General features: G+C 41.0%; 100 protein-coding genes, 1 tRNA gene, 1 other RNA gene and 1 pseudogene (1 of these 103 running past the window's edge). 53 read left to right on the plus strand and 50 right to left on the minus strand.

What is annotated here, in order from left to right; translation table 11 throughout:
- The 3 genes and pseudogenes from tuf to rimI all read left to right on the plus strand — a co-directional run.
- Positions 1-359: pseudogene (gene tuf / locus FTU37_RS01575) on the plus strand (elongation factor Tu); the annotation flags it as partial.
- A gap of 218 nt (positions 360-577) precedes the next feature.
- Positions 578-1,459 (plus strand): metal-dependent hydrolase, encoded by an 882-nt coding sequence (locus FTU37_RS01580; RefSeq protein WP_078193116.1) that lies wholly within the window; start codon positions 578-580, stop codon positions 1,457-1,459.
- A 117-nt stretch (positions 1,460-1,576) separates the two neighbouring features.
- Positions 1,577-2,035: a ribosomal protein S18-alanine N-acetyltransferase gene (gene rimI, locus FTU37_RS01585; RefSeq protein WP_180059480.1), complete on the plus strand. Its 459-nt coding sequence runs from the start codon at positions 1,577-1,579 to the stop codon at positions 2,033-2,035.
- Between the two features lie 85 nt (positions 2,036-2,120).
- On the opposite strand, the gene FTU37_RS01590 is transcribed toward rimI, so the two are convergent.
- The 3 genes from FTU37_RS01590 to trxB form a co-directional block, all read right to left on the minus strand.
- Complete coding sequence (locus tag FTU37_RS01590) at positions 2,121-2,936, minus strand: arginyltransferase (RefSeq protein ID WP_168379088.1); 816 nt, start codon at positions 2,934-2,936, stop codon at positions 2,121-2,123.
- A 21-nt stretch (positions 2,937-2,957) separates the two neighbouring features.
- Complete coding sequence (gene aat, locus FTU37_RS01595; RefSeq protein ID WP_180041054.1) at positions 2,958-3,689, minus strand: leucyl/phenylalanyl-tRNA--protein transferase; 732 nt, start codon at positions 3,687-3,689, stop codon at positions 2,958-2,960.
- 110 nt (positions 3,690-3,799) lie between these two features.
- Positions 3,800-4,753, minus strand: coding sequence for a thioredoxin-disulfide reductase (trxB, locus tag FTU37_RS01600; RefSeq protein ID WP_180008210.1), 954 nt, complete (start codon positions 4,751-4,753; stop codon positions 3,800-3,802).
- 253 nt (positions 4,754-5,006) lie between these two features.
- On the opposite strand from trxB, the gene FTU37_RS01605 reads away from it, so the two are divergent.
- Positions 5,007-8,120, plus strand: coding sequence for a DNA translocase FtsK (locus FTU37_RS01605; protein WP_180089341.1), 3,114 nt, complete (start codon positions 5,007-5,009; stop codon positions 8,118-8,120).
- A 42-nt stretch (positions 8,121-8,162) separates the two neighbouring features.
- On the opposite strand, the gene FTU37_RS01610 is transcribed toward FTU37_RS01605, so the two are convergent.
- Positions 8,163-9,059, minus strand: coding sequence for a LysR family transcriptional regulator (locus FTU37_RS01610; protein ID WP_180063915.1), 897 nt, complete (start codon positions 9,057-9,059; stop codon positions 8,163-8,165).
- Positions 9,060-9,163: 104 nt separating this feature from the next.
- On the opposite strand from FTU37_RS01610, the gene FTU37_RS01615 reads away from it, so the two are divergent.
- On the plus strand, positions 9,164-10,066 hold the full coding sequence (locus tag FTU37_RS01615; protein ID WP_180123666.1) for an AEC family transporter: 903 nt from the start codon (positions 9,164-9,166) through the stop codon (positions 10,064-10,066).
- 77 nt (positions 10,067-10,143) lie between these two features.
- Here FTU37_RS01615 and FTU37_RS01620 read toward each other — a convergent pair whose 3' ends face one another.
- The 6 genes from FTU37_RS01620 to FTU37_RS01645 all read right to left on the minus strand — a co-directional run bounded on the left by FTU37_RS01620 (position 10,144) and on the right by FTU37_RS01645 (position 14,723).
- Positions 10,144-10,431, minus strand: coding sequence for a PA4642 family protein (locus tag FTU37_RS01620; RefSeq protein WP_067766167.1), 288 nt, complete (start codon positions 10,429-10,431; stop codon positions 10,144-10,146).
- Positions 10,432-10,720: 289 nt separating this feature from the next.
- Positions 10,721-10,993 (minus strand): cell division topological specificity factor MinE, encoded by a 273-nt coding sequence (minE, locus tag FTU37_RS01625; protein ID WP_078190039.1) that lies wholly within the window; start codon positions 10,991-10,993, stop codon positions 10,721-10,723.
- A gap of 2 nt (positions 10,994-10,995) precedes the next feature.
- On the minus strand, positions 10,996-11,808 hold the full coding sequence (minD, locus tag FTU37_RS01630; protein ID WP_067670152.1) for a septum site-determining protein MinD: 813 nt from the start codon (positions 11,806-11,808) through the stop codon (positions 10,996-10,998).
- A gap of 65 nt (positions 11,809-11,873) precedes the next feature.
- Positions 11,874-12,593 carry a septum site-determining protein MinC gene (gene minC, locus FTU37_RS01635; protein ID WP_078193110.1) on the minus strand — a complete coding sequence of 240 codons (720 nt, stop codon included), beginning with the start codon at positions 12,591-12,593 and terminating at the stop codon, positions 11,874-11,876.
- Between the two features lie 125 nt (positions 12,594-12,718).
- Positions 12,719-13,783, minus strand: a complete 1,065-nt coding sequence (locus FTU37_RS01640; RefSeq protein ID WP_373686255.1) for a preprotein translocase subunit SecA — start codon at positions 13,781-13,783, stop codon at positions 12,719-12,721.
- A 16-nt stretch (positions 13,784-13,799) separates the two neighbouring features.
- Entirely contained in the window at positions 13,800-14,723 is a 924-nt protein-coding gene (locus tag FTU37_RS01645; protein WP_180022271.1) for an acyltransferase, read from the minus strand.
- Positions 14,724-14,970: 247 nt separating this feature from the next.
- Between FTU37_RS01645 and FTU37_RS01650 the strand changes: the two genes are divergently transcribed.
- The 9 genes from FTU37_RS01650 to FTU37_RS01690 all read left to right on the plus strand — a co-directional run bounded on the left by FTU37_RS01650 (position 14,971) and on the right by FTU37_RS01690 (position 24,554).
- On the plus strand, positions 14,971-15,603 hold the full coding sequence (locus FTU37_RS01650; protein WP_078190036.1) for an OmpA family protein: 633 nt from the start codon (positions 14,971-14,973) through the stop codon (positions 15,601-15,603).
- A gap of 137 nt (positions 15,604-15,740) precedes the next feature.
- A complete protein-coding gene (locus tag FTU37_RS01655; RefSeq protein WP_078193107.1) occupies positions 15,741-17,780 on the plus strand; it encodes a UvrD-helicase domain-containing protein in 2,040 nt (679 codons plus the stop codon).
- Between the two features lie 64 nt (positions 17,781-17,844).
- Positions 17,845-18,297: a dUTP diphosphatase gene (gene dut / locus FTU37_RS01660; protein WP_078193106.1), complete on the plus strand. Its 453-nt coding sequence runs from the start codon at positions 17,845-17,847 to the stop codon at positions 18,295-18,297.
- Between the two features lie 586 nt (positions 18,298-18,883).
- A complete protein-coding gene (locus FTU37_RS01665) occupies positions 18,884-20,308 on the plus strand; it encodes a phosphomannomutase/phosphoglucomutase (protein WP_180050362.1) in 1,425 nt (474 codons plus the stop codon).
- 10 nt (positions 20,309-20,318) lie between these two features.
- The gene (gene argB / locus FTU37_RS01670) at positions 20,319-21,227 is read left to right on the plus strand and encodes an acetylglutamate kinase (protein WP_078190033.1); all 909 of its coding nucleotides are present in this window, start codon (positions 20,319-20,321) and stop codon (positions 21,225-21,227) included.
- 209 nt (positions 21,228-21,436) lie between these two features.
- Positions 21,437-22,285, plus strand: coding sequence for a class II glutamine amidotransferase (locus FTU37_RS01675; RefSeq protein WP_111885279.1), 849 nt, complete (start codon positions 21,437-21,439; stop codon positions 22,283-22,285).
- Positions 22,286-22,548: 263 nt separating this feature from the next.
- Positions 22,549-23,004: a bacteriohemerythrin gene (locus FTU37_RS01680; RefSeq protein WP_078190032.1), complete on the plus strand. Its 456-nt coding sequence runs from the start codon at positions 22,549-22,551 to the stop codon at positions 23,002-23,004.
- A gap of 141 nt (positions 23,005-23,145) precedes the next feature.
- Positions 23,146-24,228: a hypothetical protein gene (locus tag FTU37_RS01685; RefSeq protein ID WP_180123667.1), complete on the plus strand. Its 1,083-nt coding sequence runs from the start codon at positions 23,146-23,148 to the stop codon at positions 24,226-24,228.
- Complete coding sequence (locus FTU37_RS01690) at positions 24,228-24,554, plus strand: RnfH family protein (RefSeq protein WP_180123668.1); 327 nt, start codon at positions 24,228-24,230, stop codon at positions 24,552-24,554. Before FTU37_RS01685 ends, FTU37_RS01690 begins: the two co-directional genes overlap by 1 nt.
- Positions 24,555-24,597: 43 nt before the next feature.
- Here the strand turns inward: FTU37_RS01690 and FTU37_RS01695 are convergent, their stop codons facing one another.
- The gene (locus tag FTU37_RS01695) at positions 24,598-24,996 is read right to left on the minus strand and encodes an outer membrane protein assembly factor BamE (RefSeq protein ID WP_078193102.1); all 399 of its coding nucleotides are present in this window, start codon (positions 24,994-24,996) and stop codon (positions 24,598-24,600) included.
- A gap of 112 nt (positions 24,997-25,108) precedes the next feature.
- On the opposite strand from FTU37_RS01695, the gene fur reads away from it, so the two are divergent.
- On the plus strand, positions 25,109-25,546 hold the full coding sequence (gene fur / locus FTU37_RS01700; protein WP_078193101.1) for a ferric iron uptake transcriptional regulator: 438 nt from the start codon (positions 25,109-25,111) through the stop codon (positions 25,544-25,546).
- 79 nt (positions 25,547-25,625) lie between these two features.
- On the opposite strand, the gene FTU37_RS01705 is transcribed toward fur, so the two are convergent.
- Both FTU37_RS01705 and FTU37_RS01710 read right to left on the minus strand, forming a co-directional pair.
- Positions 25,626-26,747, minus strand: a complete 1,122-nt coding sequence (locus FTU37_RS01705; RefSeq protein WP_168379063.1) for a PilT/PilU family type 4a pilus ATPase — start codon at positions 26,745-26,747, stop codon at positions 25,626-25,628.
- 27 nt (positions 26,748-26,774) lie between these two features.
- The gene (locus FTU37_RS01710; RefSeq protein ID WP_078190026.1) at positions 26,775-27,812 is read right to left on the minus strand and encodes a type IV pilus twitching motility protein PilT; all 1,038 of its coding nucleotides are present in this window, start codon (positions 27,810-27,812) and stop codon (positions 26,775-26,777) included.
- A gap of 125 nt (positions 27,813-27,937) precedes the next feature.
- Between FTU37_RS01710 and FTU37_RS01715 the strand changes: the two genes are divergently transcribed.
- Both FTU37_RS01715 and FTU37_RS01720 read left to right on the plus strand, forming a co-directional pair.
- On the plus strand, positions 27,938-28,624 hold the full coding sequence (locus tag FTU37_RS01715; protein ID WP_180123669.1) for a YggS family pyridoxal phosphate-dependent enzyme: 687 nt from the start codon (positions 27,938-27,940) through the stop codon (positions 28,622-28,624).
- A gap of 193 nt (positions 28,625-28,817) precedes the next feature.
- Positions 28,818-29,618, plus strand: a complete 801-nt coding sequence (locus tag FTU37_RS01720) for a thioesterase family protein (RefSeq protein ID WP_180123670.1) — start codon at positions 28,818-28,820, stop codon at positions 29,616-29,618.
- 47 nt (positions 29,619-29,665) lie between these two features.
- Here the strand turns inward: FTU37_RS01720 and FTU37_RS01725 are convergent, their stop codons facing one another.
- The 3 genes from FTU37_RS01725 to FTU37_RS01735 all read right to left on the minus strand — a co-directional run bounded on the left by FTU37_RS01725 (position 29,666) and on the right by FTU37_RS01735 (position 35,033).
- Complete coding sequence (locus tag FTU37_RS01725; RefSeq protein WP_180123671.1) at positions 29,666-33,259, minus strand: AAA family ATPase; 3,594 nt, start codon at positions 33,257-33,259, stop codon at positions 29,666-29,668.
- 9 nt (positions 33,260-33,268) lie between these two features.
- Entirely contained in the window at positions 33,269-34,522 is a 1,254-nt protein-coding gene (locus FTU37_RS01730; RefSeq protein WP_373686257.1) for an exonuclease SbcCD subunit D C-terminal domain-containing protein, read from the minus strand.
- Positions 34,523-34,655: 133 nt separating this feature from the next.
- Positions 34,656-35,033 carry a VOC family protein gene (locus tag FTU37_RS01735; protein ID WP_180123673.1) on the minus strand — a complete coding sequence of 126 codons (378 nt, stop codon included), beginning with the start codon at positions 35,031-35,033 and terminating at the stop codon, positions 34,656-34,658.
- Between the two features lie 169 nt (positions 35,034-35,202).
- Between FTU37_RS01735 and FTU37_RS01740 the strand changes: the two genes are divergently transcribed.
- The 3 genes from FTU37_RS01740 to FTU37_RS01750 all read left to right on the plus strand — a co-directional run bounded on the left by FTU37_RS01740 (position 35,203) and on the right by FTU37_RS01750 (position 37,993).
- Positions 35,203-36,147, plus strand: coding sequence for a GGDEF domain-containing protein (locus FTU37_RS01740; protein ID WP_180004261.1), 945 nt, complete (start codon positions 35,203-35,205; stop codon positions 36,145-36,147).
- A 394-nt stretch (positions 36,148-36,541) separates the two neighbouring features.
- A complete protein-coding gene (locus FTU37_RS01745) occupies positions 36,542-36,991 on the plus strand; it encodes an ABZJ_00895 family protein (RefSeq protein WP_168379056.1) in 450 nt (149 codons plus the stop codon).
- A gap of 66 nt (positions 36,992-37,057) precedes the next feature.
- Positions 37,058-37,993, plus strand: a complete 936-nt coding sequence (locus FTU37_RS01750; RefSeq protein ID WP_168379055.1) for a TIGR01777 family oxidoreductase — start codon at positions 37,058-37,060, stop codon at positions 37,991-37,993.
- Between the two features lie 21 nt (positions 37,994-38,014).
- On the opposite strand, the gene thiO is transcribed toward FTU37_RS01750, so the two are convergent.
- Positions 38,015-39,139 carry a glycine oxidase ThiO gene (gene thiO / locus FTU37_RS01755; protein WP_180123674.1) on the minus strand — a complete coding sequence of 375 codons (1,125 nt, stop codon included), beginning with the start codon at positions 39,137-39,139 and terminating at the stop codon, positions 38,015-38,017.
- Between the two features lie 138 nt (positions 39,140-39,277).
- The gene (hemB, locus tag FTU37_RS01760; protein WP_180123675.1) at positions 39,278-40,291 is read right to left on the minus strand and encodes a porphobilinogen synthase; all 1,014 of its coding nucleotides are present in this window, start codon (positions 40,289-40,291) and stop codon (positions 39,278-39,280) included.
- Positions 40,292-40,398: 107 nt separating this feature from the next.
- Between hemB and FTU37_RS01765 the strand changes: the two genes are divergently transcribed.
- The 3 genes from FTU37_RS01765 (at position 40,399) to FTU37_RS01775 (ending at position 43,843) form a co-directional block, all read left to right on the plus strand.
- Complete coding sequence (locus FTU37_RS01765) at positions 40,399-40,896, plus strand: thioesterase family protein (protein ID WP_180004269.1); 498 nt, start codon at positions 40,399-40,401, stop codon at positions 40,894-40,896.
- A 262-nt stretch (positions 40,897-41,158) separates the two neighbouring features.
- Positions 41,159-42,310 carry an efflux RND transporter periplasmic adaptor subunit gene (locus FTU37_RS01770; protein WP_180010034.1) on the plus strand — a complete coding sequence of 384 codons (1,152 nt, stop codon included), beginning with the start codon at positions 41,159-41,161 and terminating at the stop codon, positions 42,308-42,310.
- A 6-nt stretch (positions 42,311-42,316) separates the two neighbouring features.
- Entirely contained in the window at positions 42,317-43,843 is a 1,527-nt protein-coding gene (locus FTU37_RS01775; protein ID WP_180066785.1) for a DHA2 family efflux MFS transporter permease subunit, read from the plus strand.
- A gap of 67 nt (positions 43,844-43,910) precedes the next feature.
- Here the strand turns inward: FTU37_RS01775 and glpK are convergent, their stop codons facing one another.
- The gene (glpK, locus tag FTU37_RS01780; protein WP_180123676.1) at positions 43,911-45,395 is read right to left on the minus strand and encodes a glycerol kinase GlpK; all 1,485 of its coding nucleotides are present in this window, start codon (positions 45,393-45,395) and stop codon (positions 43,911-43,913) included.
- A gap of 128 nt (positions 45,396-45,523) precedes the next feature.
- On the opposite strand from glpK, the gene ssrA reads away from it, so the two are divergent.
- From ssrA to FTU37_RS01800, 4 genes are all read left to right on the plus strand, one after another.
- Positions 45,524-45,883, plus strand: a transfer-messenger RNA (tmRNA) gene (gene ssrA, locus FTU37_RS01785).
- 71 nt (positions 45,884-45,954) lie between these two features.
- Positions 45,955-47,523, plus strand: a complete 1,569-nt coding sequence (locus FTU37_RS01790; protein WP_180123677.1) for a type I restriction-modification system subunit M — start codon at positions 45,955-45,957, stop codon at positions 47,521-47,523.
- Complete coding sequence (locus FTU37_RS01795; protein WP_180123678.1) at positions 47,523-48,728, plus strand: restriction endonuclease subunit S; 1,206 nt, start codon at positions 47,523-47,525, stop codon at positions 48,726-48,728. The genes FTU37_RS01790 and FTU37_RS01795 overlap by 1 nt, the downstream gene beginning before the upstream one ends.
- Positions 48,729-48,942: 214 nt before the next feature.
- Entirely contained in the window at positions 48,943-51,906 is a 2,964-nt protein-coding gene (locus tag FTU37_RS01800) for a type I restriction endonuclease subunit R (RefSeq protein ID WP_180123679.1), read from the plus strand.
- A gap of 151 nt (positions 51,907-52,057) precedes the next feature.
- Here FTU37_RS01800 and FTU37_RS01805 read toward each other — a convergent pair whose 3' ends face one another.
- Positions 52,058-52,252 carry a hypothetical protein gene (locus tag FTU37_RS01805; protein ID WP_180004283.1) on the minus strand — a complete coding sequence of 65 codons (195 nt, stop codon included), beginning with the start codon at positions 52,250-52,252 and terminating at the stop codon, positions 52,058-52,060.
- 456 nt (positions 52,253-52,708) lie between these two features.
- Here FTU37_RS01805 and sbmA point away from each other — a divergent pair, with 456 nt between their 5' ends.
- From sbmA to FTU37_RS01825, 4 genes are all read left to right on the plus strand, one after another.
- On the plus strand, positions 52,709-53,905 hold the full coding sequence (sbmA, locus tag FTU37_RS01810) for a peptide antibiotic transporter SbmA (RefSeq protein WP_180123680.1): 1,197 nt from the start codon (positions 52,709-52,711) through the stop codon (positions 53,903-53,905).
- A 465-nt stretch (positions 53,906-54,370) separates the two neighbouring features.
- On the plus strand, positions 54,371-55,342 hold the full coding sequence (locus FTU37_RS01815) for a hypothetical protein (protein WP_180123681.1): 972 nt from the start codon (positions 54,371-54,373) through the stop codon (positions 55,340-55,342).
- A 95-nt stretch (positions 55,343-55,437) separates the two neighbouring features.
- Positions 55,438-56,283: a hypothetical protein gene (locus FTU37_RS01820; protein WP_180123682.1), complete on the plus strand. Its 846-nt coding sequence runs from the start codon at positions 55,438-55,440 to the stop codon at positions 56,281-56,283.
- A gap of 148 nt (positions 56,284-56,431) precedes the next feature.
- Positions 56,432-56,878 (plus strand): hypothetical protein, encoded by a 447-nt coding sequence (locus FTU37_RS01825; protein WP_257225220.1) that lies wholly within the window; start codon positions 56,432-56,434, stop codon positions 56,876-56,878.
- Between the two features lie 108 nt (positions 56,879-56,986).
- On the opposite strand, the gene FTU37_RS01830 is transcribed toward FTU37_RS01825, so the two are convergent.
- From FTU37_RS01830 to gatC, 6 genes are all read right to left on the minus strand, one after another.
- On the minus strand, positions 56,987-57,565 hold the full coding sequence (locus FTU37_RS01830) for a DJ-1/PfpI family protein (protein ID WP_168379042.1): 579 nt from the start codon (positions 57,563-57,565) through the stop codon (positions 56,987-56,989).
- 363 nt (positions 57,566-57,928) lie between these two features.
- Entirely contained in the window at positions 57,929-58,528 is a 600-nt protein-coding gene (locus FTU37_RS01835; protein WP_180004295.1) for a hypothetical protein, read from the minus strand.
- A complete protein-coding gene (locus FTU37_RS01840) occupies positions 58,525-59,316 on the minus strand; it encodes an NYN domain-containing protein (protein WP_180004297.1) in 792 nt (263 codons plus the stop codon). The genes FTU37_RS01835 and FTU37_RS01840 overlap by 4 nt, the downstream gene beginning before the upstream one ends.
- Positions 59,317-59,389: 73 nt before the next feature.
- Entirely contained in the window at positions 59,390-60,865 is a 1,476-nt protein-coding gene (gene gatB, locus FTU37_RS01845; RefSeq protein ID WP_180123684.1) for an Asp-tRNA(Asn)/Glu-tRNA(Gln) amidotransferase subunit GatB, read from the minus strand.
- Entirely contained in the window at positions 60,865-62,343 is a 1,479-nt protein-coding gene (gene gatA / locus FTU37_RS01850; RefSeq protein WP_180022293.1) for an Asp-tRNA(Asn)/Glu-tRNA(Gln) amidotransferase subunit GatA, read from the minus strand. The genes gatB and gatA overlap by 1 nt, the downstream gene beginning before the upstream one ends.
- Before the next feature lie 51 nt (positions 62,344-62,394).
- Positions 62,395-62,709 carry an Asp-tRNA(Asn)/Glu-tRNA(Gln) amidotransferase subunit GatC gene (gene gatC, locus FTU37_RS01855; protein ID WP_078189985.1) on the minus strand — a complete coding sequence of 105 codons (315 nt, stop codon included), beginning with the start codon at positions 62,707-62,709 and terminating at the stop codon, positions 62,395-62,397.
- Between the two features lie 133 nt (positions 62,710-62,842).
- Between gatC and FTU37_RS01860 the strand changes: the two genes are divergently transcribed.
- From FTU37_RS01860 to FTU37_RS01885, 6 genes are all read left to right on the plus strand, one after another.
- Positions 62,843-63,889, plus strand: coding sequence for a rod shape-determining protein (locus FTU37_RS01860; RefSeq protein WP_086178633.1), 1,047 nt, complete (start codon positions 62,843-62,845; stop codon positions 63,887-63,889).
- 16 nt (positions 63,890-63,905) lie between these two features.
- Positions 63,906-64,763: a rod shape-determining protein MreC gene (mreC, locus tag FTU37_RS01865; RefSeq protein WP_078189984.1), complete on the plus strand. Its 858-nt coding sequence runs from the start codon at positions 63,906-63,908 to the stop codon at positions 64,761-64,763.
- Positions 64,750-65,241 carry a rod shape-determining protein MreD gene (gene mreD, locus FTU37_RS01870; RefSeq protein ID WP_168379038.1) on the plus strand — a complete coding sequence of 164 codons (492 nt, stop codon included), beginning with the start codon at positions 64,750-64,752 and terminating at the stop codon, positions 65,239-65,241. Before mreC ends, mreD begins: the two co-directional genes overlap by 14 nt.
- Positions 65,229-65,795, plus strand: coding sequence for a Maf family nucleotide pyrophosphatase (locus FTU37_RS01875; RefSeq protein WP_180123685.1), 567 nt, complete (start codon positions 65,229-65,231; stop codon positions 65,793-65,795). Before mreD ends, FTU37_RS01875 begins: the two co-directional genes overlap by 13 nt.
- 42 nt (positions 65,796-65,837) lie before the next feature.
- Positions 65,838-67,292: a ribonuclease G gene (rng, locus tag FTU37_RS01880; RefSeq protein ID WP_078189981.1), complete on the plus strand. Its 1,455-nt coding sequence runs from the start codon at positions 65,838-65,840 to the stop codon at positions 67,290-67,292.
- Positions 67,293-67,434: 142 nt separating this feature from the next.
- Positions 67,435-67,608 carry a PA1571 family protein gene (locus FTU37_RS01885; RefSeq protein ID WP_168379036.1) on the plus strand — a complete coding sequence of 58 codons (174 nt, stop codon included), beginning with the start codon at positions 67,435-67,437 and terminating at the stop codon, positions 67,606-67,608.
- A 311-nt stretch (positions 67,609-67,919) separates the two neighbouring features.
- On the opposite strand, the gene FTU37_RS01890 is transcribed toward FTU37_RS01885, so the two are convergent.
- Complete coding sequence (locus FTU37_RS01890; protein ID WP_180026498.1) at positions 67,920-69,299, minus strand: wax ester/triacylglycerol synthase family O-acyltransferase; 1,380 nt, start codon at positions 69,297-69,299, stop codon at positions 67,920-67,922.
- Positions 69,300-69,466: 167 nt separating this feature from the next.
- Positions 69,467-70,201: a phosphoadenylyl-sulfate reductase gene (locus FTU37_RS01895; RefSeq protein ID WP_168379034.1), complete on the minus strand. Its 735-nt coding sequence runs from the start codon at positions 70,199-70,201 to the stop codon at positions 69,467-69,469.
- Positions 70,202-70,401: 200 nt separating this feature from the next.
- Between FTU37_RS01895 and thrH the strand changes: the two genes are divergently transcribed.
- A complete protein-coding gene (thrH, locus tag FTU37_RS01900) occupies positions 70,402-71,019 on the plus strand; it encodes a bifunctional phosphoserine phosphatase/homoserine phosphotransferase ThrH (RefSeq protein ID WP_180113435.1) in 618 nt (205 codons plus the stop codon).
- A gap of 72 nt (positions 71,020-71,091) precedes the next feature.
- Here the strand turns inward: thrH and FTU37_RS01905 are convergent, their stop codons facing one another.
- The 4 genes from FTU37_RS01905 to FTU37_RS01920 all read right to left on the minus strand — a co-directional run bounded on the left by FTU37_RS01905 (position 71,092) and on the right by FTU37_RS01920 (position 75,881).
- Positions 71,092-72,243 carry an OmpP1/FadL family transporter gene (locus tag FTU37_RS01905; protein ID WP_180004312.1) on the minus strand — a complete coding sequence of 384 codons (1,152 nt, stop codon included), beginning with the start codon at positions 72,241-72,243 and terminating at the stop codon, positions 71,092-71,094.
- A gap of 305 nt (positions 72,244-72,548) precedes the next feature.
- Positions 72,549-73,808, minus strand: coding sequence for an OmpP1/FadL family transporter (locus FTU37_RS01910; protein WP_180004314.1), 1,260 nt, complete (start codon positions 73,806-73,808; stop codon positions 72,549-72,551).
- Positions 73,809-74,346: 538 nt separating this feature from the next.
- A tRNA-Arg gene (locus tag FTU37_RS01915) sits at positions 74,347-74,419 on the minus strand.
- A gap of 73 nt (positions 74,420-74,492) precedes the next feature.
- Entirely contained in the window at positions 74,493-75,881 is a 1,389-nt protein-coding gene (locus FTU37_RS01920) for an amino acid permease (RefSeq protein ID WP_180050425.1), read from the minus strand.
- Positions 75,882-76,211: 330 nt separating this feature from the next.
- On the opposite strand from FTU37_RS01920, the gene prpF reads away from it, so the two are divergent.
- The 3 genes from prpF (at position 76,212) to FTU37_RS01935 (ending at position 79,625) form a co-directional block, all read left to right on the plus strand.
- Positions 76,212-77,402, plus strand: a complete 1,191-nt coding sequence (gene prpF / locus FTU37_RS01925) for a 2-methylaconitate cis-trans isomerase PrpF (protein WP_180004315.1) — start codon at positions 76,212-76,214, stop codon at positions 77,400-77,402.
- Between the two features lie 206 nt (positions 77,403-77,608).
- On the plus strand, positions 77,609-78,586 hold the full coding sequence (locus FTU37_RS01930; RefSeq protein ID WP_180123686.1) for a GGDEF domain-containing protein: 978 nt from the start codon (positions 77,609-77,611) through the stop codon (positions 78,584-78,586).
- A gap of 130 nt (positions 78,587-78,716) precedes the next feature.
- Entirely contained in the window at positions 78,717-79,625 is a 909-nt protein-coding gene (locus tag FTU37_RS01935; RefSeq protein WP_180004317.1) for a polyprenyl synthetase family protein, read from the plus strand.
- A gap of 196 nt (positions 79,626-79,821) precedes the next feature.
- Here the strand turns inward: FTU37_RS01935 and putP are convergent, their stop codons facing one another.
- The 5 genes from putP to FTU37_RS01960 all read right to left on the minus strand — a co-directional run bounded on the left by putP (position 79,822) and on the right by FTU37_RS01960 (position 84,594).
- Positions 79,822-81,312, minus strand: a complete 1,491-nt coding sequence (gene putP, locus FTU37_RS01940) for a sodium/proline symporter PutP (RefSeq protein ID WP_180123687.1) — start codon at positions 81,310-81,312, stop codon at positions 79,822-79,824.
- Between the two features lie 211 nt (positions 81,313-81,523).
- Positions 81,524-82,378 carry an SPFH domain-containing protein gene (locus FTU37_RS01945; RefSeq protein ID WP_078189969.1) on the minus strand — a complete coding sequence of 285 codons (855 nt, stop codon included), beginning with the start codon at positions 82,376-82,378 and terminating at the stop codon, positions 81,524-81,526.
- Positions 82,379-82,394: 16 nt separating this feature from the next.
- The gene (locus FTU37_RS01950; protein ID WP_180022299.1) at positions 82,395-82,874 is read right to left on the minus strand and encodes an NfeD family protein; all 480 of its coding nucleotides are present in this window, start codon (positions 82,872-82,874) and stop codon (positions 82,395-82,397) included.
- Between the two features lie 99 nt (positions 82,875-82,973).
- Complete coding sequence (locus FTU37_RS01955; RefSeq protein ID WP_180123688.1) at positions 82,974-83,897, minus strand: patatin-like phospholipase family protein; 924 nt, start codon at positions 83,895-83,897, stop codon at positions 82,974-82,976.
- 61 nt (positions 83,898-83,958) lie between these two features.
- Positions 83,959-84,594 carry a 1-acyl-sn-glycerol-3-phosphate acyltransferase gene (locus FTU37_RS01960; protein WP_180123689.1) on the minus strand — a complete coding sequence of 212 codons (636 nt, stop codon included), beginning with the start codon at positions 84,592-84,594 and terminating at the stop codon, positions 83,959-83,961.
- 168 nt (positions 84,595-84,762) lie between these two features.
- On the opposite strand from FTU37_RS01960, the gene FTU37_RS01965 reads away from it, so the two are divergent.
- The 5 genes from FTU37_RS01965 (at position 84,763) to FTU37_RS01985 (ending at position 91,105) form a co-directional block, all read left to right on the plus strand.
- The gene (locus tag FTU37_RS01965; protein ID WP_180123690.1) at positions 84,763-86,049 is read left to right on the plus strand and encodes an MFS transporter; all 1,287 of its coding nucleotides are present in this window, start codon (positions 84,763-84,765) and stop codon (positions 86,047-86,049) included.
- A gap of 127 nt (positions 86,050-86,176) precedes the next feature.
- Entirely contained in the window at positions 86,177-87,283 is a 1,107-nt protein-coding gene (locus FTU37_RS01970; protein WP_180110676.1) for a porin, read from the plus strand.
- A 140-nt stretch (positions 87,284-87,423) separates the two neighbouring features.
- A complete protein-coding gene (locus tag FTU37_RS01975; protein ID WP_180022303.1) occupies positions 87,424-89,094 on the plus strand; it encodes a phosphoethanolamine transferase in 1,671 nt (556 codons plus the stop codon).
- Between the two features lie 3 nt (positions 89,095-89,097).
- On the plus strand, positions 89,098-89,766 hold the full coding sequence (locus FTU37_RS01980; RefSeq protein WP_078189962.1) for a response regulator transcription factor: 669 nt from the start codon (positions 89,098-89,100) through the stop codon (positions 89,764-89,766).
- 19 nt (positions 89,767-89,785) lie between these two features.
- The gene (locus tag FTU37_RS01985) at positions 89,786-91,105 is read left to right on the plus strand and encodes an ATP-binding protein (RefSeq protein ID WP_180123691.1); all 1,320 of its coding nucleotides are present in this window, start codon (positions 89,786-89,788) and stop codon (positions 91,103-91,105) included.
- 46 nt (positions 91,106-91,151) lie between these two features.
- Here the strand turns inward: FTU37_RS01985 and FTU37_RS01990 are convergent, their stop codons facing one another.
- Positions 91,152-91,859 carry a phosphatase PAP2 family protein gene (locus tag FTU37_RS01990; RefSeq protein ID WP_180123692.1) on the minus strand — a complete coding sequence of 236 codons (708 nt, stop codon included), beginning with the start codon at positions 91,857-91,859 and terminating at the stop codon, positions 91,152-91,154.
- Positions 91,860-92,031: 172 nt separating this feature from the next.
- Between FTU37_RS01990 and FTU37_RS01995 the strand changes: the two genes are divergently transcribed.
- Positions 92,032-92,730, plus strand: a complete 699-nt coding sequence (locus tag FTU37_RS01995; RefSeq protein WP_180123693.1) for an HAD family hydrolase — start codon at positions 92,032-92,034, stop codon at positions 92,728-92,730.
- Positions 92,731-92,806: 76 nt separating this feature from the next.
- Here the strand turns inward: FTU37_RS01995 and FTU37_RS02000 are convergent, their stop codons facing one another.
- The 6 genes from FTU37_RS02000 to metH all read right to left on the minus strand — a co-directional run bounded on the left by FTU37_RS02000 (position 92,807) and on the right by metH (position 102,304).
- Entirely contained in the window at positions 92,807-93,994 is a 1,188-nt protein-coding gene (locus FTU37_RS02000) for an ammonium transporter (RefSeq protein WP_180123694.1), read from the minus strand.
- Positions 93,995-94,594: 600 nt separating this feature from the next.
- Positions 94,595-95,272: a DUF421 domain-containing protein gene (locus FTU37_RS02005; protein ID WP_180123695.1), complete on the minus strand. Its 678-nt coding sequence runs from the start codon at positions 95,270-95,272 to the stop codon at positions 94,595-94,597.
- A 223-nt stretch (positions 95,273-95,495) separates the two neighbouring features.
- Positions 95,496-97,226: a dihydroxyacetone kinase subunit DhaK gene (dhaK, locus tag FTU37_RS02010; RefSeq protein ID WP_180123696.1), complete on the minus strand. Its 1,731-nt coding sequence runs from the start codon at positions 97,224-97,226 to the stop codon at positions 95,496-95,498.
- 421 nt (positions 97,227-97,647) lie between these two features.
- A complete protein-coding gene (locus FTU37_RS02015; protein ID WP_180123697.1) occupies positions 97,648-98,103 on the minus strand; it encodes a hypothetical protein in 456 nt (151 codons plus the stop codon).
- 142 nt (positions 98,104-98,245) lie between these two features.
- On the minus strand, positions 98,246-98,530 hold the full coding sequence (locus FTU37_RS02020) for a lysozyme inhibitor LprI family protein (protein ID WP_180123698.1): 285 nt from the start codon (positions 98,528-98,530) through the stop codon (positions 98,246-98,248).
- 84 nt (positions 98,531-98,614) lie between these two features.
- Complete coding sequence (gene metH, locus FTU37_RS02025; RefSeq protein WP_180123699.1) at positions 98,615-102,304, minus strand: methionine synthase; 3,690 nt, start codon at positions 102,302-102,304, stop codon at positions 98,615-98,617.
- Positions 102,305-102,783: 479 nt separating this feature from the next.
- Here metH and FTU37_RS02030 point away from each other — a divergent pair, with 479 nt between their 5' ends.
- Positions 102,784-104,403: an inorganic phosphate transporter gene (locus FTU37_RS02030; protein WP_180123700.1), complete on the plus strand. Its 1,620-nt coding sequence runs from the start codon at positions 102,784-102,786 to the stop codon at positions 104,401-104,403.
- 163 nt (positions 104,404-104,566) lie between these two features.
- Here FTU37_RS02030 and FTU37_RS02035 read toward each other — a convergent pair whose 3' ends face one another.
- The 3 genes from FTU37_RS02035 to FTU37_RS02045 all read right to left on the minus strand — a co-directional run bounded on the left by FTU37_RS02035 (position 104,567) and on the right by FTU37_RS02045 (position 107,380).
- On the minus strand, positions 104,567-106,117 hold the full coding sequence (locus tag FTU37_RS02035) for a hypothetical protein (RefSeq protein ID WP_180123701.1): 1,551 nt from the start codon (positions 106,115-106,117) through the stop codon (positions 104,567-104,569).
- 219 nt (positions 106,118-106,336) lie between these two features.
- The gene (locus tag FTU37_RS02040) at positions 106,337-106,516 is read right to left on the minus strand and encodes a hypothetical protein (protein ID WP_180123702.1); all 180 of its coding nucleotides are present in this window, start codon (positions 106,514-106,516) and stop codon (positions 106,337-106,339) included.
- 246 nt (positions 106,517-106,762) lie between these two features.
- The gene (locus tag FTU37_RS02045) at positions 106,763-107,380 is read right to left on the minus strand and encodes a rhomboid family intramembrane serine protease (RefSeq protein WP_111884441.1); all 618 of its coding nucleotides are present in this window, start codon (positions 107,378-107,380) and stop codon (positions 106,763-106,765) included.
- Between the two features lie 158 nt (positions 107,381-107,538).
- Between FTU37_RS02045 and nfuA the strand changes: the two genes are divergently transcribed.
- Together nfuA and FTU37_RS02055 are read left to right on the plus strand one after the other, a co-directional pair.
- Positions 107,539-108,177, plus strand: a complete 639-nt coding sequence (gene nfuA, locus FTU37_RS02050; protein ID WP_078189947.1) for a Fe-S biogenesis protein NfuA — start codon at positions 107,539-107,541, stop codon at positions 108,175-108,177.
- A 232-nt stretch (positions 108,178-108,409) separates the two neighbouring features.
- The gene (locus tag FTU37_RS02055; protein ID WP_180123703.1) at positions 108,410-110,605 is read left to right on the plus strand and encodes a TonB-dependent siderophore receptor; all 2,196 of its coding nucleotides are present in this window, start codon (positions 108,410-108,412) and stop codon (positions 110,603-110,605) included.
- A gap of 37 nt (positions 110,606-110,642) precedes the next feature.
- Here the strand turns inward: FTU37_RS02055 and FTU37_RS02060 are convergent, their stop codons facing one another.
- Both FTU37_RS02060 and FTU37_RS02065 read right to left on the minus strand, forming a co-directional pair.
- Positions 110,643-111,650: a hypothetical protein gene (locus FTU37_RS02060; RefSeq protein WP_180123704.1), complete on the minus strand. Its 1,008-nt coding sequence runs from the start codon at positions 111,648-111,650 to the stop codon at positions 110,643-110,645.
- 46 nt (positions 111,651-111,696) lie between these two features.
- Positions 111,697-112,737: an alpha/beta fold hydrolase gene (locus FTU37_RS02065; protein ID WP_373683073.1), complete on the minus strand. Its 1,041-nt coding sequence runs from the start codon at positions 112,735-112,737 to the stop codon at positions 111,697-111,699.
- A gap of 334 nt (positions 112,738-113,071) precedes the next feature.
- Here FTU37_RS02065 and FTU37_RS02070 point away from each other — a divergent pair, with 334 nt between their 5' ends.
- Positions 113,072-113,686 (plus strand): carbonic anhydrase, encoded by a 615-nt coding sequence (locus FTU37_RS02070; protein WP_078189941.1) that lies wholly within the window; start codon positions 113,072-113,074, stop codon positions 113,684-113,686.
- An 83-nt stretch (positions 113,687-113,769) separates the two neighbouring features.
- Here the strand turns inward: FTU37_RS02070 and FTU37_RS02075 are convergent, their stop codons facing one another.
- Positions 113,770-114,399 (minus strand): arylesterase, encoded by a 630-nt coding sequence (locus tag FTU37_RS02075; RefSeq protein ID WP_180123705.1) that lies wholly within the window; start codon positions 114,397-114,399, stop codon positions 113,770-113,772.
- A gap of 11 nt (positions 114,400-114,410) precedes the next feature.
- On the opposite strand from FTU37_RS02075, the gene FTU37_RS02080 reads away from it, so the two are divergent.
- A complete protein-coding gene (locus FTU37_RS02080; RefSeq protein WP_180005271.1) occupies positions 114,411-115,142 on the plus strand; it encodes an ABC transporter ATP-binding protein in 732 nt (243 codons plus the stop codon).
- Positions 115,139-115,343: the 5' portion of an ABC transporter permease gene (locus FTU37_RS02085; protein ID WP_180123706.1), read on the plus strand. The gene runs 2,297 nt beyond the window's last position; 205 of the gene's 2,502 nt are visible here — the first part of the coding sequence; it begins with the start codon at positions 115,139-115,141; the stop codon falls past the right edge of the window. The genes FTU37_RS02080 and FTU37_RS02085 overlap by 4 nt, the downstream gene beginning before the upstream one ends.

Here is a 115,343-nt window from a genome sequence, read left to right on the forward strand (position 1 = left end):
GTGTTCTTCTACGTGGTACTAAACGTGAAGACGTTCAACGTGGTCAAGTACTTGCTAAACCAGGTACAATCAAACCGCATACTAAATTCGACGCAGAAGTATACGTACTTTCTAAAGACGAAGGTGGTCGTCATACTCCATTCCTTAACGGTTACCGTCCACAGTTCTACTTCCGTACAACTGACGTAACTGGTGCGATCGCGCTTAAAGAAGGCGTTGAAATGGTTATGCCTGGTGACAACGTAGAAATGTCAGTAGAATTAATCCACCCAATCGCAATGGACGCTGGCTTACGCTTCGCGATCCGTGAAGGTGGTCGTACAGTTGGTGCGGGTGTAGTTTCTAAAGTAACTGCATAATCACTAAATGTGTGTAAAAAAGCGCCTCTTTGAGGCGCTTTTTTTTATGCTTATTCAATGTGATAGGGAAATTGTCTGACAATATTTTTTTAAAGCTGTCCTTTAGTGATAATTCACTGTCCTTAACTGAAATAATAACAATTAAATAAAACCGTAATATGAACTCAAGAAAACCAATAAAAAGTTTGAGTATTTCATAACTCAAAAAGGAGTTAGGCATGAACGCTAAAGTAAAGATTACTAATCGAGCAGGTGCAAGTTTCCCTGTACGTCGCATGAATTTTGATTTTGATGCGGTACCAGAGTACTGGATGAATGGCTCAGCAGGTTTGACACATTTTATGACCGCATTATCTGCTTTATTTCCAGCGGGTGAAATGTTCTTTATTGATAGTGTGCGTGCCGTACGTAAACACCCAGCAATCGCAAATAATGAAGCCCTACAAAAAGAAATTAGTGCTTTCATTGGTCAAGAAGCGATGCATACGCAAGAGCATGAGGGTTTTAATGCTTCTGCACAAAAATACGGTCATGATGTCGAAACACTTGATAAGGCAACGGGTCGTGTTATCCAAGGTGTGCGCAAAGTCTTTGCACGTATTGGTAAACCTGTTGGCATTACTCAAGAAATGGTGGATCTAACCGCAACCACGGCACTTGAGCATTTCACTGCAACCATTGCTTCACAGTTATTAGTTAACCCGCATATTCAAGCTTTAATGACAGATGAAACCATGAAAAATATGTGGTTGTGGCATGCGATTGAAGAAAATGAACATAAAGCCGTGGCTTATGATGTTTTTGAAGGTGTCTTTGGTCAGGGAATAAAGGCCTACGCACTCCGTACAGGTTCATTGATTGGCGCAATGGTGACTTTATTCTTCGTACAAAGTTATTTTGTCGCTCGTTTATTAAAAGAAGATAACAAGCTTAATTTTGAAGCATTAAAAGATATTTATACCTATGGTTATAGCCCTTCAAAAGGCATCATTACTGGTATGGGGAAAGAAATGCTGATGTATTTTAAACCCGGTTTTCACCCGAATGATTTAGATACTTCAGGTTTGTTAAAAACGTGGAAAGCATATTTGGGGCTCTAATCACAGCGCTGTGGTGACTTTTTGAGAAGGGCGATGTAAATCGCTCTTTTTTTTATTCAACTTTAGAGGCAAACTTTTTATAATGCGCATACCCTAGCTATAGAAAGATAAACGAAGATGATTCGTTTGATGCAAGACGCTGATGTACAGCAGGTTTACGATATCGAGCGCCGCGTACAAAGCCATCCTTGGACCATAAAACAATTTCAAGAATCGATTGCTGCCTATCAAAGTACGGTGATTGAGCGACAAGGAAAAGTCGTAGGTTTTTGCATTTTACAACCCGTTTTAGATGAAGCAAATTTGCTGTTGATGGCGATCGATCCGAGCCAGCAAGGCAAAGGCTTAGGTTTTCAATTGCTCGATGAATCTATTGCCTTACTCAAAAATAACCCCATTCAAATTTTCTTAGAAGTGCGAGAAGGTAATCAACCTGCAATCCGTTTATATGAAAAAGCGGATTTTCATCAAATCGATCTGCGAAAGAATTATTATCCAAATGCCGATGGAACACGAGAACATGCCATTATTATGGTGAAAGCTTGTAGTGATGATTTTGCAGCTTTATTTAAATAAAAGCGGTGAAGCGTAATCAGATTTAAAGAAAGCATTCGTGAATTAACGGATGCATTTTTATTGAATATCTTTTGTTTGATCCCTTTTATTTAATAATAGGATTATTCCAACCAGAAGGTAGGGTGGTCATCAGGGAATCCCCCAGTTGGCTGATTTCTTCTTGGGTCAGTGGTCGGTTGAGTCGGCGCCACTGTCCATCAAGCAGAAGTTCCAGTGGAATGTACTGAGATTTATAATTCATTTTTTGCGAATCTGGCACCCAATAGCCCAAGTAGACATATTGCAGTCCAAGCTTTTGTGCATGCTCGATTTGTTTCAAAATGGCAAAAGTACCTAATGAGCGACGGCTTTCATCAGGATCAAAAAAGGTATATACCGCTGAAATACCATCATCGAGTGGATCACAGGTAGATACACTGATCAGTTGCTCATCCAACCACAGCTCTAAAAAGAAACTGTCAGTGCAGCTATTGATTAAAAATTTTTCAAATTGATCTTGGCTGGGTGGGTACATATCACCATCAGCATGCCGTTCATTGATATAGCGTTCGTACAGGGCATAATGCTTTGCATCGGCATCTTGAGGGCGGCTAATTTTCACCGTTAAATCTTGATTCCGTTTCCACGCTTTTTTTTGCACGCTGTTCATTTGAAATTCAAGAACAGGCACACGTGAGGACAGACATTGGCGACAAAGATGACATTCAGGGCGATAGACAAAATCACCACTACGACGAAAACCCATGCGGGAAAGTTCAGATAACGTGACCACATCAATACGATGGACAGGGTCAAGAAAGACCATCCGGGCAGATTTATTTTCTAAGTAGCTACAATCATGCGGAGGCGTGATGTAGTACTGTAATTCGTTCAACAGGGACTTCGGTTGATAGGAATTCATCGTAATATCCCTCTTTTATTGTCATGCGCTGAGACTTGCCCATTGCGCTATTGTTTTACTTGAAAATACACTGTCCTGATACTTTTTCCAATCGATAGAGGGTTGTTTAACAACATCTTGTAACGAATTAAGGTATTGTTGGCGAGAAAGTGTACTCGCACCTAAGCTTAAGAGGTGATCGTTGACCAATTGGCAATCAATCCATGGCAACTGATTCTCTTGCCCGATGAGCATTAAGGTGTAAAACGCCATTTTAGAGACATCTGTTCGTGTACTAAACATAGACTCGCCAAAGCAGCCATGACCAATATTGACCCCATAGAGGCCACCTACAACAGTCTCGTTTTCCCAAACTTCAATGCTATAAGCATAGCCTGCGTCAAACAGCGCAGAATATCCCTGAATAATATCTTCTGAAATCCATGTTTCATTGGCATAACTACGCGGCAAAGAACATGAGCGAATCACAGTTTCAAACGCATGATTAATGGTGATCTTATAGTCCATTTTTTTCATGCTGCGTAATAACGATTTACTCGGATGATAGTCATGCGGTCGAATAATGCAGCGGGGTTCAGGACACCACCAACAAATTGGATCACCTTCACTGAACCATGGGAAAAGACCGTGACTATAGGCTTCAAACAGTGTGGAAGGGGAGAGGTCAGCACCGATGCAAATTAAGCCTTCACCTTCGGGATCGCATTCAACAGGATCGGGGAAAGTAAATTCAGAAGGAGGGAGTATCGGCATGCCAAGCTTCTTATTGAGGTATACGGATTTTTATCATACATAAAAAAGCCGACCATCAGGTCGGCTAATTTTTAAAAATGTTTAGCTAAGCAAATGACTTAAGCAAAAGATTATTCACCGAGTGCATCAAGGTATTTTTCAGCATCGAGTGCAGCCATACAGCCTGAACCTGCAGAAGTAATGGCTTGACGGTAAATGCTGTCGGCAATATCACCCGCAGCAAATACACCCGGAATAGATGTTTGTGTTGCATTACCCGCAGTTCCGCTTTGAACTTGGATGTAGCCATCACGTAGGTTTAATTGACCATCAAAAATACCGCTGTTTGGTTTGTGACCAATTGCCACAAACATACCAGTGACATCAACATTTTGAGTTGAATCATCTTGCGTAGATTTAATACGTACAGAAGTTACACCTGTGTTATCGCCAATGACTTCATCCACTTGGTGATTCCAGATAATACTGATTTTACCTTCTTTTTCTTTTGCAAAAAGATGATCTTGCAGAATTTTCTCTGAACGTAAAGTATCACGACGGTGTACTAGAGTGACATGCGATGCAATGTTCGATAGATACAGCGCTTCTTCGACAGCAGTATTACCACCACCGACAACCATGACTTTTTGGTTTTTGTAGAAGAAACCATCACATGTTGCACATGCGCTTACGCCTTGACCCATAAATGCAGCTTCAGATTCAAGACCTAAATATTGTGCAGTTGCACCTGTACAAATAATTAATGCATCACAAGTGAACTCTTCCATATCGCCTTTAAGTACGAACGGACGAACATTGAGGTCAACTTCATTGATATGGTCATACACGATTTCTGTGCCAAAACGCTCAGCATGTGATTGCATTTGTTCCATTAGGGCAGGGCCAGTTAAGCCTTCTGCACCACCTGGCCAGTTGTCTACTTCTGTCGTTGTAGTCAATTGACCGCCTAATTGAATACCTGCGATGAGTGTCGGTTTCAGGTTCGCACGGGCAGCGTATACCGCAGCGCTATAACCTGCAGGACCAGAACCTAAAATAATTAGACGTGAGTGACGAGCGCTCATCCGTAGAATCCTTTTTTTATATGATAATTTGTGGAATTATACGTCAAAGTTTGAAACGATTGTGTGAGATTAAAGTCGATATTATTGATCATCGAAATCGTTTTGAGCTATATAGAATAAAGTTAACAACTATACTTAAATTATCTTGCATCTTTTTTATTGAACAGGTGCATAATAACAGGTTTAGATTCAGCCCATTTTTGTTGTGGGTAATGACAAAAACATTCATGAAGAATTGGTTACAGGAACGTATATGACAGCGGTGTCGGGTGCATATGCACAGCGCTTAATAATGACATTATTCCTTGTTTCATTTGGGATATATCTGTTCCTTGCAACAGTCACATATACGCCATTTGATCCGGGATGGATGCATTTATCCAGTGATACTCAGCAAGTTTCAAATGCCAGCGGCGTCGCAGGCGCATGGATAGCTGACTTACTCTATGGATTTTTAGGTTGGGCAAGTTTGCTGATACCTGTCTATTTATTTCTCGAAGCAATTCAAGTCTGGTGGCCACGTAGTTTTCTAAACCGTCCATTTCGCTATGCTGCTCAGTTCTTTATTTTACTGGCAACTTCAAGTTTACTTTTCCTGTTTTGGAATGTTCCCGAAGATACTTTAGAAAATGCATCGGGCGGGATCATTGGCTATGAACTGGGTCAAAGTCTTGAACAAATATTAACGGTCTATGGTGCAGCAGTATTTCTCATTGCATTTTGGATCATGTTGTTCACTTTGGCCTTTGGTATCAAGTGGAATAAGACATGGGCAACCATGAAGTCCACACCGGCTTATCTCCAAGATTTGTTCTATCGCAATGTGCCTGAAGGCGACACCGCATTTGACCGTACAGTACCAACGACTAAAAAAGATAGTGCTGCTGCGCATGCATCAAAAGTGGTTGCACCAGTAACACCGGCCGACGAACATCATGCGGTCGATGTCGATCCTGTGGTACGTGATCGCGTCGCTGAACGTTTATTTGATGATATTGCCGATAAAGAATGGGCAGACAAAGAATGGAACGCACAGCATTCATCTGCGGTAGATTTGGCAGAGACTGCTACGCTATCTGATGAAGATTTTGAACATACCTTGGCGAAAGTGCATCAGCTTGAACAAGATCAACAACGTGTTGTTGCAACAGGTGAAGTTTGGCGCGCATTACATTCCAATGATGACCAACGTCATAAACAAGATATTGATGCTTTACTGAAAGCGGCAGAAGAAGAGCAGCCTGCCAATCAAACTGAATATTTCAACAAAACAGCAGATGTGCATTCGAATTCTCCGACAGAAGCGGTGCAACCTGCTAAAAAATCAGTGGATTGGGATGATGATGAAATCTTCGATGAGCTGTTAGCGGCTGTCCCGAATAGTAAAACAGCGACGGATGTGCATAGCCCATTTAATACAGCGCAAAATGAAAGTCCAACAACGCATTCAAATGAATTTGCTACAGGTGCTGCTGCCACAGTTGCAGGTTTAGGTGTAGCTGCTGCACAGATTACACCGCTGACCACACCGAAAAATATCAGTGCTGAAACCGAATTTAATGATCTTGATGATTTGCTGGTTGAAGAAGCAGAGCGAGCGATAGAACAGGCGCAGCCGGTTCGTACAACCAGTAGTTACGCGCAATCTACGCCTTTGGTTCGTGCTGAAATCAATACGCAGCCGCAGACTTTTGTATCTGATGATGAAAAAGCCTTAATCAGCTCGAATAAAGATGCTTTCCGTGAAGTGTGGCAAGAAACGGCGGGCAAACCTGAAGACATCGATTTAGATCTCGAAGATGATTTTGACTTTGATGCTCCTTTAACCGATGCCTCTGGTCGTCCAATGTCACGTGCGATGCAAGTGGCACAAAAACGCTTGGATTTACCGACTTTGCCGGGCTTGGAAATCTTAGATCCGGTTGATCCGAACAAGAAAGTCAATTTCACTGCAGAGCAATTGTCTCGCTTGTCTGAACTTTTAGAAATTAAACTGCAAGAGTTTAATGTCAAAGCCAAAGTTGTAGAGGCACAGCCGGGACCAGTCGTAACACGTTTTGAACTTGATTTAGCACCTGGTGTGAAAGCGTCGAAAGTGACCAATATTTCACGTGACTTGGCACGTTCGATGTCTATGGCCTCTGTACGTGTGGTGGAAGTCATTCCGGGTAAACCGTATATCGGGATTGAAGTCCCAAATAGTTCACGTGAAATGGTTCGTCTTATTGAGCTGTTAGAAACTCCTGCTTACCGTGATCCAAATGCCTTACTTAGTATGGCGATGGGTAAAGATATTTCAGGTAATCCTGTCTTGGCCGATTTGGCGAAAGCGCCGCATATGTTGGTGGCAGGTACTACGGGTTCTGGTAAGTCAGTCGCAGTCAATGCCATGTTGTTGTCGATGTTGTTGAAATACACACCTGAGCAACTGCGTCTCATTATGATTGACCCGAAACAGTTGGAACTTGCCAACTATAACGATATTCCACATTTGTTAACGCCTGTTGTAACTGACATGAAAGATGCGGTGAGTGCATTGAACTGGTGTGTGAATGAAATGGAGCGTCGTTATAAGCTGATGTCTTTGATGAAAGTACGTAAGCTGACTGACTTTAACCGCAAAATTGAAGAAGCAATGGCTAATGGTGAAGATCTCATTGATCCAACTTGGAAGCCAGATGACTCTGCAACCCAAAGTCGTGCGCCACGTTTACAGCCGATGCCGTTGATCGTAATTGTTGCCGACGAATTTGCCGACATGATCATGCAAGTGGGTAAAAAAGCTGAAGAAATGATTACCCGTCTTGCACAAAAATCACGTGCGGCAGGGATTCATTTGCTGTTGGCGACACAGCGTCCAACCGTAGATGTAGTAACAGGTTTGATCAAAGCCAATATTCCAACCCGTGCTGCGCTACGTGTCAACAGTAAACTGGATTCACGTACTATCTTAGATGCTGGTGGTGCAGAAGACTTACTGGGTCATGGTGATATGTTGTTCCTCGGACCGGGTAAAATTGAACCTGAGCGGGTGCATGGCGCGTTTATTTCAGACGATGAAGTGAACCGTATTTGTGATGCATGGCGTGAGCGCGGTGAACCGAATTATGTCGATGAAATCCTCACGCCTTATGATGAAGAGCCGACATCTCGCGGTTTTGAAGATGGTGATGGCGGATCAGACCGTGATGCGTTGTATGATCAATGTGTTAGTTTCGTTTTGGAAACACGTAAAGCATCGACCTCATCTTTACAGCGTAAATTCAGTCTCGGCTATAACCGTGCAGCACGGATTATTGATCAGATGGAAGAAAATGGCATCGTCAGTGGGATGGGGCCAAATGGCAAACGAGATATCTTGGTCTAAGTCCTAAAACAAAAAACCTGCTTCGGCAGGTTTTTTTTATTTTTAGATTGAGAACTCATCTTGGTAGAACATGGACTGGGCCAATTCGATAAAGGCTTTGCAGGCAGGGCTCATGAGTTTTTGATTTTTTACGGCGAGTCCAATTTGCCGTTGGGTATTTGGAAAGAGTGGACGTTTGACCACATGTGGATGCAATGCCAACAGCTCAGCAGGCATCGCCATATCTGCAACGATAGCAATCCCTTCCTGTAAATTCACCATATTTAAAATGGTTAACAGTTGCGACATTTGATAGGTGATTTTAGGTTGTATGTGGTGTTGTTTAAGCAGTTTTTCGACATGGGACTGGCTGCCCGCACGGGTCATAATAAAGGGGTAATTTTGCAGGTCTTGGATATTTAAATGACTGTGTTTGGAAACTGAATAACTATCTGGAATCAAGGCAATGAAAATGTCTTGAATTAACGGGAAGGTGAACAGCTGCGGCTTAGGGAGTACGGCAAAACCCACATCAATCTGACGTTCAGAAATCCAACGAGACACTTCTGCATCGGTACCTTCTTCGACATAGATCTCAATGTGCGGATAGCGCTCTCTATATGCCTTTAATAGCTCTGGAAGCAGATGAATCGAACTAGAAGAACCAAAAGAGCCAATTCTCAGCGTTCCTTGTTGAATACCATGTGCGGCATGCACTTCTTGTTGCATGATTTGTGCCGTATTGATGATTTCTTTGGCATGCAGTAATAACTGCTGACCAATATGAGTCAGGCTAATTTCGCCTTGTTCACGGCTAAATAAGCTGACATTCCAATGTTGCTCTAAACACTTTAGGGTATGAGAGACAGCTGACTGAGTAATTCCCAGCTGTCGAGCAGCGAGAGTAAAGCTTTGTTGTTCTGCGACTTTAATAAAAATTTCAAGCTGAGAAAATGTCATTGCCATGAGTAATTACTCATTTTGTTATGAGTCTAGATGAGGATTATATTGTGCTACATAAATGGTTAAAGATGAAATAGCTACTTTATTTCAAGGCGTACAGCATGAATATCGTCGTCGCATTGTTTCCCCTCGTTGCATTAATCGCGATGGGCTATGTGCTTAAATACACACAGTTTGTTCAGGATGAATTTTGGGCAAATTCAGAAAAACTTAATTACTACGTTTTATTTCCTGTGCTGCTATTTTTGAATGTATCAGCCGTGCAATTGGATATGAACACTGTTTCACGAATGTTGACAGTACTGGTTGCGGGCACCTGTTTGATCAGCATCGTGTTGTGGGGGATCAAGCAGTTTATGCATATCCCCGTGCAGCGTTTTGGCGTGTATATCCAAAGTCATATTCGTTTTAATACCTATATTGGCTTGTCATTAATGGGGGCGCTGTTTGGCTCAGAAGGCATGCAAATGTTTGCCATGTTAATTGCCGTTGCTGTGCCCTTAGTTAATATTATTTCAGTATTGGCTTTTTCAAATTTAAGTGTGAAGCAATTGGGGCAGACCTGTCAGTCCATCGCAAAAAATCCCTTAATTTTAGGCTGTGTGGCAGGGGTATTGTTTAATTTATCAGGCTTGAGTCTGTTTAAAGGCTTACCTGAATTATTAAAAATATTGGCAGCCATGAGTTTACCGCTCGGACTACTTTCCGTTGGGGCAGCATTACAGTTTCAGCAAATGCGCGCCGATCTACGTCGTTTAAGTTTAAATACGATAGGGCGCCTCATGTTAATGCCATGTATGGCTTATCTATTGAGTACATGGATGGGTTTGACTGATTTTGAACGGATGATTTTAGTGGTCTTTTTTGCTTTGCCGACGGCATCATCGTCCTATATTTTGACACGCTATTATCAGGGCGATTCACAACTGATGGCGGCGATTATTAGTGTGCAAACCATTGGTTTTGGCTTGATGTTTCCATTGCTCATGTTGACCGTGCATTGATTATGATGATATTCAATAACGCCGGTATTAAATAAGATAAAAAAGCCCGCATCATGCGGGCTTTTTGGTACTCGAAATTAAGCAAATTTTGCCAATACTTCGAGGAAACCTGCGCTTTGACGTGGGTATTGAGCAATCACGTCATGAATACGCTGACCTTCAGGATTAGTTGCGTTCACATCACGGCCATCGGCAACGAATTGAGTCAAAAGACGCTCATAGTCATTTGGACGCATATGTTTGAAAGCATGGTAAAGCACGTGAAAGTCGCCATTCACTCCTTCAGGAGGAAGCTGAGTAAGGTAGGCAAATACACGCTCATCTGACCATTCTTCGTTGAACGTTGCTGGCTGAGATAATGCCATCGCAATCTCCTTGCTGGTTTAAAAATACAAAAAGGCAAAATATGAGTACGCAAGTAAAATAGTTTTATTCGCCGTCTCTAAGTTAAGCGACTCATTTTATGGTTGGATCAAAAGTTATTTTTTTTATCCCGTTTACTCGAAGCAAAGCTTTTGATCTAACAAAGGAATAAAACTAATCCAGCCCACTCGAAGCAAAGCTTCTCATCTTGCGGCTGGGTAAAGCAGCGCTTTACTGATCCAGCCTCACATTTTGCCTTGATTCAATTTACTTGGCTAATCAGAATTCAGATTAACGTTCTTCAGGCAAATTGATATTCATTTCAAGCATTTCAATATTCGCTTCAGAACGAACAGACATTTGAATATGTTGCTCATCTACACCACGAACATAGCGGTTTACCACTTGCATGATTTCTTTTTTCATCATGTCAATCTTGTCTTGGCTTAAGCGTTTACCTAAACCATTTTCAGACGCTACGATAACTTTTAAACGGTCTTTTGCCGTTTGTGCGCTTGACGGTTTCTCGTCGCTGCTAAAAAGTTTGCTCCAGAATCCTGCCATGATTACGCTCCAAATAGACGTGCTAACCAACCCTTAGGTTTTACCGTAATGTGACGGTAAGGGCGCTCTTCACCAAGGAAACGTGCAACAAGGTCATCATACGCTTGGCCAGCCGCTTCTTCTGTAAACAAAATCACTGGTTTACCTTCGTTTGATGCTTGTAGAACGCTTTTACATTCAGGAATAACACCTAAAGTCGGTACGCGTAAAATATCTTTTGAAATGTCATCAATCGTCAACATCTCTTGCTTATCCGCACGTTCTGGATTGAAACGTGTAATACAGAGATGCTTACGGATACGACCTTCGTTTTGTTCTACTTTTTTGGTTTTGCTGTCGAGCATCCCAATAATACGGTCAGAGTCACGTACCGAAGAAATTTCTGGGTTCGTCACAATGATCGCTTCATCAGCATGATACATTGCTAAAATTGCACCACGTTCGATACCCGCAGGTGAGTCACAAATGATGTAATCGAACTCTTGAGAAAGTTCGTCCATTACACGAGCTACACCTTCATCTGTTAACGCGTCTTTATCACGTGTTTGAGATGCTGGCAAAATGTAGAGATTTTCAATATCTTTATCGCGAATAAGCGCTTGTTGTAATCGAGCTTCGTTATTCAATACGTTTACAAAGTCATATACAACGCGGCGTTCACAGCCCATGATCAAGTCAAGGTTACGTAAACCCACATCAAAGTCGATCACAACAGTTTTGTGGCCGCGAAGGGCTAAACCTGTTGCAAAAGATGCGCTTGTAGTTGTTTTACCTACGCCACCTTTACCTGATGTTACGACAACAATTTTCGCCACCGAATCCACTCCTGTTATGGTTTAAATCCCCTTTTTTAATTAGGGGTTTGGTGATTATTTATACATTAAAATTGCAAAGCTTCAAATACTAGCTCTTGCTGGTCATTCAAATAAATATGTACTGGCTGTTTGACCACATGAGGTGGAATATCATCAGCGACACAGTAAGTCCCTGCAATTGAAACTAATTCAGCTTCTAATGAATGACAGAAAATACGTGCAGCCGTGTTCCCACCAGCTCCGGCAATGACTCTACCACGAGCACTACCATAAATATGTATATTTCCTGAAGCAATTACTTCTGAACCGCTATTAATACCAGCATTAATAATGATATCGCCATGGTCTTGGACTAAACATTGACCTGTACGCAAGATTTCATTGTGATACGACGTAGCATGACGAATGGTCGGTACTTCGACTGCAGCAATTTTATCTTCGGTTTTTTCTTCTGCAGGCGCGGGCTCTTCAACCACTTGTTCGCGTGTCGGTTTAACTTGTTGTAGTTTACGATCTGCAGGAACCACGGGAAATTGGATGGCACGCGCTTGGTCAGATAGCGGACCTTCAGTGACACCAATCGGTTGAATTTCAATACTAATAAGCAGTTGAATCAGTGCAATTAGTTCTTGATCAACCGTACTTTCAATCACGGCTAATGTTCCGGGTGGAAAAGCCTTTTGGAACATTGGAGTAAGTTGCTGGCGGATCGCATCATGATCATTGGTATCGAGGTGAATGCGAATCGCATTGACCATTTTGCCTTTTATCCGTATATCAGCCATATTGAATCCTTGAGACTTCTAACTATTACTTTTGTGCCGAAGTAGTTATGTTGTAAATAGAGCAAATCCTAGAACAATTTGCATGAATACTCTAGCGGAGTTCGCAATTATTTTTGACTAAGTGTTTATTCTGTAGCTTGGTCCTGTTCCTGCATAATCTGCTGCCACTGTTTTACTTTCACTTGCTTACGAATGGCTTCTAGACTTTCAAAAACCGCAGAGCGAACCAACTCATCCAGCTGGGCATTATTTTCGATTTCAATACGGCTAACACGCTGTGAAATGTCTAAATATAGATTGGGTTTTTGAGCCGTCGATGTATTGGGATAAGCCAATGGGGAAATTAAACCTTGGGTAATATTTTCACCCAAACGTTGCCCGATACTTTGAATCTGCTGTTCAATGCGGCTGCCAACGATTGGCACTAAGCGCAATAGCTGCGTGAGTTCTGGGGTATCTTCGATGGCCTGACTGACGATTTGTCCGACATTTTTGGCGATCAATTCACGTTCAGTACGTAGCTCTTTGCTTAAATTTTCTTGCAAAATTTCGGCCAAGACTTGGGTGAATAATTCGCGGTGATGCTGAACGACATTGCTAATCAAATCTTTATGTGTGGTACTGGTGTTTAACTCATGTCTAACCCCATCGAGTACGGTGAGTACCACTCGATCAGCCAATTCTTCCATCACCACACGATAATAAAACAAAGCTTTCTTTTGCCATGCCGATGGCACGATTTGATAGCCCATTTCATACAGTCGATAAGCAATCACGCCCGCACGAAATAAACGCAGGAAACGTAAATGCGGCACAATAGCTAAAATTTCGTACCAATGTATAAACGGGAAGAAGAACCAGCGCTGATGGTGCTTGTTGATGCTAGCAATCGCCCAACGTACCAACAGTTCGACTATCAAAAAGATAATAAACCACGCTTCGGTGGTAATGACCCACGGATGCAAATGTTCACGGTAAAAACTCAGCACATCGGGCAGGTGGATACTGTTAAAGAACCAACTGCCAAGATTGCTCATGAGGAAAAAGTTCATGCATAGGCAGAACAAGTTAAAAACAATAATAAACACCATGAAAATGTCATAAATCAAAAATAGTTTGAATGACCAACTGTTTGGATTGACATGATGATATTTAGATTTCTTGTTTTGCGGCATGCTGTTCTGCGACATAAAAACTTCTTCTTAATTATTCAGTAACTGAGTATTTAGCTTTCATACGAGTAATGAGTTGGTCTTTCTCTGTCCACAGCTCATCCACCCAATGCTGAAATTTTTCACGGAACTCTACGTCATCTTCATAGTTGCCGCCATGCACCCACGTTGGAATTTCAATTTTACGTAAATCCACGGCTATGCGTGGAACTTCACCGAGCCAAAATTCGCCATAACCTGGTGCACCATTTGGATAGACGATGGTCATATCCACGAGAGCATCAACTTGATCCCCTAAAATATTGAGTGCCAGTGCTAAACCACCCGCTTTCGGCTTAAGAAGGTTTTGATACGGTGATTGCTGCTGCACATGTTTTTCAGGGGTAAAGCGAGTGCCTTCCAAATAGTTCAGCAGGGTAAAAGGCTGGCTCAATAACTGTTCACAAGATTTACGCGCTTCTTCCATATCTCGATATTTAAGTTCAGGATTTTTCGCGATTTGTTCTTTGCTATGACGTTTCATCATTGGGAAGCCTAAAATTTTAAAAGCTTGTCCCACAAATGGAATGAAAATGAGCTCCCATTTGGTAAAGAAACGCGTCAGAGGCATACGGGTTAAACCAAAATATTGGTTGACTGTCGTATCGACCCAACTTTGATGATTACAGGTCATGAGATAGCGACCCTGCAAATTTAAGTCGAGGCCTTCATCGATGGTAATGTCCCATTCGGTATTAGGCAGAACATGGTCAATCAGCCAGTTATTGACGGTGAGCCAACTGTTGGTGATTTTAATGTTGGTTTCATCGACCTTTTTTGATTTTTTAAAGAGTTTGGTCAGACCAAGGGCTAAAACAGGAGGACCATGGAAAAAAGTACTGCCTGTCATAACGGAACCGACGGTAAGTCCTTTGCTAATTTTTTTTAGTGTCGGTTGCTTATTTGTTTGAGATGACATATAAAAAGTCCTAGCGGAAATTGTCCAAATAATGATTGATTCTAGTAAATATAGTTCGAGTTGATTAAATAAAAAAGGGCATCTGCTGAACTGTGAAGAAATTGTGATGGAATTAACAAATAAATCTCGTATTCATATTACAAATTGTAACTAAACGTTTTATTATTAACAAAAAATCAATGGTTCAGCCATTTGTTTTACTTCATCATTTCAACCATACAACAAAACACAAAGAAGGAGGCATGCAATGCGTGCACTAGTAATTTCGGCAGTAGTTGGGGCAATGGCACTTACTGGTTGTCAAAACATGGAATATGACAAAGCAGCAATCGGTACTGGTCTAGGTGCTCTTTTAGGCGCTGGTATTGCTTATTCTAATGCTGATAAAGACAAAATGGGTCAAGCAGCTGCAATTGGTGCTGTAGTTGGCGCGGGTGCTGGTCTTCTTCTTGATAAGAAAGAACAACGTCTTAAACAAGAATTGGCTGGTACTGGTGTTGACGTAGGTCGTAATCCAGATGGTTCGATCAACCTTGTAATGCCATCAGTAACTTTCGCAACTAACTCTTCAACTATTCAATCTCAGTTCCAATCTGCGTTGAATGACGTTGCTAAAGTATTGCGTGAAGACGGTACTGCAAACAAACTTGCAATCGTTGTACATGGTCACACAGACAACACTGGTTCTGATGCGATCAACAACCCACTTTCTCAAAACCGTGCAAACTCAGTGAAAAACTACCTAGCATCTCAAGGTATTTCTTCAACTCGTATTACTGCACGTGGTTACGGTTCAACTTCTCCAGTAGCGGATAACTCAACTGCTGCAGGTCGTGAACAAAACCGTCGCGTAGAAATCTCAGTTTACGAAACTAAATAAGTTTTAGTTCGAAACGAAAGGCCACCCTCGGGTGGCTTTTTTTATGGCATTTTTAATGACCGATAAAATACATTTTGCATTAGGCAAGATCGTTTCAGATGACTATAATCATCCTCGAATTAATAAGAGGAAAGACTATGTCACTGGCAAGTCAGTTGAACGACAAGCAACTTGAAGCAATGAAATACACTCAAGGACCCTTGTTAGTACTTGCAGGGGCAGGTTCAGGCAAAACATCGGTAATTACCCGTAAAATTGCCTATTTGGTGAAGCATTGTGGTATTCCTGCGCACCGTATCACCGCGATGACCTTTACCAATAAGGCCGCGCGAGAAATGAAAGAGCGTGTGACAAAGCTGATGAGCCGTGAAGAGGCAAAAGGGCTGTCGGTTTCTACCTTCCATAACTTCGGGCTGAATATGCTCCGTTTGGAATTAAAAAATACACCACTGAAAAATAACTTTTCAATTTTAGATGCAGATGACTGCAAACGCATTTTGATGGACTTAATGCATCGTGACAATTTATCCGGTGCAGAAAGTAAAGAGCTGATTGCCAAAGCCATGAAAATGATTTCAGATTGGAAAAACGATCTGATTCCACCTGAGCAAGCGCATACCACCTGTGAAACAGCAGAAGACGTTCAGTTTGCACATCTGTATCAACTGTATGAGCGTAATTTACGTGCCTACAATGCTGTGGATTTTGATGATTTGATTGTCATGCCGACGCGCTTATTACAAGAAAATGCAGAAGTGCGTGATCGTTGGCAGAATCGAATCCGCTATTTATTGGTCGACGAATATCAAGATACCAACACCGCGCAATATATTTTGGTGAAATTGCTTGTGGGTGTCATGGGGCAGTTCACCGCGGTAGGTGATGATGACCAATCGATTTATGCATGGCGTGGTGCTAAGCCTGAGAACATGGCTTTATTGAAGGAAGATTTCCGTAATCTGAAGGTCATTAAGCTTGAGCAAAACTATCGCTCGACCAGTCGGATCTTAAAAGCAGCAAATACCGTTATTGGCAATAACCCACATATTTTCGATAAAAAGCTCTGGTCAGATAAAGGCCACGGTGAAGTGATCCGCGTGATTACTTGTCGTAATGACGATGATGAATCAGAACGCGTCGTAAAAGACTTGATCACGCATAAGCTGATGAACGGTAAAAACTGGAAAGACTACGCCATTTTATATCGTGGTAATTTCCAAGCGCGCGCTCTTGAGACACAGCTCCGCCAAATGCAGATCCCGTATAAATTATCGGGTGGTCAGTCTTTCTTCGCTCGTGCTGAAATTAAGGACTTGATGAGCTACTTGCGTCTGATCATTAACCCTGAAGATGACAGCGCATTCTTACGAATTATCAATACGCCAAAACGTGCGATTGGTCCTGTGACTTTGGAAAAGCTTGGTCTATTTGCGCAGGAAAGTAATTTATCTTTGCTCAGTGCAGCAGGGGATCAGCGCTTGAGCATGGCGATTCCGAAAAAAGCCACAACCCAATTGGCCGAATTTGCGGACTTTATTTCGACCTTTACCCGTGAATTATTAGAAGATGATGAGCCTGTTCCCATTATTCGTCGCATGATGATTGAAGCAGGTTATATCGACTATGTGAAAGAGTCTGCAGCGACACCTGCGCAGGAAAAAACCAAGCTGGATAATATTGAAGTGCTATATAGCAGTATTCAAAGTTTGATTAACCGTGCAGAAGATGTAGATGAAAAGAACATTGAAAGTGTGATTCGTAAGATGGTGCTGCTCGATATGTTAGAACAGCAACAAGAAGAAGAAGACACCGATAAAGTCAATTTGTTAACACTTCATGCGTCGAAAGGTCTGGAATTTCCATTTGTTTATTTGATTGGTCTGGAAGAAGAAATTCTGCCGCATAAGAACTCTATCGCTGCCGACACCGTAGAGGAAGAACGACGTCTGATGTACGTGGGAATTACTCGTGCACGCCAAGGTTTAACTATGACTTTGGCAGAGCAGCGTAAAGCCGGTGGTCAAATGCGACAAATGACACCAAGTCGCTTCTTGGACGAACTACCACAAGATGAATTGGAGTGGTTAGGACGCAAGAAAAAGCTGGCAGGGGATATCGATCCTAAACAGCAAGCACAGCATTATTTAGAAAATTTACGCGCGCTGATTAAGCGTTAAAGCTTAATGCGTAGAATATATTATTTATTTTTTGAAATTCGTTTTATTGAAACAGGAATGAACCATGAAAGTTCAAGTTAAAGTTCTCGACACACGTTTAGGTACGGAATGGCCAATGCCAACTTATGCAACAGCAGGTTCGGCAGGCCTTGATCTACGTGCATGTGTAGAAGAAACCACCGTGATTGAACCGGGTCAAACTGTTCTGGTAAAAACAGGTCTATCTATTTATATCGAAGATACGCAGTATGCAGGTTTAATTCTGCCACGTTCAGGCTTAGGTCATAAACACGGCATCGTGTTGGGTAACTTGGTCGGTTTGATTGATTCAGATTACCAAGGTGAATTGATGGTGTCTGTTTGGAACCGTAGCCAAACGGCATTCAGTCTAGAGCCGGGTGAGCGTTTAGCACAATATGTTTTAGTGCCAGTTGTACAGGCTCAGTTTGATATTGTGGATGAGTTTGAAGCCACTGAACGTGGTGCAGGCGGTTTTGGTCATACAGGTAAAAACTAATCAGTGCGAGAGTTTTTATTCAGTGCGTAGATAAGTAAAATGCCTACAATCAAGTAGTTAATAAAAAACCATCCTCGTGATGGTTTTTTATTTAGATGATTGTTATTTAAAATTTTAATTTATTAAAAATCAAATCTATATTTAGGCTTTTATCAAACTCGTTTATGGGTTTATCTCAAAAACTTTAATTCTGATGAATTTACTCGGTTTATATTTTAATAGAGAAGAATAAATTGCATTTTGTTTACTGATTTTAATTTGATCAATTTACTATATTTGTACAGAGAGGAATAGGTATTTAAAGATATTTGAAAAGTAAAATATATTTAGATGAACGGATGGTTTGATTGTTAGTGTGTCTTAATGTAATGATTTATTTATGAAAATATTTTTTATGGAAATAGGTATTATTGAGTCGATTGTAAGTTTTTGATCAGTCTTTAAATATTATTAATTGATTGTTAACTAAAATTGTTATAAAAAAGTTACACTTTTTTACAGGATTTTATCCTTTAATTAAAAGCTTAAATTCTCATGAGAATCTTAGATTTTTTAATTAATAAAGATGTAATTAGAAGAACATAGTATGGGTTCACTGTTTAGTCACTTTCCGCAACATATTTTTCGTGCATATGACATTCGCGGGAAAATATCGCTCTTAAATGCTGATTTAGTTCAGTCAATTGCTTGTGGCTTAGTCAAACAATATTTAGATGTAGGGCAAAAGAGACTTGCCATTGGCTATGATGCGCGTTTAACCAGTCCAACCTATGCAAAAATAATTCAAAAAGTCTGCCATGAGGCTGGCCTTGAAGCGGAAATTATTGGCTGCTGCTCAAGCCCGATGTTGTATTTTATTGCGGGACAATTTCAAGGCAATGGCATTATGGTGACGGCGAGCCATAATCCAAAATCAGATAATGGTATCAAGTGGATTATCAAAGGTGAGCCACCTTGTCCAGAGATGATTCAACACGTTGCAGTCGAAGCACGAAATTGTTTTTCATCGGAACGTGTGCATTTGATGACTGAAATTGAGCCACACGAAATCAAGCCTGAATATTGTTTGGCCTATCAGAAATTTATTTTAGATGACATTCATTTACAGCAACCACTTAAAGTTGTGATCGATGGCATGCATGGTTCAGCTGGGCATTGTGCAGCCTTATTATTAAATAAATTAGGCTGTGAAGTTTTGGCATTACGTTGCCAAGCTGATGGACATTTCCCTGATCATGCTCCAGATCCATCACAGCTCAAACATTTAACCCATCTCCGCCAAGCCATACAGCTACAAAAAGCCGATATTGGCATTGCTTTAGATGGTGATGGTGATCGTTTAGTGCTGATTGATGAAACTGGCAAAGTCGTTTCTGCAGATCGATTATTGTGTTTATTTGCTGAAATTTGTTTGACTCAAAAACCACATGCAGAGGTGGTATTTGATGTGAAATGTTCAACAATGATTCGGGATACCGTGTGCGATTTAGATGCGCAGCCTGTCATGATTCGAACGGGCAGTAGTTTCTTGCGAAAATATATTTCCCAATCTAAAGGCAAAGCGGTTTTTGGTGGTGAATACGCAGGGCATTATGTTTTTAATGACGGTCGTGGTGGTGGCTATGACGACGGTCTATATGCTGCCTTAAGGGTCTTAGAATATATTCAAACTCAGGGGCTGACATTGTCAGAAGCTTTGGCGAAATATCCAGAGCGCTTTAGTACCGAAGATTTATATGTCAGTACGCATCAGCATGATCCAGCGGAAGTTTTAAAGCAGGTTGAAGCCAATTCTACGCGAATTCTGGCACAAATCAGTAAAATTGATGGAATACGCCTTGATTTTGATGATGGATTTGGCATCATTCGAGCATCGAATACAGGTGAGTATTTCACTTTACGCTTTGATGCCAACTCATCAGCACGCTTAAAAGAAATACGAGATCTGTTTGTTTCCATGTTAGTTGAGCACTATCCAGACATTGCTCATGACATTCCAGATGCTCAATAAGGAGAGGCAAATGCCACATCAACATACTGGCATCGACAAAGCACAAATCCTGACGGAAGCTTTGCCGTATATTCAACGTTTTGCGGGTAAGACGCTGGTAGTGAAGTATGGTGGTAATGCCATGACCGATCCTGAGCTTGAGAGCTCATTTGCACGTGATATCGTGCTGCTGAAAACGGTTGGTTTAAATCCGATTGTGGTTCATGGCGGTGGTCCACAAGTGGATTCATTCCTCAAACAATTAGGCCGTGAGTCTGATCGTATCGACGGTATGCGCGTGACTGATCCTGCAACGATGGAAGTTGTCGAGATGGTCTTGGGCGGCAGCGTGAACAAATCGATTGTGAACTTAATCAATAAACACGGTGGCCGTGCAATTGGTTTAACGGGTAAAGATGGTAATTTGATCCGTGCGCAAAAATTATTGATGGAAAAAACAGCCGAAGATGGTTCAGTAAAACAGATTGATTTAGGTCTAGTTGGCGAAGTGGTTGGTGTGAAAACTGACGTACTTGAAATGTTTACCCAAAGCGATTTTATTCCTGTGATTGCACCATTAGGTGTAGACGAAGACGGCAACACCTATAACATCAATGCTGACTTGGTTGCAGGTAAAGTGGCTGAAGCATTGGGTGCGGAAAAGCTAATTTTATTGACCAATATCACGGGTGTTTTAGACGAAAATAAAAATCTGCTGACTGGGTTAACCACCCAAGAAGTCGATCGTTTGATTGAAACTGGCGTGATCTATGGCGGCATGATTCCGAAAGTTGGCTGTGCATTAGATGCAGTCAAAGGCGGCGTAATCAGCGCACATATTGTTGATGGTCGTGTACCTCATGCAACATTACTTGAAATCTTTACGGATCATGGTGTGGGTACATTAATCACCAATCGAACCAATGTGAAAAAAGCTTAAGATACTTAGCATTTTTTGATATAAAAAAGCCTCTTTTGAGGCTTTTTTATTATTTATCAGTTGGCTAAGTAACTTTTGAAAAGATCAAATAATGTATTTGCCCTGTTGGATTATAAAAACTCTTACAATGGCGCCGATTTTAGATTTACAACAACTAAAACTGTCATGCACAATAGAGAAATCATAGATTTACTGCTGAAATGATCGATATGTGCCAGCTGCTCGGAATGAATTGTGCGACTCCTACCGATATAACTTTTTCGTTTCGGGGATTTTCGCAGCGAGCAGGAATTACCTCAGATCATTGTGATGGCTTTGGTATCGCTTTTTTTGAAGATAAAGCATGTCGTTTATTTGTCGACAATCAATCTGCTGTAGAGTCTCCGATTGCTGAGCTGATCCGAAACTACCCGATTAAATCTCGCAATGTGATTGCACACATTCGTAAAGCGACACAAGGCAAAATTAATCTTGAAAACTCACATCCATTTAGTCGTGAATTGTGGGGCAGACAGTGGATTTTTGCACATAATGGCGACCTACATGGCTTTCAGCCTGAGCTCACAGGGCGCTTCAGCCCCGTCGGCAATACCGACAGTGAATTGGCCTTTTGCTATTTGCTCGAGCAAATGGTGAAACGTTTTGGTTATACCGAACCTACACTCGATCAGGTGTTTGATCTGTTATTAGAAATTTCTCCTAAAATTGCAGAACATGGCACCTTTAATTTTTGTTTGTCGAATGGGCAGGCGCTATTTAGTTATGCGATTACCAAGCTGCATTGGCTGGTTCGAGAGTTTCCATTTCAGCCTGCACAGTTGATTGATATTGATGTTGAAGTCGATTTTAGTGAAGTCACCACGCCTGAAGACCGTGTTGCCGTGATTACCACTGAACCCCTAACGCAAAATGAAGTTTGGACCGCATTTGAGCCGGGTGAAATGATTTTATTTCAACATGGCCGTCCAATACGTGCTGCAAAGACGGTTGTTGAACGTTTAGAACGTGAGCGGCTGGACCCATCTTTAAAACGTGTCACACGTGCAGATCAGTATTAATTTTGAATGAAAGATATTCATTATAAAAATGAATATCTTACACTTTATTGAATTAAGCGTGTTTTCTAAGATATTGAATTGATTAAAAAATATCTTAGCTTTATACTCGGGATTAAATAAATTAACATAATAAAAACAATTGATTACAATATAAATAGCAGTATTTCAATTAAAACCAACCTTTTTACTTCATTTTTATTTAAGTTCTTTAATTATATGATGAAATTTACGTGATAAGTCCTTCATATTTATAGGTGGTCGTAATGAAAATGAAATGGGTTCCAGAATACAATACTGGTATCGATGTGATTGACGATCAACACAAACGGATTCTTGACTACATCAATGAAATTGATGGCATTGACGCAAATACAGATCGTGATCGTGTAAAACAAATTCTGGAAAACATTATTGATTACACGCAATCACATTTTACCTTCGAAGAATCTTTACAAGAAGAAGCGGGTTATAAATATCGTGTGCCACATAAACGCGTACATGATTTATTTATTAAAAAAATTGAATCTTACCGCGACCGTTTTGAAATGGGGCATGCGATTGAAAATGAATTACATGAAGTGCTTTCAAAATGGCTGATTAACCATATTCAGCACGATGATGCTGATTATGTCGGTGCGGTTAAAGAAAATATGATGGGTATCATCAAAGAAAAAGAAAAGAAAAAAGGCAAAAATTGGTTTGCACGTTTCTTTTCATAAGCCCAAAAATGAAATAAAAACAATTAAATTCTTATAATATTATTTGCGCAGCAAATCACCTTTAAGGTGGTTTGCTTTTTGTTTTTGATTTTCAAGGCACGGCAAGGCAAAATAGCGCTAGAATTTTCAAAGGAATTTGTCATGCAGGACAATGCGATGTCGAAATGGTTATCGCCACTGATGGCGTTCTGTTTATCTTTTATCATTATTGCAACTTTAGCACCGGTAACAGGTATTCAAATTGAACGTCAGCTAGATTTCTGGCTGTTGTGGCTAGGTACAATGCTTATTTTAGCTTTACCACTATGTTATTTGGAGATTGCGTTAGCAAAACGCTCAAAAACCACAGCAGTCCAAGCGCTGTCTTCGCTGACACGTGATGCAGATGCTTCGCCAAAATGGCGTTTGGTGGGATGGCTTGCCGTAGTATTTATTCCATTTCTAGCAGGTGCCATGCTTTCAGCCGCGTCGCAATATGTGGCAACTTTTACAGCCAATGGTTTTGCTTATAGCATGATTTTGGCTGTCCTTGCGGTGATTGCATTTGCATTGTCATTTGTACCACGCCAATTTTTAGTGATCTTGACCACTATAGGTGTGATTGTTGCAGTGGTCTTGGCGAATGTCATGGGTACTGCATTGCCAGAATGGAAAATGACTACGCTTGAATTTAGTGAGTGGGGCAATGCAACAGTCTTGGCGCTCGTAGCAAGTGGTTTGGGGATGGGCTTGTACTGGCAGTCAAGTTTGCCAGCCGTGAAGCAACAAGAGATTGCAAGCAAAACGGTATTTCCAATTTGGATTGCTCAACTCTTGGCAGTGGTTGCCTTTGCTTTTTTCGCAGCAAAAGCACAAGTACCTGCTTTAGCATTGGTTGTGGGTTTAGTTGCAGCTTCTGCATTACTGATTCAAATGGCACGTGAACAATTACAACAACGCCAATTGGCTGTAGTGTTGCAATCGGCGATTTTATTGGTTGCCGTATTTGCATGGGCACTGAGCACGGTTGTACCAGTCTTTAATATTGCCTTGTTGGTTTGGGGCTTAATCATTTGTCTGATTTATGCGATTTTCGCAGGTTGGATCATGAAGATTAGTCATCTACGTAAGTCAATGAACTTCAGCCATGAAGCTTTCTATAATATTTGGCGTATTGCCGTACGTATCGTCTTGCCCTTGTCGATAGTATTGGCATTAGTAGCTGTAATTGGGCAGTTATTCTAATGACCGCTCAGTTACAAGTGTGGGTGGCTTATGCAGGCGTTGAACAGCAGATATTAATTCCGCTGAGCTTTAACCCCGGTATGACTGCTGAAGATGCCATTGTACAAAGCGGCATTCGACAGCAAGTTGAATTACCCGAAGAGTTAACCCTTGGAATCTTCGGGGCGCGTTTAAGCGATGCTTCTCAGTTACTTGAAGCAGGTGATCGCGTTGAAATCTATCGTGCATTAACCATTAATCCGAAAGATATTCGTCGTAATCGTGCCAAGAAAAACCCCGTTGGGCGTTATTGTCGAGGCAATCGTTTCAAGCAATTGTACTTATAAAAAAAACCCCTAAATTTAGGGGTTTATTTTTATATTAAAGCGACTATAGTGGTGGCGCAGTTAAAATCGCTTCTTTAGAACCCGGTAAGCCAGGTTGAGACTCAGGAATGGTTTCTAAGCCTTCAATTTTTTGAACGATACCATTTTGGTCAAAGAAGATTTTTAAGTGCTGACCATGTGCAGCAGGAATCTTGGCTTTTTTAGCATATGTTCCTGGGGTATACTTATAAATGTAGTCCCAACGCAACGGATTCATTGGATCGGCAACAGTTGGACTACCTAGCAAAAAGCGAACTTGTTGGTGGCTCATTCCCACTTGAATTTTAGCCGCTTGTGCTTGAGTTAAAGGTGTACCTTGTGGAATATCAACTTTATAAACGCCCAAGGTTGAACAGCCTACGAGCAATGAAGTGACGAATAACGTCAGCATGATTTTTTGCATTTTGCTAAACTATCCCAAATTAATTATGATGCATTTGATCCAAGGATAGATCATACTGCATCTAAACTTTGTTGCATATTCCAACTTTAATTTTGTTGAGAGACCTTTTTTCATGCCTATTTCAAATCAAGATTTACGTAAAGCTGGACTTAAAGTTACACTTCCACGAATTAAAATATTGGAATTGCTTGAAAATTCAAGACAACATCACTTAAGCGCAGAAGATATTTATAAGACTTTACTTGAACAGGGTGAAGATGTGGGTTTAGCAACTGTGTATCGCGTGTTAACACAGTTTGAAGCTGCAGGTATTATTCAACGCCATCATTTTGAAAACAATCATTCTGTTTTTGAGATTATGCAAGAAGATCACCATGACCATATTGTGTGTCAAAACTGCAATAAAGTGGTGGAATTTACTAATGATGTGATTGAGCATGAGCAACATCAAGTGGCAGAAAAATTTGGTTTCCAACTTACAGGTCACTCATTAAATCTTTATGGCTATTGTGATGCGCCTGAATGCCAAGAAGCATATCGTAAAAAATAATCCTATACGGATGAGAATGAATAAAAAAACAGACTTTATATGAAGTCTGTTTTTTTATGTCCGAAAGCATTATGCAAATTTAATGTTGACCATCAAAGGTAATATTTGAATTTGCACGCAGTAAATGCTCACCACCTTCTTCAGACAATTTAATTTGTAGACGCAGGTCGTTCGGTGAATCGGCATGTTTTAGCGCATCTTTGTAGCTAATTTGCTTGGCTTTATAAAGGTCATATAAAGCTTGGTCAAAGGTTTGCATACCCAGTTCACGAGAACGCTTCATCAGGTCTTTAATTTCGTGCACTTCACCCTTACGGATTAAATCTGAAATTAAAGGTGAGTTGATCAAAATCTCAATGGCAGCACGACGTGAATTACCATCAATGGTTGGAATCAATTGCTGCGCAACCATTGCTTTTAAATTCAAAGACAAGTCCATGAACAGCTGACTATGACGATCCGCTTCAAAGAAGTGAATGATACGATCGATGGCCTGGTTGGCGTTGTTGGCATGCAGTGTTGCAAAAACCAAGTGACCGGTTTCAGCAAAGGCAATCGCATAGTCCATGGTTTCACGTGAACGAATCTCACCAATCAGAATCACGTCAGGTGCTTGACGTAGCGTATTCTTTAAGGCAACTTCGAAAGAGTCGGTATCAATACCCACTTCACGTTGGGTAATGATACAGCCTCGGTGTTGGTGTACAAATTCAATCGGGTCTTCAATGGTAATGATATGACCTTTGCTATTTTCATTACGATAGCCAATCAAAGATGCCAAAGAGGTTGATTTACCTGTACCCGTTGCACCTACGAAAATGATAATGCCACGCTTGGTCATCGCTAATTCTTTTAAAATCGGCGGTAATTTCAACTCATCCATCGTTGGAATAACGGTTTCGATACGACGCAGAACCATACCTGGCTGGTCACGTTGTTGAAAGGCGCTGACACGAAAACGAGCAGATTTACTGGTATTACTAATGGCAAAGTTACATTCGCGCGTATCGGCAAATTCCTTACGCTGTTTGTCAGACATAATTGAATGTAAGATTTGACCGACAGTCGGGCCCGGTAACTTAGTCGAGCCAATTGGCAAAATTTGCCCATTGATCTTAATCGAGGGTTCAACATCGGCTGTAATAAACAAATCCGATGCTTTTTTCTCCACCATATAATCAAGTAAGCCGTTAAAATCCATAACGATCGCCCCAGAAAAATAAAAAAATTACAAGAAAGATTCGGGTTGTTTTGCTGCAGTCCGTGCAGTTTGCGTACTAATAATGCCTTTTGCGACAAGGTTTTTTAAGCTTTGATCGAGTGTGGTCATACCGTAGTTGGCACCCGTTTGAATCGCAGAATACATTTGCGCGACTTTGTTTTCACGAATCAAGTTACGGATCGCAGGAATACCGATCATGATTTCATGCGCAGCCACACGACCGCCACCATTTTTCTTGAGTAGGGTTTGTGAAATTACGGCTTGAAGTGATTCGGATAACATGGCACGAACCATATCTTTTTCTTCAGCAGGGAATACGTCAATCACACGGTCAATGGTTTTTGCGGCAGAGGTTGTATGTAGTGTACCGAAGACCAAGTGACCGGTTTCAGCAGCAGTCAGTGCCAAACGAATGGTTTCAAGGTCACGCATCTCACCGACTAAGATAATATCCGGGTCTTCACGCAGTGCGGAACGAAGTGCTTCGTTAAAGCCGTGCGTATCACGGTGTACTTCACGTTGGTTGACCAAGCATTTTTTTGATTCGTGTACAAATTCGATCGGGTCTTCGACCGTTAAAATATGGTCATAACGGTTGTCGTTAATGTAATCAACCATCGCAGCAAGCGTGGTTGATTTACCCGAACCTGTTGGACCGGTCACCAATACGATGCCACGTGGATATTCACAAATATCTTTGAAGATTTGGCCCATGCCAAGATCTTCAATGGTTAGTACTTTTGAAGGAATGGTACGGAATACGGCACCAGCACCACGGTTTTGGTTAAATGCGTTCACACGGAAACGAGCCACACCAGGTACTTCAAATGAAAAGTCAGTTTCTAATTTTTCTTCGTAATCACGACGCTGTTTATCGTTCATGATGTCGTAAACCAATTTGTGCACTTCTTTGTGTTCAAGAGCAGGTAGGTTGATACGACGAACTTCACCATCCACACGAATCATCGGTGGCATACCAGAAGATAAATGTAAATCCGAAGCGTTATTTTTGGCAGCAAAGGCCAATAGTTCTGTAATGTCCATAAAATCCCCGAGATAAAAATTAAATCTTAATTATTTTGATAGAATAATAAGGCTTTCCCACAGCTTAACCAACACTTAGTTGCAGGGCAATGCAAAAAAAGATGAATGAAATGAGAACCCCGTCAATGAATAAACTTCAAGAAGCACGAAATCAAGTTTTGCAGCAAATTGAGCAGGCTTGCCAACTTGCGGGTCGCCCACAGCAGTCGGTTGAATTATTGGCTGTATCAAAGACGCATCCTGCTGAAATGCTAAGAGAAATGTATGCAACGGGGCAACGATCATTTGGTGAAAACTATCTGCAAGAAGCGCTTGAAAAAATTGAGGCTTTGGCAGATTTAGAGATTGAATGGCATTTTATAGGTCATGTACAGCGTAATAAAACCAAACATTTGGCTGAAAAGTTTGCGTGGGTGCATGGGGTAGACCGTTTGATTATTGCGGAGCGTTTATCAAGCCAGCGAGAAGCGACTCAAGCGCCTTTGAATATTTGCCTACAAGTCAATATTGACGCGCAAGATACGAAGGATGGCTGTCAGCCGAATGAAGTAGCAGATTTGGTCGCACAGATTTCTACGCTACCGAATTTACGCTTACGTGGACTAATGGTAATTCCTGCTCCAAACAATCCACAAGCTTTTGTTGATGCTAAAGTGCTCTTTGAGCATGTCAAAGCACAGCATACGAAACCTGAGGATTGGGATACCTTAAGCATGGGGATGTCAGGTGATATGACAGATGCGATTGCTGCCGGATCCACCATGGTTCGCGTGGGGACAGCATTGTTTGGCGCACGTGATTATTCAAAATAGGACAGAAGATTCAGCCTGCTTTCAAAAACTAGGCTTATAAAGTGTAAGCACAGCAGATAAATTTTCACAATAGATGAAACCTATGGGTTCAAAGTGAGCCTTTTAATTTGAACTTTCCATTAAAGTTGAGTACAAAATAATCAGGATGTTTTTGATATTGAAGTAATTCACACTTGGACAAATAGGGAAGTTCATGACGGCATATTATCAGTTGATTCAACGCGATGTAGATGCGCAAGGCTGTGTCACGGCACATTACCATTCGACCAATTTAGCACAAGGTGCATGGAATGCACATGAGCAACACATGGCACCAGCTACAGGCATTATTTGTGCTGAATTAGACCGTTTTTCACCACGTCATGATATGCGTATCGGGCGCATTAGCCTCGATATTTTGGGCTTAATTCCTGCTGGCGAGTTTGAAATAATCACGCAAGTGATTCGTCCGGGAAAAACCATTGAACTGATTGAATCTGAAATGCGGGCGCAGGGCAAAAGCTGTATTGTCGCAAGGACATGGCGAATGATGACGCAAAACTCAATAGATATTTCTGGAGTTGAAGATCATCAGGTTTGGGGGCCAGAAAATGCGCCCATTTGGGAAGGGATACACCAATGGCCGGGCGGGTTTATTCAGTCGATTGAAGCTCGAAGTCATGAGCGACGAGCTGGTAAAGGTATTGTTTGGTTGACTACAACATATGACATGATTGAAGGTCAAACAACCGTAGATTTTGTCAGGTTAATGGGGTTAGTTGACACCGCGAATGGCATCGTACCGCGGCAGGAATTTCCCGTAAAATGGGGCTTTCCAAACTTAGATTTGCAGATTCATTTGTACCGTATCCCGGCAGGGAAATGGCTTGGACTAGAAACGGTTCAACAATATGGAACAGATGGAATCGGTTTAAGTAGTACGATTCTGCATGATCTACAAGGTCCATTTGGACGCAGTGAACAGATTTTAACGCTACGTCCACTTGGGACGTAGCGAGCTAGAGAAGCAAAAATTATACAGCCTGCTTTAAGCAGGCTTTTTTAAGACACGATTTGGATGGTACTTGCACTTGCTCCGACAGGATTGACCTGAATTTGCACAGGAATTCGTTCGTGCATTTCTTGAATATGCGAGATCAATACTACTTTACGGCCTTGGTTTTGCAACTGATCTAGAGCATTCATGACCATGTGTAGACTTGAGGCATCTAGCGTGCCAAATCCTTCGTCAATAAATAGGCTTTCGATTTTCGTTGTTCCTGATGCCATGCTTGCAATGGCTAAGGATAAAGCGAGTGCTGTTAAGAACGACTCACCACCTGAAAGCGAAGAGACAGAGCGAGTTTCGCCATCCATGTCATGATCGATAATGGCTAGACTTAAGGAATTTTCAAGGCGCTTTAAGGTATAGCGCTGTGAAAGTATCGCCAATTGCTGGTTAGCATACTCGATTAAAATATCAAGGTTATATTGCTGCGCCAAATCACGGAACTTCTTGCCCGTTGCATCGCCCATTAAGCTCGAAATTTTATTCCAACGATGTTCTTCAGATTGGATCTGTTGAATCTGATCGGCAAATTGTTTTTGTTTGCTGAGGTTAGAAAAATGAACATCTAACTTACTTTTAAGTTGATCTCTAAGTTCTTGCTGTTCTGCAAGGGCTTTAAGATTTAGTGCAATGACACGCTCGATTTGTAAAATTTGTATTTCAGGCTGTGTTTTTAAATGCTGTTTCAACGTTTCTTGAATAGCCTGAATGCCTGCTTGAGCATCTGAATAGGCACGTTCTGCATTTAAAACACGCTGTTTAAGCTGCTGTTCTTGTTCATATGAAATTGCACTAAGTTGCGCTAACAGCGTTTCACTAAATTCTGAATTTTGGCTCATCCATTGTTGAAGCGTATTTTCAACATGCCTCATTTGAGTGACTAATTGTGTTTGCTGGGTGAGGTATTCTTTTAAGCGACTTTGACTGGTTTCAAAGGCTTGACGTACTTGATCGAATGTTTGACGAGCCTGATTGAATCTCGTCTGTAACAGTTGTCTGTTTTGGTCAAAATCATTTAACCAATCATGTGGTTTTTCAACTTGTGTTTGGGTCATCTCAAAAATAGTTTGAATCGCAATATCACTATTTTTTTTGCCCTCAATTGTTAAATTTTCAATTAGATTTTGAGCCGTTTGAATTTTTTCCTGACTAAATTTAATTTGTTGCTGATAGTGCTCAAGCTGTTGTGAAGTTTGATTATATTGAGTATTTAACTCGTGGCGTTGCTTTAAGTAATTTTGACGTTGTTGTAGTGTGTGATAAATCTGTTCAGCCGCGCTTAAAGTCGACTGTTCCCATAATTTTTTTTCTACGTCATTCAACACAATGAGAATATGCTGAATATTGATTTCAGCTTGTTGCACACTGGATAAGTGCTGTGTGGTTTGTTGAATTGAAGTTATGAGTGCATGACTTTGTTTTTGAGCATTTTCATGTGAAATTAAGGCATCTTCAGTTTGTTTTTGCGCTTGTTGTGATTCATTGATTCTTGTCTGAATCAGTTGCGCCAAGGCTTCATGCTGATGTGAAAAATCAAAAGAAATATTTAGAATATTTAATTGTTGTTGAAGCGCATTTTTTGCCTGATCAAGTTGTATTTTTAAGGTCGCTAGCTGTTGCGCATTGGCATCCATTAACGCGGTTTGCTGAGTGGAGGTGGTTTGTAATTTTTGCCAAGCTTCGAAAGCCACTTTTTCCAATGCAAGTGCTTGTTGTTCTTGTTGCGTTTGTAGTTTCAGTAATTCATCAGAAAAAGCTTCTTTTTCTGAATAAGGATGATGGGTACTTCCACAGACTAAACACGCTTCGCCATCGACCAAATCTGCACGCAATTTTTCAATATTTTCCGTATTCAGTAAGCGCTGTTGTTGCAACATGTGTTGCAGTTTTTCACGCTCATTTTTCTGCGTTTGATAGGTAAGTTCGGCCGTTTTTAGCTGCGTATGACTTTGTTTAATTTGCTGAGCTAGTGTACGTTTCACCGTCATGAGATTGTTGTTTTCAGCATCAATATTTTGGAAGCTTTGCCATTGTTGCTGAACAACATTGAGCTGATTTAATTTTTGTAAAAGCTGGTCACGTTCGTAACGTAGTGATGAAATTTTCTGATTGAGCGCATCTTCTTGCCCAACTGTTTGCGTTAATTTTTCAAGTTGTTTTTGTTGTGTCTGTAATTGTGTATTGGCTTGTTGCACATTGCCATAATTTTTTTCAAATTGTGCATAACTTTGAATAAATCGTTGAGTCTGTGTGATATGCGCTGAAAGTGCATCATCGAGTGAGGCAAAGTGATTTGAACTTTCTAGCTGTGCCGTGTGTTGAGCAATATTGGTTTGCAGTTGCTCAAGCTGTTCCTTCATCTGTTTTTCATTGTTGATATGCGGAACAAGTTGGTTTTCAATCTCTTTAAAATCACCTTGCGCTTTGCGTAATTGATCTACCAATACAAGACGTTCAGCAATCCGGTCACGCACCAGTTTAATTTTGTCTTGATGTTGAATCTCAAATTGATGCTGTTGTTTTTGTTCTGTATCTATTTTTTCAAAGATGGTTTTTTCAGCATTGAATTGTTGTTCAATCTCTGAAAAATGCTGTTGTGCATGTGTCAATTGCGGCTGTAATTGTGCAATTTCAAGCTTGATATTTTTTTGTTGAATTACACTTGGGCGTATAGATGAAAAGCGTTCAAGTTGTTGCAGTTGTAGCTTTTCAGGCGCAAGTGCATCAAGTTGTTGTTGCTGATTTTGTAGTTGTTGCTGACGTGCTTGCACATCAGTTTCGTATTTTTGCTTTTGTTCATACCACTGTTGATTTTTTTCGAACGCTGATTTTTCTATTTCCAGCTTTTTATATTCTGTAGAAACCGTATTGAATTGATTCGTGGTTGTTATTAGATCTTCATCAGACAATATTTCAATATGTCCTAAAACATTTTCCAGCTCTTTACGCTGATTGGCAATTTGTTTAGTTTTTTCAAAGGCCAATTGACCAATTTTTCCGAAAATACTGGAATTGGTCAGATATTCCAATAGCTCGCCACGTTCATTATCACGCGCTTTTAAAAAAGCGGTCACTTCTGACTGAGCCAATAAAACGGCACGGGTAAATTGCTCAAAACTGAGCTGGGTAATCCGTGAAATTTGGCTCTCAACCGCTTTGGTTTTATCCGCAACGACACTACCATCCGTTAAGCATTTCAGTGAACGCTGTACGCTTTGCAATTTGCCATTTGGGTTTTCACGGGCACGTTTAATTTCCCAGCGTGCAGCATAGATTTTTTGGTCTTGAGCAACAAAGCTGAGCTCGGCAAAGCCTTGACCTGTGCCACGGCGTAATACGGTTTGCGGTGAGTTGGTTGGCAACTCTGAACCATCTACATCGATGAGTTTGCCATCACTGTCTTTTAGTCGTGGCACACGGTTAAACAGCGCCAAACACATGGCATCTAAAATGGTCGATTTACCTGCACCTGTTTTACCAATAATTGCCACTAAGCCTGCACTAGCCAATGGCTCAGATTCAAAATCAATAAAATGCTCACCCGCTAAAGATGCCAAGTTTTTAATGCGTATAGATAAAATTTTCATAGCAATTCCTTAAGCGTTCGCATCATCTTCAAGTGATTTTTGTGCTTCATCGACCAAACTTAAAAAATCTTTCATTACGGTGTCATCAGCACCGTAGCCCTGTTTTTCCCAAAGGTTTTGGAATAATTTTTCAGGCGTAGGCGGATCCAGGTTGATTGCAGCTTGTTGCTGATAATTTTGATCTGAATTTAAATAACGGCGGCTGATACGCACCAAACGATAACGGTTTGGCGCTAAAGCTTCTTCAAACTGCTGTCTTAAATTAGGTGCTGGCGGGGTGTCGGTATGATATTCAATTTCGACATATTCACGCTGATCAATATCTTCAATTTCACCGCTCGCCAAAGCGGATAACTGCGTTAAAACCTCCGTAATGCTGCCTTTGATGCGATGCAAATGCACGCTGCGCGGAATCGCTAAGGACTCTATTTGAAAGCGTGATTCATCCTTTTGATTCGGGTCAATACTGATCTCAAGCACTTGATGCTTATAATTGATTTCACTAAAGGACAGGGGAATTGGTGAGCCGCTATAACGGATATGAGCCTGTCCGACTTTTTGCGGTTTATGCAAATGTCCAAGTGCCACATAGTCAATTACATCATCAAACAGTGCAGTTGAAAGCGCTTCTTCATTGCCAATAATAATCGGTCGTTCTGAGTCCGAGGTTTCACCGCCTTGCATGTGGGCATGTGACATTAAAATTAAGGCTTGATCTGAGGTTTTACGAGATTTGGCTTCCGCAATTAATTGCTGATGCACATAGGCAATGGCGTTTTGGCTATTGGTGGTTTGATCATTAAAACCGGTAATCTCGGCAGCACGTAGAAAAGGTAAAGTCAGGCACCATGCCACTACATTTTTGTGTTCATCATAAATAGGTACCAGCAGTCGGTCTAAATCGAGCAGACCTTCGGTATTTTTATGGACCACGCCAACTGCTTTGGCATGGTATTTTTCTAATAAGGGTTCAACTTGTTCAATACGGTAACCTGAGTCATGGTTGCCTGCGATCATCAGGGTTTGCATGTGCGGGGCACGCACATGCGCATCGGCTAAAAATTGATAGAGCTGTTTTTGCGCTTTGGAAGCTGGGTTGATGACATCAAAAATATCGCCAGCTATCAGCAGGGCATGCGGCTGCTTTTGTTCTATTTGTTCGAGTAACCAATGAAGAAACTGTTCGTGTTCGTAGTCACGTGAGTGGTTATAGAAGAATTGTCCTAAATGCCAATCAGAAGTATGAAAAAAACGAACAGTCATGCAAGCCCCCAAAAATCAAAAAAATTGATTGGGGTCTAAAGTATCACAGATGTTCACATTTTCGAGGGTGATTAATCATTCATACGTCAAACTAAGTCGTTCTCGACAGTTACAAGGTCATCAATCTAAGCTGTTACTGTGCATTTGAATCGACTTGTACGAGGCCAAAGGTATTGTGGTCTGGGTCTAAGAAATAGCCTTGCCAACATTGACCAGGAATCGCAAATTTTTCCATGGCAATTTGACCACCCTGCGCCAAAATTTTCTCAGCGATATGGTCGAAATCTTCAACTTCAAAACTACAGGTAAATGCATTGGTGCCGCAGTGCATCGGTGGAATCTGAGCAGGGCGTTCTAACAGGCCACCATGAATGCCTTGAGTTTCAATACGGAAGTACTGAATTGGCAGCCCTTCGACTGGGGTAAACGACCAACCGAAAACCGCAGAATAAAAGGCAACCTCACGCTTTGGATCAGAACTTTGAATTTCAAAATAGCAAAGCTGGTTCATTGTTATTACTCTTTCTTTGATGGATTGCACATTTCAAATGACAGTGATTTGAAATTAGGTTAAAAAATACCAAGAAATAGGAATATAAAATGTTGTTCTAATCCTGTATATAGATCAATTGTTGTACAGCAGGTGTATTACCTGCATTTGGGGTAGCAGGAGATGCAACATGCCAAATAATCCTTTTGATGAAGAAAAACTTGCAAATAGTATGGTGTATAAGACTTTATTAGAGTCTACATTAGCCATTCCTTGGTGTATTGATTGGGACAGTAAAACATTCAGCTATATTGGACCGCAAATTGAAAAGTTGCTCGGTTGGAAGCAAAATACTTGGCGCACCGTTCAGGACTGGGCATCACGTATGCATGAGGAAGACCGTGATTTTGTGCTGAATTATTGTGTTTCGCAGTCGATGGCTGGTATAGATCATGAGGCAGATTATCGCGCACTTAAAGAGGATGGTTCATATCTTTGGATACGTGATGTTGTGCATGTCGTGCGTAAACCAAATGGTGATGTAGATTGCCTCGTAGGATTTATGTTTGATATTTCCGAACGTAAAAAACAAGAAGAACAGTTACAAAAATTGCAACGTCAGCTCGAAGAATATTCATATAAAGATGGCTTAACCGGTATTGCCAATCGACGTTTGTTTGATGACTTTTATCAACGCGAATGGTTGAACGCGATACGCACACAAAAGCCACTGAGTTTAATTCTGATCGATTTGGATTATTTTAAACAATACAACGACTTGAATGGTCATGTGATTGGGGATACATGTCTGCGTCAAATTGCGAAAAGTTTGGAATCTTGTTGTACACGACCTCGTGATTTAGTCGCGCGTTTTGGTGGTGAGGAATTTGCTTGGATTTTACCAGAAACCAATGAGGCAGCAGCAGCAGTGATGGCCGATAGAATTATGGAGGCCGTGCGTGCTGCACGATTACCGCATAAAGCTTCAGCGGTGTCTGAACTCGTCACACTCAGCATGGGGGTAAAAACCATTATTCCATCAGATCTAGATAATCGAATGCAATTTTTGGATCAGGTCGATAAAAACCTCTATGTAGCGAAAAGACAGGGGCGTAATCGCTATTGTGCTGCATAACATGGCTTTGCTGTTGTGACTTATTTTAAAGTTGCAGCAAGTTTTTAGTCAGTCGATATTTTATCGGCTGATTTTTTTGGGTGTAGAATATAAAAATTAAATGCTGAATACATAAGGCACAAAATAAAAGACCGACGATTCGAGTGATGATGAAATCGTCGGTCAAAAAATCGATTTCAAATTTAAGTGATGGCTGCTGTTCATACTTAAATTCAAAATGAAACTTATTGCTTTTAAAAAGGTCACCGAAACATTGTGGATGCCGTCCAAATCATCGGTTGCTACAGACCTTGTACCCTATATAACGTAGCTGATTACAGATTGGTTGACATGAAAATGAAAAAAAATGCATTTTTTTTTATACTAGGTGTCAACTTCTTCTTGGGTTAGGGTCATGGTGTCTTTAACACGTTATTTTTTCTTGTTTTTTTTCATTTGTTTAATCATGACCTGTATTTGCGGTGTGATCGCAGCATTATTGCCACAGGGTGTGGGTGGTATTTTAACGGTCGTACCCTATCTGATTGCCATGATCGTGGTGTTATTTCGGTTTTTAAATAAAAATCAGAGAGCACCGACACAGGCAGAACGTAAAAAATTTACCCTAGGTTTTAGCCTGATTTTTTGGTTATATAATTTTGGTTTTGTACTTTTGGGTATCGCAATTTTTTCAAGAAAAGATCCTGAAATTTGGCAAAATTTAATGCTCTATGTTCAACATCCTCAGTTTATGAGTTTAATGGTGATCATGTTATTACTGATGGCTATCCCTTTGTATTTAATCACCTATTGGTTTTATGGTCCGCAAGCACAGCGGATGGCTTCTCAAAAGTTTGGCGCATAAAGCTTGATCATCTGGTGATCTTGTTCTATAGATAACAGTATTATTTCATATAGATAAGAACAAATTATGCATCAGCCCACAGTACTGCTGACGGGTGGCAGCGGTTTTATTGGCACACATCTCATCAAGGCACTTTTAGCTGCGGATTATAAAGTGATTGGGCTCAGTCGTAAGGCTGGGCGTATTTCTAAATCACCACATTTAACTTGGGTACAGCAGCTCGATCAAATTCCTCATGACAGAATTGATTATGTGATTAATCTTGCAGGTGAAAGTATCGGCAAAGGTCGCTGGACAGAGACGCGTAAACAGCAATTATTAGAAAGTCGGGTCAAAACCACAGAAGCGCTGTATCAATATTTACGTAAACGTAAAATTTTTCCGAAATGCATTATTTCAGGTTCGGCTGTTGGCTATTATGGTATTGATATTGAAGAACAATGGACAAAAGTGTGCGATGAAAATGCTGCACCACAAGCCATTTTTATGTCAGAGCTATGCCAAAGTTGGGAGCAAGTCACACGCCAATTTCCTGAACAAAATACCATTATCACACGACTAGGTGTGGTCTTGGCTGAAGGTGGCGGAATCTTACCGCAAATGCTGCGACCGATTCAGCTCAATTTGGTCAACAAAATAGGTTCCGGTCGGCAGCCTTTTGTGTGGATACATATACAAGATGTGATCCGAAGTATGCTGTTTTTAATGAAACAAGCAGAGAAAAAACATGCATTGCTTGAACCCACGCCAATCGATCCGCATATTTTTAATTTAGTTGCGCCTGAAAAATCGACACAGGCTCAATTTGCGCAGATTGCAGCACGTCAATTAGCCAAAAAGCCGTGGCTCAATGTGCCTGCAATTGTTTTTAAAATTTTATTGGGTGAGCAATCGCAATTAATTTTAAATGGTCAACTGGTTCAGCCAGCTGCTTTATTACAGCAAGGCTTTGAGTTTAAATTTCCGACGTTAAAAGAAGCCTTGCAGGATTTATTGGCTTAGTTGAATTTGACGGATTGACCATTATTCGACGCTTAACAATGCATCTTGAAACAGGCGAGTTGGACTATAGTTGTCTGCATTGAATGAAGGCGTTTCCCCAGTCATCAGTTCAGCCAATAACTGAGCTGAAGCAGGTCCCATACATAAACCATTTCTAAAATGCCCAAAATTTGCCCATAGATTGTCGAAATTTGGCATCTGCCCAATATACGGAATCCCTTCAGGGGAAGATGGACGCAGGCCAGCCCAAGATTTCACAATCGGAAAGTTGGCAAGCTCTGGCACCATGTCAAAGCATGATTCTTGAATATGCTGCAAGGTTGTATTTGTTGTCTGAGTATCAAAGCCACATTGGCGCATACTTGAGCCGCAAACCACATGACCGTCTTGGCGTGGAATCAAGTACATGACTTTATTCATGCACATGGTCGGCAACCAGTTCTGCGGAGTTTTAAAGAGAAGCATTTGTCCCTGCACGGGTTGTACGGGTATCTCAATGTCTAGTTGTTCACTCCATGCGGCTGACCAAGCGCCCGTGGCAATAACGAATTGATCTGCTGTATGTTGTGTACCATCTGCGGTGGTGATGGACTGGATACGATTGTCCGAATGGTTTAATTGGCGGATCGGGCAATGTTCATAAATCTGAACTTTGGGATGCTGCTGTAAATAAGCCGTTAATGACTGCAAAAGTCGTGGATTACGGATGTTGGCTAATTGCGAAAAATAAATTCCATGTGCAAAGCGTGCTGAAATGTGAGGATTAATCTGCTCAATTTGATCGGATTGTAAATAATCAGCGTGTTGCATTGGGTCTTGGTGCAAACGGGCATAAGCTAAGCCAATTTCAAAATCATCTTCATCAAAAATCAACATGCCAGTTTCATGAATTTCAAAATCAATCCCAGTCATAGGTTTTAATTTTTCATTCCATTTTTGGTAGCTCTGCTTGCCATAACGTGCGAGCGCATTGACTTCATTGGGATATCGCCAAGGATACATCGGGGAGAGGATGCCACCACCAGCCCATGATGCGGCAGAACCTGTGCGTTGTTGGTCGAAAATCGTCACCGTACAACCGCGTTCAACCAGTTCTAATGCGCTGAGTAAACCACTAATACCCGCCCCAATAATGGCAATATTCATGTTCTTTTAACCGATGAATGTATGAGTTTGATCTTAACTTCAGCAACGCCGAAGTTTTTCTTCCAAGACTGTTTTTTAAATTTTACAGATATAAAAAAAGCCTTCCTGAACGTTACCATTTCAGGAAGGCTTTGCAGGTTATTTCATGTCTTTCAACATGAGTGCTGCATCTTCAGCAAAGTAAGTCCAGATCCCATCTGCACCTGCACGGCGGCAGCTCATCAGCGATTCGATAATCACGTTTTCAGACAGCCAACCATTTTGAATGGCACCTGCCAACATGGCGTATTCGCCACTCACTTGATAGACAAATGTTGGAACACCGAAATTATCTTTGACTTCACGGACGATATCTAAATACGGCATACCCGGTTTTACAATCACCATGTCGGCGCCTTCTTGGATATCCAGTGCGATTTCATGTAAAGCTTCTGCACGGTTACCGATGTCCATTTGATAGTTATATTTATTGCCACCTTTGAGGTTGCTTGAAGAACCTACCGCATCACGGAATGGCCCGTAAAAGCTAGACGCATATTTTGCAGAATAAGCCATGATGTTGGTATAGATATGGCCATTGGCTTCAAGGGCTTGGCGAATTGCACCGATACGACCATCCATCATGTCACTTGGTGCAACCACATCTGCACCCGCTTCGGCATGGCTGAGCGCTTGTTTAATTAAGCATTCAACGGTTTCATCATTCAGTACATAGCCGATATCATCAATGATACCGTCTTGACCATGTGTGGTGTATGGGTCGAGAGCACCATCAGTGATGAGAACCATTTCTGGTAGTTCTTTTTTTAATAAACGGATGGTGCTTTGGACTAAGCCATCTTCATGCCAAGCTGCTTCAGCCGTTAAGCTTTTATCTTCCTGTGGTGTAACTGGGAACAAAGCTAATTTTGAAACACCCAATTCGAGTAAACGTTCTGCCTTTCTTAGTAACAAGTCAGCAGATAGACGCTGTACGTTTGGCATGCTTGGAATGTCTTGAGTTTGTTGCTGGCCTGGCAACACAAATACTGGATAAATGAGATGATCAGTCGTCAGTTGAGTTTCACGCACCATAGCGCGAAGCTGGTCATTTTTACGAATGCGACGCATGCGAGTGGCAGGAAAAGCTGGACGATTGAACGTATAGGTCATAACAATCTCATTGATCAGTATTAAACTTTGACTATTGTAGACGCATAATGAGGGTTTGGCGCACCCCGTATTATTTTTTTATTCAATGACAGCGATTCGAGTAGGCTATGACAGATGTAAATAAGAGTTGGACCGGTAATATTGACCTAAACTCGAAGATTGAAATCGATACTTTATTAAATAACATTGCTCAAGCATTTAACAGCTCCCCATTTTTTGTACACAATGCAATGAAAATGACGGTGATCGATGGTCAGATCGAAGCACGTGTGGACATGGCCAGTAATCTAATAGGAAATGTCGCATTCCAAATTTTACATGGTGGTGTTGCGGCAACTTTACTCGACAGTATCGGTGGTATCTCTGCAATGGCAGAATTGTATAAAAAGGCCACAGCTGAAGATCTAGCAGAAACGAGTAAAAAGGTATCTCGCTTAGCGACCGTCGATATGCGTGTGGATTATTTGGCGCCAGGACGTGGACAGTATTTCGTTGCACGAGCTGAAACCTTACGTTTAGGCCGTAAGGGTTGCACTATGCGTATGACCATGGTTAATGATGAAGGTAAAGCGATTGCAACGGCGATTGCATCGTATGCTTATTAAGCCATTTTTAAGTTAACACATTCAAAATGATGAAAAAATAAAGTCCAGTATTGGCAGCAGGGCATGATTTTATCCTGTTGCCGACGAAAAAAAGACTGACGAGTTACATTTTCTATTCTCAGGATATGATTTTTTAGCTTTAAAATGCCGGAAAATTGAAGAAGATAGACTTTCTCACGACACCATTATCTGACAGCAAAGTTGACATGCTTTGCAAAGCTCATGATGCCATGACCAAGTCTGCTAGATTTAGGACAAATCTATGACAGATACCGTTAGTAACCTGCCAGAAACCCCATCTACAGAGCAGCCCACCGATCAGGAATTAAAAGCACGCAGAAAAAAAGGCCTTGGTATAGTGGCTGTATTGATCGTGATTGCTTTGGTGATGTATTTGATTTGGTCAATATTTCTAAATCATTCCGTCAGTACCGATAATGCCTATGTCGGTGCAGAAACAGCGTCGATTACCTCGATGGTCACGGGGCAAGTGGCAGAGGTTTTGGTGAGTGATACGCAGCAAGTGAAAAAAGGCGATGTGCTTGTTCGCATTGATGCTCGTGATGCTGAAATTGCCTTAGCTCAAGCTCAGGCTGAATTACTTAAAGCAAAACGCCAATACAAACAAACAGCGGCGAATAGTAGCTCTTTAAACTCACAAATCTTTGTCAGTGATGATGCGATTCATAGTGCAAGCGCACAAGTCGCCAAGGCACAAGCCGATCTGAATAAAGCACAAGATGAATTACAACGTCGTCAACAATTGGCTGCTTCGGGTGCGATTTCTAAAGAAGAATTAAGCACAGCGCAAAGTGCTGTGAATACCGCTAAAGCCAGTTTTGATGTGGCTCAAGCAGGGCTCGCTCAAGCCAAATCTAGTCAAAAAGCGGCGCAAAGTAATAAAGCGGCGAATGATGCATTAATTCAAGACAGCAATGAAAACTCAACCCCAGATGTTTTAGTTGCGCAAGCACGTCTACAACAAGCCCAGTTAGACTTAGAACGTACACAAATCAAAGCACCTTTTGATGGTGTGGTGACACGTCGTAATATTCAAGTTGGGCAACGCATTGCACCGGGAACGTCATTAATGATGGTGGTGCCAGTCTCTCAGTTATATGTTGATGCCAACTTTAAAGAAAGCCAATTGGCAGGGGTGCAAGCGGGTCAAAAAGTTGAACTGACATCTGATCTGTATGGTGACAAAGTTAAATTTAATGGCATAGTCACTGGTTTTTCTGGTGGCACAGGTTCAGCATTTGCCTTGATTCCAGCACAAAATGCCACAGGAAACTGGATTAAAGTGGTTCAGCGTTTACCTGTGAGGATACGTTTAGATCCAAAAGAGTTGGCAGAACACCCACTCCGTGTGGGGCTGTCTATGGAAGCGACGATTGACTTGAAATCGAAGTAATTGCCTATGAATCAGCAAATGCAAATGACTGACCTGAAAGGTGGTCGTCTGATTCTCGCTGCCTTGGTCTTGGCATTGGCGAACTTTATGGTTGTGCTCGACATGACCATTGCCAATGTATCTGTGCCGCATATTACCGGTAGCCTTGCAGTATCGGCATCCCAAGGGACATGGGTCATTACCTCTTATGCCGTGGCAGAAGCGATTTGTGTGCCATTAACCGGTTGGCTCGCTGGACGCTTTGGTTCTGTACGGGTTTTTGTGATCAGCCTGTTTGGCTTTACGGTATTTTCGATACTGTGTGGTTTATCGACCAGTTTGGAAATGTTGGTGTTTTGCCGAATTGGACAAGGTTTGTTTGGTGGTCCGATTATGCCACTGAGCCAAACGTTGTTAATGCGCATTTTCCCTCCTGAAAAGCAATCCCAAGCCATGGGGATGTGGGCGATGACTACCGTCGTTGGTCCTATTTTAGGTCCAATTTTGGGTGGTACGATCAGTGATAATTTATCTTGGCATTGGATTTTCTTTATCAATATTCCTGTCGGAATAGGTTGTGCAATCGCAGCGATGCGCTTACTGAAAACGGCTGAAACTCCAACACAGAAATTGAAAATAGACCGCGGTGGCTTGCTGCTGTTGGTGTTATGGATCGGTGCCTTGCAATTGATGTTGGACTTGGGCCATGAACGAGATTGGTTTAATCATCCATTTATCGTGGTGCTGGCACTGACGGCATTTGTTGGGCTGATCGTTTTTACGATTTGGGAGCTGACTGAACGGCATCCGGTGGTAAATATACTGCTGTTTAAGTACAGAAGTTTTACCATTTCGGTCTTGGCTTTGGCCTTTGGTTTTGGTGCCTTTTTTGGCAGTATTGTCCTGATTCCGCAGTGGTTACAGATCAACTTGGGCTATACCGCAACGTGGGCAGGCTATCTCACTGCAACGATGGGCGTCGGTAGTCTGACCATGTCGCCAATTGTTGCGAAGCTTGCAACCAAATACGATCAACGTGCTTTAGCGAGTTTTGGTTTAAGTATCTTGGGCGGTGTAACTCTTATGCGCGCCTTTTGGACTACGGATGCAGACTTTATGGCTTTGGCTTTACCGCAAATATTACAAGGTTTTGCCGTGCCATTTTTCTTTATTCCCTTGTCAAATATGGCCTTAGCATCGGTACTGCCACAAGACATGGCATCTGCGGCAGGTTTGATGAACTTCTTAAGAACCATGGCTGGGGCTATTGGCGCATCGATTGCTGTTACCATTTGGGATGATCAAACCAAAGTCGCACGCAGTGAAATGGTCAGTAATTTACATGCTACTGAGGTACAAAATACCTTGGTGAATCATGGAATGAGTTCAGAAGCTGCTTTGGGATATATCTCCAGTTTGGTGGATAAAGAAGCCTTAACGCTTTCAGCTAATCATGTGTTCTTAGTCTTGGCAGGTGTCTTTATATTCGCTGCACTGATCATTTGGCTCTGCCCACGACCTAAAGCAGGTGTGGGTGGTGGTCATGCACACTAAATATCATCAAGTATAAAAAACCGCTCATTCGAGCGGTTTTTTTGCGTACGGCGTTGATTGGAAAAAATTAAAGGTCCGAGCGCGCCCGTTTAAGTGCAGACTGCCACTGAGCCAAATGAAATTCACGTTGATCAGCATTCATTTTTGGTTCAAAAGCACGTTCTAATTGCCATGATGCGGCAATTTCATCAAGATTTGAAAACACACCCGCTTTGAGTCCGGCCATTGCGGCAGCGCCCCATGCAGTTGATTCTAAAAGTTTAGGACGCAGTACAGGCACATTTAAAATATCGGCCTGAAATTGCATCAGCATATCATTGCTACTGGCACCGCCATCGACCCGGAGTTCTTTAAGTGGACTAGACAGGTCTGACTGCATGGCAGTCAATACATCCGACACTTGAAAGGCAATGGCTTCTAGGGCGGCACGAGCTATGTGGGATTTATTTGTACCTCGTGACATTCCACAGAGGAGGGCGCGGGCATCACTGTCCCAATGCGGAGCACCTAGTCCAGTAAAGGCTGGAACCAAAATCACGCCATCGGTATGCTCCACTTGGCACGCGAGTTTTTCAACATCACTGCTTTTTTGAATAATCCCTAAACCGTCTCTTAGCCATTGCACGATTGCGCCAGCCATAAACACACTACCTTCAAGTGCATAATGGGTTTGACCTTGAGCTTGCCATGCAAGTGTTGAGAGTAATTTATTATGGCTATATTGAACTTCGGTGCCGGTATTAAAGAGCATGAAACAGCCTGTACCATAGGTGTTTTTTGCTGTTCCTGCTTCAAAGCATGACTGTCCAAACAGCGCGGATTGCTGATCACCTAAAATGCCAGTAATGGGAATGTTTGCGCCAAGTAAACCTGTAGCGGTATCTGCAATATATTCATCTGAACTGATGATTTTAGGAAGGACCGACAGGGGAATATCAAATAATTCTAAGAGTTCTTCATCCCAAGCTTGTTGCTGCAAGTTCATCAGCATGGTTCTTGAGGCATTGCTTGCTTCAATCACATGCTCTGCACCTTGTGTCAGGTTCCACACCAACCAACTGTCAATCGTGCCGAAAGCCACATGACCTTGCTCTGCGAGTTCACGTAGACCTTGGGTGTGTTCTAATAACCAGACCAATTTCCCAGCACTAAAATAGGGGTCGATACGTAAACCGGTCTTTTTGTGAATGAGGTCATTGAGGTTTTGTTGAGTTAGTTGCCCACACCACTCGGTTGCACGGCGGTCTTGCCAGACAATTGCAGGAGCGAGCGGTTGACCTGTGCGTTTATCCCAAACCACAGTGGTTTCACGCTGATTGGTCAGGCCAATGGCTTTAATGTCTTTGGCGAGGATACGGGCAGAAGCGAGCGCTTGCTGTACGACGGCAATTTGGGTACTCCAAATTTCCTGAGCATCTTGCTCCACCCAACCCGAATGTGGGGTTTGAATGTGGGTTTCCCGTTGAGCTGTAGCTTGAACTTGTCCATGTTCGTTAAAAATGATCGCACGACTTGAAGTCGTTCCTTGATCGAGTGCCAATAAATAGCTCATATATTTTTCTTTTGCGGTCTTGAAAAATAAAATATTAACGCAATTATGTAATTAAGCGCAGATCAATGTGTAATTGTTTCGAAATTGCATCGCAATTTTTTGCAGTTATGCTATGATGACGCTACTTTGGGGATGTTTCTGGCTTCGACGCTGGTGATGAAACTCATAGATGCATGTCGAGAGCGCATTTTCTCTCGTAAATCAAATTTGCATATTTTAGTCGCAAACGACGAAACTTACGCTCTAGCTGCCTAAGGGCAGCTTGTCCGCATCCCTGAATACTTGTGGTTAGGGGTCCCGACTGAAGCGAACGCACACAAGTCCGTATAAGATCAAGCCTTGGGGTCTTATACTAAATCTTAAAGGATCGCGATTTGTACCCTGTTCGTCGGGTCACAAAGAGCTAAATCAATAGACGATATCTAAGCATGTAGTATTCTCGAGCGTAGTGCTGGCGGACGCGGGTTCAACTCCCGCCATCTCCACCAAAATTCAAAAAAGTCGAACCTTCGGGTTCGGCTTTTTTTATGATTAATTAAAAACATTTTTTGGTACAACAATGACTCAAGTCCAGCTTCAAGAACTGCAAAAACAACTCTGGAATATTGCCAATACTTTGCGCGGTAAAATGGGGGCAGATGAATTCCGTGATTACATTTTGGGCTTGATCTTCTATAAATATTTGTCTGAAAAAATTCAAAATAATGCCAACGAAATTTTGGCGCCGGATCAAATTAAGTTTACAGAATTGGTCGAAGATACTGAAAATAATCATGCATATTTGAGTGCTGTGCGTGAAGAATGTCTTGCGAGTATGGGCTACTTCTTAGCACCACAAGAATTGTTCCATAGTATGGCAACATTAGCTCGAGCAAAAAAATACATTTTGGATGATGTAATTAAAACCCTTAAGGCGATTGAGCAAAGTACGCTGCGTACAGATGCGGCAGATGATTTTTCGCATTTGTTTGAAGACATGGATTTAAGTTCGACCAAGTTAGGAAATACGCCTGATGACCGCAATGAGCTGATTAGCCGTGTGATCGTACATTTAGACGATATTAATTTTGATTTGTCGAATACTGAGTCTGATATTTTAGGCGATGCTTATGAGTTTCTCATTGGTGAATTTGCTTCAGGTGCAGGTAAAAAAGCAGGTGAGTTTTATACACCGCAAATGGTTTCGACTTTGCTTGCAAAACTTGTCACCTTAGGTAAAGAACGTCTACGCAGTGTATATGACCCAACTTGCGGTTCAGGATCTTTATTGCTACGTGTAAAGCGTGAAGTTGGTGATGTTGATGCGATTTATGGTCAAGAAATGAATCGTACGACATATAACTTGGCGCGCATGAACATGATTTTGCATGATGTGCATTACTCAAAGTTTGAAATTAAGCAGGAAGATACTTTAAAACGTCCACAGCATATGGAACTGAAATTTGATGCGATTGTAGCGAATCCACCATTTTCGGCAAAGTGGTCTGCGAGTGAGTCATACTTAAGCGATCCGCGTTTCCGTGATTTTGGTAAGTTAGCCCCAAGTTCTAAGGCCGATATGGCGTTTTTACAGCACATGCTTTATCAGTTAGATGAAAATGGGACTTTGGCGATTGTACTACCGCATGGAGTTTTGTTCCGTGGTTCGAGTGAAGGGCACATTCGTAAGCATCTAATTGAAAAGTTAAATGTGATTGATACGATTATTGGTTTGCCTGCCAATATTTTCTATGGCACGACTATTCCGACTTGTGTGTTGGTGTTGAAGAAAAACCGTGAGCATAGCGACAATATTTTATTTATTGATGCGAGCAACGAGTTTGATAAGCAAAAGAATCAAAACAAGCTTTTGCCAGAGCATTTAGATAATATTGTTGGTGCATTTGAAAACCGTCAAAATATTGAAAAATATGCATATGTAGCGAGTCTGCAAGAAGTTGCTGACAATGATTACAATTTGAATATTCCACGTTATGTGGATACTTTTGAAGCCGAAGCTGAAATTGATTTAGATGCAATAGCGAAACAACTTCAAGCCTTAGAAGTGGAAAGTCAAAAGACTGATGCGGTGATTGCGAGTTTCTGTAAAGAGTTAGGCATTGATTCACCTTTTTCGGAGGTGAAGTAATGGCTTCGCCTAAGTTACGGTTTAAAGAATTTGATGGAAATTGGCTAGCAGCCACGTTAGAAAATTTAGCAGAAGTGGAGCGTGGTAAATTTTCTGTACGCCCGAGGAATGATCCAAGGTATTTTGGTGGCGAGATGCCATTTGTACAAACAGGGGATGTAACAGGCTCTGATGTTTATTTGAAAGGATATAGTCAAACTTTGAATACAGATGGTATTCGAGTAAGTAAGGTATTTCCTGCTGATACGATTTTAATTACGATTGCCGCAAATATTGGTGATACTACAATTACCAAATATCCAGTTGCTTGTCCTGATAGTGTTGTTGCCATTCAACCAAAACGAGAAAAAGCAAACACAATTTTCTTAAAGAATATTATTGACCTTCAAAAAGACAATTTAGATTCTCAAGCAACTCAAAATGCTCAAAAAAATATTAATCTTCAGGTCTTAAAGCCTTTAGAGTTAATTGTTCCATCCAAAGAAGAACAAACTAAAATCGCTTCTTTTCTTTCCGCTGTGGATGAAAAAATTAACCAACTGACCCAAAAGCATGAATTACTGAGCCAATATAAACAAGGCATGATGCAAAAGCTCTTTAGCCAACAGTTTCGTTTTAAAGCGGATGATGGGAGTGAGTTCGGGGAGTGGCAGGAAATTATTTTAAGTGATGTTTCCGATGTTAGAGATGGGACACATGATTCACCAAAGTATGTTAAACAAGGTTATGCCTTAATAACGTCTAAAAATCTAAAAAATGGTAAATTAGATTTCTCGGATATCAATTATATTTCAAAACAAGATTACGAAAATATTAGCAAACGTTCAAAAGTTGATGTTGGTGATATTATTTTTGGAATGATAGGAACGATTGGAAATCCAGTACTGTTACTACAGGATAATTTTGCTATTAAAAATGTCGCTTTAATTAAACAGAAAGGTGAACTATTAAATGTTTTTTTAATTCATTATTTAAATAGTAACTTATTTGATCAACAAGTTAGACTTCTAAATGCTGGCAATACTCAGAAATTTTTAGCTTTAGGGCAAATTAGATCACTCAAAATATTGAAACCATGTCTAGCAGAGCAAACCAAAATAGCCAACTTCTTATCTGCTATCGACCAAAAAATTGAAGTCGTGGCACAGCAAATACAACAAGCCAAACAATGGAAAAAAGGCTTGTTACAGCAAATGTTTGTCTGATTGTTTATAGGGTTTCATAAAATTCCTGCATTTATTCAAATGTGGGAATTTTTTTATTTAAGAAAGTACTGAAGGACTCCTAAAAGAAAAAACAGTGATCTGTATCATCAGTTTAGATGTTTATTTGATGAATTTAAAAGATTGAAAAATATAATAAATCTATTAGAATCAAAAGATATACATACCAATAGTTAAAAACTGAGCAGTATTATAAATGTCGACCCAAAAAGAACTTGAACTCGAAAACCAATTTATAGAGCACTTAACAACTTTAGGGTACGAACGTGTTCAGTATAGAAACGAAACAGCCTTACTCGCAAACTTAAAAAATCAAATAGAAAAATTTAACGCACTGACTGCACCACTCACACATGAGCAATGGGAACAGGTGTGGAATTACCTGAGCAGCGAACATACGATTTTCGGCAAAGCCAAACTATTGCGTGGTTCATATCAGCTTAAACATGATGACGGTACGACCCAAACACTGCGCTTTTTAAGTGATGATGCAGCAAAAAATATTTTTCAAGTGACCAACCAAGTGACGGTTCATTACGGGGAGAGCGGTACAGAAACCAGCCGTTTTGATGTCACGCTATTGATCAACGGCTTTCCCTTAGTACAAGTTGAACTCAAACGCAGTGGCGTAGAAATCGCACAAGCGTTTCACCAAGTGCATAACTACAGTAAAGACGCCTATACATCTGGACAAGGTCTGTTTGGATACATCCAGCTCTTTGTCATTAGCAACAGCGTAAATTGCTTATATTATTCACACGGTACGCCACTGTTTGATTTTACATTTCCGTGGGCAGATGAAAGCAACAAAGCTATTAATGACTTGAGTAAATTTACCGAAGCATTTTTAAACGCACCACATATTACGAAAATGATCAGTAAATACATCGTTCAGCATCAAACCAATGAATGCTTAATGGTGCTGCGACCTTATCAAGTCTATGCAGTTGAAAACATGATTCAGCATGTGAAAACCTCAACCGATCATGCCTATATTTGGCATACAACAGGTTCAGGTAAAACACTCACGGCATTTAAAGCCAGTGAAATCATGCGTCAGTTGCCAGAAATAGAAAAAGTTATCTTTGTCGTGGACCGAAAAGACCTAGATAATCAAACCACTAAAGAGTTCAATGCCTTTGTTCCCGACTGCGTAGACCAAACGACCAACACCAAAACATTGGTCGAACAGCTCATCGGTAAACGGCTGAACTCACGAAAAAATGAAAGCAATATACTCACAGATAAATTGGTCGTGACGACCATTCAAAAGCTGAATAACGCAATTACACTCCCTAAATTCAGAGAATTGATCGCTGATTTGGCAGATAAAAAAGTCGTATTTATTTTTGATGAATGCCACCGCAGTCAATTTGGTGATACTCACCAAAATATCAAACGCTTCTTTAAACAGGCGCAAATGTTCGGTTTTACAGGCACGCCTATTTTTCCTGTGAACTGTCAAAGCATTGGTGGCGTGAAATACACCACAGAATATCTATTCCCTAAACGACTGCATAAATATGTGATTGTCGATGCGATAGCAGATAAAAATGTTTTACCATTTCAAATTGATTACGTAGGACAATTTACCGCTCATCAGGTGAATGCAGGTGATGAAAAAATACAAGGCATCGATACTAAAGAACTGTATGACAACCCTGAGCGCTTAGAAAAAATTGTACGTTATATTTTAAAAAATCATGACAAAAAAACGGCAAAACGCGAATTTTGTTCAATGTTTTGTGTCAGCTCAGTAGATGTCCTGCTTCAATATTATGAAATATTTACCAAAGTCCAAGCAGAGTTGGTTGCAGAAGCGGACAAGAAGGAAGAAATTTATACCCCTTTAGTGATTGGTACGATTTTTTCTTTTGGAGCACAGGATACGACAAACGACGCCAATGACTCTGCAACAGGCACGATTTCTGAAGAAGAACTAGAACAGCCGAGTCAAGTTGATATGGGGCGTAAAGCGCAACTTGAACGGATCATTGCAGAATTTAATACGCGCCATCTGACTAGCTATAACTGTGACGAAGGATTTTATGAATATTATAAAAATCTAGGTGATCGAGTTAAGTACTTCAAAGTACCTAAACCACCTAAAGAAGTTGGGGAGCTTAAAGGGCCACCAATTGATTTATTACTTGTGGTCAATATGTTCCTGACTGGGTTTGACTCATTGCCGCTCAATACGATTTATGTCGACAAAAACTTAAAATATCACGGTTTAATTCAGGCTTTTTCGCGTACAAACCGTATTTATAAACCAACTAAAGCTTTTGGTAATGTCGTGTGTTTTAGAAATTTAAAGCAGGCAACAGATAAAGCTCTTTCTACTTTTGCAGACGACCAAAATTTTGAACAAGTGATTGTGCCACCATTGGATCAACAATTAGCAGAATTTAATAAGTGTGTTAGTGAATTAAGAAAAATAACACCTGAGTGTCAGTCAGTAGATGATCTAAAACTCGAAAGTCAGCAGTTGCAGTTTATTCAAGCTTTTCGTGATGTGATTCGTCTACATTCACAACTGAAAATGTATACAGACTTTGATGTTGATAACGCAGTTATAGTGCCGCAAGAACTTGAAGACTATAAATCTAAATATAAAGATTTATATGACAGAATAAATAAAGGTACAGCGGTTGAAAAAGATTCAGTGCTACGTGACGTGAATTTTGCTTTAGATTTTATTATTAGTGATTATGTAAATCAGGATTATATTTATACATTATTAAATATGATTGCTGCTGCGCCACCGTCCTCGATTCAAAGAGCGAAACAGCAGCAACAACTCCAATCTTTACTCAGTAATGACCGAAAAATGTATAAAAAAATGGATTTGATTCAGAAATTTATTGATGAACAAATGCCACGAATGCTGAATGGTCAAAGTGTTCAAGATGCATTTAAGCAGTTTTGGGATGCAGAAAAACAGCAAGCCTACGATGTTTTTTGTAAAGATGAAAATCTTGTGATGGATGAGTTTAAAAAAGTGGTTAAACGATTTGATTTTACTGAACGTTTTCCGCACGCACATGAAATTCGTCCATTGCCAAAAAACAAGCCTTCAGCACTGGTGAGTAAAGTCTATTTTGAGGGATTGCATCAGAAAACCAATGCGATTTTAGAAAAATATGATTTACGGATTTAAACGTTAAGCTAAGTTATGAAAAATATTTGCTTAAAAGGAGGGTTCTTTTTTTATGGAATTTAAGAACCTTATCCTGTTTATTCAATAATTGTCTGATTAAATTTCTTAGAATAAATATGATTTAAAAACAAATCACAAAGTGAGGCGAAAATTAAATTTCGCGCCAAACTTCATTCTTATCTTTCAATGAAATCACAAAGTTAAATTTGTCATCATTACTTACCAAAAGGCCTTCTGGCGTTTGCATAATCACTTTTAGAACGGTACCAGTTTCAAAAACCAAAGGACTGCAATTTTCTTTATTTAATGTAATTGGTTTGAGTAATTCAACAATTGCACTTTCCATTTTACTTCCCCAAGCATAGGTTGTTAATTGAACTTAGCATATTATTGGTGAAGAAACATGTTTTGTAAATGACGTGAGCTACATCGCAGAAAATATTTTAGAGAATTCCATAACTTAAGTTTAAATAATGGTTAAATAATTTATGGATTTTAATTTATTGATATCAAAGAAAATTTATAAAATTACAAATTTTTTAAGTGTATCTGTATGCTTAAGATGCGTTTTTTGTTCCACAAACAATGACCAGATCATCAAAAGGGCATGATCAATAATGAATTTAAGGTGAACTTCAGTTTTCATGCTTAAGCTAACCGAATGATGTGTCATCTTGTATTTGATTGTTAAATTTCAGATTAAACAGCGTTAAATCTTCAATCTGAACAAGAAAATTAATGAAATAAAACTTATCATCAGCAACTCAAACTAAAAACAAAGATTCAGGGAAATGTAGGGCCAATGTTTAAATCGTTTTTTCCAAATCCAAAATGGTTTTTTGGATCATTCCTTCTATGGTTCGTAATCAATATTGTCTTGTGGTATAGCGGTGGTAATAGTTGGGGTACGATATTTGGTTTACCTGCAAATTATCATATTGCAGAACTACCTATTGGTGTCAGCCGATTTTGGAGTCCCAAATTTTTATGGTTCTATGTTTGGTTTTTTGTAGCAACGGCGCTTTTTGCAGCCTTTTGGAAGATTAAATCAGATAATCCTTGGCAGCGATGGTCAGTGTGGGGAACCGCACTTATTCTGTTTAATGTTTGGTTTAGTGTGGAATGTAATGTCGTGATCAATGCTTGGTATAACCCATTCTATGACCTGATCCAGAAAATGCTTTCAGGTGGTGGGGGCGAAGTGACGATGCTATATTCTGAGATACTGACTTTTCTCTATGTGGCCATGGTGTATGTCACACTGGCTGTATTGAACCTGTTTTTCGTCAGTCATTATGTTTTTCGTTGGCGTACTGCAATGAATGACTTTTATACTGCGCATTGGGAAAAACTGAGAACCATCGAAGGTGCCTCACAGCGTATTCAAGAAGACACGATGCGTTTTGCGAGAACCACAGAAGGACTTGGAGTTAGCTTAGTTGAATCGGTGATGACCTTAATTGCATTTCTACCTGTGCTGTTAACTTTATCAACACATGTAAAGAAATTACCTGTCGTGGGGGAAATCGCCTATGCATTGGTTTGGGCGGCAGTCCTTTGGGCAGTATTAGGGACAGTTATTTTAATGTTGGTGGGTTATAAACTACCGGGTTTGGAGTTTAATAATCAAAAAGTCGAAGCAGCATATCGTAAAGAATTAGTTTATGGTGAAGATTATGCAGATCGAGCAGACCCTCTCACATTAAAAGAATTATTTACTAAAGTCCGATTTAATTATTTTAGACTGTATTTTCACTATGCTTATTTCAACCTGGTTCGTATTTGGTATATGCAGCTTGATAATATTTATGGGTTCTTTATATTGTTCCCAAGTATTGCAGCGGGAACAATCACGCTCGGTATATTAATGCAAATTTTAAATGTCTTTGGGCGTGTACGTGATTCCTTCCAATACCTGATTTCCTCATGGACAACCATTATCGAACTGATTTCTATTTATAAGCGTTTAAGAGCATTTGAAGAAAAAATTAATAATTGATTTTATAAGTTTAAAATAGACCTGCACTAAAATGCAGGTTTTTTTATGACTTTAATTTTAAGTTAATATATTTCAATAAAATCAATAGATTAATATTTTTAGATGAGCTGTTTTTTTACTCGATTCCATATTGTCGCTCGAATCATGGATAGGCCCAGCTTTATATTATTATTAATAATAGAGGCTTGTTCTGATGGCAGATTTGATAAGCACATAGCGATACATAAATGCTTGCGAAATAACCTGAAATGGAACGATGATGACCGTTCACCAAGGATAAACAAATACACTTAAATAAAATGTGAAATTCATCAAATTAAAATTAACAACATGTGTATACATCTCATACGTATGCGATTTTAGTGATTAAAGCTATAAAAATAATAAATAAAATCAAGATTATAAAATTGTGAAAGGCACTAAATTACGCTATTTTTTAAGGGTGAATTTTTTGAGATTTTTGCTGTGAATTTAAAGGCAATTTTATGGGTGGGGAGTATTGGATTTGGATTACATGGTTGTACAACCATGCAGAGTTTAAACCCAAATTCATTTAATCATTATGCATCACCACAAGAAGTGATTAATCAAAAAGGGCTAAATAGCTCAAATGGGAAGGCGAAAGAATACGTCTATGATTGGGGGCCACAAAAGAAAAATATGGAAGCAGAATCAGTTATACCCAAGCAAAATATGAGCAGTTACTGCCAAGCCAAAAATGGCAAATTTATTCAACTGAATAAAAGCAATTTGAACCAAGTCAAAAATGCATGGAGTCGTAAATTATTAGCGACCTATAGCAGTATAAAACAGGGCACAGGCGTATTTCAGTGTAGTCAGGCAGATGGACAACGCTGGATGGTTGCAATTGAACCCGTTTCAGAGCGTAAATCAAATGACCGTTCTGAAACCCGCTTAGTGAGTTTGTATACAGCAATCATCGGACCCGAAGAACGTCGCAAAAATTATAATAAACAAGAAGAAGCTGTTGCTAAAAAAGCCACATCAAGCAAAGCAAAACAAACGACAACAAAAAGCAATGCGAAAGATGAAACAAAAAAAGAAGTAGAGACAAAAAAAGAAACCAAAGCCAAAGAGCCTGAAAATAAACCTGTAGTGAAACCAGTTGCAGAAACATCGCAACAGATACAAATGCGCTTATATGTCAATGCACGACGTGACTTAAATGCAGGAAAAAACCAAGTCACCGCTTGTAATAATGCACAGCGCGCTTATAGCTATGGCAAATTAAATGGTGCAAATGCCAATAGAGCCTATGCTGAATCAGGTATGCTCGTTGCAAAATGCTTAACGTCAGTGCCTGCATATAGCAAAAGTTATCCAAACGCCAATGCAAGAGCAAAAGGCATCCTACAAAACTTAGCGACCAACTATAACCACGCAGGGGCAAAAAATATGTTGAATCGTATGAAATAAACTTCAACAGGATAAAAGCCATTTGGGGAAATAAGCTTTTATCCTGATCCAATGATGTACTCAGATAAAATTTTAAAAAATAATAAGGAAAAACCATGAGTTCAGTAAATGAAACTTATTTTAATGCACCATTATTTGACCGAGAATTAACAGAGATTACAGTCAATATCGAGCAAACACCCTTCTTTTTGAATGATCGTGGGCATCCAACATATTTAGCATCACTTGGGGCAGGAATTCATTTAATTACCGAGTCAGCCACCAATGCGAAAATGACGATGGGAAATCCCTACGATGTACCTTCCGAAATTTCGACTAAAATTACCAATTGGGGGGAGCAAATGGAGCTTGAATTTGAAGGGCAACACTTCGAGTTTATGCCATTGGTGGCAAGCAAAGAAACCGCGGCAGCTTTTGGTATCACCTTAGTTCAGGCAGATGAAGCGATTCAGATTCATTCAAATCAAAAACGACTGTCAGAGATTCATTATGAATACGGCATGATGGCAGGTCATTGTTTTGCCTATCTAGATGGCGGTAAGCCTGACTGTAGTGGAAAAACCTTATTTCCTTTTGTGGCTACTGATTTAGAACATCACGACTTTCCGCATATTTTTAGCGCGACCGATCAGGATCAATTGCCACTGGTCATCTCATTAGGACGCTATTTTCCAAATCTAGGCAAGATTTACTTGGCAGATTTATGGGTCAATCCGGGAGATGTTCTCTACATTCCTGCGAAGCCAAAATATTCGAATCCTGAGTTTATTGACCTCCATAATAATCGTAATGCAGCACTTGCATGTTGGCGAGGTGACAGTAATAAATCGACATTGACCACCCATAGTTTGCTCGATACCCACGGACATTTTTACTGGTATTGGAATAGAAGGCCAACGATTCATCCTCTCATCTATGCACCGACTAGCAAAAATGAATAGTTGAGTTACATAGACCAAACAGCAAATACAGCACTTCATGATAAAAAGGTGACTCAAGCTTTTGGGAGTTTGGTCTATGGCTTACGGTTTATCTAATAAATTACATCTACGTTTTTCACGACCAGCAGGTTTGGCTTTATTGACGCTCATGATGCTCGGGACGACTCAGGTGAGTTTGGCGAGTCCGACGGTCGATCAGCTCAGTCAATGTTTAGTGAAATCGACCACTGCGTCGGATAAAACGGCAGTTCTACAATGGACCTTTTCAGCATTGGCAGCGCACCCAGATTTAAAACAGTATAGTAATGTCAGTGATGCGCAAAAAACGCAACTCGATAAAAATCTGGCTCAAGTGATGCAGCGAATCTTGGTTGAGCAATGTTCTACACAAACGCAGGCCGTGATCAAAGCCGATGGTCTACAGGCTGTAGGCGAAAGTTTTGAAGAGCTTGGTAGTATCACGGGGGATGAAATATTAAAGACGCCTGAAATTAAACAACAATTACAAGGCGTACTGCGTTATGTCGATTTGAATAAATTGGTGACCAAATTTTTAACCCCAGAAATTTGGAATAAGTTAGGTGTGGTTCGTTAATTTTATTTTGAGTAAATAAAAAATGCTCCTTTTATACAAGGAGCATTTTTTATGGATTCACCCTAAATGGATGATGATCCAATGCGTTTTAGTTTCGTGACTCAAGCATTAAATGGTAATCGTCGCGCCTAATGCTTTAACAAACTGGGCCATCCATGCAGGATGAGCAGGCCATGCAGGTGCAGTAACTAAATGACCATCGGTCACTGCATCCGTGACTGCAATATCTGCATATTGACCACCAGCCAGTTTAACTTCGGCTGCACATGCTGGGTAAGCCGAACAGGTACGACCTTTTAGCACATCGGCTGCCGCTAGAATTTGCGCCCCATGACAAACCGCTGCAATAGGTTTTTTCGCCGCGTCAAATTCGCGTACGATTTCAATCACACGTGTATTCATACGTAAATATTCAGGCGCACGACCGCCCGGGATCACTAAGCCGACATAGTTTTCTGAGTTAACTGCATCAAAGTCATAGTTAATCGCAAAGTTATGACCGCGTTTTTCGCTATAAGTTTGTTCACCTTCAAAATCATGAATGGCTGTGGCAATGCTGTCGCCAGCTTTTTTGTCAGGACAAACGGCATGAACGGTATAACCAAGACCAACTAAAAATTGAAAAGGTACCATGGTTTCGTAGTCTTCAGCATAGTCGCCCACGAGCATAAGAATTTGTTTTGACATGATGTAACCCTCTGTTGAAATATGATTTATATCAATTTTTCATTTACCTTAGCATATTGGAATGACAGTTTTAAGCAGGCTGTAAATTCTTTAGTTGTATATTTTTATCTGGATTTATAAAAGTTATAGATGGTTATAGTTCAAATTATGATGAGTCTAGTAGGCTAGCTGTTATCAATTATTAATGACTTTAGTGTTTTTCACAAAGTTTTAAAAAGTTAAATATTTACCTCTCCCTTGCGCAGCAGTGCTGTTCATCTACTAAATGGAGAGGTAAGTAACAATCCATAACGGTATTAAATTAGCAATGGAAGCACCTTCTCCCACTAGGAGAAGGCGGGGGGTAGAGGGAAACTTAAAAAATTAAATCAGATCAGGATAAAATTTCTCAAATCCCTCATTCACCGCTTCACCTCGCAGCAAATAGCCTTTCGGTTGGATATAACTATAAATTTCCCGTGCGGGTTGTTCATGCCAGCCAATGTTAAAAGCACAGAGTTTTGGGAAAAATTGCAAATGGCTATAGTTCAGATGGTTATGAATCCAATAGGCGAGTTGTTGCCAATTGCTTTGGTCTTTTTCATAAAGTTTTAAAAATGATGGAATGACGATACATGCCGTTGCACCGTAGCCTTTAGCATCGGGATAGTCCCAAATATGACTGGCAAAGTTTTTCTCATTACTTGCGCAATTATGTCCTTTTTCATTGCCGAGTTGGTTCACGCTTGGTGAACGGTAAGCTGAACGAGTGGCAATACGTCCAAACTTTTCTTGCAGTGGTTCAAGTAGTTCTTCGCAGAGTTTCGAGCCCGTACGAATGGCAATATCAGGATGGTCAGGGACGTTGGGTACACCGTACCAATTGGCGATTTCACTATAGAGAAAGTCGCGCATAAAGAAGGACTTGGAAAGTTGAATGCGTCCTAAGTCTTCGAGTTTTGCGATGGAGGATACTTTTTTCATTTAAGTTTAATATATATTTGCTTGTGGCCATTTTCCAAAATTCGTTCTTCATATTCAAAAATATCAGAATGATCTTTTATTAAGTCTACAACTTTTTTAAATCCATAATTTCTTGGGTCAAAATCATTTTGTAGTAATTTCCATTGTGATGTAAATGAAGATGCAGGAATCCATTCAGTATCATGGTTATCAAAAACTTGCTTAATAATATTTAAAGGCAGGGGAGTTTGTGATTCTGTTTTAAGCTGCTGTTTTGGTACTTCTTTAGCGATATTTTCTTTTTTAACTTCTTGGGTTGGAGTTTCTTTGACAGGTGGTTCTTCGTAATTACTTAAGTTTTCAACATAGGTGAAATGTGAACAAGCATTTCTAAAGGCTTCGGGTGTTTGTTTCTTGCCAAAACCGTAAACAGTTGCTCCTTGTTCTTTAATACGAATAGCTAAAGCTGTGAAATCACTATCACTTGATACTAAACAAAACCCATCAAATCTTCCTGTGTATAGTAAATCCATTGCGTCAATAATCATAAAACCATCGGTCGCATTTTTACCTGTGGTATAAGCAAATTGCTGCATGGGTTTAATCGCTAGACTATTAATGGCCTGTTTCCAGTTTCCATTTTGATTAACGAAGTTACCATAAATTCTTTTAACTGTAGCTTCTCCGTATTTTGTCAGTTCATTCAAAATATTTTCAATATCTTTTGCCGAAGCATTATCGGCATCAATTAAAACTGCTAATTTTGTTGTTTTTTCTTCTGAAATATTAAAAATTGTTTTTACAGCCATTATATTCTCTAAATGAAAAACCCCACATTAAGTGAGGTTTTTATAACATAAAATCAATTAATTAGCGAATAAATCAACCAATCAATTTCTTCATCAATTCATTTACTTGCGCAGGGTTTGCTTTACCTTTTGCTGCTTTCATCACTTGACCAACAAGACCGTTAAAGGCTTTCTCTTTACCAGATTTATACTCTTCAACCATCTTCTCGTTAGCAGCAAGTACGTCTTTAATAATCGCTTCAATCGCGCCTGTATCAGTTTCCTGTTTCAAGCCTTTTTCAGCAATAATCTCGTCCGCAGTTTTGCCTTCTTCCCACATAAAGCCGAACACTTGCTTTGCAATCTTACCGTTAATGGTGTTGTCCACAATACGCGCGATCATACCGCCAAGTTTTTCAGCAGATACAGGAGAGTCATGAAGCTCGAAGCCCGCTTTGTTTAAAGCACCTGAGAATTCGCCCATCACCCAGTTTGCAGCCACTTTACCTTGAGCAGCACCGCTAGCAGCTTTCACCACGTCTTCATAAAACTCTGACATTTCACGAGTAAGCGTAAGCACGTGAGCATCGTACTCAGTCACGCCAAAGTCAGCTACAAAACGCGCACGGCGTGCAGCAGGCAACTCAGGCAATGCAGCACGTGCCGCTTCAATTTGCGCATCTGCAATAATTACAGGTAACAAGTCAGGGTCTGGGAAGTAGCGGTAATCGTTCGCTTCTTCTTTAGAACGCATAGAACGCGTTTCCATCTTCACAGGGTCGAACAAACGTGTTTCTTGGTCGATGGTGCCATCCCATTCCAAGATTTCCATTTGACGTTCAATTTCAACATTGATCGCTTGTTCAATGAAACGGAAAGAGTTCAAGTTTTTCAACTCGCAGCGCGTACCAAATGGTTGACCCGGACGACGTAGTGACACGTTACAGTCCGCACGGAACGAACCTTCTGCCATGTTACCGTCAGAAATGCCTAACCAACGCACTAAAGTGTGAATCGCTTTAATGTAGGCAACTGCTTCTTCAACCGAACGCATATCAGGTTCAGAGACAATCTCAAGTAAAGGTGTGCCTGCACGGTTTAAATCGATACCAGATTGACCTTCAAATTGGTCATGGATCGATTTACCTGCATCTTCCTCAAGGTGAGCACGGGTTACGCCAATGCGCTTAACCGTACCATCTTCAAGTTGAATGTCGATATGACCCAAGCCCACAATCGGGTTGTCCATTTGGCTGATTTGGTAGCCTTTTGGAGAGTCAGGGTAGAAATAGTTTTTACGTGCAAATACAGAAGCTTGGTCGATGTAAGCATCGATACCCAAACCAAAGCGAATCGCAAGATCAACTACTTCTTTGTTCAATACTGGCAATACGCCCGGCATTGCCAAATCTACAAGGCTAGCTTGTGTATTTGGGTCTTGACCAAATGTGGTAGATGAACCTGAGAAAATTTTGGTATTGGTCGCAAGCTGAGTGTGAATCTCGATACCAATAACGACTTCCCAACCATCAATCAGGTTAGATTTTGGTTTCGCAGCGTTCTTAGCCATTATGCGTTCTCCTCAGCAATTGCAGCGCGTTGTGTATGCCAATCGGTTGCTTGTTGGTACTGATGCACCACAGACAACAATTGAGATTCTGACCAGTAGTTACCAATCAACTGTAAGCCAACAGGTAAGTTGTCTTTGTCAAAACCAACAGGCGCGTTAATCGCAGGCAGACCTGCCAAGTTCACTGCGATGGTGTAGATGTCACCTAAGTACATTTCTACAGGAGACAGGTTTGCACCAATCTTATATGCAGTTGTCGGTGCAGCAGGGGCAGCAATCACGTCTACAGATTCAAATGCTTTTAAGAAGTCTTGTTGAATTAAACGACGTACTTTTTGTGCTTTCACATAATAAGCATCGTAGTAACCCGCAGAAAGCGCGTATGTACCAATCAGGATACGTTGCTGAACTTCTTTACCAAAACCTTCAGAACGTGAACGCTTGTAAAGATCCATCAAATCCACAGGATTTTCTGCACGGTAGCCATAGCGTACACCGTCGAAACGAGATAAGTTAGACGATGCTTCAGCAGGGGCAATCAAGTAATACGTTGGTACGTAGCTTTCAGTCATGTTCAGGTCAATCTCAACCAAGATTGCGCCCATCTCTTCCAATTTTTTCAGAGATTCTTCAACACGTGCTTTCACGTCCGCATCTAAACCAGCAACATTAAAGTACTGTTTCGGAATACCAATGCGTAATCCTTTTACCGATGTGCCGTTGAGGTTCGCCACGTAGTTATCGACGTCTTTTTCAACAGAAGTTGAATCTTTCGCATCATGACCTGCCATCACGTTCATGAGGTAAGCACAGTCTTCAGCCGAACGTGCCATTGGGCCGCCTTGGTCTAAAGATGATGCATACGCGATCATACCGAAACGTGAAACACGACCGTAAGTCGGTTTAAGGCCAGTCAAACCGCAGAATGATGCAGGCTGACGGATTGAACCGCCTGTATCTGTGCCTGTTGCGAACGGTGCAAGGTCAGCCGCTACCGCTGCCGCAGAACCGCCTGAAGAACCACCCGGAACATGGTTTAAGTTCCAAGGGTTAGCCGTTGCGCCATAAAATGAATTTTCAGAGGTCGAACCCATGGCGAATTCATCCATGTTCACTTTACCTAAAGTGACAAGGCCCGCAGCTTTACCTTTCGCTACAACGGTCGCGTCGTAAGGAGAGATAAAATTATCCAGCATTTTAGAACCAGCAGTGGTTTTAATGCCTTGGGTACAGAAAATATCTTTATGTGCAATTGGTACACCGGTCAACGCAGTTGCATTGCCTGCTTTAATTGCAGCATCAGCCGCATCTGCTTGCGCAAGTGCTTGTTCAGCTGTCACGGTCACGTATGACTTGACTTGAGCATCGATTTTTTCAATGCGTTTTAAATAGTGTTCAGTCAATTCGCGTGAAGAAAATTTAGCGCCAGCCAAACCTTCAGACAATTCACGAATTGATAAGCGATGTAAATCTGTCATGAGAAATATTTCTTTACGTTTAATTTGAAAAAATGTTGATCTGAATAAAAATTATTCAATCACACGCGGAACAAGGTACAAGCCATCCTGTACTGCAGGAGCAACTGCTTGATATGCTTCGCGATGATTGGTCTCAGATACCACGTCTTCACGTAAGGGCTGTGGATTGTCGAATGGACTTTTTAGTGGTTCAACACCGTCAGTATCGATGCCTTTCAGGGTTTCCATCATGCCTAAAATTTTATTTAAACTTTGAGCATAGTCAGCAGATTGCGCTTCATCTAGCGACAATCGAGCCAGATGGGCAATCGCTGAAACTGTTTGTGCATTTAGATCTGCAGAATGCTGTGCATCCGATGTAGACATAACATTACCTAATCAGTATTAAAAAAATTCAAAATATCGTGGCTTATAATAAGCGATTGACTTGTTCAAATCATCACATTTAGTTAAAGTTGCCACCTTGCGTCCATATAAAAGTTTAACTGAGAACGTCCCCGTGATTCTAAAACGACTAATTGGCTTGTTTTCGCCGGATCTTGCCATTGATTTAGGCACTGCAAATACACTTATCTATGCGCCAGGACGAGGCATTATATTAAATGAACCGACGGTGGTGGCAATTCGCCACAGTGGTTCACAAAAAATCGTTGCCGCAGTAGGTCTTGACGCGAAGCAAATGCTAGGTCGTACACCTGCAAATATTTCTGCGATTCGCCCAATGAAAGATGGTGTGATTGCTGACTTTGAAGTCACTGAAACGATGTTGAATCAATTCATTGGCAAAGTGCACGAAAAACGTTTGTTCCCACCTGCACCGCGTGTTGTGGTGTGTGTGCCATGTAAATCGACGTTGGTGGAACGCCGTGCAATCCGTGAAGCTGTATACAATGCAGGTGCACGTGAAGTTCGCTTAATTGAAGAGCCAATGGCTGCTGCAATTGGTGCAGGTATGCCTGTTGAGCAAGCTTGTGGTTCGATGGTTGTCGATGTTGGTGGTGGTACAACTGAAATCGCGATCATTTCACTTCAAGGTTGTGTCTATGCAGACTCACTACGTATCGGTGGTGATGTATTTGATGAACAAATCATTAATTACGTGCGTAAAGCACATGGTTGTGTGATTGGTGAAACCACTGCAGAAAACATCAAAAAAGAAGTTGGTATGGCGCTTCCAGAAGAAGGTGCAAAACCTTTGGAAATCGAAGTCCGTGGTCGGAACTTGGCTGAAGGTGTACCTCGTGCGATTACCGTAACTTCTGATGAAGTGACTCAAGCGATTTCTGATCCACTGCAAAACATTGTGGCTGCGGTTAAATCTGCACTAGAGCAAACGCCACCTGAGTTGTCTTCAGACATCGCAGAACGCGGTATTGTGTTGACTGGTGGCGGTGCATTACTTCGCAATCTTGATAAGCTTCTTGCAAAAGAGACAGGTCTTCCTGTCGTGGTTGCAGAAGATCCACTATCATGTGTTACACGTGGTGGTGGTAAGGTTCTCGAATTCTTCGATAACCCAAATCATGACATGTTATTTGTAGGCTAAGAAAAGGACTCGGCGGGTGCAAACGCAACTGTTTTCAAGACAACCGCCATCTTTTCGCTCATTTATCATTGCGGTGATTACATGCTTGGTGGTGCTTTTCTTTGATTGGCGCATGCCACATGTAATTCAACCGGCCAGAGACGTCTTGTATGCGGCATATAATCCAATTTATGCACTTGCAAGCTATCCAGTGTTATCGCGAGAATGGCTGAATCAACAAACCAAGTCTGAAGCTCAATTACGTCGTGAAAATACCGCGATGCAAGCAGAGTTAATTCAGGCTCAAGTCCGTTTACAGAAACTTTCTGAACTTTCTGCTGAAAATACTCGACTGCGTGGACTACTCGATACACCACTCATCATTGATGGTCGTATGGAGATTGCCGAAGTCATTGGTACCGATGCTGATCCCTTACGTCATATTATTGTGATTAACCGTGGAGCCAGCAGTCAGCTTAAAGTGGGACAAACTGTACTCGATGACAAGGGTATTATGGGGCAAATTATCAATGTTTACCCGCATAGTAGCCGTGTCATGTTGCTCTCAGACAAAGAGCACTCTTTATCCGTGCGGATGGAGCATACCGGTATGCGCGCAATCGTTACGGGTACAGGTGACTTAGGTCGACTTAAAATGGAATACGTACCAACCAGTGCCAATATCAAAGTCGGTGAAAAAGTCTATAGCTCAGGGCTAGGGGCACATTTCCCAGCGGGTTATTTGGTAGGGACAGTGTCGAAAGTCAGTCGTCACAATAGCGGTGAATTTGCCCAAATTGATATCAATCCTGCTGCCCAATTGGCAGGTGGTCATCATGTGGTTGTGCTATTTTCCGATTCTTTAGCGATGGAGCAACCGCATGTCACTCGCTAAGCTTAGTCGTCATACAGAGCGCGACCCATTATTTCCGATTATCTTTTCCATCATTTTGGCATCCGTGCTGATGGTGTATCCGCTTTCTTATGACCTATCGGGTTGGCGCCCATTATTCATGATGATGATCATGCTATTTTGGGTACTCTGTCAGCCGACATGGTGCGGTGTTTGGTTTGCATTTGCCACAGGTCTCTTTACCGACTTATTGACTGATGCGCCATTTGGCATGAACGCACTGAGTTTTGTGGTCATTGCATTTGTGACACGCTTTTTGACCCGTGAACGTCGTATCCTCACATTTGGTAATTTATGGATTATTGCTGCAATGGCAATTTTCGCGCATTTACTGTTTGTGTGGATTGTTCAAGTGATGGGTGGGGCACAGTTTTCATTTGCTCGCCATTGGCAGCCAATTGTTACTAGCTTACTCATTTGGCCAATCATGTATTACTTCCTGAGAAAATGGCGCATATAATTTTAGCTTCGAGTTCTCCTCGACGACGCGAACTATTGCAACAATTGGGTCTGGAATTTGACATTTTCAGTCCAGATATTGATGAGTCCGTGTTGGAAGGAGAACCTGTGGCGGATTATGTAGAGCGTTTAGCACGTGCTAAAGCTTGCGCAGTACAACAACAATTCCCTGATGCTATCGTTATTGCCGCCGATACCAGTTTAGGCGTAGAAGAGCACATTTTAGGAAAACCAGCGTCGAAAGCACATGCTTTTTCTATGTGGGAAATGATCTCTGGACGAAAACATGATGTGTTTTCAGGTGTTTGTGTCAGTACAAAAGATCAAATATACAGTATAGTAGTGCGTACACAGGTTGAATTTCAAACGCTGAGTTTAGCTGACATGGAAAGCTATTGGGCAACAGGTGAACCAATCGGCAAGGCGGGAGCCTACGCCATTCAAGGAATTGCTGCGCGCTATATTCCTTGTATTGAAGGGAGCTACAGCAATGTCGTTGGGCTGCCTTTGCATGAAACCGTACAGTTATTACAGACAGTTAAGGCATTAAATTAACTGCTGCAACACAAGAATTTTTATAATGTTTTGAGTTTTGATATGTCTGACGAGTTGTTGATTAACGTCACACCGATGGAATGTCGTGTGGCGTTGATTCAAAACGGTACGGTCAATGAATTATTTGTTGAACGCACTGTGAAGCGTGGGTTAGTGGGCAATATTTATAAAGGGAAGGTTGTTCGCGTGCTTCCGGGTATGCAGGCTGCTTTTATTGATATTGGATTGTCGAGAACGGCTTTTTTACATATCAATGATATGGTCTGGCAGCGCAATCAACCGACCCCGAACGTTTTTGAGCTGTTACAACCGGGGCAAGTACTCACTGTACAAGTCATGAAAGATATGTTGGGTACCAAAGGTGCACGACTTTCTACTGATCTTTCTATTCCTTCCCGTTACCTCGTTTTAATGCCATATGGCAGTCATACCGGTGTTTCACAGCGCATTGAGTCTGAAGAAGAACGTGATCGCTTGCGTAGCATGATTGAACGCATTCAAAAGGAACACAACTTACCGGGTTCAGTCATCGTTCGTACTGCCGCCGAAGGTATTCCTGAATGTGAAATTGCGCAGGACATGGCTTATTTAGCAAAACTGTGGGAATACATTCAACGTAAACAACGCAGTATTGTTGTGCCTTCATTGATTTTTGAAGAGCTACCTTTACCACAACGCGTCATCCGTGATTTGGCCAATGAAGATACGTCTAAAATTCAGGTCGACTCACGTGAAGTGCATGGCAAATTGCAAGAGTTTGTTCAAGAATTTGTACCGAGTATGCAAAATCGCTTACTGCATTATCCGGGTGAGCGTCCAATTTTTGACTTGTACAATGTCGAAGAGGATATTCAGAAAGCCTTACAGACACGTGTAGCACTTAAGTCTGGCGGCTACCTGATGATCGATCAAACTGAAGCGATGACCACGATTGATGTCAATACTGGCTCCTACGTCGGTGGTCGTTCGCTTGAAGACACTGTGTTTAAAACCAATATGGAAGCCACACAGGTCATTGCACGTCAGCTCCGACTACGTAACTTGGGCGGGATTATCATTATTGACTTCATTGATATGCAAGAAGCACATCATCGTGAAGAGGTGATGAGCCAGTTTGAGAAAATGCTTGAGCGCGATCATGCTAAAACCAAGATCACTCAAGTGTCTGAGCTGGGTTTGGTGGAAATGACTCGGAAACGCACCCGTGAATCTCTGGAGCATCTACTTTGTGATTCTTGCCCGACCTGTCAGGGGCGTGGTTATGTGAAAACGGCTGAAACAGTTTGCTATGAAATTTTCCGTGAAATCTTGAGATATGCACGTGCTTATGAGTCACAAAGTGGCTTTACCGTGGTGGCACATCCGTCGGTGATTGACCGATTGTTAACTGCTGAAGCACCTGCGGTAGCTGATTTAGAGCACTTTATTAGCCGTGTGATCAAGTTCCAAGTGGAAAATTTATATACGCAAGAGCAATACGATATCATTCTGAGCTGAAATTGTAACAGAATATCGTTAAACACTTGTTACAACTGAGATTTTACTTTTGAACTGTTATTTTGAATACTAGATACATCAAATAGCCAAAGCCATTTTCCTGCATTGGACTTGAAAATGGTTTAGCAAAAAGAGGTGTACTATGGGTGTTAGTAAAACAGTAATGAAAAGTGGTCTTAAAACTGTTGTTGAAGCAAAAGCGATCCATTCAGGTTATATCGTGGATGAGCGTGGTAATGAAGTTCAAATTACAGCGTCTATGATTCGTTCTGCTTGTCATCAGTTACTTAAACAGTGCCGAGCAATTAAAGCTTAAATATTGAAATATAAATAATGTAATCCAGAGGGTTAAAGTGCTAACGCGCAATTCTAAAATATTTAATGCGCTAAAATTTTATAAATAATGGAAAATAAACTTAATTATCAGTTCGTATCTACAAGTCATAATTAAACAATAACAACGGATTTGTTCACCTAAATTTTAGCTTATACACGTAAATTGCTCCAAAAAATCACTCAAAGTTCAAATGATAAAAACCCGTCTAGATTGTTTAATTTAGACGGGTTTTTAATTTTTTTGATGGTTCAATCTGCTGATGAATTGATACAAAATCTAGAAACTGGCGGTTAGCTAACCGCCTGTAACTTTGGGGAATCTTGGTTCACAATAGTTTCAAATCGTTGAATTTCTTCTTCCAAATGCGTGAGTAAATTTTGCATTTTTGGCAGCGCATTACGACATGCCGTTAAACCCACTTCAAGCTTATCTAAATAGCTGGTCATGGTGATATTAAGCGCTTGACCATCCAAAACAATAGACGCTGGGTAGAGCGCTTCTAAACGTGCACCATTCCAATATAACGGCTCTTGTGGGCCGGGAACATTCGAAATGACCAAGTTAAAGGCCTGACGTTTTGGCATGAAGCCTGATGCAATATTTAAACCTGCTGCACTGTAGACAAAAGCACTGTAGTTTAAAATTTGATTCGAGTTCATCCGCTTAAAGCGCTCTTTGGCATTGAGCACACTACGACGCACAATTTTTAAGCGCTCTAGCGGATCTTCTTTATGGGTTCCAAGATTGGCCAAAATCATGGTAATACGGTTAGACATATCTGAATCATCGGTACGCACAGATGCAGGCACCATGGCAATCAATGGCTTTTTAGGTAATGCATTTTGTGTAATTAAATACTCACGTAATGCGCCTGAACAAATTGCGAGCACAATATCGTTAATTGTTACGCCGAGTGACTTGGCAATATGTGACAAACGTGAAAATTCAAAAGACTGAGCAGCGAAACGACGAGAAGAACTAACCCGTTGGTTTAATATTGAACTCGGCGCTTGGAAACTAGACACATAATCTGGGTTACGCCCCATATCTTTCATTACTGTTTGTGACAGTTCGTACAAAACTCGTGGAGTTGAGTCAAGTTGTCCCTTAATGGTCGATAACAGACCTTTCATACGACTGGCTTTAGGCTGCTTCAGGCGTTTTGCACGAGGGCCTTCTACACACCATGGTGGCACAATACTTTTAGCATCTGGGTCATGCGAAAGCGATTTTTCAACTAAACGCATACCTGCAATGCCATCGACCATCGCGTGGTGGATTTTGAAGTACATGGCAAAACGATTGCCTTCAATGCCTTCAATAATATGGCAGGTCCAAAGCGGTTTTGCACGGTCAATCAGCGCACTGTGTTCCTGTGAAATATAAGTCAAAAGTTCACGGATACGACCGGGATGCGGCAGTGCGATATGGCGGAAGTGATGATCTAAATCAAACTCTTCGTCTTCATCCCAAAAGAAGCCGTTGAGTTTATTGTTAAAAGGAGGAATAGGAATGGATTTTGAATTACGAATATCTGCGACTAAATCTTGAATAAAAGTATCTGGTGCATTGTCAGGGATCTGAAATAAAAATAGACCACCTACGTGCATCGGTTGTTGCCGTTTCTCTAAATTTAAGAATATGAAATCAATAGGATGTAATGGACGCATAGCGTTGATTGCCTCACTGCAATTTCTACAGCTGCTCATGTATGAGTAGCATTGTTAGAATTATTAAATTGTCATTTGCAGTATAGCGTTTTTACGTTGAAATGATACGGAATTATGTGTATCTATGCGTTGAAAAAAACCACTGCTATGCAGTGGTTTTGTGATCTTTATTTTTTCATGTTGCCTGCGTGTAAGCCGCATTCTTTATGGGTTGCATCTTCCCACCACCAGCGACCTTCACGTTCGTGTTGATTCGGTAAAACAGGTCGAGTACATGGTTCACAGCCAATCGAGATAAAGCCACGTTCGTGTAGTGGATTATATGGAATTTCCATGAGACGGATATAGTTCCATACATCAGCGCTAGACCAGTTTGCCAAAGGATTATATTTAATCAATTGCTTGCCCGGACCTGAAAAACCTGGGTCAGCTTGTACCACTGGAATTTCATTACGTGTGCCTGGGCTTTGGTCTTTACGTTGACCTGTGATCCAGCCATCTAAAGTGGCTAGTTTTTTACGCAAAGGTTGTACTTTACGGATACCACAGCATTCTTTATGTTCATCTTGATAGAAGCTAAAAAAGCCCTTTTCTGTTACCAGTTTTTGTACGGCATCACTTTCTGGGAAACAGATTTCAATATCAATTTTATAATGTTTACGGACAGTATCTAAAAATTGGTAAGTTTCAGGGTGTAAGCGACCGGTATCTAAACTAAATACACGAAAAGGAATCCCTAAGTTTGATGCAAGATCAATCAGTACAACATCTTCTGCACCAGAAAAGGAAATCGCAACTTCACCTTGCTGGCTAAGCGCAAGTTTCATAATCTCAGAAGGTGATTTATCTGCATATTCAGATGCAAGTGCATCGACAAGGTCAATAGTAGGGATGGTAGTCATGAATGTCCTGGCTATAGGCTTGGAACGTTAAAACCTATATTAATTTATTTCAGAACTATTTTAATGGAAATGCTAAAACACACTTATCACTAAAAAATAGATACTTATGAAAAAAATAGATTTAAAAAAGAACAATGCATTTTTTTATTCTTCCGCTATGATAATGAAAAATTTTTTTCACATAACAGAGGGTAGAGTGCATGGAAGTCGTTTGTTTAGATCTAGAAGGGGTTTTAGTACCTGAAATTTGGATTAATTTTGCGAAAAAAACAGGCATTAAAGAACTTGAAGCAACGACTCGTGACATTCCAGATTACGATGTGTTGATGACTCAGCGTTTAAATATCCTAAAACAACACGGTTTGGGTTTAAACGATATTCAAGACGTAATCGCAGATATGGGGCCATTTGAAGGTGCAAAAGAGTTTGTAGAGTGGGTGCGTACTCATTTTCAATTGATTATTCTTTCAGATACTTTCTATGAGTTTGCACATCCATTAATGCAGCAACTTGGTTGGCCAACGATTTTCTGCCACAAATTAGAAACTGATGAAAATGGTATGATCTCAGCTTATAAGCTTCGTCAACCTGATCAAAAGCGTAAAGCCGTTCAAGCATTGCATGGGTTAAACTTCCGGGTGATTGCAGCAGGTGATTCTTATAACGATACGACGATGCTTAGTGAAGCAGATGCGGGTTTCTTATTTGATGCGCCTGACAATGTGATTGCAGAATTTCCACAATTCCCACCAATTCACGGCTATGCTGCATTAAAAGAAGCGATTCGTAATGCTTCAGTGCGTGATATTCCAGCTTAATTCTGTATAGCTGGTTATAGAAAAGGGCGCTTATGCGCCCTTTCTTGTTTAATGCAAAGCTGTTCTAACAACTTAGAAGCGATAGCCTATTTTCAAACCATAGCCAAGCGCATGGTTATCTTCAAATTCACCTACTGGATTACCACCAGTTTGAGCAGTAGCATCACCTAACCAGAAGTATTTAACACCTGCTTGGATGAAATAGTTTTCAGCAGGACTATATTGACCACCTAGACCAACATTCCAATTCCCTTCAACAGGGCCTAAAGTCGTAATAGGGTTGCCAGCACCCGAATCGTAACCTACAGATGCAGAACCAGACCATTTGCTGTTAAATTTATGGCCTACACCAACATTAGCTGACCATTGGTCGTCTGAGTAATCAATAAGATTTTGACGGACATGAGGTGCTGGAATTGAACTTACGTTACCAAGTAAAGTTGGTTTAACCGCAAACTGGCTCCAATGTACCCAACGAACATTGGCAAATGCTAGCGTATCTTTAGCAATACCTGTTTGGAAATCTAAGTTAACTGATTGAGGTGTTGTTGCATCAACAGATGATGTCAGCGCACTTAAAGATGGATACGGTAGAAGCGTAGTTTCATTGGATTTTGTATTATGTTCAATTTCAGAGCGGTAGGTAATAGCCGCTTTTAATGCAATTTCAGGAATCGAATAAGCAACACCTGCTAACCAGCCATAAGCTTCTTCACGTTCCATTTCGATGTTATAAGTACCAAGTTTGGCATTACCACCATAAGCAGCACCACGTAGTTTGATATTGGCTTCTACAGTTTGCCAAACTGGACCTGCATAAAAGTTCCAATTTTCGTTTGGTTGGTAACCAATTAGGGCAGTTAAGCTTTCAGTTTTAACATCTACAGATGTACCTTGAGCACCATTACCAAATACTTGCGATGCAGCATCATATTCAGCTTCTGCACCGTATGGTTGGTCGTAAATTAAACCTAGTGAAATTTTGTCAGTCGCTTGTACTTTGACAGCAGCGGAAGGGAAGTAATATGACTTCGCCATGTCATCGACATTAAGTTCATTTGACTTTACTTCTGCATCTAGAACAGTGATACCTGCTTCTGCATAGTTACCAGGTTGTAAGAATGCTGAAATAGACTGACCTGAACGATCTAGACCCGCTGCAAATAATGATGCTGTTGGTAAAGCGGTAAGTAAAATTGCGTAGCTAAGGTGATTTAAGCGCATACTTTTCCCTGTTTGTAACTTTTGATGTTATTTCAATGTGTGGAAAGTAACATAAATAGAAAAACAGTAAATAAGAGTTGCTACTCTAAAATTGAACTAGGGAAGTTAAAAAATGAGCATGACTAGAGTATTTATTCTAGTGATTGATAATTATCTTTATGATTTTTAAATGAAAAATTAGAGTAAAAAGCTTAGTTTTTGATAAATGTTTTAGTAAATTTAAATGTTTATTGTTTGATCAAACAAGATAGGGAAAGAATAAAAAGTTAGGGCCATAGCGAACTATGGCCCGAATCATATTTAAATTAGAAGCGGTAACCGATTTTTAAACCGTATGCCCAAGCATCGTTATCTTCAAATGATGCTACTGATTCATTTGTACCAAACATTGATGCAGGTTGTGCTTCAGCATCACCTAACATGAAGTATTTAACACCACCTGCGATAAAGTAGTTAGGCGCTGGGCTGAATTGTAAACCTAAGCCAACGTTCCAGTAGCCTTCAGTAGGACCAAGTGTTGATACAGGGTTGCCTGCACCAGAATCCCAACCTACAGAAACGTTACCAGCCCATTGTTCACTCAATTTACGACCTATACCAACTGTAGCATTGATTTGATCGTCAGAATAAGCAACAAGGTCAAATCCACCAACAGGACCACGACCAAGGGCACCTAATGTTTCAGATGCTTTACCAAAAGCGGTTGGGCGAATTGCAAAATTTGACCAATCTACCCAACGTACATTTGCAAATGCGACAGTGTCGGCCATGATACCAGTTTGAAAATCAAGGTTAACAGACTGCGGTGTGGTGATCTTAGTGTCAGCACGCGTTGAAAAAGCACCGCCTAGTAGAGCACTGCTTCCAGTTTCAGTGGTTGCAGCTTCGTGATCAATCTCAGAACGGTAAGTAATAGATGCTTTTAAAGCAATTTCTGGGATTTGGTACGCTACTCCTGCTAACCAACCAACGGCACTATCTTCTTTCATATTTGCATTATATAAACCGAGAGCTTGGTTTGCTCCATATGCAATACCGCGTAGTTGAACATCACCTTTTACTGTTTGATAAACACCACCGCCGTATATGTTAAAATTTTCAATTGGTTGAAAACCTAATATCATCGAGATATTTTGAGTGTTAACTTCGACTTCCGTTGTTTCGCCCATTAATTGGAATGCGCCAGGGTTACCTGCAACTGGTAGTGTTTGATCTGTTGCACTATATTTAGCTTCTGCACCAAAAGGTTGATCATATAGTAAACCAAAAGAAAAATTATCAGTTAGCTGTAATTTTAATGCTGCGTGTGGAAAATAGTAATCACCCGCCATGTCATCTAGTGATGTATTAGCAAGAGCTCCTAATGTTGGGTTGCTAGCAGGTGCAGTGCTGTTCATCTTCCCTGAAACATTCGGATCTAAAACCGAAATACCTGCTTCAAAATAGTTCCCTGGTTGTAAAAATGCAGAAATAGATTGTCCTGAACGATCTAGTGCTGCTGCAAAAGCACCTGTCATTGGAACTGAAGCAAGAATCATGGCTGTAGCTAAAGTTTTTAATTTCATTCTTCGTCATTCCTTGAGATACGAATTTGATTTTTATGGTTACTGCATATATTCGTTATGGAAAACTTCTTAATACTCTTAGGCTTAATTGTTACTCCATGTGACAAAAATAGCATAATTAAAATAAGAGTAAATGCTCTAGATTGAAAAATATGGCTAAAAGTTGCTATTTTTAGAGTAAAAGTACTAATTAGTATATATAACATTTTGATTATTATTTAATATTTTCATTTAGCGCATTATTTTCTAAACCTAGAAAAAAATTGAAAAAATTTTGATATGAGCAGTCATAAATTGATTTTTTGGCCTTATGGACCATACTATGTGTCGTTTTTTGCATTGAGAGGTAGGTGGTTATCACATTTTAAAGCGCTATTTAACTGTTCTTAAAAATAGTCTTTGAACAGTAATCTTTGTAAAAACAATAACTAAGTTAAAAACTGTAATTGATGGGTTTTTAGTGTGAAAGGTTCTTTCTTTATATTTATTGGTATATGGGGGATTACAAATACAGGGAGGAGGGATATCTCAGAAATTGTGCGCTCTGCGGGACTCGAACCCACGTCGGTCGCTTAGGAGGCAACTGCTCTATCCAGTTAAGCTAAGAGCGCAAGACGGAGGCTAATGTACTCCTATTTTAGCTAAAAAAAAAGTTATTGCCGAAACAATAACTTTTTAAATTACTTAGTCTTTATGAACTTCATTGGGGTCAATGTCGCTCAAATCTTTAGGATTAAGATAGTTAAACATTAATAACATGACTGTAATCCAAACAGGGATCATTAGAACAGATTCCATAAAGCCCTGAGTCCACATAATAAAGAGAACTAAAGCAATAAAGATCAGAACGATGTAGTTGCTGACTGGTGCCCAAAGTGCAGGATAAGACGTTGTAAAATTCAAAATACGTTTTGCACGACGGAACTGTAAGTGAGTCATGGTAATCATCGCCCAGTTCAGGACAAGTGCACCAACCACCACATACATTAAGTGACCAAGCGCATCTTCAGGTACGAAGTAGTTTAAGAGTACGCAACCGAAAATCAGGACTGCAGAAAGTAATACCGCTGGAATTGGCACGCCACTTTTGTTGGTTTTAGCGAAAACTTTTGGAGCATTACCTTGCTTCGCCAAGCTGTAAAGCATACGGCTATTGGCATACATACCGCTGTTATAAACAGACAGTGCTGCAGTTAAAATAATGAAGTTCAGTAAATGTGCAGCCCAATCAATACCCAGTTGGCTAAAGATCATCACAAATGGACTTTTGTCTAAACCACCTAGTTCAAGCTGATTCCATGGCACAAGTGATAATAGAATAGTCAAAGAACCCACGTAGAAAATCAAAATACGAAAAACAACTTGGTTAATCGCTTTAGGAATAGTTTCTTTTGGATTTTCAGCTTCCGCTGCCGCCATACCAATCAGTTCAATACCACCGAAGGCGAACATCAAGAAAGCTAGCATGAAGAATAAGCCTTCAAAACCATTTGGGAAGAAGCCGCCCTGACTCCATAAGTTGGTAAATGATGCTGTAGAGTTGGCATCTGCTGTAAGTAGCAAATACAAACCAAATACGATCATCGAAATAACTGCAGTGACTTTAATAATCGACAGCCAAAACTCAGATTCACCATAAAACTTCACATTGCCTAAGTTTACTACAGTGATGATCACGAAGAAGAACAGTACAGATGCCCACGCTGGAATATGAGGCCACCAGTAATTGATGTATTTCGCAACAGCGGTGAGTTCTGTCATTGCCACTAAAATATAGAGAATCCAGTAGTTCCAACCTGTTAAGAAACCTGGAAATTTCCCCCAATATTTATATGCAAAATGGCTAAATGAACCCGCTACAGGTTCATGGACGATCATTTCACCCAACTGACGCATAATTAGAAAGGCGATCAAACCGCCAATGGCGTAGCCAAGAATAATGGATGGTCCAGCAGATTGAATCACATGCGCTGAGCCCAAGAATAAGCCTGTACCAATTGCACCACCCATGGCAATCAATTGAATATGACGATTCTTTAAGCCACGCTTGAGTTCGGAGGAATTGGTAGTCAAGTTACTCTTCCCGAGAATGGTTTAATTTTGGTAATTGTAATGTATAGAGAATGAATAGCCTAGTAGCTCAAAATTTATGAAAAATATTTATAGGTTTAATAACCTATTTTTCGTTTTAAATGCTGAATTAAAAATTTATGAATCAATAGATTAATTTTATTTTAATTGAAATTCTGATGCTTGGTTTTATATGGAAAAGGTATCGAATGTTGTTTTTTTATACTTAAGTCATGTGATTGTTAAAACTTCAATTAAACATTGTATGATGCAAAAGCGCAGAAAAGAACGCTCTGCCAAAACACAATGATAAAGATTAAGGATTCAATAAAAATGAGTTTTGCTCCCCAAATTAAAATTGCAGCGACTTATATGCGTGGTGGTACAAGTAAAGGTGTATTTTTCAAGCTAGATGATTTGCCCCTTGCAGCACAACAAGCTGGAAAAGTTCGCGATCAACTTTTATTACGTGTGATTGGCAGTCCAGATCCTTATGGCAAACAAATTGATGGGATGGGTGGAGCGACTTCAAGTACCAGTAAAACCGTGATTTTGGCAAAAAGTTCACAGCCTGAGCATGATGTAGACTATCTATTTGGACAAGTGTCGATAGATAAAGCATTTGTCGACTGGAGTGGTAACTGCGGAAACTTAACGGCAGCGGTTGGTGCATTTGCCATTTCAAATGGTTTGGTTGAGGCATCACGTATTCCTGAAAATGGTTTGTGTACGGTTCGCATTTGGCAAGCCAATATTCAAAAAACCATTATTGCGCATGTACCTATTACTGATGGTGCAGTACAAGAAACCGGTGATTTTGAACTAGATGGTGTGACCTTCCCAGCAGCCGAAGTTCAAATTGAATTTTTAGACCCCGCAGATGATGGTGAAGATGGCGGCGCTATGTTCCCTACAGGGAATTTGGTCGATACCTTAACCGTACCCGATGAAGGCAGTTTCCCTGCAACATTCATTAATGCAGGTATTCCAACGATTTTCTTAAATGCAGAAGATATTGGTTATGTCGGCACTGAACTGCAAGATGCGATCAACGGTGATGCTAAGGCATTGGCCCGTTTTGAAAAAATCCGTGCTTATGGTGCGCAGCAAATGGGTTTGATTTCAGATATTGCTGAAGCAGAGCAACGTCAACATACACCAAAGATTGCATTTGTTTCAAAACCGAAAGCTTATACATCTTCGAGTTCTAAACAAATTTCAGAACACGATACGGACTTATTGGTTCGTGCCTTGTCGATGGGGAAACTGCATCATGCCATGATGGGCACAGCGGCAGTTGCCATTGGTACAGCAGCTGCGATACCGGGGACACTTGTGAACTTAGCCGCGGGTGGTGGGGAGCGAGAAGCCGTGCGTTTCGGACATCCATCTGGGACGTTACGTGTAGGTGCGCAAGCGATTTATGAAAATGGTCAGTGGGTCGTTAAAAAAGCCGTAATGAGCCGAAGTGCGCGTGTCTTAATGGAAGGTTGGGTGCGTATTCCTGCGGATAGTTTGGATTAAGCATTTAACATCTCATTTGAAATCAGCCTCTGCTTTGCAGGGGCTTTTTTTTGCCTTTATCTTTTATATGAATAAGCAAATCATGAATTGGTATATATTTTTATATAATATGAACTGCATTTAATATTAGAAAGTTTCTGTGATTTATGTCAGATTAATTTTGTTAGCATTTTGCGTAGCTTTGCCCTGAAAAAAGTAGCGAAACCATGCTTAAAAAAGACTTAATAAAATCGGAAATACCTACTGAACAATTGGCTGTATTAGAAGCGTTGCCAATGCCTGCTGCGTTATTTTCTGCCACAGCTGAGCTGATATGCGCCAATCAAATATTTAAACATCGGTTTCAGTCAGACTTACAAGAGATCGTATTAAATCATGTGTCTGTGATGCAGCAAAAAACCAAAGCCACAAGTTCTGAGTTTGATTTACGCTGTTTAGAGAACGATAGCATTGAACCCTTTATGTATAGTGAAAATGAACGGCATTATTGGTTCACGCTCAAACCAAAGTTTCAACAAAGTGGCGATTTGGAACGTGTGTTGTTGTGCTGTGCGGATATTACAAATTTAAAGCAATTCGAATTATCGCTGTTGAAACATAACCAACAACTCGAACAACAAGTTTATTTTGATTATCTGACAGGGATAAAAAATCGACGAGGTTTTGATTTAGACCTTTCTCAGTGGCAAAAAAGCTTCGCGGTTGAACAAGCCGATGAAATTTGTTTGATGATGCTCGATTTAGACAATTTTAAGCAAATCAATGATATCTACGGTCATGCGTTTGGCGATGAGGTTTTAAGAAAAAGTGCGCAGCTTTTAAGGGTGCAAATTAGTCAACACGCAGATGCACAAATATATCGCATGGGTGGGGAAGAGTTTGCAATGATTTTGCCACGCACGGCTATATCGACTGCATGTTCGATTGCACAACAATGTTGTGAGCAAATCTATGCTTCTTCGATGAATTATGCGGATAAGGCTTTACAACTGAGTATCTCATGCGGAGTGGCCTTGTGGGATGGTACAGAGTCATTTTTTGAAACATTGGCACGTGCCGATCAGGCTTTGTATCAAGCCAAGAAAGGCTCGAAAAATTGTACTTGTTTTAATGATGGACAAAATGTGGCGCTATTTGAGGAAACGACATTTAAAAAACCATCAGACTGTGGGAAAAACACATAGATTTAGGTCGTAACATAGAGAAAGATCTGAGAAAGCAGTATGATGCAACAGGTCAAAATTGACAGAAAACATTGGCAGTCGATTTGCTAATGAACGAAGCAGTTAAATATTTAAAGTATTTGAGGTGAATGTGTCTTCTTTAACAGACGTTTCCACACATGCCCTGACAGAAGCGCAGCAGCGTATTCAGCAGGATTTACTGACAGCGCTTGATGCATTTTCAATTCCAGAACCCTTAAAAGGGGCGGTGTATCATGCTGTGATGTTGGGTGGAAAACGTGTTCGACCGGCACTTTGTTATGCAACAGCAGCGTTAAAACCCAATACCAATTTTGCAGCAGTACGCCGTGCTGCGGTGGCAATTGAATTTATTCATTGCTATTCATTGGCACACGATGATTTGCCGTGTATGGACAATGATTTACTTCGTCGTGGTCAACCAACTTGTCATGTGGCTTTTGGTGAAGATACGGCCTTACTTGCTGGCGATATTTTACAATCGATGGCTTTTGAAGTTTTAGGCAGTCGTCTCTTTGATCAAGGCCCAGCAGTTGAAGCGCCGATTATCTTAAAGCAAATGCAAATTTTAGCGACTGCAACTTCAAAAATGGTCAATGGACAAGTCCTAGACTTACAAGCGGAAGGCAAACACGTCAGTCAGGATGAACTAGAAAACATTCATCGAAATAAAACCGGCGCTTTAATTTCTGCAGCAATCATGATGGCGGCAGTGACAATATTTAATGGCACAGATCAAGCTATTCCTAAACTCCGCGAATTTGGTCTTGCGATTGGTTTAGCCTTTCAGGTGCAAGATGATATTTTAGATATTATTGCTGATACTGAGGCATTGGGTAAAACAGCGGGTAAAGATCAACAAGTGGATAAATCGACATATCCTGCGCTAATGGGTCTTGATCAAGCCCAAGCTTATGCAGAAGAATTACATGCACAAGCGCTTCAAGCTTTGGATTATTTTGCAGAAGATGCGGCAGAATTACACAAGATCACGCAGTTTTTATTAAAACGTCAAAGTTAATATGACGCAGTAAAAGACCTCAGCCCACACATGTAACATGTTGTGGGCATTTTTATATTTTGTACATTTGGAACAGAAGGAAATAAACCATCTAGGTAATATCTAAATGGATGACATGATAAAAACAAAAAAGGACGCTAGGCGTCCTTTTTTGCAGATATTAAAACTTAGAAATTAAATTTAAGTGCTATTGGTCTTAAATACTTTCTTTATAGATACGATCTGCTTCTTCAAATTTTTCAGTGACTTCAGCAGATGGCGCTTTGCCCATTAAACTCACAATGATGATTGCAATGAGTGAGCAGATGAAGCCCGGTATAATTTCATAAACGCCTGTATCGCCCCAGAGGTTTTTCCATAGAATAACCATAACAGCACCAACCACCATACCGGCTAAAGCACCGTTCAATGTCATACGTTTCCAGAACAATGACATGATAATCAGTGGGCCAAATGCAGCACCAAAGCCTGCCCATGCATATGCTACGAGACCAAGGACTTTAGAGTCAGGATTACCCGCCATATAGATCGCAAGCAACGCAATCATTAACACCATGAAACGGCCGACCCAAACCAATTCTTTTTGTGAAGCATTTTTGCGTAAGAATGATTTATAAAAGTCTTCAGTTAATGTACTTGAGCAGACTAAAAGCTGACAGCTTAAGGTACTCATGATCGCAGCTAAAATCGCAGCCAATACGATACCTGCAGCCCATGGGTTAAATAGAATTTTAGTCAATTCCATAAAGACCGTTTCAGGGTTAGCTGTAACGACACCTGCTAGTTCTGGATGCTGTTGGAAATAAGCAATACCGAAGAAGCCTGCTGCAACTGCGCCACCGAGGCAGAGCGTCATCCATGTCATACCAATACGGCGTGCATTAGGAATCGATTTAACTGAATCTGCTGCCATGAAGCGCACTAAAATATGCGGTTGACCAAAATAGCCTAAGCCCCATGCCAATAAAGACATGATTGCGACAAAACTTAAGTCAGCAAATACATCCATGGCTTGAGGGCGTGCTGCTTCAAGTGCCAGAGTGAATTGGGTTAAATCAGAGAACGACAACATGACCACGATAGGTGTCAGCAGCAAGGCAAAAATCATAAAGCCCGCTTGAATGGTATCGGTCCAACTGACAGCAAGGAAGCCACCAATAAACACATAGCTCACCGTTGCAATGGCACTGATCCAAAGCGCAGTGCTATACGACATACCAAACATACTTTCAAATAATCGAGCGCCTGCAACCATGCCTGAAGCACAGTAAATTGCGAAGAAAATCAAAATAATTACAGCAGACACGATACGTAAGATTTTCTTTTGATCGTTAAAACGATTTGAGAAATAGTCAGGTAGGGTCAAGGCATTATTTTGAACTTCGGTATGTACCCGGAGACGACCTGCAACAAGTAGCCAGTTGAGCCAAGCACCGATGATCAGACCAATTGCAATCCACATTTCAGATAAACCTGAAAGGTAAATCGCCCCCGGAAGACCCATGAGCAACCAACCACTCATATCCGATGCACCTGCAGAAAGGGCAGTGACAAAGCTCCCTAATCGGCGGCCACCTAAAATGTAGTCAGAAAAGTTACTGGTCGCACGGTATGCAAGTAAACCGATCACGACCATGGCGACAATATAAAAAAGAAAGGTAATTAGGGTGGGATTCAGGGAGCTCATACGGTATCCGCTTTGGCGTTGGACAATTGCGTTTAATTAGGGGACTCAATGGGATTTGCCTACGCCAAGTAGGTGAAATCGAACGATAAGTCCTAAAACGTCAAAAAAATAACGTGAAATTTAAACATAAATTCTCAAACTTTGCCTTCTTTTTTGTTTTGGGCATAAAAATGGGCCGTATGTCACGACCCATTTTAATTAATGCGAAGATTTAGTTATTACGTCCCATCACACCACGAATGGTGTTAAGTACATCCGCAGGTAATACCACAGTTTTGGCATTATTAGATTTAGCCATATCTTGCATGGCTTTGACGTATTGTTCACCGAGTAAGTATGCAACTGGAATTTCTTTATCGCCGACGGCTGAACTCACCATTTCAATTGCACGTTGAGAAGACTCTGCCAGTACCACTTGAGCTTCTGCATCACGACGAGAGGCTTCTAAACGACCATCTGCTTCCAAAATCGCCGCTTGTTTTTCACCGTCTGCCTTGGTCACTGTCGCACGACGTTGACGTTCCGCTGCCGCTTGCTCTTCCATTGCTGCTTGCATGGTATGAGAAGGTTTAATATCTTGAATTTCTACAGTTTTAAGCGTAATACCCCAGTCAGAGATATCATCAGAAATAGCAGCTTTAAGTTTAGCCTTAATATGATCACGCGATGAAAGTGCATCATCGAGGTCCATTTCACCGACAATAGAACGTAAAGAGGTTTGAACTAAGTTTTGAATCGCCCATGTGTAGTTTTCAATACCGTAAACTGCTTTTTCAGGCGTGGTTAAATTGATATAAGCCACAGCATTCATCAGCAGTACCGCGTTGTCACGTGTGATCACTTCCTGAGAGGGAATATCTAACACGATATCTTTGGTTGTGACTTTATAAGCCACTTCATCGACATACGGAATCACAAAGTTCAGTCCCGGATTGAGCGTGGTATGGTATTTACCTAAACGCTGAACAATCCATTTATAACCTTGGGGAACAATACGAACACCTTTAAAAATGGTGACGGCTACAAAAACTAAGAGCGCTAAAAAAACAATAGAAACACCAGACATGTCATTTCTCACTTATTTATGGATTGTCAGCGGGGTGGTTGCTGCTGTGCAGTTGGACGACTAAATCATTGCCTAAAATATCGGTCACGCGAACGCGATCACCGACTTGAAGTGCATCTTGGGTACGGCAATGCCATTCGTCTGAACCTAAAACAGGCATTGGGAAGCGAACTTTTACGCTGCCATGATTGAGCTGGGTTTGAATCACCATACCCACTTGGCCAATCGTCGCTTCACGTGACAGACCTGCTTTGGTTTTATCAATGGATAAAGGCTTAATAAATTTGAACCACAAAAATGTGCAGAGCACGGCAAAAATAATCCAAACCACAATTTGCACATTAAAGTCCATGGATGGAAAGATCCAATATAAGATCCCAACCAAAATTGCAGAAACACCAAACCAGAGCGCTGCAAAAGACGGCAAAATCAGTTCAAAAAGCATCAAAGCGACGCCCAATACAAACCAGTGCCAAGGTTCTAAAATAAATTCCATACATCTACTCTTATATAAGGGTGAATTGATATAGATGAACCAGTATCTATATCAATGTAGCAGATGTATAACTCAATGAATATAAAAAAAATCGTTGAATTATATTTTCGCTTTTGGTGCTGGTTTAAAGGCCGCAGGAGACTGTTTAAAGTTATCGATCGCCTTAATAATGCTATTCACTTTAAGCTGTGCCGCTTTTTCACCTTCTAAAATCGTCGCATTGCTCGACTTCAAATCGAGTGTGCCAATATGTCCCACTTTAGGTTGAATCACGAAATTGGCATTTTTCAGTTCTTCATTAATACTTTGTTGTCCCATGATGTTAATGGTTTGATCGAGTAAACCAAACATGCTTACGGCTTTGCTACCGTCAGGACGCGCAGAAATATCAACCGCAATCACGATATCTGCACCCATATCACGTGCCGTTTTCACTGGAATCGGGCTGACTAAACCACCATCGACATATTTCACCCCTGCAATGGTTGCAGGTACAAATACATTCGGAATACTGCACGATGCACGTACCGCTTGGCCTGCATTACCACGGTTAAATTCAGTTTTACTGCCATTATCCAAACGGGTGGCTACAGCAGCAAAGCGCTTTGGAAATTGTTCAATTGATTTATTGCCGACGTTTTTATTAACAAAGTCTTGCAGTTTTTGCCCTTGAATAATGCCTTGGCTATTTAAGGTTAAATCACGAATATCAGACTCTTTAAAGTTCAGGGCCAATTGCTGCATTTGATATGGTGTTTTACCGCTGGCATATAAGCTACCGACAAAACTACCCGCACTGGTCCCAGTCACAATTTTAGGTTTAATACCATGTGATTCGAGCACCTTAAGCACACCAATATGTGCAAAACCTTTGGCACCGCCACCACCGAGCGCAATCGCGATCACCGGTTCACGTGCTTTGGCTGGTGTAAGTGTCGTGGTCGCAGGCGTTTTGGTTGCAGAATCACAGCCAGTGAGTGCCAATACAAAGAGGCTAGGAATCAGGTAATGCAAAAGTTTCATGGGTGAAATCTGATGGTTAAATATACAAAGTGCACATCACATCAAAAAAATAGCCATTTGACTAGGGCTTTTTCCAGTGCTTTTGTAACGGCAATGCCAACCATTCGGGATTTTTCGGGGAAAATTTCCCGTCATATATCTTCAAAATTTTTTCGAGATCAGTTTCAAAATCTCCACTGGGTTCAAAAACACCCAAGCAATGAATGATTTTCTTTGCATAATCAAAGCTAAACATCACAATAGGTATCTGTGCTTCATAGGCAATATAGTAAAAACCACTCCTGATTTTATCGGCTTTTTTTCGTGTTCCCTCAGGTGCCATTCCAATCCAAATTTGATCTGTCGCTTGGACAATCTCAGCAATTTCACGTGTCAGTCCATGTGGATTTTCACGCTGTACTGGGATCACGCCGACCCAATCCAAAAGTGGTTTTAAGGGAGTATCAAAAAGGGTGTTTTTACCAAAAATGGTTATTTTTATCCCGATCCCAAGCAAGGCGAGAAAACCATGCCATGCATCTATATTAGAAGTATGCGGAGAAATGATCGCTACAGCTTTGGCAAGGTTGGGAAATTCGCCGTCAAATTTCCATCCTTGTGCCAAAAAAAGTTTTTTAAAAATTGCGCGGCTCAGGGTGGAACCACGTGATGGGACTTGATCGGGCAAAACCGGAAATAATTGAGTCTTTTGATTCATTGCATATTCTTATATAGGTGAAATCCATTTTCGATGCGATGCACATTTAAAAGTATGGCATCAGCATTGACCTTATCTTAGGTCGATGATTTTTTTAGATCATTGGCAAAATAGCCGTATTTTGACTACTCTAAATGTAACTTCAGCGCATTCAACATTTAGGAACTTATGATCCAGCTTCGTCAGCTCTATCTTTTACTGTTTTCCTTATATTGGGCGCAAGGGTTACCTGTCGGTTTTATGACGCATGCTTTACCAGTGATTTTAAGAGCGCAAGGTGTATCTTTGGCACATATTGGTGGCTTTGGATTACTCATGCTGCCATGGTCGATCAAAGTTTTTTGGGCACCGTGGATTGATCGACATGGTTCAAGGTCCAAAGGGCACTATCGGAGTTGGATTATTCCAATGCAGTTGTTGTCCGTGGTGGTCTTGGTCTTCCTGTCTTTTTTGCCGATCCAAAGCTTGAATGAACCGATGTATTTGCTGCTATTTTTTGTGGCTTTACTCAGTATGAATTTGGTTGGTGCGACTCAAGATGTCGCAACCGATGGCTTGGCCGTCAATATTTTAAAAACTGACCAACAGCACTGGGGCAATACCTTTCAGGTGATTGGTTCCAGACTCGGCTTTATCGTGGGCGGTGGTGCTGTACTTTGGGTCTTGGATTGGTTGGATTGGCAAGCCACCTTTCTGTTTTTAGCGGCATTGGTGTTCATCAATACGATTCCTATTTTTCTGTATCGAGAACCTTCAAAGCCACCACTCAACATAAAATCTAGTCCAGAGAATGATAACAACCATAAACATACTTCAGGCTTGTTCTACGCTATTCGCCAGTATTTGACTTATTTTACCCAAACTAAAACCCTCACACTGTGGCTCATGATCTTATTGAGTTTTAAGCTTGCAGATGGTCTAGCAGGTCCTTTACTTAAGCCACTGATGGTCGATTTAGGATTGAGTTTTAGTCAAATTGGTCTGTATGTCACCATGCTAGGTGCAGTGGCTGCTTTAATTGGGGCAGGGCTTGCTGGTCTTAGCTTGAAGTATATTTCTCGGGCACAGGCCTTGGTTTTCTATTCAGTATTGAAAATATTCAGCTTATTAGCCTATGCATGGTTGGCTTTGCAGTTCGAGGCAAAACGGCCCGTCCATGAATGGCTGATCTATGGGATCAATGCTGCCGAAGACATGATTTCAGCCATGCTGCTCGTGATCATGCTGACTTTGGTGATGCAATATAGTCGTAAAGCATTTGCAGCAACGGACTTTACATTTCAGGTTGCCATTATGGCGACGGTGAGTGGGGGGCTGTATAGCATCAGTGGCATAGTGGCCGATCAGTTGGGTTATAGTACTTATTTATTTTGGATCACAGGTTTGGCTGCATTGAGCTTAGTCCCGATTCTATTTTGGGGAAAAGCATCAAAAAATGACCAAAATCACTTCTAAATCATGATTTTGGTTGTTTTTTATCAGCTAAAGCACTAAAAGAGCAATGCAAATATTATTTTAATAATTTTGTAATATGTTTCGCGTGTGTAATATCTGTTACAAAATAATTTAAGGAAATTTTTTGATGAAAACTAAGTTAGCAGCGGCTATCGCATTGAGCCTTTTGGCTGGGTCAACCTTTGCAGCACCAACCTTCTACGGTGAAATTGATGCGTCAGTTGATTATTTACCTGAAGATAATAAAACGGGTGTTTCAGACAAAGATGTCGTTGAAATCAGTTCAAACAGTTCTTTCTTGGGTTTAAAGGGCGATGAAAAACTGACAGACCGTTTAAGCGCAGTTTATGCAATTGAATGGGCATTTAACTCAGACGGCGAAGGCGATGACTGGTCTAAGCGTAACCGCTTCGTTGGTTTGAAAGATGCGAAACTTGGTACATTGAAAGTTGGTGCACACGATACCCCATTAAAACAATTGTCTAGTCCGGTTGATACATTCAACAACTACGTGGGTAACCGTGCTGATGTTACAGGCATCATGACGGGTGAGAACCGTGTAGATAACGTTGTTGTCTATGAATCACCAGCATTTAAAATTGCTGAAGGTGCAATTAAAGTTAATGCATTGCTTGCAACAGGTGAATCTTCAGGAATCAAGAGCGACAAAGGTGTAGTAAAAACTGCAGGTCGTGGTCTTGGCGATGCTTGGTCGGCGTCTGTTGTCTATGACAGCCCCGTTGTTGTTGCTGGTTTAGCGTATGACAAAGCCATTCCATCGAACTTTGGTGGTGTAGGGATCTTAAATGCTGAAAGTCCTGAAGTTGCGGGTACAAAAGCATTTGCTGCTGCAAATACTGTTCGTGCGATTGGTCGTGTAAATCTTGAGGGTGGTTTGGCACTCAAAGCATTGTATCAAACATCAGAGGTTGAGGCTGCTAAAGGTAATGATGTTGCAGCAGCAAATATTGATGATGCACAAGGTTGGTTAGTCGGTGCAGAATACAATCTACCTTCTGCAAAAGCTTGGACAGTAAAAGCACAATATAGTCAAAATACCACGACCTATAAAGTGGGTGATGATTACGAAGCTCAGCAATTCATTGCAGGTGCGGATTATGCATTTAGCAAACAAGTGAAAGCTTATGGTTATGCAGGTTACTTAGCACTTGAACAAGGTTCGAATGAAAGCGAACAACCTGTATTGGGTACAGGTCTAGAATTTAAATTCTAAGACTTAGATTTAAGTTGTTCAAAAAGCGATGTTTTACATCGCCTTTTTTGATTTTTCTTGCTTGGTTTTGATCAGTTTTAAGTGATTTTTAAGTTTGAATTTTTAGATTAGGGCATCAAAGATCAATAATTGATGCCAATATGCTTCAGGTCATAGCTAAAATACAGCAAAAAATTCCAAGACTTAGTTTAAGTCAATTTAACCTCGTGCTTGCCTTATGGCTTGGGGTGGTTTTGAACCTCGCGTTTTATCAGCAAATCCAGCAGCTCACACCTTATACGGGGCTGAAGGCCGGACTATTTTTAGCGGCAACCGTACTGGTGGTAGTGGCACTTTATAATGTGCTGATGCAACTCCTGCAATGGCGATGGAATTCAAAACTTTTGGCGAGTGTTTTGCTGATCATTGGTGGCTTGAGTGCCTATTTCGTCAATAGTTTAGGCGTGACCATTACATCTGACCAAGTGCAGAACATGATGCAAACAGATGTAAAGGAAGTGCAGGATTTAATCTCGCCACAATTTTTTATCTGGGTCTTTGGACTGGTTATTTTGCCAGTGCTATTGATCTGGCTTTTGCCACTGCATAAAGAAGCCCTAAGCACGGTCGTAGCCAAAAAGGGTCTACATATAGTGCTATCGCTCATCCTTTTGGGTGCTTTGCTGTTTGTTTATTTTGTCGATTATGCTGCGATCTTTCGTGAGCATCGTGACTTAAAAGGCATGCTCTCACCACAAAACAGTATCGCTTCGACATTTTCCTATTATCACAAAAAAGCACCGAAACAGAATTTGCCATTGCTGAACTATGGTGAAGATGCACATATGGTTGAAAACGTAAGCGCCAAAAGCTTACCAAAATTGATGGTCTTAGTGGTTGGTGAAACTGCGCGCGCGGAAAGTTTTTCACTGAATGGTTATGCTAAAAATACCAATCCTGAACTCAGTCAGCAAAATATTATCAATTTTAGCCAAGTCAGCTCATGTGGCACCGCAACCGCTGTGTCTGTTCCTTGTATGTTCTCGGGTATGCCGAGAACCGAATATGATGAACAGCTTGCAAGTCATCGCGAAGGTTTACTCGATATTGCACAGCGTGCAGGCTATAAGGTGACGTGGCTAGATAATAATTCAGGCTGTAAGGGCACATGCACACGTGTTGAAAAATATGAATTTCCTGAAGCGCTGAAGAAAAAGTGGTGTGATGCCGATGGCGAATGTCATGATGAAATCTTAGTGGATGGTTTGAAGGTATATTTGGCTTCGATCCCCAAAGCAGATCCAACTCCCCGTTTGATTGTATTACACCAAATGGGCAGTCATGGCCCTGCTTATTTCAAACGAAGTACCGCAGCGTTTCAAAAATTTAAGCCAACCTGTAATAGCAATGCCATACAGGGATGTAGCTCTATAGAATTAATAAATAGTTATGACAACAGTATTATTTATACCGACCATGTGCTGAGTGAATTGATTAACACCTTAAAAGTGACTGACCACTATCAAACAGGACTGTGGTATTTGTCCGATCATGGCGAGTCGACAGGTGAGCATGGCTTATATTTACACGGTTCTCCATACGCAATTGCACCGTCACAGCAAACCCATGTACCGATGTTGATGTGGTTTTCACCGGCGTGGCAAAAAAATAATTCAGCGCAATATACTTGTTTAATGGCACAAAAAAGCCAAAAATTAAGTCAGGATAATCTATTTCCATCGCTATTAAGTTTGCTCGATGTGCAGACTCAAGTGATTGATGAAAAAAACAATATGTTGCAACAATGTACTTCAGTACAGCGCAGGACTTAAGCCATGCACAAAATACTTATTATTGAAGATGATTTCATGATTGCCGAATCGACTAAAACCTTGTTGAACTATCAACAGTTTGAAGTCGAGTGGGTGAATAATGGTATCGATGGCTTAAAGCTCATAATGCAAGGGGGAATTGATATCGTCTTGCTGGATCTGGGTTTGCCGATGATGGATGGTATGCAAGTCCTGAAACAAATTCGTCAAATGCAGCCCAAATTGCCAGTATTAATCATCTCGGCACGGGATCAACTACAAAACCGTGTAGATGGTTTAAACCATGGGGCAGATGACTACCTGATTAAGCCTTATGAGTTTGATGAATTACTTGCACGGATTCATGCGCTCCTTCGACGCACAGGGCTGAGTTCAGTCGAAGCACCACAGAAAATTTTAAAACATGGTGAATTGATTTTAGATATTGAGCAGCATCTTGCACGCTATAAGGGGCAATATGTCGATTTATCTAACCGTGAATGGGCCATATTGATTCCATTAGTGACACATCCGAATAAGATTTTTTCGAAAGCCAATTTAGAAGATAAGCTTTATGATTTTGATAGTGATATCAGCAGTAATACCATAGAAGTGTATGTGCATCATCTCAGAACAAAATTAGACAAAGATTTTATTCGCACCATTCGTGGTTTAGGTTATCGACTCGGTTAAGGCAAAGGAATTATCGACCATGCAGCAGCCTTATTCTCTGAAAAAGAGACTAATTATTTATGTGTCTGTTTTCAGTATGCTTTTGGGCTGTCTTTTGGTGTTTTCAGCTTATCGAATTGCACTTGAAGAAATTAATGAAATTTTAGATGCGCAAATGCAAAATTTGGCGGAACGTGTTGCAGAGCATGATCCGCAGCCCATTCGCAGCGAATTTGATCAACATAAGCGTTATCACGAAGAAGATTTATTTGTCGATGTGTGGGCCTATCAATCCAATGCGCATCAAACCCATCAATTAAAATTATTGGTCGCGCCTCAGCCCAAAGCCGGTTTTTATACTCACAGTACCCAACAAGATGAGTGGCATACCTATATTTTGCCACTTGCAGATCGGCAAATTCAGGTCAGTCAGCAAGAATCGGTTCGACAACATCTTGCTGCTGAATTGGCTAGTAGTATGTTTATTCCCTATTTGGTTTTCATACCTTTTGCATTAATCGCTTTGGGATGGTTGATTCAACGCAGTTTAAATCCACTGGAAAAATTTAAAAAAGAACTGGCAAAACGGGATGCCTTTGAACTTTCTCCAATCTCTCAAATGCCTTATCCAGAGGAAATTGCACCAACCATTATTGAAATGAACCAGTTGTTTGAACGAATTTCGTTGTCGCAGCAGGAACAGCGCCAGTTTATTGCTGACGCAGCGCATGAGTTACGGACCCCGATTACCGCACTGAATTTGCAAATGCAGATTTTGCTACAAAAATTTCCACAAGATGACGCTCTACAAAATTTGAGTAAAGGTTTAATTCGTATTCAGCATTTGGTGAGTCAATTATTGAGTTTGGCAAAACAAGATGCCTCGGTCTTTGAACTTGAGCGCAAACAACATTTTGATCTTAAGCAAGTTGCAACCAATTGCGTGGAGCAACTGGTGCATTTGGCCATGCAAAAAGATATTGACCTTGGCATGGAGCAACAACAAAGCATTGCCTTATATAGTCTTGAGCCAACGGTACATTCAATTATTTTTAATTTGATTGATAATGCCATTAAATATACCCCTGCACAAGGCATGATTAATGTCTCCGTCTTTGAACATGCGGGGCAGGCGGTTGTACAGGTTGAAGATAGTGGGCCTGGCATCGACCCTGCTTTATATGAGCAAATTCGAAAACGCTTTTATCGAATTTATAATCATGAAGAAATTGGAAGTGGTTTAGGGCTGGCAATCGTGGATAAAGCCGCAAAACATATCGGTGCGGATTTGGAGTTTTCTAAAAGTGAAGCATTGGGCGGTCTGAAAGTGAATTTACAGATCCCATTCAGTGAATCATGAGTGACTCAATCATTTTCAGATCAAGTTCAATTTAGATAATTAAAGATCAGATCCATGTAAACGCTTTGCTCTTTTGCTGCGTAGTTATTGCATTGAAATGGCGAGAAAACAATAGATACATGACACAATTAAATGCCCAAATGATCCATGCGGTCCAAAGGTTATGACTCAGAAAATGCGCACCCCGCATCATTTGCGCCCAGCCAAAAGCAAAGCCTAAAATCAGCCCTGCAGATAAAAAGAAGTAGGCACGGGCAGGTTGATGTATTCGATAAACAAAATATCCTGTAATTAAGGCAAAACCAGTCGCAGCATGACCACCGGGAAAACAGTGTCCTTGGCGTGCTGAAAAATCCCAAGAAAAGCCTTGGGCTGTGGCGGCTGTCATATTCCAAGGGCAGGCATGTGCAGATTGTGATTTGAGTAAACCAATAATTGCCGTGCTGAGTAGAGCCACTACGATAAAATAGCCAAATTCAAACTTGCGAGCTTTCAGATGCGGATATTTAAAACTGCATATCCATGCTGCGATATAGAGGACATATACGCCAATGACGATATTCTTGATATAGCGATGGTTCAGCACAGCAAGTGCCCAATCATTACGATGAGGAAAACCACCGTGTAGGTCGACCCAAGGCTGAATAAAAGTTTGGTCGAGCGAACCACCGACGGGAAAAACATAAAGGAGGCCAACCAAGCTGAGTGTGAGCAGCAGGGCTTGTCGCAATAAAAAAGAACGGTTCGAGAGCATAAGTCGTGTGATGTGCTGAAATTATTTTGTTTGAATGCTGCTATTTGAAACCACGAAACTTAAATCAGACTTAATCGGCTATTTGAACTGTATCGATATCGATAGCGAAGAAGGTGCATAAAGCAAAACGAGCATTGTGTTAAAGTTTTTGAAAACTCAGTAATAAAGATTTATGAGCATACGTGCAGTCCTTTTTGATTTAGATAATACCTTGACTCACCGAGATCACAGCATTCATGCGTATACGCAGTATTTAGCCGAGTCTTATCAGTCGACGCTGGCGGAGGTAGACCCTGTACAGATTAAAAGTATTATTAATCGTATAGATAATGGGGGATATCCGAAAAAAGAACTCCTTACTCATCCGAGTATTGGGGCATCTGTCGCTTATGCCCTACAAACAGAGCTAAGTTGGATACATCAACCCGATTTTGTTGAGCTGACACAATTTTGGTTTCAGCACTTTGGTCAATTTGCCGTGGCGATGCCAGGAGCATTGAGCTTGCTGCAGCAACTAAAACAGCAGCAGTATAAACTGGCGGTGGTGTCGAATGGTGGACATGCAACGCGACTCAATATTTTGAATGGACTAGGTTTTGCATCGTATTTTGATCAGATCATCAGCTCGGAAAGTGCAGGCATTAGTAAGCCCAAAGTTGAAATATTTCAGTACAGTTGTCGTGAGTTGGGCGTGACGGAAACCGAGTGTTTATTTATTGGTGATCATCCTGTCAATGATATTTATGGTGCGAGCCAAGCAGGGATGTCTGCCGTATTGCTTGAAGGCTTTCATACTTTAAGTGCTGAACAACAGCACAGCATTCCGAATAAAATTCAGCATTTGGATCAGGTCTTAGATTTTCTAAAATAAGGTGATTTAAACTCAAGCTTTATGCGAAGTTCAGGGTAAAAAAAAGCGGCATAAATGCCGCTTTAGATTGTGTTGTTTAGAACATGTTTTCTTCAGAGTTTGCTGAAATGCGGTGAATACTTAAGTCTGCACCACGGAATTCTTCTTCTTGATCTAGGCGAATGCCCATCGTTACTTTGAGTAGACCATAAACGATGAATCCACCTGCCAATGCAATCAAGATTGCGAGTAGCGTGCCGATACATTGAGAGATCATTGAAATACCGCCTAAACCGCCCAACCATTTTTGTCCAAAAATGCCCACCGCAATACCACCGAAAGCACCACAGACACCGTGTAGTGGCCATACGCCAAGTACATCATCGACTTTGAGTTTGTTCTGCGTGTAAGTGAATAATTTTACAAAAATAACTCCAGCAATTGCTCCAATGATTAATGCGCCTACAGGGTGAACCACGTCAGAACCTGCACAAATAGCGACTAAACCTGCTAATGGACCGTTATGTAAGAAACCGGGGTCATTTTTACCCATAAAGTTTGCTGCAAGCGTGCCGCCCACCATTGCCATGAGAGAGTTAATCGCAACCAGTCCTGAAATGGCATCCAAACGTTGCGCACTCATCACGTTAAAGCCAAACCAGCCGACGATTAAAATCCAAGAACCTAAGGCAAGGAATGGAATACTTGAAGGCGGGTGAGCGCTGATACGACCGTCTTTTTTATAGCGTCCATGACGCGCACCGAGTAAAAGTACTGCAGCTAAAGCGATCCAACCACCCATCGCATGTACCACGACCGAACCTGCAAAGTCATGAAAGGCTGCGCCAAATGTACGTTCTAACCATACTTGTAGCCCAAAATTACCATTCCATGCCATGCCTTCAAAGAATGGATAGACCAAAGCGACCAATAATAATGTGGCAATCGCTTGAGTCCGCATTTTTGCACGTTCAGCAATACCACCTGAAATAATCGCTGGAATAGCTGCGGCAAAAGTCAGCAGGAAGAAACAACGCATTAAGTTGTAGCCATGATCGGCTGCTAAAGTGTCCCCAATATGAAAAAAGTGCTGACCATAAGAGATGTAATAACCCACAAAAAAGTATGCAATTGCGGAAATAGAAAAGTCAGTCAAAATTTTACTCAGCGCATTGACCTGATTTTTATGTCGTACTGTACCTAATTCTAAAAATGCAAAGCCAGCATGCATGGCAAGAACCAAGACTGCACCAAGAAGGAGAAAGAGGAGATCTATATTTTGCATAAGGTGTTCCAGTTTAGTGCGCTAGTTCACGAAAAGAAGTTCAGTATATCGAGCGGAATAATTTCGAAAAGAGGAGTGAGAGAGGGAAATTTTGATTAAAAAAACTAAAAAATGTAGAAGGCTCGATATAAAGCAAAGACTTGCATGAATGTGATAATAATGCACTAAAGTGGTGCAATAGTGTTTTGCATTGAGAAACTTAAATGAATGATTATTAAGTGAAAAACTATGTTTTTTGAATCTGTTTAAAAAATGAAAAACAAATAGCGCCATTTCTGAGTTAATTCAGGGCAATTCATTATTTTGTATTTTTATCTGATTGATAGATGTTAGCGCGAGAATGAAACTGAAAATTGACGAATGATACATTTTTGGGAGTCTGTCTGAGCATCTTGTAGTCTTCAAAAGATGAAAGCTGGATGGCTTGCCTGAACTGAAATAATGCACATATATTAACCAATGAAATCTCTGCTGCTGCACTTTTAGATGGCGAAAAACATTCAAGGGTGGGTCTGTGGTGATGGTCGTTGGATCTTACTGTATTTTGATGACGTGTTTAATTGAAGCGGCAAAGAATTTTAAAGTTTTAGCCTTGAATGCTTAAGCTAAACGCTGTGTATTAATCGCTTCAGCCCAGTCACAACATCCGCAGCGCGGGCAGGTATCCTGAGCACCGTGAATGTAAATGGTTTTGCCACAGTGCGTACAGGCATACAGCTGATGCATTTTGATATCTCGAACCGCTTTGTAGGGTTTCGGAAATAGTGGTAGTCCATAACACACTTGTTCAGGTGGATAAAACAAAATACTAAATTTGCCATCACTTTCTAATAAGCCAACTCGAACTTGTCCAAGATGCTCCACATTTTGCTGACGCATTTCAGAGAAGAATTCATCATGTGACATTTTACCTTGTTTAATTTTTTCTAAGACTAATTCACCATCTTCAACAATGTAGAGGGCTTTGCCTTCAATTAAATCTTCAAAGGGTTGGTATTTCATCATGAGCCAAGTGATTACGCGGTATAAACCAATTACCACCGTCATCACAATGAGAGCTTGCAGGAGGGGGAGCTCCTCTTCAAACATTGGGTCGCCTGCAATAGAACCCAAAGCAAGGAGTATCGCAACTTCAAAGATGGATAACTGTCGCACGCCGCGTTTGCCTGTTAGGCGTAAGAATACGATGATTAAAACGAACATAATGACGCTACGCAAAATCACTTCGGCAGCAAAAGTCCATGTGGTGTCATGGATGAATATTTGGGCTAAATCCATGTCTCATCCTTTTTTATCGTTATATGTTTTAACTTAGCAAAGCGCTAGGCGATAAAGCAGCTCAATTGTGTTAATTTTTAAGCATTATTTGAAAATGGATTTCATGCTAACGGTATTGTATGCATGAGATATTTGATGAAAAAAGTGCTTTAAAATAGCCATAAAAAAAGCACCGACGAATCGATGCTTTTGATGTGGTCTGGCAATTTTTAAAGATGCTCAGTTATTTAATATGTTCTGCAATATCCGTAAAGATTACACCTAAACCATGTGCGCCAGCATCTGGATAGCCAAGACTACGGTCGCCTACAGTTCCCGCACGTCCCATACGCGCTACGATCTCTTTGGTATTTTCAGCGCCTTGAACCGCCGCTTTTGCACCAAGTACAAAGTTTTCTTTAAAGGATTTATCGGTATGGGCAGACCAAGAATCTGCGCATGGTACAAGTGCATCAATCAGGGTTTTATCACCCACCACTGCGCCGCGTCCAAATGAACGCTCACCTGTAGTTTGAATGCCTTTGACCGCTGCTTGCAGCATCTCGGCAAAATCAGCGACAGTTAAAACTGATTTGCCTTGAATTGATTTCGCTGCCGCACGGAATGCTGAACCCCAGATTGGGCCAGACGCGCCACCACAATGTTCCATAATGATCATTGAGCAGTTCAGCATGAATTCATCCATCTGCTGCGCTTGAATCAGACTTTGCCATTCACGTTTTAATTGCTTAAAGCCTTTCGCCACGCTCATACCGAAGTCGCCGTCACCAGCATGCGCGTCCAGCTCACAGAATGGCACTTCATTTCTAATGATACAGGCAGACATCACATCCACCACATAGCGCATGTTTTCGATGGTGAATTGCTCATTGCTAATCACCGCATGTTCAGGCTGTGTTTCAACTTGGGTGTTTACTACAGCTTCGGCTGAAGCATCTTTGGATACAAAAGTTAAAGGCTGTGCTGCTGAACCATCCATTTTAAATGCAGGGGTATTGGCTGCTGCATAGAGGTAGGTTTTCAATTCATCATCGACAGCAAGCAAGGACACAGATGCACCATTCATGTCGATACTGGTCATATAGTTGCCGACAAATGTGCGGTAAATTTTGATGCCTTTACGTGCAAGGTGTTCGCATACATCATGGTTAAAGACATACAACTCTTGCAGCGGTGTGCTACCAAAGCCATTGACCAAGACTGCAACTTCTTTCATGTCTGGGCGGTCGAGGAATAAATCATCCACGATGCGCTGTGCCATTTTTTTGGATGGCAAGATTTTTTCACGACGGATGCCGGGTTCACCGTGAATGCCGACGCCATATTCCATTTCGTTATCAGCCAAAGTAAACGTTGGCGTGCCTTTGGCTGGAACAGTACATGAGCTATAAGCAAAACCAAGGCTAATGACGTTGTCCGCAGCTTTTTGAGCAATCGCTTTTACGTCTGCAAGTTCTAAGCCTTTTGATGCTGCTGCGCCTGCAATCTTATGTACAAATACTGTGCCTGCAACACCACGACGACCGACTGTATATAGGCTGTCTTTAACCGCAATGTCATCTGCCACTTTTACATAGTCAACTTTAATGCCGTCTTCAGTTGCAAGGGCTGCGCCATTCTGGAAATTCATCATATCGCCAGAATAGTTTTTGATGATCATCAGCACGCCTTTGTCAGTCGCGACTTGCTGTAAGGCTTTATAGACTTGAATTTGTGATGGAGATGCAAATACGTCACCACATACGGCAGCATCGAGCATACCTGTGCCGACAAAACCTGCATGGGCAGGTTCGTGACCGCTACCACCGCCACTGATCAATGCCACGTTGTTGTGTTTTTCTTTACGTGAAATGATTTTGTGTGACTCGTTAAATGCGAGTTCAGGATGCGCAAGAACAAAGCCTTTGCACATTTCAATTACGATGTTTTCTGCACCGTTCATGAGTTTTTTCATGGATGTACCAATCTGTATTTATAGGCGAGAGTTCTAAGTTTTAATTATTCAGGAATTTGAAGTTTTTTGCTGATTAAATAATGTAAAAACGGATGGTTTGGAAAGTATAGATTGAGCTTTTGAAACTTTACCTCTCCCTAACCCTTACTTTCATTTTGTTTTAAATCAATGCGTAAAGGTTATTATAGGGGTAATATCCATTAATAAATTCATAAAGTTTTTAATTCACAATGAAAGCTCCCTCTCACTCTGGGATGAGACGCATTGCTTAGCAAGGGGGAGGAGGAATGGGTAGGTGCTAGGACAGATTGATGAGTGGTCTTTTAGCGTTTTTTGAAATTTCCTATAAAGGAATCCCAATACATCTGATTTAGTGAGATTCTCATTCTTTAAGACATGTCTATTGTTTTACTAGGATAGATTATTTTTTAATTAAGTTTTTGTTGAAATGGATATCAGTCAAAAAATAATAACCAAATCTATCTGAATAATTTTCTGTATAGGTTAAACAAACTGATTGTGGTGGATTTTCCAAATATTCAAAATGGCTTCCAGTCATAGAAATTTGATCTGATTCAGGGAAACTAAGATTTTTACCATCTAACATTGTGAAATGGAAAATAATTTGTTGCCATGAGTTGCGATGACTTCCTCGCAGAATTGTTGAATGACCTGTATATGTGCCGCATTTTTTGACTTTATGTTTTGATTGCATGGCATCATTAATTTTTTGCGTACGAAAATGATCAATAATAAGTGATCCCATGTGTGCAAAGCATGACATAAAAATGATAATCCAGATTAGTGAATGTGTGTATTTCCATACAAAAACGGATCCTATTAAACACACAATACCAAAGCTTATTTCCATAATCATTTCGAGCCACCAACTATTCACAAAATTAAAAAAAGTTCATTTTATTTTTAAAGGCTAAAGGTAGGGGGGCTATTATTCTAACTGATTTAATTGCTTGATTCTCTGGTCAATAAGATCGGCATTGCATGATAGATTGATTAACTTAGATCCCCGCACCTTGTACACTGCTAGATAGATAAGATACGAGTTCATCACAATGACTATTTTTATATAACAACCAATTCTTTTGAGAGGTTTCTAAAATTTTCTGACCTTCCTCATCCATAGTGTTATAAAGCTTTTGATAAGTTTGGTTGAGCTTGGTTTTATTAGATTTTAATTCTTTTTCATAACAGGAAATTTCATCATAAACATTACTAGCTTTACATTTTGCAAAAGTAAAAGATGAAATAAAAGGTAAAACTAAAAGTAAGAATATTTTTTTCAATTTTATAAAATTCGTTTATGTGTTTTTAAGATTTTTGATTATAAATAAAAAACCCCCTCATTCGAGGGGATTTTTTCAAACTAATTACTGAACCGAATCATCCAAATTCGGTGCTAACCAACGCTTCGCTTCATCCAAAGTCCAGCCTTTACGCTTTGCATAATCCTCAAGCTGATCGCCTGCGATTTTACCCACGTTAAAGTATTGGCTTTCAGGGTTTGCATAGTAGAAACCGCTGACAGATGAAGGCGGCCACATTGCAAAACTTGTTGTCAACTGCGTACCAATCTTGTCAGTAGAGCCTAACCAGTCAAACAACGGCGCTTTCTCAGAATGCTCAGGGCAAGCAGGGTAGCCCGGTGCAGGACGGATGCCCACATACTTCTCTTTAATCAATTCTTCATTGCTTAAAGTTTCAGACGCTTGGTTGCCCCAGAACTCTTTACGAATGCGCTCATGTAAATGTTCCGCAAAAGCTTCCGCAAAACGGTCACCTAAAGATTGCGCTAAAATAGCAGAGTAGTCATCGCCTTTGGCTTTGTACTCATTCGCCATTTCTTCTGCACCAAAGATCGAAACAGTGAAACCGCCTAAATAGTCTTCGGCCTCATCTTTCTTCGCAATAAAATCCGCCAATGACAAGTTTGGTTTGCCAGTTACTTTGTCAGACTGCTGACGGATATGCTCAAAAGTATGCGTTACTGTTTTCGCAGTTTCATCAAACACTTGAACCGTGTCTGCACCTGAACGGGCAGCAGGGTAAATACCAAAGACAGCACGTGCATCAAAACGTTTGTTATCAATGATGTCTTTCAGCATGGTCTGCGCTTGTTCATACAAGTCAGTGGCAGCTTCACCCACCACTTCATCAGTCAGAATCGCAGGGAATTTACCCGCCAAGCTCCAAGAAATAAAGAACGGTGTCCAGTCGAAGTATTCAACCAAAGTTTCCAATGGATAATTGGTCAGCGTTTGCGTACCAATAAAGTTCGGCTTCACAGGCGCATTGGCAGCAAAGTCAATTTTTAAGCCATTTTCAACCGATTCAGCATAAGTCAGTTTGGCTGCTTTTGGCTGTTTGTTGGCAATACGTTCACGCACTTTTTCATATTCAGCGCGCGTTTCTGCTACAAACTTGGGTTTCATTTCTTTAGACAGCAAAGTTGTTGCTACACCCACCGCACGCGATGCATCGGCAACATAAATGACTGCATCATTTGAATATTGCGGATCAATTTTCACTGCCGTATGCGCTTTAGAAGTGGTTGCACCGCCAATCATCAATGGAACATTAAAGCCTTTGCGCTGCATTTCTTTCGCAACAAAAACCATTTCATCCAGTGACGGCGTAATCAGGCCAGATAGACCAATAATGTCGACTTTCTCATCAATGGCAGTTTGCAGAATCTTCTCGCAAGGCACCATCACGCCAAGGTCGATGATGTCATAACCATTACAGCCAAGTACTACGCCCACGATATTTTTACCAATGTCATGTACGTCACCTTTCACGGTTGCCATCAGGACTTTACCCTTAGATTGGCCAGCTGTTTTTTCCGCTTCAATGAACGGATTCAGCCAAGCTACAGCCTGTTTCATGACACGTGCAGATTTCACCACTTGCGGCAGGAACATTTTGCCTGAACCGAACAAATCACCTACCACATTCATGCCGTCCATCAGCGGACCTTCAATCACATCGAGTGGACGTTTAGCTTTCAGGCGTGCTTCTTCAGTATCTTCATCGATGAACGTTGTGATGCCTTTAACCAAAGCGTGTTCAAGACGTTTTTCAACTGGAAGTTCACGCCATTCCAAGTTTTCAACTTGTTTTTGTGCAGCGCCTTGACCACGGTATTTTTCAGCAACTTCAAGCAGCTTTTCTGTAGCTTCTTGATGGCTTTCACCTTGGTTTTGGTTCAAGATCACATCTTCAACCGCAGCTTTCAGTTCAGCATCAATATCATCATAAATCGCCATTTGACCTGCGTTGACGATACCCATAGTCATGCCTTGCTGAATGGCATGGTATAAGAACACTGAGTGAATCGCTTCACGTACAGGCTCGTTACCACGGAAGGAGAACGATACGTTAGACACACCGCCTGAAATCATCGCATGTGGTAAGTTTTGCTTGATCCAGCCTGTTGCTTCAATAAAGTCCACAGCATAGTTGTTGTGTTCTTCGATACCTGTTGCCACTGCAAACACGTTCGGGTCAAAAATGATGTCTTCAGCAGGGAAGCCAACTTCATTCACTAACACATCATAAGAGCGCTTACAGATTTCTTTTTTACGTGCAGCTGTATCGGCCTGACCATTTTCGTCAAAGGCCATCACAATCACGGCAGCCCCATACTGACGGCACAAACGCGCTTTTGCAACGAACTCGTCATAGCCTTCTTTTAAGGAAATCGAGTTAACAACCGCTTTACCTTGTACACATTTTAAGCCCGCTTCAATGATTTCCCATTTAGATGAGTCAATCATGATCGGCACACGTGAAATTTCAGGTTCAGAGGCTACAAGATTAAGGAAGTGCACCATTGCGCCTTCTGAATCCAGCATGCCTTCATCCATGTTGATGTCGATAATCTGCGCGCCGGCTTCAACTTGCTGCTGTGCAACTTCTAAAGCTTCGGCAAAGTTTTCTTCACGGATTAAGCGTAAGAATTTTTTAGAACCTGTTACGTTGGTACGTTCACCCACGTTCACAAAAAGTGATTCTTCAGTGATGTTAAATGGCTCTAAACCACTTAAACGGCATGCCGGTTTGGTTTCAGGCACTTGGCGCGGGGCAATGTCTTTTACGGCATTGGCAATAGCACGGATGTGATCCGGCGTTGTACCGCAGCAGCCGCCAGTGATGTTAATCAAGCCACTTTCTGCAAATTCTTTAATAAAGGCAGCGGTTTGTTCAGGGGTTTCATCATAACCGCCGAAGGCATTTGGTAAGCCAGCGTTCGGATGCGCCGAAACAAAAGTATCGGCAACGTCAGCAATGGTTTTTACATGCGGACGCATGGCATCTGCACCTAGGGCACAGTTAAAGCCAATCGACAATAAATCACCATGACGCACAGAGTTCCAGAACGCTTCAGCAGTTTGGCCAGTTAAAGTTCGGCCAGAGGCATCGGTAATCGTGCCTGAAATCATCAATGGCAATTCGTAGCCAATTTGGTTGAAGACTTCTTTCACTGCAAAAATGGCAGCTTTACAGTTTAAGGTATCGAATACAGTTTCAATGAGTAGAATATCCGCACCGCCTTCAATCAGGGCATGCGCAGCTTCAATATAGTTTTCTTTTAACTCATCAAAAGTAATATTACGAAATGCTGGGTCATTTACATTTGGCGAGATCGAGCAAGTACGTGAAGTCGGCCCAAGCACACCTGCCACAAAACGCGGTTTTTCAGGCGTTGAATATTTTTCACAAGCGGCTTTGGCAATACGCGCTGCTTCACGGTTGATCTCTGATACCAAATCTTCCATGTGGTAGTCAGACATTGAAACTTTTGTGCCGTTAAAGCTGTTGGTTTCAATAATGTCTGCACCCGCATCGAGATAGGCTTCATGAATGCCTTGAATGATTTGAGGCTGCGTCAACACCAATAGGTCATTATTGCCTTTGAGGTCAGATGCCCAATCTGCAAAACGCTCACCACGGTAGTCAGCTTCTTCGAGTTTATGACGCTGAATCATGGTGCCCATTGCACCGTCGATAATCAGAATCCGTTGAGCGAGCAGCTCTTTTAGGGTGGCAAGCGTGGACATAAATAACCCCAATCCGATGGAATATAAAATCGGCAAATATATTAACAGAATTCATTGCAGTTTTATTGATATTCAATCATCTTCACAGTGCGCAATTATTAGCTTGTTGAATTAATGAGCAATATTGCAACTTGCTAATTTCATATTCCAATTTCATATAAATGTATGGAAAGCTTCATGAATTTGTCATATTGCTCAGGCAAGATTAAAAAACATCCAGCAGGGCTATGCAAAATGACAAAAAAACATGACAGATGAAATATAAGTTGAAATATTGGGTTTCAAAGAAAATAAAGTTTAAATACGCAGATTAAATAACTGATTTACTTTATGAAAGTAGAGTAGGGAAGTCGGTTTTTAACACTTAAAAAAAACAAATAAAGCATGAAAAATTGCTTTATATGACACCGCTTTGTCATATAATTGTCATAATTAAATTGAACAATATGGGGATTTTAAAATCCTCTATTCCTGCCTGCATGAATTCTAAACAAACTCCCGTAGATTCAGCGCACACGTCGACTCCTCAAAAGTCCACGAATGTTCATGTGCCTACACCGAAATTCTTTATGCCGGTATTTTTAACGGTGATTATTTCAACGTTGATATATATTGGTTTTCAGGTGACTGCCGATTTAGCGCATGTTCCGCCTTTAAGTCTTTATTCAATGATTTTATTGGGCACAGCCTTATTCATCGCACTTGGCTTTGAATTTGTAAATGGTTTCCATGACACTGCAAATGCAGTAGCAACAGTGATTTATACCAACGCCTTGTCAGCACCAGTTGCAGTAATGTGGGCGGGTTTCTGTAACTTTCTGGGTGTAATGGTTGCCAGTGGTGCAGTCGCTTACGGCATTATTGCTTTATTACCTGTTGAATTGATTATGAATGTCGGTTCAGGTGCAGGTTTTGCCATGGTTTTCGCTATGCTGATCGCAGCGATTTTGTGGAATTTAGGAACTTGGTTCTTGGGCATCCCAGCGTCTAGTTCGCATACTTTAATTGGTTCTATTCTTGGCGTTGGCATCATGAACTACCTGTTAAATGCAGGTGGTGGTGCGAGCGGTGTAGATATGGAGCAGGTGCTTAAAGTCGGTAAGGCTTTATTGTTCTCTCCACTGATTGGTTTTGCATTTGCGGCTCTCGTTTTCTTGTTGGTGAAGCGTATTTTCCGCAAACAGCTTGAACTGTTTCAGCCACCAGAAGGCAATAAGCCACCACCACCACTGATTCGTGCAATTTTGATCTTTACCTGTACAGGTGTAAGTTTTGCGCACGGTTCAAACGATGGTCAAAAAGGTATGGGGCTGATCATGCTGATTTTGATCGGATGTGTGCCATTGGCTTATTCATTGAATAAGAACTTAGATAATCAACATATTCAATCTTTTCATCAGTTATCTGCTCAAACTGCGACTGCGATCTACGCAGAGCATAATGATATCCCTGATGCAAAAGCACGTGATGTACTCACCAAATACATTCAAACCAAAGAAGTCAGTCCAGAAGTTGTGCCAGCTTTGGCAAGTTTGACCGATCATTTAGGTGAGCGTGTTGCACAATATGGCGACTTAAAAGATATTCCTGAACAAGAAGTATCTTCGATTCGTAATGATATGTACCTCAGTACCACTGCTTTTAAACGTCTAGATAAAGCTGAACAACTACCAGCAATGGCAGAAGCTGAACAAAAGACAGTGAAGGAATATCGTAGTCACTTAGATTCGTTCTTACAGTACATTCCAACATGGGTAAAAGTCGCTGTTGCATTGGCACTGGGTCTTGGAACCATGGTGGGCTGGAAACGTATTGTTGTGACTGTAGGTGAGCGTATTGGTAAAAACCACATGACTTATGGTCAGGGTATGTCTGCCGAGCTTGTTGCTATGTCAACGATTGCTGCTGCAGATGGTTTTGGTATGCCAGTATCGACTACACACGTACTTAACTCTGCGGTTGCAGGTACTATGGTCGCGAATAAATCGGGTCTGAACTTTGCAACAGTGAAAACCATTCTATCGGCTTGGGTCTTTACTTTACCTGCAACGATCTGTCTATCAGGTTGCTTGTACTGGTTATTCTTGAAAGTGTTCTAAGCAACTCAAATTCCAGATATAAAAAAACGCTGCTTCGGCAGCGTTTTTTTATGGCTCAATCTCAGTCATCACCGATTTGAATGGGGTGACTGAGCTGAATTAGAACAATCAAACTAGCAAGTTGAAACTTTGCAAAGTTCAGTAATGATTTAAACCAATGCAATTACGCTTTTTTAAACAGCCCCAATACTTTTTTCACGGGCAGTTTTTCTTCAGCAAAACCATACAGCGCTGCAAAAGGTAAGGCGGTACGCGCCAAATAAGCCACACGCCATAAGCCACCATGGTTGGCACCATGCATCATGAGTTCTAATGGATGGTCTAGCGCTGTTTCAGGGTTAGCAACCGATTGAGGGTTTCTCAAGTCGTGAATCCATAAAGCTGCCATGAGTGCATTGGTGGTTTCAGGTTGGAAGGATTCCACATCAAATAAACTCGCACCATTAAATGCTGCCTTTAATAATGGATTCTTCGTTACTGAGCGGGTTGTGGTAGATGGCGCAATATTGATACTAACCCGCTGACCATTTTGACGTGCCACAGTTGCACGCCATTGTTGAATACGTTTTGCAAGTGCGTAGTTAGGACCTTGTTCCACCACCAAACAGTCAGCGATACCATAGGATTTTCCATTGTCTGCTGTGGTGGTTTGCTCATTATTTTGCTTAAAGAAATGCTGACCTGTGACTTTCGCAATACTTTGTGTCAATAGTTTTTGTGCAGACGCACGGTTTTGAAATTTGGCTTGTGCTGCCGTAACGATCTCTTCTGGAACGGCATAGACATCGGTTGGAGTACACATAAACATCAAGCTGGTGTCGGCTTTTTGTTGACTGACATAAGCCATGATGCTGTCCATGGCCATTGCAACACGAACATGCTTTTCACCATCTAAATAGGCAATTGCAGCCAGATCAAGCTGATGTTCACTTTGTGCAAGCCATTGTGCAATTTCAGGAATGTGTGTTAGTAAATTGGCGCCCAATTTGTGTTTTAGTTCTTGAATGGGTGTGTCTTCATGCACAGCGTCGAGACTTGGCGCATATAAAGTGGCATTACCGGCCTGAACCGTGCTTAAGATTCGATCCCAAACACGTTCATTATTGAGGTCAATTGCCACAATATTGGCTTTCCATTTTGCTAACCACGTCAGAGGGCCAGCTTCGGAGGCAGCACCAAAAAGCACCATTGTCCGATCTGACAAATCGAACCATTCTGGATGGGCAATGGCTTCACGTAATGCGTCGGCATGACTTGCTTCAATAATGCCAGCATCTTGCCATTTTTGAATCTGAGCCAGTAAAGCCTCACCTTGAAGTTTTTGACCATGATAGGGCACATACCACTCAGGCGCTGCGTCACTTTCACCTTTTAATTTCACGGTATGCAGCGGATGTGCAGTCAAAGCTACTGCATCTTTGAGCGTATACTTTTCTTGATCACGATAAAACTCAAAGACGTGATGCGCTTTATTTAAACCTTGCTCAGCAATGTTGATCGCTGCTTCAGATGATTGAATCCCTTGTTCAACCAAGGCTTTAAAATATTCAGGATATTTTTTACGCCAGTTTTTTTCTTGTTTTGCACGTACAGAAGAGTGATGGTCAACTGCAGCTAAGGCTTCAGCAATAATTTCACGACCAGTTTTATATGTACTCGGCTTTTGGTTTGAAGCCGAAATGGGAAATTGAAGACCTTCAGTTGAACTCGACATGCAAAATATCTCAGCTAATTTTGTCATTAATATACAGATGTATACATTATCTATGCCAAATTAAAAAATAGGGTGGCATAAAGTGCCAGATTTATATGATTTGTCATGTGCTTTTGTGAACTTTCGTAGAATATACAGCGTCAATTTTTATTGTCGGAATTGAAAAAGCCTTCGGTTTGAAGGCTTAAAAGAAGAGGGTATGAAATCAGCAACGGCAAATCAACAACGGCCTTTTTTAGCCTGTCCGGGCGGGCAAAAGTCGCCATGGCGATCTGGGTAATTATAAGGATAGTGATTACGATCTGGGTCGACCACGATACTGCCTTCACGGGTGTGAACGGCACAAGCACTCAACACACAGGTCAACAACAAACTTGAGAACATCAGGACTATTCTCATTGGAATTTTCCCTTTTTTATTCTGTGTCATTTCAGTTTAAATCAGGGCAAGGGAAGATAGCGTTTCAATCTGCTGTGAAATTGTATAGCTCGATATTCAAAGTGCAGTGTTGTAGATGTGGGAAATTGGCTAAAGAAAAGATCAAAGGACATGCGGCTTAACGCAGCACAATAAAAAAGCCTAAACTGAAACGGTTTAGGCTGTCATTTTTTAGGTTAAATCCAGCTGATTTTTTAGACTTAACGTTTAGAAAGGAACGTTTAATAACTGACTTAAGAAATGTGGAATGAGTTTTGGTTCAAGAATAATCGTCATGATTACACCATACGCTGCGCCCCAAAGGTGTGCGCTGTGGTTAATGTTGCTGTTGCCACGTTTACCTGACCAGATACTATAAGCCACATATAGCACGGCAAAAATAATCGCAGGAACAGGAATAAAGAATACAAAAATCAGTTTCCACGGCTCAAACAAGATATAAGCAAAGAGTACCGCAGACACTGCCCCAGAAGCTCCTAAACTTGCCCAATGGGTATCATGCTTATGTTTTAAATAACTCGGAATAATTGCAGCGATCAAGCCGCCCAAGTAAAACAGCACAAAGCCCATGTCGAAGAAATATTGGCGATAAAAACTTTCAATCACACTACCAAAGAAAAATAAGGTAATCATGTTGAACAATAGATGTGCGCCATCTGCATGAATAAAACCATGGCTAATAAATCGGTCATACTCGCCACGACTAAGGGCTGGCGGCCAAAATAACAAACGATTCATCACTTTCTGATTTGAAAATGCAATCAGTGAAATCACCACCGTAATCAGGATAATGGTCACGGTGTGGTTAAAGGGTAGACCCAACATATATGACTATTCTACTTGTTAAAATTTATGCTCAATAATGCCATTAAAACGGCTTAAAGCGTGAACTTTCAGAATAATTCCGACAATTTTAGTTGATTTTTTTCTAATGCCCCGCATCTTAAGTTAAAATAGCGACTTCAGCTTGAGGAAATATTGTAATGTCGACTGAGAACAACAGCACAGCAGTTGCTGAAGAAATTCCAAACCTATTGATCACTCCAAATGCCCAAGAGTATTTGAAAGATCTTTTGGATAAACAAAATACACCGGGCATTGGTGTACGTGTTTTTGTGGAAAATCCGGGTACGCCACGTGCTGAATGTTGTATGGCTTACAGTGCACCAGAAGAAGTTGTGCCTACAGACTATAAACAAGACTATCCAGATTTCCCTGCATTTATTGACACACCGTCTATTCCATATCTTTTGGATGCGGTGATTGACTATAACAAAGACCGTTTTGGTGGTCAGTTAACTTTCCGTGCACCAAACTCAAAAGTGCCACGTGTGGGTCCAGATGCCTCTGTAGAAGAGCGAATCACTTATGTTCTACAGTCAGAAATTAATCCTGGCCTTGCCGGTCATGGTGGTAACTGTGCATTGGTAGAAGTGGTTGAAGATGCAGAGCATGGTTTAACTGCAGTGCTTAAATTCGGTGGTGGTTGCCAAGGTTGTTCTTCAATCGATTTAACCTTGAAACAAGGTGTTGAAACAACATTGAAGCAGCATGTACCTGAATTAATGCGCGTTGTTGACCAAACGGATCACAGTAATACTGAAGGTGCTTATTTCAAATAAGTTCAGTATTGTTATAAAAAAGCCGCAATGATGCGGCTTTTTTATTGTCTAAATCAAATAAAACGAAGATTTTTAAATGGTTTCTGAGGTTTTTACAGTGAGATGATAAGCGATATCACAAATATAAATGAGAATGATTATTAAAATTAGTTGCAATATTGTTCGTGGTAGTTACAATGTGCAACACAATATTCAAGATTTCTCCATAAATACGTTCATTTGGAAGCACTCAATGACCAAACAACTATTAAAATCAACGCTTACACTTTCAATACTCTGTGCATTGGTAAGTTTGTCGCATGCAGAAGATGTGCAAACTGAAGCAACAGACGAATCCGTAACGAAGATGGAAACCATTGTTGTTACTGCAGCAGAACAGGTTAAACAATCATTAGGTGCTTCAAAAATTACGGCAGAAGATTTAGAAAAAATGCCGGTTGTGAATGATATTTCAGAGTATGTGCGCCGTATGCCGGGTGTGAATTTGACTGGTAACAGTGCCACCGGGCAACGTGGTAATAACCGTCAGATTGATATCCGTGGTATGGGGCCTGAAAACACGTTGATCTTAATTGATGGCAAGCCTGTAAATTCGAGAAACTCAGTACGTTATGGCTGGCGCGGTGAGCGTGATACACGTGGTGATTCGAACTGGGTACCTGCGGATGCTATTGAATCGATTGAAGTGCTGCGTGGTCCAGCAGCAGCGCGTTATGGTTCAGGTGCGATGGGTGGTGTGGTCAATATTAAAACCAAGAAAGTGACCAACGACGTGCATGGCTCTGTGGAAGTTTTTACCAATCAACCTGAAGACGCTAAAGAGGGCGCAAGTCACCGTGAAAGCTTTAACTTAAGCGGGCCAATTCTCAAAGATGTCCTTTCATATCGGTTATACGGTAGTTATAACAAAACCGATTCAGATGCTGCGGATATTAATGCCTTAATGGACAATGGCGCGCGTATGGCGGGTCGAGAAGGCGTTGAAAATAAAGATATTGCAGGGCGTTTGGCTTGGCAGTTGAACGATCAACAAGTCTTGATGTTTGACGCAAGTGTTGGCCGCCAAGGCAACCGTTTTGCAGGTGACAGTCAAAACAGTGTATTTGATCCAGCCGATCCAAACAAAGCGCCTATTCTATCGGCTTTAATTGGTGAAGAAACCAATACCATTTATCGTGATAGTTTTGCATTAACCCATGAAGGTACGTGGGGTTGGGGCGATAGTAAACTCATTGCGCAATATGACAAAACCAAAAATAAACGCCTACCTGAAGGAACAGGCGGTAGTACTGAGGGACAGATTAATAATCTTGAAAATAAACAAACGTCATATCTAGAAACCATTCGCTTTAATGCAGAAGCCAATCTGCCGTTCCAATGGTATGTCCCACAAGTATTAACTTTAGGCGCTGAATGGGTTGAAGATGACTTTACCGATACGGTTAATACACAAGCTGGCACAGGCGGTTTTGGTGATGTGTTGACCTCAGGTGACCGTTCACAAATGGATTCACGGATTGCGTCGGCCTATATTGAAAACAATATGAACTTGGGCGAAAGCACCGATGTCGTTTTGGCACTACGCTATGATAATCATAGCAAATCAGGCGATAGCTGGAGTCCAAGTCTCAATATTACGCAAAAGCTTGGCGACTATTGGACATTAAAAGGTGGTGTGGCTAAGGCGTATAAAGCACCCAATATGTACCAAAATGCGGAAGGTTATCTGTTAAGTACTCGCGGTAATGGCTGTCCGATTGGGCTGAGCCAATGTCTATTACAAGGTAATGGCGATCTCAAACCTGAAACTTCAGTGAATAAAGAGTTAGGTGTGCAGTTCGAAAAAGACATCGTGAATGCAAGCTTTGCATGGTTCCGTAATGATTATAAAAATAAGATCGTTGCGGGGGATACACGTCTGGAAGAACTAGAAGTAAATGGTACAACGTATAATGTACTGCGTTGGATGAATACGCCGGAAGCTTTGGTGGAAGGTGTTGAAGGAAGTATTTCTTTAGATTGGGGTGATATCACGTGGACCAATAACGTTACCTATATGATCAACTCTGAAGATAAACGTACTGGCAATCCGCTTTCAGTGATTCCGAATTACACACTGAACTCTATTTTGAACTACAACATCACGGATCGATTAGACAGTAACTTTGTCTATACCCAATATGGTCGTCAAAAGCCACGTCAATATGCAGAAACCAGTCTTGAAAGCAAAGATGGCTTGGCGATGGATAGCGTGAAAAGTTATGGCATTGCAGGCATTAACTTTGGTTATGAATTTAATGCGGATTTGAGTGCTCGTATCGGTGTGAATAACCTATTTGATGAGCAAAAACTGCGTGATAAAACGTTCAATCAAACATATAACGAGCCGGGTCGTGCTTACTATGCAAGTTTGAAATACCAGTTCTAAGTAGTTCCAAAAGAAAAACCGCTTAACGCGGCTTTTTTTATGTTGGGATATTTAAAATTTTCAGTGCTTCACTTGAGTAGTAGAATTGTTCTAAATAGAGACGTGAACGCTCACGCAAATAACCCGACTCAATCATTTGTTGAACGATAGGATTGAGTAAGTTTTGAAGTTCATGCTGAATCAGTGCTTCATCAATATTTAAATCACGTAGCAATAAATCAAAAGGGCGTTCTGCATTGCGCACGTACCAAGCGTATATGCCATCATGCACTTGCTGTTTCATATACTCAGACTGTCGCATAAAGTCCCAAATTTCATGACCCATGGCAACTGTTTGCGGCAAGTCCTGAACTTCAACATAGTTCTTTAATACTGAAACTGGCAGCGCTTTAATTTTATGCCACAAATTGGCTTGGAAATGGTAAAGCTTATGATCATCAAAGTGCTGATTTAACACGGTTTCACTCATTTGACTGAGCTTTAAAATATTCTTTTGCAAGTATTTGCTGACCGCATTATCTAAATTGGTATCAGTGACATTTTCCAGTACCGATTTCCCCATTTTCATAAATCGTGAAACACCGGGTACCGATTTTGCAATCACTGAGTTGTCTAAATAATCTTGTATCGCATGTTGAATCAACTGACTGATCATGGCTGAAAATGCAGGATTGTTGACCATGGTATGAATTAAACGCTGACGATGTCCTTGTTTACTTGCCACATACTGCGCAATTTTATCGATGGTCAACACAGGAATGATTTCGGCAATTGTAGTGCTGTCATTTGCAGGGTGAATCAGTGCAAATTTGATATGTTCAGCAATTTGCTCAATCAGAAATTGACTTGCAGGAGTATTTAAAATTTGTTTTTGCAACAAGGCATTGATTTGATCAAAACTCCAAATCTGCTGCAAAGATTGTTTACGAAACCATTGATAAAAATGGGTGAATTCAGTGGCTACAGTATCATTGTGTGAAAAGCTCTGATCTAAAAAGTTCAGTTGAGCGTCAATCAACTGCTCAATCATCGGGTTTTTCTGCATACTTTCCCTGAAGTCCCAGTCATGGGTATCTAAAAATGGCGAATGCTCAGTTTAACTGAATCAGTTTATCTACCAAAGGGTTTTTAAACTTTTGACTTTTCGCAAGGAAAGGCAAGTAATGGTCTGCAACTTGTTGTTCAGCTTCTAAGATTGGCATATGACCGACGTTATTTAAAATCACTGGGGTTTCTGCACGTTTCAGTAACGACTTGAGTTCGCCAGCCACTTCAACATTAAAGATTTTATCTTGTTTGCCCCAAAGGATCAGGGTCGGGGCTTCCACTGTTCGTGTTAAACGAGCAAAAGTTTCAGGGGTGTAGATTCGATTGAGCGTGACGACTTGATCGATCATTTTACTGGTGAAGGGCGCACGCGCAATTAAGATATTTTCCTGCGCTTCTTTGAGCTGTGTTGGAACATTGGGCGGATTTTGCATGAGTTTATGCATGACATCATCTAAATCCCCCGGTTTTGAAACGATTAAATTTTTAAGTTTATACGGGTCGCGGGTGTAACTGGTATTGGCCTGTTTATAAATGCCTGCGCTGTTGAGTAAAAATAAGCTTTGGGTGTCAAAAGGATATTGAGAGGCATATACCGTGGCAATGGAACCACCCAATGAGTGACCTGCAACATTTAGTTTATCTTCAATATCTATTTTAAGGACAAACTGGCGTAGTTGTTCCGTGACATTCGGGACAGAGACATCAAAATCGACAGGGACATGGGTATCTCCATTGGCCGGAAGGTCAGGGATGATCACGTGATAGTTCGGTGTTAAATAATGCGCAACACGATTCCAATTATCACGTGTGCCGCCTAAACCATGAATCAGCAAGATGGTTGGTTTAGAGCGTTGACCGCCTTCGCTATAACTCCAATTCACATTCCCGACTTGAACACTGTGTGTGACTAAACCAGCCGCTTTACGCTCTTGGCTCAAATAGTTTTGCACGATAGAGGGTACAGCCAGGTTTTTGCTGATGGGAGACGGATTTGCAGCCAAAGTGTTGTTGGCAGTAAACGTCATACAGCAAATTGTTGCTAGCTTGAAAAAGCCAAAAATGCGTGAATGATGTCCTTTCATTGACGTTTACCCCAGTTAAATCGAATCGATATATTTTTTAGATCATTTATATGACTATTATCAGAATGGGCTGAAATAGCGAAAGCGTATATTTATGAAATATATTGTAAATTAAAAATGACCTTTGTCATCCATTGCTTTTTTGACGTGGTTAAACTTGCGTTTTAATAATGTGAACCATTACAGAAAAAATAATTTTTTTTGATGAATGTGGAGTAGCATTTTCTATCAAGATGCATCGTCGTAGAAAAAATTCACAGCAATTGTTTTTGCAAGTGACAATCGATTCGACTGGGATTAAAATATTGCAACTTCGGATAAGGGTAATTAGAACATGCTAGCAGCAGCAGAAGCTTTAGATCGTTTAAAGAAAGGGAATCAACGTTTTGTAAACGGTGAAACGAATCACCCGAAGCTTTTGACGCATCAACAACGTGCTGAAATGGCCGAAAGCCAAGAACCTTTTGCGATTATTTTAGGGTGTTCAGACTCACGTGTTCCTGCTGAAATGGTCTTTGACCAAGGCTTAGGCGATTTATTCGTGATTCGTGTTGCAGGTAATATTGTGGCACCGTCTCAAGTCGGTAGCGTGGAATTTGCAGCAGAAAGCTTCGGTTGTCCTGTTGTAATTGTATTGGGCCATACACACTGTGGCGCGATTCATTCTACGATTGAAGCTTTAACTAACCCTGCGACACCACCATCAGCTAACTTGATGTCGATTGTGAATCGCGTTCGTCCATCTGTAGAAATACTTATGCAAACTGAACTGAAAGATGATCTTGAAAAACTTTCAATGCATGCAGTACGTTCAAACGTTTTTGCATCAGTAAATCAACTTCGTCATGGTTCAGCAGTCCTCGAAAACTTAATTGCGCAAGGCAAATTAAAAGTGGTGGGCGCTGAGTATTCACTCGAAACGGGTGAAGTGAGCTTCTACGATTTCTAAGCAAACTACAGTAAATACAAGATTTAAAAAAAGGCGCTCAAATGAAGCGCCTTTTTTAACGAATCCATTTTCACCCACTAAATTTATAAGTTTGCTTTAATCAATGGATAAGCATTATTCAGCAAAATTGGTTGCGCTTTGGCATTCGGGTGAATCTGATCTTGTTGCATCAAGTTTTTATGTCCCGCAACCCCTTGCATAAAGAAAGGCAATAATTTGACTTTGTACTGTTGGCTCAACACTTGATAGTTATTTTCAAAAGCTTGGCTATATGCCTTGCCATAATTCGGTGGAATTTTCATTCCAAATAAAATGACTTTCGATTTGGCCTGTTGGCTTTTTTGAATCAGCTGCGCTAAATTTTTTTGAATTTGTGCAGGGGGCTGTCCGCGTAAACCATCATTACCACCTAACTCAATCACCACAAGGTCTGGACGATGAGTTTGCAACAGTTTAGGCAGTCGTGCCAAAGCACCACTTGTGGTTTCACCGCTGACACTTGCATTGACCACTTTATGTTGTTTCGGATACTGTTGGTCTAGACGTTTTTGTAATAAGTGGACCCAACCTTGCTGCACTGCAACACCGTAACCTGCACTTAAGCTATCGCCCAAAATCATGATGGTTTTGGCAGAGAGCAGCATCGGGCAGAACATCAGTGCAATAGCCAGCAAGTAACTCAATAGACGATTATTTTGAATGCGATTTTGCATATAGGGAAGATATGACCCAACTCACGACAGATGTTGACATCATGCCACAGGCGATTATTTCTGCACAGCAATTGACACAAAAGATACAACTTCCACAAAAACAGTTATCGATCTTCGAACAACTCGATCTTGAAATCTTTGCAGGGGAACAAGTTGCGATTACTGGTCGTTCTGGTTCAGGTAAATCCACCTTGTTGGGTATTTTGGCGACCTTAGATCAGGCTAGTTCGGGACAATTACGGGTCTGTGGTCAAGACATTCATCTATTAAATGAAGAACAGCGTGCTCAAGTCCGTTTGGCTCATATTGGATTTGTCTTTCAGTCTTTCCAGTTGTTGCCACATTTAACGGCACTGGAAAATGTCATGCTGCCGCTACGGCTAAAAGCAAATTTTCAGGTCAAAGCCGCCGAAGAAAAAGCATTAAAACTGTTAGCAAAGGTCGGACTAGAACGCCAAGCGCATCAAGCTCCCAAAGTTTTATCCGGTGGTGAGCAGCAACGGGTTGCGATTGCCCGTGCTTTGGTGAGTGAACCCGATCTGATCTTTGCAGATGAACCGACAGGTAATTTAGACAGTGCAACGGCACAGGAAATTGAACAATTGTTATTTCAGTTAAATCGTGAAATGGGAACCACATTGGTATTGGTGACACATGATGCCGATTTGGCCCGTCAATGTCAGCGCCATTTTGAATTGGTCAATGGTCAATTGATTGAGCATCGAACAGGAGATGCTGCATGAATCTTTTGGCACTGTTTCGACCACTCTTACAGCTGAGTTTTAAAACCACGGGTGTGTATTTATTATTGATCGCACTAACCTTGGCGATCAGTGCCACCACGGCTTTAAAGTTTAGTAATGTACAAATTCAAAATGCTGTAGCGCTACAAGCTGCTGAAATGTTGGCAGCAGATTTGGTGCTGACAGGCAATGAACCAATTC

The organism is Acinetobacter sp. YH12097 (assembly GCF_013419225.1).
GTDB lineage: Bacteria > Pseudomonadota > Gammaproteobacteria > Pseudomonadales > Moraxellaceae > Acinetobacter > Acinetobacter amyesii.

Bases quoted from the DNA above. Each gene is read 5' to 3' on its own strand.
- FTU37_RS01805 (WP_180004283.1), bottom strand. From the start codon at position 52,252: ATGGAAAGTGCAATTGTTGAATTACTCAAACCAATTACATTAAATAAA.
- FTU37_RS02030 (WP_180123700.1), top strand. From the start codon at position 102,784: ATGAATTCTAAACAAACTCCCGTAGATTCAGCGCACACGTCGACTCCT.
- aat (WP_180041054.1), bottom strand. From the start codon at position 3,689: ATGCCGATACTCCCTCCTTCTGAATTTACTTTCCCCGATCCTGTTGAA.
- FTU37_RS01980 (WP_078189962.1), top strand. From the start codon at position 89,098: ATGCACAAAATACTTATTATTGAAGATGATTTCATGATTGCCGAATCG.
- FTU37_RS01705 (WP_168379063.1), bottom strand. From the start codon at position 26,747: ATGGATTTTAACGGCTTACTTGATTATATGGTGGAGAAAAAAGCATCG.
- FTU37_RS01580 (WP_078193116.1), top strand. From the start codon at position 578: ATGAACGCTAAAGTAAAGATTACTAATCGAGCAGGTGCAAGTTTCCCT.
- gatC (WP_078189985.1), bottom strand. From the start codon at position 62,709: ATGTCTACATCGGATGCACAGCATTCTGCAGATCTAAATGCACAAACA.
- rimI (WP_180059480.1), top strand. From the start codon at position 1,577: ATGATTCGTTTGATGCAAGACGCTGATGTACAGCAGGTTTACGATATC.
- dhaK (WP_180123696.1), bottom strand. From the start codon at position 97,226: ATGAAAAAACTCATGAACGGTGCAGAAAACATCGTAATTGAAATGTGC.
- hemB (WP_180123675.1), bottom strand. From the start codon at position 40,291: ATGACCTATACGTTCAATCGTCCAGCTTTTCCTGCCACTCGCATGCGT.
- FTU37_RS01765 (WP_180004269.1), top strand. From the start codon at position 40,399: ATGACAGATGTAAATAAGAGTTGGACCGGTAATATTGACCTAAACTCG.
- minC (WP_078193110.1), bottom strand. From the start codon at position 12,593: ATGGCTGATATACGGATAAAAGGCAAAATGGTCAATGCGATTCGCATT.
- FTU37_RS02045 (WP_111884441.1), bottom strand. From the start codon at position 107,380: ATGTTGGGTCTACCCTTTAACCACACCGTGACCATTATCCTGATTACG.
- FTU37_RS01905 (WP_180004312.1), bottom strand. From the start codon at position 72,243: ATGCGCTTAAATCACCTTAGCTACGCAATTTTACTTACCGCTTTACCA.
- FTU37_RS01675 (WP_111885279.1), top strand. From the start codon at position 21,437: ATGTGCCAGCTGCTCGGAATGAATTGTGCGACTCCTACCGATATAACT.
- FTU37_RS01730 (WP_373686257.1), bottom strand. From the start codon at position 34,522: ATGACTGTTCGTTTTTTTCATACTTCTGATTGGCATTTAGGACAATTC.
- dut (WP_078193106.1), top strand. From the start codon at position 17,845: ATGAAAGTTCAAGTTAAAGTTCTCGACACACGTTTAGGTACGGAATGG.
- FTU37_RS02080 (WP_180005271.1), top strand. From the start codon at position 114,411: ATGACCCAACTCACGACAGATGTTGACATCATGCCACAGGCGATTATT.
- FTU37_RS01620 (WP_067766167.1), bottom strand. From the start codon at position 10,431: ATGGCATTATCTCAGCCAGCAACGTTCAACGAAGAATGGTCAGATGAG.
- putP (WP_180123687.1), bottom strand. From the start codon at position 81,312: ATGAGCTCCCTGAATCCCACCCTAATTACCTTTCTTTTTTATATTGTC.
- FTU37_RS01830 (WP_168379042.1), bottom strand. From the start codon at position 57,565: ATGTCAAAACAAATTCTTATGCTCGTGGGCGACTATGCTGAAGACTAC.
- FTU37_RS01715 (WP_180123669.1), top strand. From the start codon at position 27,938: ATGAATAAACTTCAAGAAGCACGAAATCAAGTTTTGCAGCAAATTGAG.
- metH (WP_180123699.1), bottom strand. From the start codon at position 102,304: ATGTCCACGCTTGCCACCCTAAAAGAGCTGCTCGCTCAACGGATTCTG.
- FTU37_RS01835 (WP_180004295.1), bottom strand. From the start codon at position 58,528: ATGAAAAAAGTATCCTCCATCGCAAAACTCGAAGACTTAGGACGCATT.
- FTU37_RS01875 (WP_180123685.1), top strand. From the start codon at position 65,229: ATGGCGCATATAATTTTAGCTTCGAGTTCTCCTCGACGACGCGAACTA.
- FTU37_RS01640 (WP_373686255.1), bottom strand. From the start codon at position 13,783: ATGTCGCAGAACAGCATGCCGCAAAACAAGAAATCTAAATATCATCAT.
- FTU37_RS01895 (WP_168379034.1), bottom strand. From the start codon at position 70,201: ATGACTACCATCCCTACTATTGACCTTGTCGATGCACTTGCATCTGAA.
- FTU37_RS02060 (WP_180123704.1), bottom strand. From the start codon at position 111,650: ATGCAGAAAAACCCGATGATTGAGCAGTTGATTGACGCTCAACTGAAC.
- FTU37_RS01800 (WP_180123679.1), top strand. From the start codon at position 48,943: ATGTCGACCCAAAAAGAACTTGAACTCGAAAACCAATTTATAGAGCAC.
- nfuA (WP_078189947.1), top strand. From the start codon at position 107,539: ATGTCGACTGAGAACAACAGCACAGCAGTTGCTGAAGAAATTCCAAAC.
- FTU37_RS01945 (WP_078189969.1), bottom strand. From the start codon at position 82,378: ATGTCTGGTGTTTCTATTGTTTTTTTAGCGCTCTTAGTTTTTGTAGCC.
- FTU37_RS02000 (WP_180123694.1), bottom strand. From the start codon at position 93,994: ATGCAAAATATAGATCTCCTCTTTCTCCTTCTTGGTGCAGTCTTGGTT.
- FTU37_RS02015 (WP_180123697.1), bottom strand. From the start codon at position 98,103: ATGATTATGGAAATAAGCTTTGGTATTGTGTGTTTAATAGGATCCGTT.
- FTU37_RS01985 (WP_180123691.1), top strand. From the start codon at position 89,786: ATGCAGCAGCCTTATTCTCTGAAAAAGAGACTAATTATTTATGTGTCT.
- FTU37_RS02005 (WP_180123695.1), bottom strand. From the start codon at position 95,272: ATGGATTTAGCCCAAATATTCATCCATGACACCACATGGACTTTTGCT.
- FTU37_RS01695 (WP_078193102.1), bottom strand. From the start codon at position 24,996: ATGCAAAAAATCATGCTGACGTTATTCGTCACTTCATTGCTCGTAGGC.
- FTU37_RS01645 (WP_180022271.1), bottom strand. From the start codon at position 14,723: ATGTCATCTCAAACAAATAAGCAACCGACACTAAAAAAAATTAGCAAA.
- FTU37_RS01710 (WP_078190026.1), bottom strand. From the start codon at position 27,812: ATGGACATTACAGAACTATTGGCCTTTGCTGCCAAAAATAACGCTTCG.
- FTU37_RS01965 (WP_180123690.1), top strand. From the start codon at position 84,763: ATGATCCAGCTTCGTCAGCTCTATCTTTTACTGTTTTCCTTATATTGG.
- FTU37_RS01615 (WP_180123666.1), top strand. From the start codon at position 9,164: ATGAATATCGTCGTCGCATTGTTTCCCCTCGTTGCATTAATCGCGATG.
- trxB (WP_180008210.1), bottom strand. From the start codon at position 4,753: ATGAGCGCTCGTCACTCACGTCTAATTATTTTAGGTTCTGGTCCTGCA.
- FTU37_RS01955 (WP_180123688.1), bottom strand. From the start codon at position 83,897: ATGAAACTTTTGCATTACCTGATTCCTAGCCTCTTTGTATTGGCACTC.
- FTU37_RS01820 (WP_180123682.1), top strand. From the start codon at position 55,438: ATGAGTTCAGTAAATGAAACTTATTTTAATGCACCATTATTTGACCGA.
- FTU37_RS02070 (WP_078189941.1), top strand. From the start codon at position 113,072: ATGCTAGCAGCAGCAGAAGCTTTAGATCGTTTAAAGAAAGGGAATCAA.
- gatB (WP_180123684.1), bottom strand. From the start codon at position 60,865: ATGGCTAAGAACGCTGCGAAACCAAAATCTAACCTGATTGATGGTTGG.
- FTU37_RS01770 (WP_180010034.1), top strand. From the start codon at position 41,159: ATGACAGATACCGTTAGTAACCTGCCAGAAACCCCATCTACAGAGCAG.
- FTU37_RS01745 (WP_168379056.1), top strand. From the start codon at position 36,542: ATGGTGTCTTTAACACGTTATTTTTTCTTGTTTTTTTTCATTTGTTTA.
- FTU37_RS01975 (WP_180022303.1), top strand. From the start codon at position 87,424: ATGCTTCAGGTCATAGCTAAAATACAGCAAAAAATTCCAAGACTTAGT.
- FTU37_RS01970 (WP_180110676.1), top strand. From the start codon at position 86,177: ATGAAAACTAAGTTAGCAGCGGCTATCGCATTGAGCCTTTTGGCTGGG.
- FTU37_RS01795 (WP_180123678.1), top strand. From the start codon at position 47,523: ATGGCTTCGCCTAAGTTACGGTTTAAAGAATTTGATGGAAATTGGCTA.
- gatA (WP_180022293.1), bottom strand. From the start codon at position 62,343: ATGACAGATTTACATCGCTTATCAATTCGTGAATTGTCTGAAGGTTTG.
- FTU37_RS01740 (WP_180004261.1), top strand. From the start codon at position 35,203: ATGCCAAATAATCCTTTTGATGAAGAAAAACTTGCAAATAGTATGGTG.
- FTU37_RS01825 (WP_257225220.1), top strand. From the start codon at position 56,432: ATGATGCTCGGGACGACTCAGGTGAGTTTGGCGAGTCCGACGGTCGAT.
- FTU37_RS01665 (WP_180050362.1), top strand. From the start codon at position 18,884: ATGGGTTCACTGTTTAGTCACTTTCCGCAACATATTTTTCGTGCATAT.
- FTU37_RS01725 (WP_180123671.1), bottom strand. From the start codon at position 33,259: ATGAAAATTTTATCTATACGCATTAAAAACTTGGCATCTTTAGCGGGT.
- FTU37_RS02065 (WP_373683073.1), bottom strand. From the start codon at position 112,737: ATGAAAGGACATCATTCACGCATTTTTGGCTTTTTCAAGCTAGCAACA.
- FTU37_RS01610 (WP_180063915.1), bottom strand. From the start codon at position 9,059: ATGACATTTTCTCAGCTTGAAATTTTTATTAAAGTCGCAGAACAACAA.
- FTU37_RS01910 (WP_180004314.1), bottom strand. From the start codon at position 73,808: ATGAAATTAAAAACTTTAGCTACAGCCATGATTCTTGCTTCAGTTCCA.
- thrH (WP_180113435.1), top strand. From the start codon at position 70,402: ATGGAAGTCGTTTGTTTAGATCTAGAAGGGGTTTTAGTACCTGAAATT.
- glpK (WP_180123676.1), bottom strand. From the start codon at position 45,395: ATGAGCTATTTATTGGCACTCGATCAAGGAACGACTTCAAGTCGTGCG.
- mreD (WP_168379038.1), top strand. From the start codon at position 64,750: ATGTCACTCGCTAAGCTTAGTCGTCATACAGAGCGCGACCCATTATTT.
- FTU37_RS01605 (WP_180089341.1), top strand. From the start codon at position 5,007: ATGACAGCGGTGTCGGGTGCATATGCACAGCGCTTAATAATGACATTA.
- FTU37_RS01750 (WP_168379055.1), top strand. From the start codon at position 37,058: ATGCATCAGCCCACAGTACTGCTGACGGGTGGCAGCGGTTTTATTGGC.
- FTU37_RS01690 (WP_180123668.1), top strand. From the start codon at position 24,228: ATGACCGCTCAGTTACAAGTGTGGGTGGCTTATGCAGGCGTTGAACAG.
- FTU37_RS01885 (WP_168379036.1), top strand. From the start codon at position 67,435: ATGGGTGTTAGTAAAACAGTAATGAAAAGTGGTCTTAAAACTGTTGTT.
- FTU37_RS01650 (WP_078190036.1), top strand. From the start codon at position 14,971: ATGCGTGCACTAGTAATTTCGGCAGTAGTTGGGGCAATGGCACTTACT.
- FTU37_RS02035 (WP_180123701.1), bottom strand. From the start codon at position 106,117: ATGTCGAGTTCAACTGAAGGTCTTCAATTTCCCATTTCGGCTTCAAAC.
- FTU37_RS01720 (WP_180123670.1), top strand. From the start codon at position 28,818: ATGACGGCATATTATCAGTTGATTCAACGCGATGTAGATGCGCAAGGC.
- FTU37_RS01890 (WP_180026498.1), bottom strand. From the start codon at position 69,299: ATGCGTCCATTACATCCTATTGATTTCATATTCTTAAATTTAGAGAAA.
- minE (WP_078190039.1), bottom strand. From the start codon at position 10,993: ATGGCAGGATTCTGGAGCAAACTTTTTAGCAGCGACGAGAAACCGTCA.
- FTU37_RS01995 (WP_180123693.1), top strand. From the start codon at position 92,032: ATGAGCATACGTGCAGTCCTTTTTGATTTAGATAATACCTTGACTCAC.
- FTU37_RS01930 (WP_180123686.1), top strand. From the start codon at position 77,609: ATGCTTAAAAAAGACTTAATAAAATCGGAAATACCTACTGAACAATTG.
- FTU37_RS01990 (WP_180123692.1), bottom strand. From the start codon at position 91,859: ATGCTCTCGAACCGTTCTTTTTTATTGCGACAAGCCCTGCTGCTCACA.
- FTU37_RS01775 (WP_180066785.1), top strand. From the start codon at position 42,317: ATGAATCAGCAAATGCAAATGACTGACCTGAAAGGTGGTCGTCTGATT.
- FTU37_RS01790 (WP_180123677.1), top strand. From the start codon at position 45,955: ATGACTCAAGTCCAGCTTCAAGAACTGCAAAAACAACTCTGGAATATT.
- FTU37_RS02055 (WP_180123703.1), top strand. From the start codon at position 108,410: ATGACCAAACAACTATTAAAATCAACGCTTACACTTTCAATACTCTGT.
- thiO (WP_180123674.1), bottom strand. From the start codon at position 39,139: ATGAATATTGCCATTATTGGGGCGGGTATTAGTGGTTTACTCAGCGCA.
- rng (WP_078189981.1), top strand. From the start codon at position 65,838: ATGTCTGACGAGTTGTTGATTAACGTCACACCGATGGAATGTCGTGTG.
- FTU37_RS01590 (WP_168379088.1), bottom strand. From the start codon at position 2,936: ATGAATTCCTATCAACCGAAGTCCCTGTTGAACGAATTACAGTACTAC.
- FTU37_RS01840 (WP_180004297.1), bottom strand. From the start codon at position 59,316: ATGGCTGTAAAAACAATTTTTAATATTTCAGAAGAAAAAACAACAAAA.
- FTU37_RS01950 (WP_180022299.1), bottom strand. From the start codon at position 82,874: ATGGAATTTATTTTAGAACCTTGGCACTGGTTTGTATTGGGCGTCGCT.
- FTU37_RS01735 (WP_180123673.1), bottom strand. From the start codon at position 35,033: ATGAACCAGCTTTGCTATTTTGAAATTCAAAGTTCTGATCCAAAGCGT.
- FTU37_RS02040 (WP_180123702.1), bottom strand. From the start codon at position 106,516: ATGAGAATAGTCCTGATGTTCTCAAGTTTGTTGTTGACCTGTGTGTTG.
- FTU37_RS01685 (WP_180123667.1), top strand. From the start codon at position 23,146: ATGCAGGACAATGCGATGTCGAAATGGTTATCGCCACTGATGGCGTTC.
- FTU37_RS01655 (WP_078193107.1), top strand. From the start codon at position 15,741: ATGTCACTGGCAAGTCAGTTGAACGACAAGCAACTTGAAGCAATGAAA.
- fur (WP_078193101.1), top strand. From the start codon at position 25,109: ATGCCTATTTCAAATCAAGATTTACGTAAAGCTGGACTTAAAGTTACA.
- FTU37_RS01960 (WP_180123689.1), bottom strand. From the start codon at position 84,594: ATGAATCAAAAGACTCAATTATTTCCGGTTTTGCCCGATCAAGTCCCA.
- FTU37_RS02075 (WP_180123705.1), bottom strand. From the start codon at position 114,399: ATGCAAAATCGCATTCAAAATAATCGTCTATTGAGTTACTTGCTGGCT.
- FTU37_RS01680 (WP_078190032.1), top strand. From the start codon at position 22,549: ATGAAAATGAAATGGGTTCCAGAATACAATACTGGTATCGATGTGATT.
- prpF (WP_180004315.1), top strand. From the start codon at position 76,212: ATGAGTTTTGCTCCCCAAATTAAAATTGCAGCGACTTATATGCGTGGT.
- sbmA (WP_180123680.1), top strand. From the start codon at position 52,709: ATGTTTAAATCGTTTTTTCCAAATCCAAAATGGTTTTTTGGATCATTC.
- argB (WP_078190033.1), top strand. From the start codon at position 20,319: ATGCCACATCAACATACTGGCATCGACAAAGCACAAATCCTGACGGAA.